This window comes from Bradyrhizobium sp. AZCC 1719, assembly GCF_036924525.1.
In the GTDB taxonomy this organism is placed as follows: domain Bacteria; phylum Pseudomonadota; class Alphaproteobacteria; order Rhizobiales; family Xanthobacteraceae; genus Bradyrhizobium.
On sequence record NZ_JAZHRU010000001.1, the window covers coordinates 736,892 to 830,000 of the forward strand.

Genomic DNA, 93,109 nt, shown 5'->3' on the forward strand with positions numbered 1-93,109 from the left:
AAATTGCAGACCGACCATGCCGCCGCCGAAAATCTTGACGCTGTCGCCGATCCCGATCTCGTTCACGGCGCGCAGGATGCCGGCCGAATCGGGCGGATAGGACGCGACATAGACGATGTCGGGCTTGGCCGCTTTCAGCGCGCGAATGATGGACGAAAATTCAACCGTGTTCGGCGGGTAGACCTGGTCGAAAACGATCGGGATATTGCGCTTCCTGGCGACGTCCCGCGCGGTGAGCGCGAGGTTCTGCGCGAATTCCTGATCCGCCGTCAATAGCGCCATGTTCTTGCCGCCGGCCTTTTGCGCCAGGTCGAGGAACGAAGCCGCCCAGCTATCGGCCGGCCCCCAGGGTGCATTGTTGAACCACATGTCGTGGCCGACCTTGCTGTTCACCTGGAACGAGAAATTCCCCATCAACAAGAGGCCGCGCTGCTTGACGAACGGCATGATCGGCGCGGTCGGTACCGTTGCATAGGGCGCGAACAGCAGGTCGACCTTGTCGACGTCGACCAGCTTGGCGTAGATCGCGGGCGTCTCCGATGCGCTCGACTTGTCGTCATAGACGACCAGTTCGACCTTGCGGCCGAGCAGCCCACCCTTGGCATTGATGTCGTCGCGCCAGATCTCGATGCCGAGCAACGACGCCTTGCCGCCGCCGGCGAGGCCGCCGGTCTGCGGCATCGACATGCCGATCTTGATCGGCGGCTGCTGGGCAAGAGCGCTCGACCCGTGCCCTACCACCGCGACGGCCATTGCGCCGCCCAGGAATGTTCTGCGTTTCATCGCTTCCCCCTTATGTCGTTGTATTTCTGCGTCCGCCGGATCTTCGCCCGGCTGCGGTGAAGTGGATCGTGTCAGTCTCGGGCTAGCCGCCGGCACCCGCCGGAGCCGGTTCGCTTTTGGCTTGTTTCATGATCGCCGACGGATCGGCGCCGACGCGCCCACTGGTCTTGTCGGCGGCACTTTCGCGCGACAACCGCATGTCGAAGCGGATGCTCGGCATGCCCTTGATCGGGCAGCCCGGATCATTGGCCACGACGTCGACGGCAAGATCGCCCGACGAGCCGAACACGACATCATCGGCCAGATGGGGATCGTCGCGCAGATAGAGCGCCGTGACCAGTTCGCGATAACCGGCTGCGCCGACCAGGAAGTGAATATGCGCCGGCCGCATGCCATGCCGCGCCTGCGCCTTCACCATCGCGCCGACCGGGCCATCCATCGGGATCGAATAGCCGAGCGGCTTGACGGTGCGCAGCACATAGAGGCCATCGGCATCGGTGGCGAACACACCGCGGTAGTCGACCGAGGTCGCGCTGGCCTGGATGTCATAGAGGCCATCGGCGCCGGTCTGCCAGATCGAGACGGTGGCGCCCGCGACCGGTTTGCCCGCGGCATCGGTGACGCGGCCATACAACACGCACTCGCTGCCGGGCTTCGGGTTCTTGGCGATCGAACTGCCGGCTGCAAGCGTCGGCGTGGCCTCGCGGTAGAACGGGCCAAGCAGACTGGTGTGGGTGGCTTCCTCGAGCGCGGTTGCGTCGTGCAGTCCGTTGACGAGCGCCGAGAGGCCGAGCGTATCGGATAGCAGGATGAATTCCTGCCGTTCCGGCGAACACATCTTGCCGGCGGCAGTCATGAATTCGATGCCCTTGATCCATTCCGCGGGCGTCAGGTTGACCTCGCGGGCGAAGGCATGGAGATGCTTTACCGCCGATGCCATGATCTCCTTCAGACGAGGGTCAGGCGTCGTCGCCATCTGGTCGAGCACGGCGTCCGTGATCGTTTCCGGCGTTAACTCACGCATGCGTCACTCCCTGAGCTGCCGGCTGTTATTCGACCTGCCGGCTGTTTTGCAGCAAGCCTAACCGCTTGTTGGGGATCAACACAAGGCGTTCGAAGGCGAGGCCTGCGCCCTCTCCTACGAATTGATACGGGCGAACAGGGTCACATGGCCCACACATTTGCGCATCGAACGAGCGCGGCCGGCTTCAGCCCACGATTTTGCGATTGCACAATTGGCGCAACGGCAGTGGGATCATTTTTCCTTTTCGCGTATCGGCGGTGCAGTCTTCTCCGCCGGCGCCGGCGGCAGCGCGGGCTGAGCGCCCGACTTCTGCGCTTCCGGGTCGGGACGGGCCGGCTGCGGCGGAACGTCTGATGGCCTTTGCCCGGTTGTGCCCGGTTCGGACGGCGCAGGCGGCGCGGGCGGTTTCGTTTCCGCGTCTGGCGTCGATTGCGTTGGCGGTGTCGCCTGCGCGACGTGCTGGGAATCGCGCGCCACGATCTCGCTCAGCGACAACGCCGAAATGATTAGCCCGACCGCGATCAGCGTGGACGCGCCAAGCATTTCCCTTCGGTATTTGCGCTGACGAGCATCGGCAGGCATATCGTTCGACCCACGAAATGGTTCGTGGGCTCAACGGCCGGCAAGGCGCATAGTTCCGCGGGGAACCTGCTTGGTACCTGTCCGAGACGCCTAGAATTCCAGCATCCCGGCGTCGCCGTCCTCGGTGCCGAAGGCCAGCAGCGTGCCCTTCGCGTTCCAGGCCAGCGCCGAGACCGGCTCGCTGCCGTTGCGGCGCACCAGAATTTCCGCGCCGTCCTCGAGCCGCACGATCAGCACGGTGCCGTCACTATAGCCTGAGGCCATGATGTCCTGCTTCGGATGACAGGCGACCATGGAAACGCGCGCCTGCAGCGGCGCCAGCATCGCAGGCTCCTTGCCCATCGGACCGTCCTTGCTGGCGAACGGCCAGATGATCACGCTGTCCGCACCCGACGTGGCGAGCCCCTTGCCGCCGGCGCTCCACGACATCGAGCGGACGCGGCCGGGATAGCCGCTCATCCGCATGTGCCTGATATCGGCGAGCCGCCAGCCATGCAGCGCCGGCTCATGCATGGCGGTGACCAGGAATTTGTTGTCGGGGCTGAAGGTGACGGCGAGGTGCGAGCCGGCCCATTCCAAAAATTCCGGCTTCGCCGCCATGTTGGGAAACCACAGCGTCACGCCGTTGTAATGGGCGACCGCCACGCGCAGGCCTTTTGGCGCGAAGGCGAGGCCGCCCACGGTCGACGGCGCATCAAAAGTCTTCTCCTCGCCCTTGCCGCTGCGGACGAACGCCGTCTTGCCAGCCGACCAGGCAAACGCGCCATCGGGATGCAGCGCGACATTGTCGATCCAGCGCCGCTTTGCGTCGGTCGCAAGCACCGACGTCTCACCCTTTGCATTCAATGCAACGAGCTTGCCGTCGTCGCCACCGGTGACGACGCGCTTGCCATCGGACGCTGTGCAGAGGATGGCGCCGCCGTGCACGACCACATGGGAGATTTCGCCGGTGGCATCGGCGATTGCGACTTTTTCCTCGGCACACACGAAGGCAGCGCGCTCGCCGAGGAAATGCACGGCGGAGACGGGAGCACCGACCGCGACGGATTTCACGCGGTCGGTCAGGGATGCAATGGTGAGCTGTTCGGAAGACATGATTTCCGTCTCACGCAACAATGCAGCTTTCGAAACCTTCGCGGATCGTCTTTTCCGGCAACTCGCGGCCGATGAAGACGACGCGGCTTTCGCGCGGCTCGCCTTCCTTCCATTGCCGCTGATGATCGCCTTCCAGCATCATGTGCACGCCCTGGAACACATAACGATCGTCGTCGTCGGTGAAGGAGAGGATGCCTTTCGAGCGCAAAATCTTCTGGCCCTCGGTGGCAACGAGGTTTTGCAGCCACGGCATGAATTTGGTCGGGTCGAGCGGCTTGTCCGACCGCAGCGACAGCGATTGCATTTCCTCGTCGTGGTAGTGCTTCAATCCGCCATGGCTGTGGCTGTGATCGTTGTGATGATGGTCATGATCATGATGATGATCATGATCGTGGTGGTGATGATCGTCGCCGGCGTCGAGGAATTCCGGCTCGATCTCCAGAATGCGATCGAGATCGAACGCGCCGCGCTCCAGCACGTCGGATAGCGCGACCTTGCATCGCTCGGCGCGGTGCAGCTTTGCATATGGGTTGATGCCGCGAATTCGGGCCTCGACTTCGGCCAATTCCGGTTTGGAGACGAGGTCGGTTTTGTTCAGCACGATGACGTCGGCGAACGCGATCTGGTTCTTGGCTTCCGGCGCATCCTTGAGACGATCGCTCAGCCATTTGGCGTCGGCTACGGTGACGACCGCGTCGAGCCGCGCGTTCTTCTGCACGTCTTCGTCGACGAAGAAGGTCTGCGCCACCGGCGCTGGATCGGCCAGCCCCGTGGTCTCGACGATGATGGCGTCGAACTTGCCCTTGCGCTTCATCAAACCATCCATGATGCGGACGAGGTCGCCGCGCACAGTGCAGCAGATGCAGCCATTGTTCATCTCGAACACTTCCTCATCGGCGCCGATGATGAGGTCGTTGTCGATGCCGATCTCGCCGAATTCATTGACGATGACGGCGTACTTCTTGCCGTGGTTTTCCGACAGGATGCGGTTGAGCAGCGTGGTCTTGCCGGCGCCGAGATAACCCGTCAGCACGGTCACTGGAATTTTTTGGGACGAAAGTTCAGACATAATGGCTCCGGAGCGGAAATGGTTTTACGCACCGGCAGCAGGGAGGCCCCTGCCCTATGGGCTCAGCGCGCTGGTCAGGGCCTTTATATTGTGCCTGACCATCGCAATGTAAGTGGGAGAATCGCCCTTTTCGCCGGTCAAGCTGTCGGAATAGAGCGTTCCGCCGACCCTGGCGCCGGTCTCGGCCGATATCCGGCCCATCAGGCGGGGATCGCTGATATTTTCGAGAAAAACTGCCGGTATTTTGGTCGCCCTGATCTGGGTGATGATCTTTGCGACATCGCGGGCGCTGGCCTCGGATTCGGTCGATACGCCGACCGGCGCAATGAATTCGATGCCGTAGGCGGCGGCAAAATAACCGAACGCGCCGTGGGTCGAGATCACCTTGCGACGGCCTTCCGGAATTTTGGCGACCGTCTCGCGCACCTCGCGGTCCAATGCGTCGAGTTGCGCCAGATAGGCGCTGGCGTTGGACTTGAAGGTTTCGGCACTGGCGGAATCGGCGGCCACCAGCGCGTCGCGGATATTGGCCACGTAGATCTTGGCGTTGGCAACCGATTGCCAGGCATGAGGATCGGCTACCGAGCCGAGTTTGAGCGGCGTAATGCCGGTAGTCGCGGTTACGACGGTCGCCTTTCCGCCGGCGGATTTGACGAGCCGTGACAACCAGCCCTCGAACCCAAGACCATTGACGAACACAAGCCTTGCACCCGCAACCCGCTTGGCGTCCGACGGTGCCGGCACATAAACATGCGCATCGCCGTCGGGCCCGACCAGCGTCATGACCTCGACGCGATCGCCGCCGACCTGGCGGACGAAATCGCCGATGATTGAGAAGCTCGCAACGACGTTGAGGCGGTCCTCGGCGCGGGCCGGGCCGACGACCGCGAGCATGGCGAGAGCGATAAGCCAGTACCGGATCATGACTACGCCTCGAGATGACGGCCGGGAAACATCTGCCGGACCAAACCGCTGACAGGGCCGAACAACAGCGATGCGACATACAGCACCGCCGCGATCAGGATGACCGCGGGGCCTGAAGGAATTTTCGTCTGGAACGACAGCACCAGTCCGGCATAGCCCGAGACAATCGCGCTTGCGACCGCGATGCAGATCATGCCGGTGATGTCGCGCGACCAGAACCGGGCGATGCCGGCGGGCAGGATCATCAGGCCAACGCCGAGGAGCGTGCCGAGCGCGTGAAAGCCGTTGACCAGGTTGATGACGACCAGCGCCAGGAACGCCAGATGCGCGGGCGCGCCGGCGCGAGAGACGGTGCGCAGGAACACCGGATCGACGCATTCGATCACGAGGGGACGGTAGATCACCGCCATCACCAGGAGTGTAATCGTGGCGTTGAAGGCGATCACCAATAGCGTCTGGTCGTCCATCGCGAGGATGTTGCCGAACAGCACGTGCAGCAGGTCGATATTGGTGCCCTTGATGGAAACGATGGTGACGCCGAGCGCGAGCGACACCAGATAGAACGTTGCGAGCGAGGCGTCTTCCTTCAGCTCGGTGTTGCGCGCGACGAGGCCGGCGAGCAGCGCGACGGTAAAGCCCGCGATCAATCCGCCCGTCGTCATCGCGAACAGATTCAATCCCGAGACCAGGAAACCGATCGCAGCGCCCGGCAGGATCGCATGCGCCATGGCGTCGCCGACCAGGCTCATCCGCCGCAGCATCAGGAACACGCCGATCGGCGCGGCGCCGAGCGCAAGCGCAATCACGGCGGCGAGCGCGCGGCGCATGAACTCGAATTCGATGAAGGGCGCGAACAGCGCGTCGTACAGCATCAGGCCGCCCGTGATGGCATATCGGCGGCGCAAGCTGCGGCACTGTCGTCGAAGGCTTCGCACATCTTCATCGCCACGAGCAGATTTTCCGGTGTCAGCACTTCGGCGGTCGGCCCCCACGCAACCGGCCCGCGCGCCAACAGCAGGGTTTCCGGGAAGTGGCTTCGCACCATCTCCAGATCGTGCAGCGCCGCCAGCACGGTGCGCCCCTCGCCATGCCAGCGCCTGACCAGCGCGATCAGGTCCGCCGAGGTTTTGGCGTCGATGGCGTTAAACGGCTCATCCAAAACGATGAGGCGCGAATCCTGCAGCAGCACCCGCGCAAACAGCATGCGCTGCATCTGCCCGCCGGACAGCGTGCCGATCGCGCGGTTTTCGAAACCGTTGAGCCCGACCGCGGCGAGCGCCGCCAGGATCTTCTCGCGCGCGGCCTTGCCGATGCCGCCGAACGGGCCCGTCGAACGCCACAAGCCGCTGCCGACGAAATCGAACACCGAGATCGGAAAGCTGCGGTCGATGTCGACGCTCTGCGGCAGATAGGCGATGTCCCTGCTATCGAGACCGCCGAGACCAATCGCGCCGGACAGCGGCTTGAGGATGCCGGCCACCCCCCGGAACAGCGTCGACTTGCCGGCGCCGTTCGGCCCGATCACTGCCATCAGCGCGCCCGGCGCGACCTCGCCGTTGAGGTGATGCACCGCCGGATGCCGATCGTAGCCGAGGGTGACGTTTCGAAACTTTATCTGCGCGGTCATGCTCACCTCATCGCCACCAGGACAACGGCCCACAGAGCGACGCTGACGGCGAGCGCTGCGGCAAGGCGGGCTGACAGGGTCATCCGCAGGATCGACCAGGGCGCGGCCTGCGCCGGATGCGGCGTCGCCGGACCGTGGCTGTGGGCGTGAGCGTGATGCGCGTGGTCGTGGGAGTGAGGCATGGATCGACGTTATAATATAACATTACGGAAGTCCACGAGGCGAAGCGGCCGTAAACCGGTGTTCTAGGAAGCCCTCGCCCGTCGTCCCCAGCCAACGGTCGCGCGAATGCGCGCCCGAGGCTCTGGCGGGGGACCCAGTACGCTGCGGCTTCTCCCTTTAATTCACGGGGACGCAAATCGACGTCTTTAGCGCGATCTGCGGGCGGCATGCCGAACCCCGTGGATTACAATCCCTGTCGTGTCGGGCCGATAGAAAATCAGATAGGGATAGGGTCTTGCCACCGCCCTGCGGATGCCATTCTTGCTGGTAAGACGGCCGGAATTCGGGTGATCTGCGAGCAGTTCAATCACGGCCTGGAGTCGCCGCTTGACGTTGTCTGCACCCTGTGGCGAACGAGCATCAATGTAGTCGAGGATTTCGGCAAGCTGCCGGAGCGCCCGGCGTGTGTAGCGGACCTTCACAGCCCATGCTTCGCCCAGACGGCGCGGACCTCTTCATCGGTTGCGAACTCACCGCGTGCGGCTTCGGCCAGCGAAGCATCAAGATCGGCAGCTTCCTCGGGTGTGAGCTCATAAGGCGGCTGGTCCACGCCTGCGAGTTGCAGCAGAATTCGCGCGAGATCGTCCTGCGCCTCATCTGGCAAAGCGGAAACGGCCTTGACGGCCTGTTCGAGCAAGCGGGTCATGCTGCAACTATCAAGCGGGTCATGCTGCAACTATAATGAGTTCGGTTCCTCATTGAAAGCCTTGTGGCCGGCCTCGCCTGCCCTCACGGCTTGCCGATCATCATCGCGATGGCGGCCGCCAGAAACGGAAACGGCACTGACACCGCGGCACGAAACCAGACGAAGCGGGCCGGCATGAACGGGATTTCCCAGAGGATCATGCGCTGAAAGGCGAACAGCGCCCAGGCAACGACATAGGCGATCACCTGTGGCGTGCCGCCGCCGACTTTCAGCGCCACCGCGCCGATCGAAAAACCGACCACCGGGCCTCCGGGCGTCGCCGCCCCCGCAATCACCGCGGTCAGCACGCCGAGCCAGCCGCTGTCGGGGCCGAGCCAGCCGGTGATGACTTCCGGCGGGATGACGGCAGCGATATAGCCCGAGCCGATCACGCCGAGTGCAATGCGCGGCACGATGTTGATGAAGTCCATCGAGCCTTCGCGCACCGACGACACCAGCACGACGCGGCCGCGCCGCCAGGCCATGAAGCCGAGAATGGCGACCGAGCCCCACAGCGTGAAGTCGATGATCAGCGCAGACGCCGTCACGACGGCTCGCCCTTCGGGTACATCCGCACGAACACGAAGCGGCCGAGCCAGCCTGCCAGCACCGGGATCGGCAGCGAGATCACGATGCGCCACAGCGTGAAGTCGGTGCCGAGAATAGGCAGCTCCCAGGCGACCGCGCGGCCGTAACCGATCAGCGTCCAGCTCACGACCATGGCGATGGTGGCGCCGAAATCGGCGCCGACTGTCAGGAGCGCCGCGGCCACCGGATAGGCGGTGAACGGGCCGCCCGGCAGGATCGCTCCGAATGCCGTTCCGATCAAAAGTCCTTTCAGGCCCGATTCCGGCCCGAGCGAGCGTGAGACTTTGTCATGCGGCAGAATTTCCGCGATGAATCCGCCGAGCAGGCAGCCGGCCAGCACGCGCGGGATGATTTCGCCGAACAGCCAGAGGTCATGGGTGAGAATATTGAGCACGCCGTCGATGCCGTCGCGCCGCCACACCAGCGCAGCGCAGATCGCGACGAGCGCGCCGATCACGATCATCGACCAGCCGACCGGCTTGCGGGCACGCCGGGGTTTTGGCTCGGCGTCGTCGGCTGGCGCCGGGTCTGTTAGCGGAGTTTCTGACAAGGCCGTGCGTTGGCGGGTGAAGCTAGTCCATCCTGCTTAGTCCCGCGCGTGTGGCGAAGCAAACGGAAGCTCGCACGATACCCATGCGCTTCTCAGGGACGCCCATGCGAGGACGTCACGCAGCCCGTGATCGTATGGCGGTTGGTTCAGGTGAACTGCCGCACCAGTGCGAGACCGCCGAACAGCCCGGCAATCGAGAGCACGACGGAGCCAATCACGTAAAGTGCCGCGAGCCCAAGCTCGCCGCGCTCGTAGAGCAGCGCGGCATCGAGCGAATAGGCCGAGAACGTGGTGTAGCCGCCGAGGACGCCGGTCATCAAAAACAGCCGCCAGGGCTGCGAGGCTTCGCCCTTGAAGGCGAGATAACCCGCGATCAGCCCCATCGCGGTCGAGCCGGTGATGTTGATGATGAAGGTGCCCCAGGGAAAGGCGGTGCCGAGGCAGCGGGCGCAGATGAGATTGATGAGATGACGCAGCGTCGCGCCAAGGCCGCCGCCGAAAAAGACCAACAGATAGCTCATCGCAGCAATTTTTCCACGTCACAACATCCCGGCAGAGTGGTTGTGCCGCACGGGAGCCCTCCCCGCAAGGATTTGAAGGTACAGCGGTAGCCGCACTACCACCCCTTCGATGTCTACTCCGCTGTCATTCCGGGGCGGCGCGAAGCGGCGAACCCGGAATCTCGAGATTCCGGGATCGATGCTTTCGCATCGCCCCGGAATGACTGTGCCTTAGGCTCCGGCCTTGCCGAACAGCTCGTCGACGTAGTCCCAGTTGATCAGGTTATCGCAGAACGCCTTGAGATAGTCGGGACGGCGGTTGCGATAGTCGATGTAGTAGGAGTGCTCCCAGACGTCGCAGCCGAGAATCGGCGTCGCGCCGTAGACCAGCGGGCTCTCGCCGTTCGCGGTCTTGGAGATTTCGAGCTTGCCGTTCTTGACCGACAGCCAGCACCAGCCGGAGCCGAACTGGCCAACGCCGGCGGCGGCGAAATCGGCCTTGAACTTCTCGAGCCCGCCGAGGTCTTCGGTGATCTTCTTCTCCAGGCGGCCGGGCAGCTTGCTGCCGCCGCCATTCGGCTTCATCCAGTTCCAGAAATGCAGGTGGTTGTAATGCTGGCCGGCATTGTTGAACACGGCCGGATTCTTGCCGAACGAACCCTTGACGATCTCCTCCAGGGACTTGCCTTCGAATTCAGTCCCCTTGATCGCGTTGTTTCCGTTGGTCACGTAAGCCTGGTGATGCTTGTCGTGGTGGTATTCCAGCGTTTCCTTGGACATGTGGGGCGCAAGGGCGTCGTGGGAATAGGGGAGATTGGGCAGCGTGAAGGTCATGGGGTGATGTCCGAACTGATGGGAGAACGTGGTCTAACGGGAACCCTTATAGAAGGTTCCATTGCGCATAAACACCGCAATTTGGCAAGAACGGGAAGGCTTCCGGTAACGCCGCGTCCCGCGTCCAGCGTATGACGGGCATGGCAGCCGCGCATCGGCGCTGTATGGTGATGAAATGAGCATCGAAATCGACGTCCTGAACGGGGACTCCTCATGGCCGCGCGCCGAACCGCTGATGCAGGCGGTATGGCCGCGCGAGATTGTCGAAAAATTGTCCTGGGGTCACGTCAAATGGGCCCATGCCGATCTGCGCGTGCTGATCGACGCACCTGAGGACGCGGAGAGGTCGGGGCTGGCCTGCCATGTCGGCATCTATTTCCGCACCGCGACCTGGGACGGTCGCAAGGTCCAGATCGGCGGCATCGGCGGCGTCTCGACGCGGGAGGATTGCCGGGGACGCGGCTATGCCACGCTGGCGCTCAACGCCGCGATCAGGACACTGCGCGACCACGAAGCGGTGCGCTTTGCGATGTTGTTCTGCGAGCCGCACAATGAAGCATTCTATCAGGCGCGCGGCTGGCATGCGTTCAACGGCGAGGTCTATGCCGAGCAGCCTGAGGGAAGAATTCGCTTCGAGGCCATGGCGCCGTTCGTGTTCGATTTCACCCGCAAGCCGCGCGATGGAATAATCGACCTATGCGGCCTGCCATGGTGACCTCTGCGCGGGGTGCGGGTGGCTTGCACGCGGCCAGCCAGATAATATGTCGTCCATAATCTATTCGATTTGGATCACGGTGACGCATGACCATTGACGCCCCGCTCGACATGCGTCCCACCGCCGCCGTTCCGTCCGCCCCGGCCAACGGCCTGCTCACCTCGCCGATCCTGCCGACGCTGCTGACACTTGCGCTTCCCAACGCGATCGCCATGGTCGGCATGACGCTGGTTGCGGTCGCCGAGACCTCCTATATCGGCCGGCTCGGTACCGAGCCGCTCGCCGGGATCGCGCTGGTGTTTCCCTTCGTCATACTGACTCAGATGATGTCCGCGGGCGCGATGGGCGGCGGCGTTTCCTCCGCCATCAGCCGCGCGCTCGGCGCCGGCGACCGCGACCGTGCGGCGACATTGGCCCTGCATGCGGCGATGATCGGCGCCTGCGCCGGGCTGTTCTTCACGGTAACGATGCTGGCATTTGGCCGCGCGTTTTACGCGCTGCTCGGCGGCCGCGACGGCGTGCTCGAACAGGCCATGCAATATTCGAACGTGCTGTTCTCCGGTGCGATCGCGATCTGGCTGGTCAACACGCTGGCCTCCGTGGTGCGCGGCACCGGCGATATGCGGATTCCATCGATCACGCTGATCGGCATCGCGCTGGTGCAGATCGCCGGTGGCGGCGCGCTGGGCCTTGGGCTGTTCGGACTGCCCGGACTCGGCATGCGTGGCGTTGCCGCAGGCCAGCTCGCCGCTTTCACGCTTGGGGCTATCTTCCTCGTCTGGCACCTCGTCAGTGGCCGCAGCCGGCTGACGCTGAACTTCAACGGCTTCAAATTCCAGCGCGACATGTTCTTCGACATTCTCAGGGTCGGCGCAGTGTCCTGTCTTTCGCCGCTGCAAACCGTGCTGACGGTGTTGATCTTCACCAAAATCCTGGCCGGCTATGGTACCGAGACGCTGGCCGGTTATGGCATGGGCTCGCGGCTGGAATTCCTGTTGACGCCGATCGCCTTCGCATTCGGCGTCGCCTCGGTGCCGATGGTCGGCATGGCCATTGGTGCGGGCCTCGTGACGCGCGCACGGCAGGTGGCGTGGACCGCGGGCGCTGCGGCCGGCATCACCGTCGGCGCCATCGGACTGATTGTCGCGGCAAAGCCGTCGGTCTGGGTTTCGATGTTCACCGGCGATCCCGGCGTCACCGCCGCCGCCAATGCCTATTTCACCTGGGCAGGCCCGGCATTCGCGTTTTTCGGGATCGGCGTCAGTCTCTATTTCTCTTCGCAAGGTGCTGCGAAGGTGGGCGGTCCCGTGATGGCCGGCACCGCAAGGTTGCTGATCGTCGGGGGCGGCGGCTGGTGGCTGGCCTCCATGGGCGCGCCGGCATCGGCCTTGTTCGCACTGGTCGGCGCAGCGATGGTCGTTTATGGCCTCGGCACGGCGCTGTCGATCCGTCTGACCCGCTGGGGCAAATGATAACGGCAAGTTGCACTCAATCCGACGTTGCACAAATCTGATTTATTGCTATGCAGGCCTGCTTTTTCGTAAGGAATGATTCATGGCTTGCAGAACGGCTTTCATCATCGCGATCTCGGCGGCATTGCTGGCCGCACCATCCGCCTTCGCGCAAGGCGCCGAGCCGACCGGCGTCTGGCTGACCCAGGCGGGCGATGCCAAGGTGAAAATCAGCAAATGCGGCGGTGGAATTTGCGGCGTGATCGTCGCCCTGAAGGAGCCGATCGATCAGGCCACCGGCAAGCCTCAGGTAGATGACAAAAATCCGGACCCGGCCCTGAGGCGGCGGCCGATGATCGGCCTTCCCCTGTTCAGCGGCATGAGCCCCAGCGGTCCCAACAAATGGTCGGGCCAGATCTACAATGCCGATGACGGCGGCACCTACGCCAGCAGCGTCTCGGTAACAGGCGCAGACACGCTCAAGGTCGAAGGCTGCGTCGGCGCGCTCTGCGGCGGGGAGAACTGGACGCGCGTGGGCCGGTAGGGCGTGTACACCTCCGCATACGCATCGGAAGCCGGGGAAATCAACCCGGTGATCTCACGGTATTCTTGGGGTAGCTACGTTGGTCTTTGGATTGAAAGTGGGCGTTCAGCCCGTCTAATGTCTTCATAAGGCTCGTCGTCCTGCTTCCTTCGCTTGTATCTTGCATCGCTGAGCCAATATGATGGCAGCCGTAATGACCCAGCAGTGCGGAATGCGAGACTGATTTTCATATGCGGTTGAAGGCTGCGGTCGTCAGTACGGTGGTTTTAGCGGTGACGGCCTTATGGCTGCTCGTACTGCGAACCCGCTTTCCATATCTGGACCAGATCCCCGTATACGATGCCGATGTCACGACTTCCAGCGCCAGGATGTGGGCGCACAATTGGTGGGTCAACGGCCCGCTCAATATGTGGTTTGCGACCCCGTACTCGCCTTTGTCGGTGGAAACACCTACCCTGGCAGATGTGACGCTGTATCAATCGTGGCCGCCGGGCACGTTCGTACCGATTTATCTGCTCGCCGAGATATTGAAGATCGAACCAAGCGTGCCGCTGATCAACTGGTTCAACGTGGTGACCCATGGCATGATCGCCCTGGCGGTGGCGTTCACCGCCTTCAACATCGCCCGACTCAACAGATTGCACATTGTAGCTTGCGGATTCATCGCCGTAGGCGTCGCATTTCCGGTCTTGTATCCTCACGGGCTGGTTTATTTTTTCTCGCAAATCTACTGCGTTACGATTGCGATCCTGTTGTACGCGGCAGCGTTCATTTTACTCGAATCGTTTTCGTATGTCGTGGAATCGCCGCGTCAGCGGAACATCCTGTTCGCGATTCAGCTTCTCGTCATCTATTTAGCGTTTTTCGTCGACTGGCTGTCCTACACGCTTTTCGCGTCATGGCTGCTGATCCGCATGGCCGGCGCGCGCTTCGGCTTCGTAGAAGGCTTTTCACGACGGCAACTTGCGGGTCTGGCGCTGTTGCCGGCCAGCGCCTTCGGCATCTATCTGTTTTGGCGATTTTTCACGCCGGGTTCAATCGCCAGAACCCAGGGATTGGCAGCATCCCTCTACGAGCTTACCTGGAAGATCGCCTATCGGATGAACCTGACCGACGCTCATCCGATTACGAATTTCACTGCGACATTCATAGAAATGCATTCGGGTTGGTACTTTCCGCATGTTCTCCCGTTAATCGTTGGCGCCACATTGGTGACGGCGACCTTGCTTGCACTGTCGCTTCGTCTCGTGGTCGATCCGGTCGAGCGCCGCTCGATTTTCGCGACGGCTTCGCTGCTGGTTTTGGTGACGGTCCCGTTTTACGCACATATGCTCCTGCTCTATCAGCACACGGCCATTCATAGATGGGCCATCGCAAAAGTGATGTTTGCCTACGCCCTCATTCCGTTTGCACTGCTTCCCGTCAGCGCCGTCGTTTTCTTGCGGCTGTACCGACATCCCGGCGCAACAAAATTCCGCCTCCAAAGCCGCGCTGCGATGGTGGGCACATGGCTTGCGATCGGCAGTTGTTTTTGCGCGGCCGTTTCCGCACGGGCTTTCGGCGGCCCATCCTTGATAGGAAGAATCGACCCTGATCGCTACCATTTGTGGAACGACATCAGCCGGAACACCGAGTATCGCGACGTGGTCTTTTCTCCTGTCCTTCAGGCTGCTCCGATTGGTGTCGAAATTGGAGTAGCCAACAAGGTCGTCTTTCCCGCAAGAAACTTCGAGGATGTTGAACAAAGAACCGATCGCATTTGCGGCGCGTTCAATGTGGTTGTCGTATTGCCGCCGGGAGCGGACATCGGAGAATTCAGGTCGCGCGAACCTGCCCAGGTGATCGAAACCAGAAATATCCGGTTGCTCCGATTTGCGGACTACCCCGGCAAGAAAATCGGTTGTGATTGACGATTCGGTTGTGATTGACGAGCGGCTTCGCAGAACCTTCTCCCCCGAACGTTACGGGAAGCCGGTACCACTTCGCTCGAAAAGGCTGTGGGACCTGAGACTAGGCTGCCATCGCTTTCAGCGCTGACGCCGCCGAGGCGTAGCCGCCGCGGGCGCCGTCGATGAAGTGGACGTGATCGCTGCGCATCACCGAGGGCGCGAAGCAGGTCATCATCGCGGCGTCCTGCCGGTGCAGGCCGTAGCGCACGATCTTGGCTGAAGCCGCCTTCGCCAGGATCTCCGTCAGCGCCCGTTCGAGCTCGACCGTGCAATCGAGAATCATCCGCAAGCCGTCGTCATATTTGCGGAAGTCGGAATTCTCCACCACCTGCTCCACGTAATTCTTCGGCACGAAATTGCCGACCTTGATGCCGAACCGCATCACCACATAGGCCCAGAGCGTGACGGCGAGCACGACGGTGCGCCGCTTCAACAGCGGCCCGCCGCGCGCGGCGCGAGCCTCATATTCGACGCCGGCCGGCGGCCAGCGCAACGGAGGACCCTCGGGCGGCACCGGCCGGCCCGCATCCGGGCTCTGCTCGACCAGCTTGATGACGTCCTCGATCACCTTGCGAAAGGCGTGCGGATCGGCGCCTTTGGCCGGCACCACCAGCACCGACAGAATGAGCCCGCGGGAGGAAGGAATTTCCTCGAACCGGCACGATAGCCCGGACAGATCGGGCTGCGTTCCCGGCTTCGCCGGCGGGACGGCGAATTCGCCCCGCTTCATTGCGGCATCCGCCCATCCCAGCCCGCCGCCGGAAAACATCGCATAGGACAGATTGGACGACGGCCCAAAGCGGGCGACTTTGATATCGAGGCCCTGCGCGCGGATCTCCTTCACCGGCACCAGCGCCACTCGCATCATCAGATCGAGATCGGCGCTGACCCAGGCCGCGGTCGCCGCCAGCGCGTCGCGCGCGCGCGAAAGATCGGCCGGTGACACCGCAAAGCTCGCGCCATCGCCGCCGAACACGAACGGAAACTCGCGGCCATCAAGCGCATTGGTCACGGCCGCAATCACGGCGGCGCCGGCCATGTTGACCGCCTTGTAGCGCTGATTGGCGATCGCCCTGGTCGACTCGACGATGTCGGCGACACCGACGGTCCAGTCGTCCGGCAACGGCGTATACAGCGCCGGGTCCATCAGGCTGCCGAAGCCGCGAAAGACCGGGATCGCGCCATAGAAAATGTCGGTGCCATCAGACGTCGTCATGGCGATCTGCGCTACCCCGCGTTCGCACCTTTCCTAGCAGATACGGCCGGTTTTGGAATCCGGTTCAGGCGCGCGGCAGAATGTCCTACCCCTTTGCGATCCCCCGCAGCACCAACTGGTTGAGCCGGTTGGCAAACGCCGCCGGATCTTCCGGCAGTTCGCCGTCGAGGATCTGCGCCTGCTCCAACAGCAGGAATGACAGGTCCCTGGCTGCATCCTTGTCGCCGGCAATCGCCGCGACCAGGGGATGGCGCATGTTGATCTCGAGGATCGGCTTGGTGGTCGGCCCCTTGTTCTGCATCGCAAGCAGCCGCTCGAGCATCCGGTCCTGTGCGCCGCCGCCGGCGACGAGGCACGACGCGCTCGAGGTCAACCGCTGCGAGGCGCGCACGTCGGAGACGCGCTCGCCGAGCGCGTCCTTGATCAGCGCGATCGTCGTGGCTTCATCGACGCCACCTTCGTCTTTCCTGTCCTCGGCCTTGTCATCCAACAGCGGGATCAGTCCGAAATCGATATCGCCCTGGCTTAAGGATTTTAGCGGCTTGCCGCCGAAATCGAGCGACGCGGAGGTCCAGAACGCGTCGACCGGATCGGTCAGCAGCAGCACCTCGATGCCGCGGGCGGTTGCGGACTCCAGTTTCGGATTCGACTTCAGCCGTTCGACGCTCTCGCCGGTGAGATAGTAGATGTCGGTCTGGTTCGGCTTGAGATCCTCGACATATTGCTTGAGCGAACGCTCCTCGCCCTTTGTCGTGGTGAAGCGCGACAATGCGAGCAGCTTCTCGCGACGCTCAAAGTCCTCCCAGATACCTTCCTTGATCACAGGGCCGAACGCGTCCCAGATTTTTGCGAACGCTTCCGGCTCCTTTTCGCCGAGGCTTTCCAGCTCCGATATCACGCGGCCGGTAACGGCCTTTCGGATCTGCGTGAGCTGCGGATTGTTCTGCAGCATCTCGCGCGAGATGTTGAGCGGCAAATCTTCGCTGTCGATCACGCCGCGGATGAAGCGCAGATAGGCCGGCAAGAGATCGGCGTCGTCGGCGATGAAGACGCGGCGGACATAGAGCTTGACCTTGCCCTTGCGCGCCTGGTCGAACAGGTCGAACGGCTTTGTCGACGGCGCAAACAGCAGCACCGCATAGGACTGCCGGCCCTCGGCGCGATAATGCAGCGTCATTGCCGGCTCGTCGAACGCGCCGGCGACCTGCTGGTAGGACTGCTTGTAGTCTTCCGGCGAGAGTTCCGATTTCGACCGCTGCCATAGCGCGCTGGCCGAATTGATCTGGCGCGGCTCGCCCTCCTCCGGCACCAGTTCGATCGGAAACTGGATGTTGTCGGACCAGGCGCGGACGACACGTTCGATTTCGTAGGTCTCGAGATATTTGGATGCCTCTTTCTTCAGGTGCAGGACGATCTCGGTGCCGCGGGTGACGCGCGCGGCATCCTCGTCGCTGGCTTGAGCGATTTCAAATCCGCTGCCGCCGGAGGACGACCAGACGAAGACCTGATCGGAACCGGCGCGGCGGCTGGTAACGACGATGCGCTCGGCGACCATGAACGCCGCATAGAAGCCGACGCCGAACTGGCCGATCAGATTGGCGCCGTCCTTGGCCTCGGTCAGGCGCGAGAGAAACGACTTTGTGCCGGAGCGCGCGATGGTGCCGAGATTGTCGATCAGCTCCTGGCGGTCCATGCCGATGCCGCTGTCGACGACGCTAAGCGTATTGGCCTTCTTGTCCGGCGCGATACGGATCTTGGGCGGAGCGCCGTCGGCGATCAGCTCGGGCGCTGATATCGCCTCATAGCGCAGCTTGTCGCAGGCGTCAGATGCATTGGAAATCAGCTCGCGCAGGAAGATATCGGTCTCCGAATAGACCGAGTGCACCATCAGGTTCAGAAGCTCGGCAACCTCGGCCTGGAACGGCTGGGATTCGGGGGCAGTGGTGGTCGTCATACGGGGCTCGCAATGCAAACAGGGCAGGACGGGAAGCCCTGATATAACGATGCCATCTGGGGTGGCAAGATTTGCGACGACGCGCCAAAAGCCTGTTTGCCCCCTTACCGCTCGACGAAGGCGCGCTGGAACTGATCCAGAATCGGCTTGAAAAGGTAGCTGAGCATGGTCCGGCTGCCGGTCTGCATGAACACTTCCGCGGGCATGCCCGAGCTGAGCTGCAGCCCGGCGAGCCGGCGGCGCTCCTCTTCCGGCAGCATGATCCGGACCGTGAAATAGGACGTGCCGGTCTGCTGGTCGCGGGTGGTGTCGGGCGAGACGTACGACACCTGACCGATCAATTGCGGCGTCACCCGCTGGTTGAAGGCCGAAAAGCGGACGAAAGCCTGCTGGCCCTTGCGCACCTGATCGATATCGTTCGGCTGCAACCGCGCCTCGATTTGCAGATCGTCGGAATCCGGCACCACTTCCATGACGGTGTCGCCGCCGCGAATGACTCCGCCGATGGTGTGCACGGTAAGCTGATGAATCACGCCCGACGTCGGCGCGCGCATCTCGATGCGCTCGAGCACGTCGCGTGCCGCGATGCTTCGTTCGCTGAGTTCGGCCTCCTTGCCCTGCGCCTCGCCGAGCTCCTTGACCACCTCCGTCCGTACGTCCTGGTCGAGCCTGACCATCTGAAGCTTTGCCTCGTCGATCTTGTTTTTGGTCTCGGCGATCGTGGAGATTAGCTGGCCGCGCTCGCCTTCGATTCTCGCGCTCTCGCGCTGCAGGGTCGTGAGCCGCGCCAGCGGTACCAGACGCTTGTCGAAAAGGTCCTGAACGCCGGTGAGTTCGCCGGTGATCAGTTCCAGTTGCTTGGCCTTGGACGCAACCTGCGCGTCGAGGCCGACGATCTCGTCGCCAAGCTGCGTTACCTTGCTCTGCAACAGCTCCTTCTGGCTCTCGCGCGCCGTCACCCGCGCCCTGAACAGCGAAGCCTCGGAGGCCAGCAACGTTTTGACACCGGGATCGTCAAGCCGCGCCGACATCTCGGCCGGTATCGCCGGCCGGGGCAGACCGTCGCGCTCGGCGGTCAGCCTCGCGATCTTCGCCCGCATTTCATCGAGCTGCTTGCTCACCACCTGCAGGCTGGCTTGCGCCTGCGTCGAATCCAGCCGCAGCAACAGATCGCCGGCGTTGACCCGCATGCCGTTGTGGACCGGAATCTGCGCGACCACACCGCCGGTCGGATGCTGGATGGTCTTGACGTTGGACTGCACCACCAGATTGCCCGGCACCACGACCGCGCCCGACAGCGGCACGAATGCCATCCAGCCGCCTGCCAGCCCGCCGACGACAAGCAGCGCCCGCAAGCCCGTGCGCAATTCACGCTCGAAGGCGCGCGCCGCCCGCAGCACGATGCTCTCGCCCGGCGCGTCCGCTACATCAGCCGACCCGTCGCGGTTGGCAAGGAAGGCAGCCCCTGCGGTCAGCCCATTGCGGACGACCCGCGTCACGGAACGCTCGCGCGGCACGGCGCCCGCAGGGGCCGGCGGCGCCAATTGGGGCGCCTCGATGCGAGGCGGCTCCCGCCGGTCGTCGATCTGCAAAAGCTCCGGTCTCGACCTCGGCATGTTCATGAGCGACGGATCGTCCGGCGCGATGATTGGACCGCGCGCCTGCCGTTCGTTCGACCACGGATTGCCGCGCGCGCCGGCCGCCGGTGGCGGAGCCATGAATTGCGGCTCACGCGCGACGCGTCCGCCGCGCGGCGCCGGAGGTTCGGCATCGAGAACGTCGGACCGGGACCCAAAGGGGCCGAGCCAATCCAGCACCCGTCCCATCTTGCCCTTTTTCTTCGACCGCTTCGGCCGGGCGGGACGCGAACGCCGCGCGCCCGGACGTGGTTCGTCATTCGCCGGACGACGAAGCGGCGGCCGCTGGTCCGGCAGATTGTCGAGCTCGAACGCCTGCCGCAATCGCTGCAGTTCGAGGATCAGCGCCTGGCCTTGCGGCGCCACGATCTCGTCGTCCGCTCCGCCGATCCGGCGTCGCACCACTCTTTCATCAGTGTGTCCGTGATCGAAATTCTTCATGATGAAACACTCTCGGCAAGCGAAGCGCGCTGATCTGCCTTTGCCTGCGGTGGGCCTGGCGGCGATCCCGGCGCCCCCTTGCCGTTGGCGTTGCGGACGCGCGCGAAGACTTCTTCGCGCGGGCCGAACGCGATCGCCTTGCCCTCATAGAGCACCATCGTCATATCAAGCGCGGAAAGCGCGCTCGGGCGGTGCGAGATGACGACGACGATGGATTTGTTCTGGCGCATGATGGCGATGGCGCGGGTCAAGGCGTTCTCACCGTCGGCATCCAGATTGGCGTTGGGCTCGTCGAGAACAATCAGAAACGGATCGCCGAATACCGCCCGCGCCAGCCCAACGCGCTGCTTCTGTCCAGCCGACAGCGAGATGCCGCCCGCCCCTATTCGCGTCGCATAACCTTCCGGCAGGCGCAGGATGATGTCATGGACGCCGGCGATCTGGGCAGCTTTTAGGATGGCGTCGGAAGTTGCGTGTTCGTCGAAACGGCAGATGTTCTCCGCCACAGTGCCGTCAAACAAGCCGACGTCCTGCGGCAGATAGCCGACGTGCCGGCCGAGATCCTCGTTGCGCCATTGATCGAGGGAGGCGCCGTCAAGCCGCACCGCGCCGCGATGCGCCGGCCAGATTCCAACCAGCGCCTTGGAAAGCGAAGTCTTGCCCGACGCGCTGGCGCCGAGCAGCGCCAGCCCCGCACCGGCCTTGAGCGAAAACGTAACGCCAGACACGATCGGCATGTCGAAGCCGGGCGCCGCCACCGCGAGATTCTGCACGGACAATTCGCGGCAGGGGCGCGGCAGCATGACCGGCGGCGCCGGAGGCGGCGCGGTCGCCTTGCAGATGTCGCGCAGACGGGCGAGGCCCTGGCGGGCGGCGGCCAGTTGCTTCCAGGTGCCGAGCGCGATTTCAACCGGGGCGAGCGCGCGCCCCATCAGGATCGACGACGCGATCATGACGCCGCCCGACGCCTTGTCGACCACGACGAGATAGGCGCCGATACCGAGCATTCCCGATTGCAGAATGTAGCGCAGCACCTTCGCGGCCGAGCCGAGATTGGCATAGACGTCGGTGGCGCGGATGTTTTCCTGCAGGTAGCGCTCATTCGCCTGCGACCAGCGCGCCGTCAACCGATCCGTCATGCCGAGCGCGCGGACGATTTCCGCGTTGCGCTGCGTCGCATCCGCCAGCACCTGGCGCTGCGCGTTCATGTCCATCGCCGCCTTGGCCGAATTGCGCGAGATCCGCTCGGTCAGCAAGGTCATCGCAATGATCGCCGCAGTACCCAGCAACGCCGTGAAGCCGATGGCGGGGTGAAACAGAAACAGCCCGATCAGAAAGACCGGGATCCACGGCATGTCCAGGAATGCGGTCGGCCCCATGCCCGACATGAAGGTGCGCACCTGGTCGAGATCGCGCAGCGGCTGCTGCATCAGGACCGGCTTGACGCCGCGCAGCGGCAAGGTGGCGAGCGCCGAATGGATCGAGCCTTGCAGGCCGGCATCGAACAGCGTAGCGACCCGGCACAGCATCCGCGACCGCATCGCGTCGAAATATCCCTGCACCAGGTAGGCGAACAGCACCATCAGGGACAGGCCGAACAGGGTCGCGAGGTTACGGCTCGGAATTACCCGATCGTACACCTGCAGCATATAGAGTGAGCCCGACAGCATCAGGATGTTGATGACGCCGCTGAATACGGCGACGCCGATCATGCGGCGCGCACTGGCGCGCAGCGCATTCGTGACGGGATCGTCAGCGGCCAGCGTCGAACGCAGGCCCGACACTGCGCGGGGCGCCGACGCTGCCCGCGCTCGGCCCTGCGTCTGACCGTCAGCGATACTCATTGAACTGCCCTTTGACCCGCTTGATCGGGTCTCCCTGCAGGTCTCCTTGACGCGCGATGCGGACCATTTTTCGGCAAGAATGCGACGAATGCCGATTGTTCAAGTTCGCCCTTGGGTCGAACGGTGGCAAACGCTCGGTTGTTGCCGAAACGGCGTGCACAACTCCGGCTAAGATGCCGGCACCGAAGACGCGGTGCGTCAGACAAGGGCCGCGACGCCCTTCTCGCGTGCGCTTCATTCGCCGTTTTCCCGCACGGCGTGCGTCATGGATTCGTCCGTCTATCACCTTGCTTCGGCGCTCATTGGTCGCTGTGTCGGCCGAATGACGCCATGAAGCTAAATGATCCTTCACCATGCGCGACGTCCCGCCCCCTGGCGGATGGCCGTGCCTATGCACCAATGGATTCGACTGGACAACAGGGGACGAACAATGGCTCGCTTGGCTCACGGGGATCAGCCCGACGCTGATCTCGATCTCCCGATCGATGAAGTCGCCAGCCCGCCAGTCGCTCCGGCTTCCCCGTCCACGACACCGCTCGAAGAACCGCCGCCGGCCAGCCAAACGACGTCACGGCCTGTCGGTTCGAATTTCTCCGACCTCGGCTCAACCTTCAACAGCATGGCGCGGACGCCGGTGGATGCCCCGCAGCAGAACGCACTCGGCGACGGCGCCCAAGCAGCCGGCAGCATTGCAAATCACACCAACGATCTCACCGCGGTGCAGACCAATCTGCTGGCCGAGCTCAATGCAGGCCAGTTTTCCGGCGCCGCGCTCGGCCATGTTCAGGCGATGCTGTCCGACATCACCAGCGCCATTTCGGCGGCCAACGCCTCGGTGAGCGCGGCAAGCTCGTTCGGCAACGCCGCCGGCGCAGAACAGGCGCTTCGCGCCAACCAACTCAGCGTCATCAATGCTGTCAGTACCGATCCCGTGCTGGCTAATCCGGCGCCGCCCGCGCCGCTGCCCACCGGCACCACCGCCACCGCGCCTCACAATCTCGCGGAGATCGGCGCGATCTTCGACGACGTCGCCAGCCAGATTCTCGGCGGGGTCAATGACGGTAACCGGGCGCAGATCACCGATGACATCAATGCTGTGATATCGGACATGCAGGCGCTGATGACCGCCAACCCGGAGATGTTCGACGGCCTGACCGGCGTCCATGCCGATGAGATCGTGCAGCAACTCCAACTCGAGCTCGTCTATATCAACGACCCCGAGATAAGCCCCACGGCGGCACAGGCCAGCGTCGACAACATCCTCGACATCCTCGACATCATCCAGAGCGATGCCAATCTGGCTGATATGGCGACGCAAGACGGCATCGGCGGCTTGTCGCCGCTTCCGGATGCCACCTCGCCGGCTCCGAAATATCTCGACAATGATGTGCAGACGGCGTTCGTGGCCAATTTCATTGCGCAGTCCAATTCGCTTGGAAAGCAAGCCGTCGACCTCGTGGGAAGCCAAGACAGCGAGGCGATCGCCGCTCTGATCGGCGATCTCAGGGCATTCGAGAACAGCGTCACCGATTTCGACGCGGACCTGGGCGGCATCCTCGGTGCCGAGATTGCCGCGATGATCAAGGGATTGCAGACCGGCAACGCGACGCTGGTCGTCGCTGCCGCGGATCAGATGCACGGCAATGCGGCCGATGCCGGCGGCAACAATATCCCAGTTACCGGCGGCACTTACAATCCGGACGGCCTGACGATCGCCGAGGCGCTGGGGATGCCGGCCGCGGAGACGCCGGTCGCCGAAACGCCGGCGGCGCTGGCCGCGGCGGCTAGCCCGGACGTACAACAAGTCGCAGCCCCCGCCATCAGCGGCGAGCCGGCAATGGTTGCGACTGCCGACGTGGAGACCGGTGGGCGTGGACCAAGCCAATTCGGGCATGCCCGAATTCGCACATCATTTGCATCACATGTGGGGATAGCGGCGCGCGGCGCGGCCTCCGGCGTCGCGGATGCTCTCGCGGCGCTGGAGGTCAATGCATCAGATCAAGAAGCGCGTTCGCCGATCCGGCTCACGCGGCGGGGCGCACAGAAGACCTGTTCATCGGCCTGCGCCCGCAAACGATCTAGACGATGACCTCAACAACGGCTTTGGGATCATCATTGGTACGACGGCGACATCGGCGGTTGGGGAAACAACGCCAACAGTTGCTGTTCGGTAAGTGAAGTAGCGGGGCGTATGTGTGAGGCAGCGTAAGACGGACTATGGGACCATCATTCTACACTGGACGTTCGTGGCTGCATTCGCCGTTGCGCTCGTCACCGGCTTACGCATTGCGACGGAAACGCCCGACCGGACCTGGATCAACTGGTTCGACGCCGTGCTGCCGCGCGACAGCGTTTGGATCGCCCATATGCAGGCGGCGGTCGTCCTGGTCGCCGTGGCGATCGGCTACGTCGTCTACATGCTGCGCTCCGGCCTCGGACGCCGCGTCCAGCTCGACAAGGTTCGCCTGCGCGGATTGTTCGGCCGCGGACAGGCCAGGTTGAGCGCCGTGATCGCTCTGATGTACTGGATTTTCTTCGTCACGATGTTCGGTTTGCTGGTCAGCGGCGGCGCGCTCTATTTCGGCTTCTACTCCGGCTACGACGTGGCGATGCTGCATTGGATGGGGACCTGGGTGATCCTCGCCTTTGTCGCCCTTCATGTCCTCACCCAATACAAAAGCGGCGGCATCTCGCAACTGCTGCGCATCTTTCGTCCAGCTCCACTGCCGGCGCCGCCGCCGCGGCTCGATGCCGTCGAGCTCTTGGGACTGCTGGCCGAGCGATCGGCGCGCCCGCCGGAATCCGAAGACCCACCGCCCGAGGTTGCATCGCATCCACTGCAGCCCGGCGCAGAGGCGCGCCGCGATCGGACGCGTGAGCCGGATCCGGCGCCGCGATCCCATGCCGGGCCTTCGAGATCGCGAAACCCGACCCTGCAAGCCAATCCGTTCCTCGTGGCGGCCGCCGCTGCGATCACCGGCGCTTCGCTCCTCGTGGCTACCGATCGGCTGGCGGTGGACGGTGTTCAGATCCGCCGCATCAATCCCGCCGACGCGCCGGTCCTCGACGGCGACACGTCCGATCGGGCCTGGCGCGGCGTCAAGCCGTTCTCGCTATTGACCGGAGAAGGCGGAAATTTCGACGGCAAGGGCGAAACCAGAATCGAAATTCGCGCGGTGCATGACGGCACCTATGCCTATTTCCTCTTCACCTGGGAAGATTCGACGCGCTCGCTAAAGCACCTGCCGCTCGTCAAGCAGGCCGATGGATGGCACCTGCTTCATTCCGGCTTTCAGCTTGGCGACGAGCATCAGTACAACGAAGACAAGTTTTCGGTGCTGCTGACCACGTCGGATGTCACGCTCGCGGGCGGGCGAACCTTTCATCCCGGGCCGCAGCCGGTCGCCGGCGCGCCGGCCACCATGAGCGGCCGCGGACTGCATTACACGGCATCCGGCTATGCCGACGTCTGGCAGTGGAAGGCCACGAGCGGCGCGACCGGATGGATGGACGATACCCATTTCGGGCCGCCGCTCGATCCGACCCCGATGCAGGCGGCAAACGTCGTTCCGTACAAGGGCGGCTTCGCGCCTGACCCCGGCACGGCAAACTACCGGGACAATTTCACCGTCGAGGCCGACACGTCAGGCGGTCCGCGCCGCAGCCGGCTGATCGCTCCGCTGCGCCTGCCCAAAGCCGTCGCCGACACGACGAACGCGATGGGCGATATCGACCTCGATCCCAATCACGGCGAAAGCGACGGCGCGCGCTGGTTCATGACTGAGCAGGATTCCCTGCCGTATTCGACCAACGTCGACGCCCGCATCCCAACAGGGACCGTGATCCCGGGCGTCATCCTGGGCGGCGAATTTTCAGGCGACCGCGCCGACATCAGAAGCGCAGCCCGCTGGGCTTCCGGCCACTGGGCGCTCGAGGTGAAGCGTCGGCTCGACACCACAAGCCAGTTCGACGTGCCGATCAAGACCGGCATCTTCATGCGGGTTGCCGCTTTCGACCACAGCCAGATCAGACATACACGGCACGTCCGTCCTATTCGTATCGAGGTGGAATAAATGTCAAGGATTTGCAAAGTCACTGTTAACAACGAGCCGTATTTGGCCAATCGCGGCGAGCTTCTGCTCGACTGGGCGTTGATGAACGGGGTCGATCTTCCGCATGATTGCCGTTCCGGAATTTGCGGCGCCTGCCGCGTGCGGCTCGTCGACGGCCAGGTATTCGGCGGCCATAGCCGGGGCGACGACATGATCCATGCCTGCCAGGCCCGAATCGTCTCCGATCTCGAAATTGCGATCGAGGCAGCTCCCGAGCCGGTGGCGCTGTCGGCGGAAGTGGCGCAGACCGTTCAGCTCGCGCCTGATGTGGTGGGTGTCGACATCGAGCTGCCGAAGCCGCTCGACTATCTTCCCGGCCAGTACTGCAAGCTGCAGTTTCAGGGATTCCCGGCAAGGTCCTACAGCCCGACCTATCCGCTGGAAGGCCGGCCCCACGATCGCATCCTGCACTTTCACATCCGAAAGGTCGCGGACGGCCTGGTATCCTCGGCACTCGGCCATGACATCCGCCCCGGCCATCGCGTCAAGTTGACGGGGCCGTACGGCCGCGCCTTCTTCAGGCAAGGCCATGCCGGGCGCATCGTTCTCGTCGCCAGCGGCACCGGTTTCGCTCCGATGTGGTCGGTCGCGGTCGCTGCGATCATGGAGCAGCCGCAGCGCGAAATGGTCTTCGTGGTGGTGGCAAGGAGCATCCGTTCGCTCTACATGCACGCGGCGCTGTGCCGGCTGGCGTTGTTTCCCAACGTCACGCTGATTCCGATGGTATCGGAGCCGCAAAATATCTCGCACGCCGTTCGCAGCGGTCGGCCAACCGATCATTTGCCAAAACTCACGCCCGATGACGTGGTCTACACCGCGGGCGCGCCGGCGATGACCGATGCGGTGGCGCGGATTGCGAAGGCTGCGGGCGCCCGATGCTACACCGATCCCTTTGTGCAGGAGCCGCGGACGGTGGAGCAGGCAGGCCTGATGTCGCGCCTCACCGGCTGGCTCAACGAGCCCAAGAGCGGCCCCATCCCGCCGCAGCCGGCGCGAGAGGAAAGTGCCGACCGCCGTTCGGCCGGGGCAGCCAGAGCGTTCCGCTAGAGCCGTCCGATATCGCCGCGAGATATCGCCGGGCGGGAGCGGGCACCCGTCGGATGATCACCTCATCCCGCGATCGGCCTAATTCGGCGCTCGTCTATAGACAAAAAAGACAAATAGCACGAAGGGAATTGCAAGGCTTATCCATGAGGCCGCATCCCAGACATTATCGCCGATAAGCGCGGCAATCAGTCCAACAATGCTCAAGATGCCGACGGCAAGAGGCGCGGCAAATATCTGACGCAGTGTCTGATGCGGACGTCTCATGGCGATCGTTACGACGTAGCAACCGAAGCGTCGATGGCCGACGGCCGCGCAATTGCACGCTCAACGCTCACGCCGGATTTCCGCCTGCGCATCCAAAGATAGACGCCCGTAACCAGGACCACGATCGTAAGGATATCGAGGACGGCCCACAGCACTTTCAGCGGCATTCCTCCATAATCACCGAAATGCAGGGGTTGCGAAATAAACAGTGTGGAGACGTACCACGGCATGTCGCGAGTGTCAGTCAATTGGCCCGTCTCGGCGTCAATAAGCGCTGGCTTCAGAAGCCTCGACGTGACCGGCGTATTGCCACGCAAGAAGACCGCATAGTGGCTCTTGCTGCTGAAGATTGTGCCCGGAAACGCCACGAAGCTCGGCTGCATACCGGGAACTGCCTTGGCGGCAACATCCACGGCGGAGTGAAGCGACGCCAAGCGCGCAGGCGGCGCCCGATCGCGGTACTGCGCGGTCATCTCAGCAAGCTGACCGAACTGCCATAGCTTGACCACCAGATCGGCCCAGGTGTTGATCACGCCGGTAAAACCCACCACGAGCGTCCACATCACCAGCAAAATGCCGGCCAGGTTGTGCAAGTCCAGCCATCGGACAATCCGCGTGCGCTTGCTGCGGTAGGTCCCAAAATTCAACTTCCTCATCGAGGGCGCATAAACGACAATCCCGGAGATGATGGCTATGCAGAACAGTATCCCCATCAAGCCAAGAAAGAGCTTTCCCGCGAGGCCCACGAACATGTCCGTGTGCAGCTTCAGCATGATATAGGTGAAGCGGCCAGTGACGTCGGGAGCGTCCAGGAATGCCGCCGTATGCGCATCCATGCGGACGAAGCGATTCTGACTGGGGTCGGACGTAATCGACTTGCCGACGCTCACGAACATCGCGTTGGGATCGTCACGATCCCAGACAAGGAAGTGCGGCACCTCGCCCGGCGTGTGCTTGAGCGCATTGGCGAGCAACTGATCCAGGTTGGCCGACGGTGTTCCTGCCGGCACTTCGGCAGGCTTGACCTGGCTGTGCAGCAGGTCGTCGATCTCTTCATGGAAGATCAGCGGCAGGCCGGTGATGCACAGCATCAGCATGAAGAGCGTGCAGATCAGGCTCGTCCATTTGTGGACGAGTCCCCATCGCCGTAAAGATCTTGTCGCTGCCGTCAATTGAACGTCCCTAGTTCCAGGTATATTTCAGCGTGCCGAGGACCGTACGCGCATTGCCGAGACCGCAATAGGGCAGACCGGTCAAACAGGATGCCACGTAGAAGTGGTTGGTCAGGTTCGTCACGTTAATCTGCGCCTTCCATCCCTTCCAGTCCGGCCGCGCATAGGCGAAGTCATAGCTGACGGCCGCGTCGAGCAGAGCATAGGACGGAATGACGAAGGTATTGAAGTTGTCGCCGTAGGTTTCGCCGACATAGCGAACGCCGGCACCGAGCCCAAGTCCGGCGAGCGGGCCGTCGTACCAGGTATACTTGCCCCAGACAGCGCCCTGATCCCGAGCCGTGCTCATCATGTATTTGCCGGCATAGCCCGCGATGCTTGAGGTCACGCGCGGATCGAGATGGCTGTACCCCGCCACGATCTCCAGCTCGCGGGTGAGGTTGCCCTTGAGTTCGAGCTCAAAGCCGCGCACCCGCACCGCGTCCGTCTGCACGTTGAAGAAGAAATTGGCCGGATCCTGGGTCAGCACATCCTTTTGACGGATGTCGAAGAGCGCCGCCGTGATCATGAAGTTCGATCCGTTGGGCTTGAACTTGACGCCGACTTCGGCGCCCTCACCCGTCGTGGGCTTGAACGACTGGCCGGCGCTATCGGCCCCGAGGTTCGGCGTGAACGACGTCGAGTAGCTGACATAGGGCGACAAGCCGACGTCGAACAAATAATTGAGGCCAACCCGGCCGGTCTGCGCCGAGTCGTCACGCGCATAAGTACCGGGCGGCGGATAGACCGACCTGCTGGTGAAATCGGTACTTGCCCAGTCCTGTCGACCGCTCACGGTCAACGTCCACCGGTCCAGCTTGATCTGATCCTGCAGATAAACGCCGGCCTGCGACAGCCTGTCATCACGAAGGATGAACGGGGCCAGGGATGCGAAGCTCGGAATTGCTGCATTATAGACCGGACTGTAAGCGTCAATCGGCGCGATACCGGCTGACCGATAGTCCGTGTTGGCCCATAGATTGAAATAATCGACGCCGACGAGAACCTTGTGGGTGAGCGGCCCCGTCATGAAGTCAGCCTGCAACTGATTGTCGAGTGCGACGTTGGCAGCGCGCGCCTTCACATAGTTGTAGGTGCGGGCAACAAGACGATCCGTCACCATACCCTCGGTGCGGACGGAAGCCAGATCGTTGCCGACGTCGGTGTAGCGGAAATTTTGCCGGAACTGGAGGTTGTTGTCGAACCGGTGCTCAAACGCGTAGCCGACCGCGAACTGCTCGAGATTATAGCCGTCAGCGCCGGGAACGCCGAGATAGCGGCTGTAAGGAATACGTCCGTTTGGATTGGGCAGGAAGGAGACCTCTCCGGGAACATATTGCTGATAGCCTTTGTTCTCAACGTTCTGATACTGCGAAAGAATAGTGAAGCTCGTATCGAGCGTCGGACGCCAGGTGAAGCTGGGTGCGATGAAGAGCTTGTTGTCCTGGACGAAGTCGGTCTGGCTGTTGCTGTCGCGACCAAGGCCGACGATGCGATAGAGGAACTCGCCATTCTTGTCGATCGGGCCGCCGATGTCGAACGCGCCCTGGAAGCGTTCGAAAGATCCGAACGAACCCACAATCTCGTATTGCGGTGTCGAGGTCGGCCGCTTGCTCACCATGTTGATCAGACCGCCCGGGTCGGACTGACCGTACAGACCTGACGAGGGTCCCTTCAGGACCTCCAATCGTTCCAGGCCGTAAGTTTCAATTCGCGGGATGGCGAACGTCGTATTGTCAGCCGGCAACCGCAAGCCATCCAGGTAGCGTGGAGCATCGAAGCCCCTCAGCTTGAAGGAATCGAAGAAGGCGTTTGCGCCAAAGCTTTGCACCGTGACGCCGGGTGTATAGCGCAGCGCTTCGGTGATGTTCTGGGCGCCCTGGTCCTGTATCTGATCCTTCGTCACCACCGAGATCGACTGTGGCGTCGTCAGAATCGGCGTATCGGTCTTGGTACCGGTCGCACTTTGGCTGGCAAGATAACCAACCACGGGTCCGTTGGCGCGTTCACCAGCCGCGCCGCGAGCACCGGATTCCACGTTCTGCTGCCGCGCCGGCGCAACGACCCGCCGCGTCGCGCCCTGCGAGCGCGCAGCTCTTCTTGAAGGTTGCGTTGGACGAGCTGCTTGCGGCGTCGGTGCATCGACCGTGACAGGCGGCAAACTAGACTGAGCCGAACTCGTGTCGCCAAGTACCAGGCAAAGCGCCATCATGCTTCCCGCGCCGAGCCAAGTCGCCTTGGTCACGTATTTTACCGACATCGCACACCCCATCATCGAGCCCCATCGATTTCATGCGGTCATTAGCAATGTCGTGCGTCCTATAAAGACGTCGCTCGTTAGAACGTCTACAAGGTCGCCGCTTTGATCTTCAGCTGTTGCGCGAAAGCCACTCGACGAGTCGTACTGCGTTGAAACGCCGTGCGACCAAACTTGAATCGCTCTAATTTAGAGTTATTCAGTTTTGTGAGTTCGTGCGACGCGACAAACGTTATCGTCGTGCGAAATATCCGGTCACGAAACAAGTGTACGAACCGCGCCTGGACACGGCGAACGACTTCGCTGAGAGGAGAAGGACTCGAACAGCTATTATTGGCAGTATGTGCATTTCGCGCTGGCAACCGCGTGAACTGGCGAACTTACAAAAGCTGCTGCACGTGCCGTATCAGCCGATTGATTATCCTTCCGAGATCGCTGCGATATACCGCCGAACGGACATTTCGAACGCCGCCTTTGCATTGTCGGCGATGTTGCGGCCCCACCATGCACCGTAGATGCGATCGAATGCCAGCGGCTCGACCGCACGTGCGATCCGGCGCACGGCTGCGGCATTGAGCGGGATGTAATTCGGATAGCTGTACATGAAGCTGAGAGAGCGGCGGTCCATCGCCACCATCGCGACATCGCCGGTGAGCAATGCACCACGGCCCTCCGCGCCGGCGCGCCAATGCAGAACCGTGCCGCCGGCAAAATGTCCGCCGGTCCGCACCAGCAGGATATCGTCCGAGAGCCGGTGGCTGTCGCCGGTCCATGGCACGATTGACCGATGCGGCCGCGTGACGAAAGCGCGGTCGTCGCCATGCAGATAGACCGGCACGCCGCCGAACGCTTCGCTCCAGTCGGCGACCGCGCCATAGTAATGCGGGTGCGAAACGGCAATCGCCTTCAAGCCACCGAGCGAACGGACGTAGTCGATCGCCTCGGGCGTGGCTAACGGCACGCAATCCCACATCACGCAGCCATCCGTTTTGCGCACGAGCAGCGCGCGCTGACCGATCGCAAAACTCGGCTTGAGTCCGATGCCGGGAATGCCGAGATCGTCACGCCAGACGAGGTTGTGATGTTGTGCCAATTCCTCGCGCGTGAGCCACGACTGTCCCTTCCAGTTCACATATTGCCGCTCGTCCTCGCAGACCGGGCACGCGGCCGGTGGCGCAGCACTTTCGGGAAACTGGGCGCCACATTGTTCGCAGGTCCATAGCGGCATCGGCATCACTCCTGTCGGAAGGAGTGATAACGCAAAATGGGAAGGCCGGCCAATGCGAGGCGCGGATCAACACTTAGTAACCGATCGCCGCCCCATCGCTGCGCGGGTCCGAACCGCCGCTCAGCATGCCGTTCCGCCGGTCGATGACAATGCCGTGCGCATGGCCTGCCATTTCGTTCCAGGGGTCCCAGCGGTTGATGGTGTGACCGCGCTGTGCGAGCGCATCGATCGCATCTGTGGGGAACCGTCCCTCGATATGCAGCGTGTCGCGCACCTCGCCGAGCGCGAACCGGCCGGACAGGAACCGCGGCGCCTCGATCGCTTCCTGGATATCGAGCCCGAAATCGACCATAGCGGAATAAAGCTGGAGCTGGATTTGCGGCTGGCCATCCGCGCCCATGCAGCCGAGCACGCTCCAGAGCTTGCCGTCGCGTTTGGCCATCGAGGCGATCAGCGTATGCAGCGGGATCTTGCCGGGCTCGAGGCGATTGGGATGATTGCGATCGAGCGAGAAATACGCGCCGCGATTTTGCAGGATGACGCCGGTGTTTCCCGCGACCCTGCAAGAGCCGAATGCGCCATACAGGCTTTGAATCAGCGACGCTGCGTTGCCGTCGCGGTCGACAGCGGCGACATAGACCGTGTCGCCGGCGAGGCTGCCGAAAGACGGGACCATGTCCCATTTCAATGCCGACCTCCCGTCGATCAGCCGGCCGCGCAGGCGCGCGTATTCCTTCGATATCAGTCGCTCGACCGGCACCTCGGCAAAGGAGGGATCGGCGAGCATCTGATCGCGGTCGTGATAGGCAATCTGCTTGGCCTGAACCATAAGATGCAGATGGTCAGGCCCCAGGAAATCCTTTCGGTGCAGTTCGTGCGGCTCGAGGAGGTTGAGCATTTCGAGCACGGTAAAGCCCTGCGTCGGCGGCGGCGTGTTGAAGATGGTGACGTCGCGGTAGCGGCCAGCAAGCGGCTCGCCCCAGATGGCCTTTTGCCGGCCGAAATCGGCCAGCCGAAACAGGCCGCCCTTCTCTTCCGAAACGCGCGCCATCTCCGCAGCGACATCCCCTTGATAAAAGCCCGACCATCCGCCATCCGCGATCGACTGAAGCGTGCGGGCAAGGTTTGTATTGGTCAGCTTCGTCCCCGGCCGCGCCGCCGCACCTTGCAGAAAGAACAGCGCGGCGGCCTCGCGATCCCCAAGCAGATCATCGCGCATCATCTCGATAAAGCTGGCGAGGCGGCCGGTGACCGGAAAGCCATCACGGGCATAGCCGATGGCGCTCTCGAGCACGCGCCGCAGAGGCAATCGCCCATGGACATCGTGCGCCTCGATCCAGCTCGCCACGGCGCCCGGCACCGTGAGCGTCGCCGGCACGATTCCCCGCAGCGGGATTTCCTTCAACCCTCGCTGCTCGATCGACGAAAGCGTAGCCGCGGCTGCCGCCTTGCCGCCGCCATTGAGGTAGCGGATCTCGCCGCTGGCGCCGTCGTGAATGAGCCAGAACGCGTCCCCGCCGAGACCGGTCATGTGCGGATAGACGACGGCCAGCACCGCGCTGGTCGCGATCGCGGCATCGATAGCAGAGCCGCCGGCGCGAAGCATGTCGATGCCTGCCGCGGAAGCCAGCGAATGCGGCGACGTCACCATGCCGTTTGACGCCAGCGTCACCGGCCGGCCGGTACGAATGTCCAATTCGGGCCCCTGGAATATGCCGAGCCGTCAGGCCCGGATTCGCCTGATCATGTACCTGCGATTCATGGTCAGGTCTCCTTGCTTGATGAAAGAAACAGCAAACCTGCGGATCGTCAGCCGCAGCACGAATCCTTGTCACGGTTGTCCCGGCTCGCAGCATTCCGGTTGGGCGGCAGGTCCATCGCCGGGTTCTCCGCAAAGAAGCCGTTCGGCTTCAGCGTAAAGCCGACATACTCGACCGGCATCACCGGAAAATCCTCGGGCCGGCAGACATGCGTCGCCCCAAAACTGTGCCAGACCACGATATCCTGGTTTTCGATGGTTCGGTTCTGGGCGACATACTTCGGCAGACCGTCGCCGCCGGCATGCTGGTTCGGAAATTCGCCGCTCGCGTAGCGCTCATCGGGCGCATAGCGCGTCACCCAGATGTGCTTGGTTGCAAAGCCACCGCGCGAGGTCATGTAGCAGCCCTCCTGCGCCAGCATCGCGGGCGCACTGTGCGCCATCAGCTTATACGCGGTCGGACCGCCAACGCTATTCTTCCTGTTGGGGTTGCTGATCTTCCAGTACCGCCCGGTCCGCCCGTCGGCTTCCCGGGCCGCGTCGCGCTCGCGCGAGAGCGTTCGGGCCGTGACATCGAACACGTTGCCGTATGGATTATCCGTGCCCCACGGCCGCGGGCGGAATTCGTGTTCGGTGACGGTGTTGCCTTCGCCGTCGAGCATCATGTGCAGGCGGGCATTGAAGAAGTGCTGATGGGTTGGGCCGCCGAGATTCTCGGCGACCATGCCGCCCCACGGGTAGTCCTTGCCTGCGGCGATCGCCGCGGTCTGGATGATGCCGGTCAGCTTGACTTCGAGCTGGATGGTGCCGTCCTGATAAAAATACCAGAAGAAGCCGTAGTCGTAGTTTCCGACTGTGGTGAAGAAGGATATGACGAGGCGGCGCGACCGCCGCACCTCGAACGTCTCGTTACGGAATTCGTAATGCTTCCAGAGGATCCCGTAGTCCTCCTCGTGCAGGCAGATCGCGTTCTTCATGATGCCGGGCTTGCCGTAGTCGTCGGCGACCGGCACGTCGAAATAATTGATATGGCCGAGGCAGTCGCAGCCGAGTTCGAGCGCGTTGGCGAGCTTACCCAGCCCATACTCGCCGGCATCGAAGGCGCATTTCCAGAAATGGTTCGCGGTCGGATCGGCATAGGGCACGATCATGTCGGTGACGCTGGCTCGATAAATGATTGGCCGTTCGAGCGCACCGTCGCGGAACGATATCTGGTGCAGCACGAGGCCCTCGCGCGCGGTCCAGCCGACGCGGAACGACCAGTTCTGCCAGCCGACCTTCCAGCCCTCGACCGTAAAGCTCGGGCCGTCCTTTTGCACGATGTCGAGCGGCTTGACGTCCTTGCGCGTTTGCGGGATCGAAGCCCGGTCGTAGTTGCGTGACTTTTTCGGGATCGGGATGATGTCAGGCTCGTCGACCAGATGGACGATCCTGTTCTCGATCAGGTCGACCAGCGCGACCACGCCCTCGATCGGGTGCGCATAACCGTTGTCCTTGAGATCCCTGCGCCAATATGACACGGCGCTGACCAGCCTGCGGCCCTTCTCCACCTCGCGGTCGAAATAGCCAGCCGAGAACGGATCGACCTGAACCAGCTCGATGTCCTTGTCATCGAGGCCGCGCCGCTTCATCGCGCGCCGCCAGTCCGCGTCGGCCTTGACGATGTCGCCGACCTTGAACACCTCCTCGATGGTGATCGGCGGCTGGCCGTAAGGATGCGCCTTGGTCGAATATTCGCGCCACGCCGTCACGGACTCTGATTCAAGGTCCACGGTGGCGACATGCGTCGCGCCGGTCTTGCAGTCGAACAGGGTGGCGGCAGCCCGCCGTGGCAGCCCAACGCCCGGCTCCCAGCCGAGGACGTCGGACTTGGCGGGCTCTTCGAGTTGCACGTGGGTAAATCGCGCATGGGGCCCGAGTCTCTTTTCTTTCCTCAATATTTCGGACGCCAGCGCGACTTCGGCCTCACTGAGCGGGTCGAGCGGGTGATCGGCATTTGTGCCGACAGATGGCGTTGTAGGTATCATATCGGACCGAATTCCCATGGACTGGCCGCAGGTTACGGCGGTCCGAGACGGCGTGTCTTGAATGAACCTGCCACGTCCGGCGCTGGTTCGGCCCTTGCCAGAGCCACCAATCCTGCGCGACGCTGGGGGTTCATCAACCGGATGTCGTCACGCGATGCCGATCAGCGTCTCCACCGACCCGATCCGCCCGACGGAGCGTCAGGCCTTCTGGACCGAGGCGATCTGCCGGTCTTTCGCCAGCATCGAGACCAAGCCGCTCGGCTCCACCGTCGTCAGCGGCCACTTCGAGTTCGTTGAGATCGGCGATGCCAAGCTCGTGCGCTTCGACAGCAGCCCGCAATGCTACACCCGCGATGCCAGGCTGGTGAGCCGGGCCGGCTCGGACGAATTCATGTTCGACTTTCAGCGGCGCGGCCGCAGCGCGATGGTGCAGGCCGGCAACGAGGGCACGATCGATCCGGGATATGGCGTGCTCTATGACGCGCGGCGTCCGTTCGAGGATCGGCTATTCGGCCCCGAACAGCGCGCGGAACTGCTGATCGCAACCGTCCCCGCCACGCCGCTGTTGCGGTCCATTCCCAGCGCGGAGCGATTATGCGCCAAGCCTGTGCCGCTATCCGGGACTGTTGCGCGTTCGATTGCCGCGATGGTTCGCAATGCGATTTCCTTGCCCGACGCGCCGGGGCGACAAGATGAGCCAGATATCGTTGCCTTTCTGTCGGCTCTGCTACGTCTCGCCGCAGGCGAGAGCCATCAACTCACCCGTCCCAGCCTGTTCCGCCTGATCGATACCTATCTGAGGGCCAATATCGCCGCTGTCCGGCCAGTGCCGGCGCTCGCCGCCGAATTCGGCATCTCGGAGCGGACCTTCCATCGCATCTTCGCCGACCGCGACACCACGTTCGAACGACATGTCCTTCATCTGCGGGTCGAGCTGTTACGCAACCTGCTGCGGCAGGCTTCGCTGGCCAACATTTCGATCGCGAGATTGGCGCATCAGTGCGGGTTTGCCGATGCCGCTCACGCTGCACGCGCGTTCAAGAACAAGCATGGCACCACGCCGCGGGATTTTCGCGCAAGCGTGCCGGTTCGGTTCTAGATTTTTGTTTTGACGCGTTTTCTTGACGCGAACCGGTGTCCACCCACGGATCAAGTCCGAGGGCATGCTTCGCTGGAAAACGCTCTAGGATGCGGCCATCGCCTGGTTTGAGTCGTAATAGCTGCGATACCAGGCCGCGAACCTCTGGATGCCGTCCTCGATCGGGGTTGCCGGGCGAAAGCCGACGTCGCGCACGAGGTCATCGACATCGGCATAGGTGGTCGGCACGTCGCCCGGCTGCATCGGCAGCAGTTCCTTGTTGGCCTTGCGGCCCAGCTCACGCTCGAGGATGTCGAGTACGAGCATCAATTCCTGCGGCTTGTTGTTGCCGACATTGTAGATGCGCCAAGGGGCGATGCTCGATCCCGGGTCCTGAATTCCGTCCAGCCCGGGCCCGGGCTGCCCGACCTGCGGCGCGCGATCGATCAGGCGGACCAGAGCCTCCGTCACGTCGTCGATATAGGTGAAGTCACGAAGCATCCGGCCGCCATTGAACAGCTTGACCGGATTGCCGCGGACAATCGCGTCCGCAAACACGAACAGCGCCATGTCAGGTCGATACCACGGGCCGTACACCGTGAAGAAGCGCAAGCCGGTGCACGGGATTCCGTAAAGATGGCTGTACGAGTGGGCCATCAATTCGTTGGCCTTCTTGCTCGCGGCATAAAGGCTGATCGGGTGATCGACATTGTCATGCACCGAGAAGGGCAACTTCCTGTTGGCCCCGTACACAGACGACGAGGATGCGAACAACAAATGACGGCAGCCATGGTGCCGGCATCCCTCCAGGACATTGGTGAAGCCAACCAGATTGGCGTCGACATAAGCGTGCGGATCCTGCAGCGAATACCGCACGCCCGCCTGCGCGGCCAGATGGATGACGATGGGAAACCGATGGCGCGCAAACAGCGCCGGTATCGCGACGCGATCCGCCACGTCCAGCTCCTCAAACTGAAAACGCGAATCGTTGCGCAGGATCGCGAGCCGGGCCGCCTTCAGTTGCGGATCGTAATATGAATTGAGGTTGTCGAGCCCGACCACGCGATGGCCCGACTGCAGCAACCGTTGCGCCACGTGGAATCCGATGAAGCCCGCGGCTCCCGTTACCAGAATTGCCTGATCCGGCATCATGCGTGCATCCTCCCCACCAGCCGTTGTCATGACGGCTCATGCTTGTCAGTACGCCACCGCTTTCGGCCGCCCCACGCCGCAGTACAGAAAGCCGTTCCGCCTCACCTCCTCCGGAGAGTAGATGTTGCGCAGATCGACAATCACGGGACAGGCCATGATGGTGGACAACTCCTTGAGGTCCAGCGCCCGGAACTGCTCCCATTCCGTGACAATGACGAGCGCGTGGCATCCTTTCGCGCAACGATAGGCGCTGTCGCAGAAGGTAACGTTCTCGAACACCTTCTTCGCCTGCTCCATGCCGACGGGATCGAAAACACGCACCTCGGCTCCCATGTCCTGCAGCGCGGTGATCAGCGGAATGGATGGCGCGTCGCGCATGTCGTCGGTATCCGGCTTGAACGTTACGCCGAGCACCGCAATGGATTTGCCCCTGATGTTGCCGCCGAACGCATTCGCGACCTTGCGCGCCATCGCCCGCTTGCGCTGGTCGTTAACCGCGACCACCGTTTCCACGATTCGCACCGGCGCTTCATTGTCCTGGCCGGTCTTGATCAACGCCATCGCGTCCTTGGGAAAGCAGGAGCCACCGAAGCCCGGCCCCGCATGTAAAAATTTCTGGCCGATCCGGTTGTCGAGCCCGATCCCGCGCGCGACTTCCTGCACGTTGGCGCCGACCTTTTCGGCGAGATCGGCGATCTCGTTGATGAAGGCGATCTTGGTGGCGAGAAAGGAATTGGCGGCGTACTTCGTCAATTCGGCGGTGCGGCGATCGGTATAGAGGATTGGGGACGCGTTGAGGTGAAGCGGTCGGTACACCTCGGCCATCACGCTGCGGGCGCGCGCGTCGTCCGTTCCGATCACGATCCGGTCGGGATGCTTGAAGTCGCGGATCGCCGCCCCTTCGCGCAGGAATTCGGGATTGGAAACGACAGCAACTTTGGCGTCGGGATTTTCTTCGCGGATGATACGCTCGACCTCGTCACCGGTCCCGACCGGGACCGTCGACTTGGTGACCACCACCGCCCGGTCGGGAAGTACGCCGGCGATCTCGCGCGCCGCCGCATAGACATAGGAAAGATCGGCATGGCCGTCGCCGCGGCGTGACGGCGTGCCTACCGCGATGAACACCACTTCCGCACCGCTGACGGCCGATTTCAGATCGCTCGAAAATGAAAGGCGGCCTTGGCCAACGTTTCGTGCCACCAGTTCGGCCAGTCCGGGTTCGTGGATCGGCATCTCCCCGCTGTCGAGGCTCGCAACCTTCTCCGCATTGCTGTCGATACAGACGACCTGATGGCCGAAATCGGAAAAGCACGCCCCTGACACCAGCCCGACATAGCCGGCGCCAATCATCGCTATATGCATTACGGTTCCTGTCTGAAAAGCCGCGCGGCCCAAAGGCCGTGCCGGCGGAGAGGCGGTGAAACGACGAGCTAGCTGCTCAATATCGATTCGCCGTCGAGATGCCGGGGAAAGAAGAAGAAGTTGTTGACGTAGAACTGTCCGTTCTTGCGACCGCCGTCCGGCCGCAGCGCATCGGCGTCCTGAAGCCTTCGGGAATCGAACTGTTCCACTCCGATCACGTCGTTGTCCTTCAGGAAGAACCCCCGATAGGATTTATTCCGGAAGAATTCGAACACCAAACGGGTCGCCTCGGCGCGGTGGCGGTCCTCCGCCTCGACCAGGAATACCGGCTGGCAGCGTTCCAGAAGCTCGACGGCGCCGTTCAGCACATTCAACTCGTGGCCTTCGACGTCGATCTTTACGAACGCCACGTCCTGGTCGATGACAGCGTCGAGCCGCGCGATCGGCACATGGGCGGAAACGAGTCTTGCCGATGAATCGGCTCGTGCCTCCAGCGAGGCAAGGCCGTACACTAGACCATCTTCGCCTTGCGGGATGAACAACTCGGCATCGCCGTCATGATCCGACAGCGCGATCTCGTGGACGCTCACATTGCGCGCCGAGGTTCGGCGCAACAACCTCGCCATCTGCTGCGAAGGCTCGAAGGCATGAACCTGCCGGGAAAGCCGCGCCAGCCGCCGCGTGTAGAGGCCGCAGTTCGCGCCGACGTCGACCGTCACCGCGTCGTCGGGAATGACCTTGTCGAGATAGGACAGTTCCCGCTCCGCCGATTTGGGGCGCTTCATGAAGTGCCACTGCAGCCATATCGAGGGAAACGCATCCTTCACCAGCTCCTTGACGTGTTGTTTTGTGTTCATTGCTGCTTCCCTTCGTGTCGCGCGCGCACGCCTCGTTGCGGCGTGCGCCGTCCTCGATGCGGATGCTGCCTCCCACCCCACCACACCTCAAATGCGGTCATAGATGTCCTGCACGCGGACGATGTCGTCCTCCCCGAGATAGGCGCCCGACTGGACCTCGATCAGGTTGAGGGGAACCTTTCCGGGATTCTCCAGACGATGCATGCATCCCAAGGGGACGAAGATCGACTCGTTCTCGCGCAGCAGGATTTCCTCGTCGTCGCGCGTAACGATCGCGGTGCCGTTCACCACGACCCAATGTTCGGCGCGGTGATAATGTTTCTGCAGCGACAGCTTGGCGCCGGGATTGACGGTGATGCGCTTGACCTGAAACCGCTCCCCGGCATGGATCGACTGATAGTATCCCCAGGGGCGATGGACGCTGTGGGTCTGGGTTGCCGAGCGATGGCCGTTTGCCTTCAGGCGCTCGACCAGCTTTCCGACGTCCTGGTCGCGTTTCCGGCTGGTCACCAGCACCACGTCCGGCGACGTGGCGATGACGAGATCCTCGACGCCGAGCGCCGCGACCAGTTGCCCGTCGCCCCGCACGTAGCAACCCGAAGCATCTTCCACTACCGCATCGCCAATCACGACATTGCCCGACGAATCCTTCTCCGCCATCGACCACAGGGCCGACCAGCTTCCGACATCGCTCCAGTCGAACGTGGCGGGAACGACTACCGCGTTGTCGGTCTTCTCCATGATCGCGTAGTCCATCGAGATGGTCGGACAGGCCTCGAAAGCGCGCTCATCAAGTCGGAGAAAATCGAGGTCGCGGGTTGCGCCCGTCAGCGCCTTGCGACAGGCGGCCAGGACCTCCGGCGCCCGGTGCGCCAATTCGTCGATGAACTGACGCGCCGGCAGCAGAAATATCCCGCTGTTCCAGACATGCTCGTCGCAGGCCAGCAGGCGCTCGACCGTCACCAGATCCGGCTTCTCGACGAAGCTGGCGACGTTACGAATCGGAGAAGCGGCTTCCAGCTCATCGCCCATCCGGATATAGCCGAATCCGGTCGCTGCCGACGAAGGCCGCACGCCGAACAGAACGAATCGGCCGTAGCGCGCGGCTGTGATGCCCGTCGATATGGCGGCGCGAAACGCGGCGTGATCCCGCACCCAGTGGTCGACCGGCATCGCCAGTATCACGGCGTCGGGATCGGCCTCGCTGGCGAGCAGCGCTGCGACCGCGACCGCAGGAGCGGTGTTTCTTCCGAACGGCTCGAGCACGATGGTCGGGCGATCGACGCCGACCGCGCGCAACTGCTCACCGATCGCAAAACGATGCTCGGCGTTTGCGATCACCATCGGGTCGGTAAACAGCGAGCGATCGTCGACCCGTAGCGCCGTTTGCTGCAGCAGGGTGTTCTCGCCGAGCAGCGAGAGCAGTTGCTTGGGATAGGTTTCGCGCGAAAGCGGCCACAGCCGCGAGCCGGCGCCACCGGACAGGAGAACGGGTACGATACGGCCGCGCGGCTCGATCATCGGCATTGCATGGTCCTTCGATGTTGCGACGTTGAGCTCGGTCAGAATCCGCTTCCCGACAGGAATTCTTTGCGGATCGTGCGGATGATGATCATGATGTCCATGCGCAGCGACCACCGCTCGATGTAATCGAGATCGTAATCGATCCGTGAAACCGCCGGACCGAATTCGGCCGTGCTTCCCCTGCAGCCGCTGACCTGCGCGAGCCCGGTAATGCCCGGCCGCGCCGTATGCCGCTGAAAATAATAAGGCACGAGGTGTTCGTAGGGCAGATCCGCCGCCAGCATTCCCGGCACATGCGGCCGCGGCCCAACCAGCGACATATCGCCCTTGATCACGTTGATCAGCTGCGGAATTTCGTCGAGGCTGGTCTTGCGCAGAATTCGCCCCACCGGCGTCACGCGCGCGTCGCCCTGAACCGTCTGCCTTACGCCGCGCACATCACCCGCATCCGCGCGCATGGTGCGGAACTTGTAGATCTTGAAGCGGCGATTGCGATAGCCGTATCGATACTGGAAGAACAGCACCGGGCCCGGCGACGTCAGCTTTATCGCAACTGCGATGACGATCAGGAGCGGCGCGAAGAACAGTAATGCGCCGCTTGCCGCAGCAATATCGAACACACGCTTCGCAAGCGACGAGGACGGTTCGTTTCGTGCCCTTCGGCGCGACCGCCGGCGGGCTCGATACGCGCCATGCGTACCGCCGCCGGCAAATTCGACAGGACGGACTGATATCTCAGTTCGCTCTCTTCGAATCGGCGCAACGTTGCTCCTCGGCGCAACGTCGCTCCGATCGAAGTTGGCTGTCACGATGGAGGCCATGACTCTCCTCTCTGCGGGAACCGGACTGTGAATCAAGCGCGTGGAATTCACCCGACAGCGAGTGCGACGATTTCGCAGCAGCGAACGTCCGCACTTCGCGGTCGCTAGACTTTCCAGAATCTTGAGCGAAGTTTGGCGCAAATGCGAAAACGGTGCCGCGCCACCACGGAACTGAATCGTTAACGAGATTTGTGCGACGCGATATTCCGATTTGTTCGGAGATGCTTAGACTCGATTTGCCTGGTTAATGAGCTGCGCGTGACTCGAGGCTGCCATGCATAATCGAAAAGCGCGGAACAAATTCCATTGTTCGATTCTCGACGAATGTAGCTTCGCTGCACGGGCAACAAATGCCTGTCTCGTCGTTGTTTTGATCGAGTTTGTTAATCGAAAGCCAAGCGATCCTCTGCAGCCTGACGACTGGTAGTGACTAAGGCGCACGGGCTGGCGCGGTGGTCGCAACGTTTGGAAAGAAAACAGAGACGGCAGCGATTCGCGAGCCGTCCACCTTGCGGAACGCTTCCAGGGAGGCGCCCATGATGGCCGAACGTCTGCACAGCCGTGCGCTGGTGCCGCACGGCACATTGTCGTCCGATCGCAGGCTGAGGAACCGCATCATCATCGCGAACGCGGTTGCGTGGATTGCGATCGTGATCCTGATCTGCCTGCTCTTTTTCTAATCTATTACTTGTGGCCGCATCTCGGCGCATGGTGTCATGGATTGACCGCCGCGCGGTTCCATGATCGACATCGCACACCATGCACCAAACGTCTGCGGGACCTTCACGCTCCGTTAACGCTTCGACGCCTGCCGATACACGCATCTATGCGGTCGGCGACATCCACGGCCGCGCCGACCTGCTGAGCGAGATCATTGCACGCATCGACGATGACATAAGGCGTAGACCGATCGCGCACTCGGTCGAGATCTATCTCGGCGATTATGTCGATCGCGGACCACACTCCAGGACGGTGATCGACCTGCTCACAGTCAGACTCGTTGCCCATCACGCGGTATGTCTACGCGGCAACCACGAGGCCGTGATGGAGGGGTTCCTTCAGGATCCGGCCATCCTGCAGTATTGGCTACCATTAGGCGGCATGCAGACGCTTGCATCGTATGGCGTTGAACTGCATGACGAAACCGCGACGGCGAACGAAGTGCATCGCCGCTTTCTCGAGGCGTTTCCGCGTGCACACGAACTGTTCATGCAGTGTTTGCGCAATCAGTTCAGGTGCGGCGATTTCCTGTTCGTGCACGCCGGCATTCGTCCGGATGTCCCGATCGAGCATCAGGATCCCAACGACCTGATTTGGATTCGCGATGCGTTCCTGGACTCTACACGGGATCACGAACAATTCATCGTGCACGGCCATACGCCGGTGCCGCATCCGGATATCAGACATAACCGAATCAACATCGATACTGCTGCGTGGCGAACGGGAACATTGACCTGCATTGCGATAGAAGGATCGGCGATTCTCTTCCTGTGACTCGCATGCAACGTCTCGTTAACGCATGCGCGCATATTGGGCACATGGAACTTCGTCATCACATTCTTTCGCCGTTTTTGCTTCCCTATCATCCGCGGCTGTTACGTGCATTCATGGAGATGCAGCCATGCAGCAACGGTCGTCCAGCGCCGGCCCGACGCTTCCTTCTCTTCTCTTCGTCCTTGTAATCGCCGGCATCAGTGCCGGATTTTCGATTCGTGCTTCAGCACAAACGCCGCCACCCGCATCGTCTGCGGAGCGTTACGTTCTCGGTCCGAACGATCGAATCAGGCTGAAGGTCTACGGCGAACCTGACATCACCGGCGAGTATGAAATCGACAATGGCGGTCAAGTTTCGATTCCGCTCGCCGGTCTCATCAAGGCTGCAGGCGCCACGACGCGGCAGCTTGAAAAAGCGATAGCGTCCGCGCTTGCAAAGGGAATCGTGCGCGATCCGCGCGTCAACGTCGAGATCGCGCAGTATCGCCCGTATTACATTCTCGGCGAAGTGAAGAAGAGCGGTGAATATCCATACCGCAATGGGTTGACTGTCATGGACGCGATCGCAAGCGCCGGCGGATTCACGTACCGCGCCAACGAAAACAAGGTCTATCTGCGCCGTGCAGGTGCCGGTGCGGAAGAGACCCACCCTCTCGATGCTCCCGTTCCGGTCTATCCCGGCGACAACATTAGGGTTCCGGAACGCTACTTCTAGCGTCTCGGAATTCAGATGGAGTGCATGCGCCCGTGAGCGGATGATGGCGCGCATGTTGCGCTGTTGTCACAGTTCGCATTTTGCACATGCGAAATATTTTGCGACGCGAGGAAAACTTTTTCCGGCAAGGCGCGTTGCAAGCGAGCGCATCACTTCAATCTCACAACTCAAAAACCTTGCGCCCGCGTACCGAGTAGAGGCCTGCCGTTCTTATGCGCAGTCGACGATCATTATTTGAGCGATGGGCCTCGCCCGATAAGTGTTCGCCGCCTTCGCGTTCCCGCAAGGGATGGGTGATGGGATTCGAGTCTGCATCGCTGAATACGTCTGAGGGAAGCGGAGAGCGATCGCGTTCCATAGGCGTGCCCGGCCGCTTCAGCTTCAACCTGTTGCCTGCTCCGGCGGCGGCCATCCTGCTCGGTCTCGGATCGTCCGCGAATGCACAAGCCATTCCGTGGACCGGAGAGTTCGCTTCACCCTGGAACGCGCAGAAGATCTTTGAACCGTCATCGCTGCCGGACAGGACCGATCCGGACAACCGCGAAGAGATACCGCCCGAGGACATGCCGGTGAAGAAGCGACAACAGCCTGGCTATGAACCCATCGGTATTCGCGCCGGCTCCTGGATGTTCAACCCGTCGCTGACCGCCGGCACTTTTTACGACAGCAACGTCTTTGCGTCGAACACTACCAAGCGTTCCGACATCGCGGCAGTGATCGAGCCCACCCTTCGCGCGCACTCATTATGGGGACGGCATGGCGTTGATCTGAAGCTGAATGCCCAGCAGACGCTCTACAACCAGAATTCGAGCCTGAACCAGACCAGTGCCAGCCTGAAGGGCAACGGCTGGCTCGACATTACGAAAGACACGATGCTGCTGAGCAGCTTTCAGGTCGCGCATCTGAACGAAGGCGTCGGCACGCTCGGTTCGCCCAGCAACGCCATATCGCCAACGCCGTATAACCTGATGTCCGGCGACGTCACGCTGCGCAGGGAGTTCAACCGGCTGACGACATCGATCGGTTTCCGAACCGATTCCTACGACTTCCAATCGACGCGCGCGCAGGACGGCACCATCATCAACCAGGATGCCCGCGACGGGCAGATCTATGCACTGCACAGCCGGATCGATTATGCGATCTCTTCCACCCTCGGCTGGTTCGGCGGCGTGGAAGGCAATCAGCGCGACATCAGGGGAACGCCGGGCCATACCCTGGATTCGCAGGGCTATCGCGCGCTGTCCGGCATCACCGTCGGGCTGAGCAACCTTGTCACCGGCGAATTCGGCGCCGGTTACGTCCAACAACGTTTCGACGATCCGTCGATCGGCATGATCGAAGGTCCTTCCTATCGTGCGCGGCTGACGTGGCGGCCCACCCGGCTGCTCGACGTGCATGTCAATGCCGAACAGCTCGTCACGCAGACCTCTGACACCAGCGCCACCGGCGTGCTTGCAAATGCGGTCCAACTCGGCGTCGACTACGAACTGCGGCGCAACGTGATCGTATCGCTGGCGGGCGGTTACGAGAACGACCGGTTCTTCGGCCAGGTCCGCAAGGACAACGTGCTAACATCAGACACGCGGGTCAAGTATCTCATCAACCGCTTCGGCGCCGTTTCCGCCTACTACCGCTACACCAAGCGCGACAGCGACGTTCCCGTCTTCAGCTTCGACAAACACTTGGTAGGAATGAATGTTACAGCGCAATTCTGACCTGCCCTATGTGGTCCCCGACGAGCCTCCGGTTCGCCCCGCGGAAAGCTGGCAGTATCCGACCGTCGATCTGCGCGAGATGGGCCGCATCCTGCGCCGTCGCTACAGGCTGGTGGTTTTGCCGGTCGCCGTCCTGCTCGGGTTGGCGCTCACCTATCTGATGCTCACGACTACTTTATATACGGCGACGTCGACCGTACTGGTCGATCCGCGCCGCGCCAATGTCGTCGAGACCAATCAGTCCGTGCTGTCGAATTTCGGCACCGACGATGCAACCATCGAAAGCCAGACGCTGCTGATTCAGTCGGTTGCGATCCTGGTGCGCGTCGTCGGCAAGCTGAAGCTGACGGAGGACGCGGAATTCAAACCCAAACCCGGCCTGCTCGATCCGATCAGACGGCTGTTCAGCATGTTCAGCAGCAGCGGACCAAGCGACGGTGCAAGCGTCGAAGACGCCGCCAGGGCGCGGTCGGTCGAGATCCTTCAGAGACGGATGAAGGTAACAAGACAGGGCACCACCTTCCTCGTCGACATCGCCGTCAACTCAGAATCGCCGCAGAAGGCCGCAACCATCGCCAACGCGGTTGCGGACGCCTATTTCGACGAGCAGGTCCGCGCCAAACACGACGCCACGCGCATTGCCGCGAACTGGCTCAACGGCCAGATCGACGAGTTGAAGTCGCGAGTCGTTGCGTCCGAGAAAGCGGTCGAGGATTATCGTTCGGCCAACAATCTGATGGTCTCGCAGGGCGTAACCCTCAACGACCAGCAGCTCACCGACATCAACAACAAGCTGATCGCCGCGCGCGTGCAAACGGCGGAGGCGCGGGCAAAGTACGAGCAGGTCCAGGATATCGCGAAATCAGGCGGCGATCCCGGCGGCATCAACGCGGCCATTTCCTCGGAAATGATCACCAAACTGCGCACGCAATATGCCGACATTGCCAAGAACGAGGCGGATCTGTCGAGCAAATACGGCGCGCGTCATCCCCTCGTCGCCAATGTGCGGGCGCAGCGGCGCGACACCCAGAAGCTGATCAACGACGAAATCCGGCGGATACTGGACAGCACGAAGCACGACTATGACGTCGCGCGTTCGCGTGAGATGTCCCTGCAGCAGAACCTGGACCAGCTCCAGGGCGTGTCCACTTCCTCCGGCCAGGCGCAGGTGCGCTTACGCGAACTGCAGCGCGAGGCCGAAGCCAGCCGCACACTCTACGAATCCTATCTGGCGCGCTCCAAGGAGACCACCGCGCAAGAGAGCCTGGAGATGCCTGATTCCCGGATCGTGACCAAGGCCAGCATCCCGATCAGGCCGTCGTCACCCAAGACGATGCTGATCCTGGGGCTTGCCCTGATGCTCGGACTCGGGGCGGGCAGCGTGCTGGCCTTCCTCACCGACTATCTCGACGGCCGCATCAAGACACTCGAACAGGCCGAATCCATTGCGGGTGTCCCGGCCCTTGCCGCGGTTCCGTTGATCGGCACGCGAGAGCTGGCCCGTCTCGCGCGGCGCGGACGCAGCGAACTGGACAACTACGATCCGAAGACCACCAAACTGCTGCCGCCGGCGTTGCAGCCGCCTTTGACGCGTTACGCGATCGACGAGCCTGGCACGTTCTTCGCGGAGGCCATCCGCGCGGTCCGCCTGTCGCTGCAACGGACGATGCGGTCGCAGCCGGTGAAGGTCGTGCAGGTCACCTCGGCACTCGACAGCGAGGGCAAAACCACGCTTGCCATCAACCTGGCGCAGTCGCTGGCGACCCTTGGCATCCGAACGCTGCTCATCGATGGAGACCTCCGCAATCCACAAGTGACCCGTTCCCTGTGTCCGCGCACCGAAGCCGGACTGCTGGAAGTCGCGATCGGACACGTCGCCCCGGAACACGCCGTCCTCGTGGATCAAAGCACCGGGCTCTCGGTGTTGCCGTCGACCAGGATCAAGCAGGTCGAGTTCATCACCGAACTGATGTTCTCCGACCGGATCGTCGACGTACTCGATTATTTCCGCCACCGCTACGAATTGATCGTGATCGACTCGCCGCCGCTGGTGCCCCTGGTCGATGGCCGCGCGCTCGCCGAACTGTCCGATCGCATCATCCTGGCGCTGGCGTGGGACCAGACCCCCCGCGAAGTGCTGTCCCATGCCATGGACCTGCTGTCCCCCGTCAGTGACCGGATCATGGGAACGGTACTGACCCGCGTCGATCTCAGCCGGCTGCAATTCTATGACTATTACCGCAGCTCGGCCTACCTGAAGCCGTACGGCACCGCAGGCCTGCATGCCGGAGCGGCGCGGTGAGAGCGCGCGGACCGTTGAACGGATCGGCCGGTGTCGCACGGGTGCATCCTCGCCGCCCTGCTTCACCGGAAGTGCGGGCAGCTTCCCCTATGGGTGGGCGCGTCGCCAATGCCGACGCGTTCATCGAACGGATCGCGACCGGCTTGATGCTGCTGGCCGTCATGGCGACCTTCACGCTCTCGTCCTCCGTGCTGACCAACTGGAAGATCCACTATTTGACGTCGGGCGGAAATTTTTTAGAAAAACTGCACCCGGCGACTTATTTCACCTTGCTGGCATTCTCCCTGCTGTTGATGCGCAGCCGCGGACCGGTCGGCGAGATCAACCGGATGTTTTCCGAGTCGAAGCTGTTGCTGGCCTATCTGCTCTGCTGGCTGTTTCTGCTGGTCCAGGTGATCGTGCTCGCACGCCCGTTCACGGTCATCATCGACACGTTCCTGCTGCCGATCCTGATCGCGATGGTGATGTGGCAGTTGTCGCCGGCGCAAAGGCGCCCGCTGGCCTGGGCCATTCACCTCACGATCCTGCTGAATGTCGTGCTCGGATACTATGAGTATTTCTCCGGCCATCGGCTGATCCCGCTGACGCTCGGCGACATCGTGGTGATGGGAGAATGGCGCTCTGCGGCGCTGCTGGGTCACCCGCTCACGGCATCCGGCATCGTCGGCGGCTACGTGCTGGCGCTGGCGCTTCGTCCGGCGATTTGTCCGCCGATCCTGCTGCGGCTGCCCTTGATCGCGTTCTGCCTGGGATCGCTGATGGCGTTCGGCGGCCGAACGGCGCTGGTCACTGTACTGGGAGTCCTCGGGCTGATCGGAGCCTTCGAGGTGGTGCGCCTGATACAGGGAAAGCGAACGCAGCTTCCCGCGGCCATTCTCGCCATCTGCGTTTTGTTCGCTGCCGGCGCCATCGTCTTCGCCGCGCTCGACCTCGGCATTTTCGACAAGATGCTGCTGCGCTTCTCCTCCGACAAGGGCAGCGCGCTGGCGCGCTTCGCCACCTTCAACCTGCTCTCGCATTTCGATTGGAACGAACTGATCCTCGGCCCCAACCCGGTCCGGGTGAATGCACTGCAGTCGCAGCTCGGCCTCAACTACGGCATCGAGAACTTCTGGATTTCCGCCATCGTCCAGTTCGGCCTCATCCATACCGTCGTTCTGACGATCGGACTGATCTGCTTCTTCGTCGAATTGCTGCGCCGTTCGAGCGCCGCGGTATGGGCGATCGTGCTGCTGATCATCGTCATCGCCGCGAGTTCAGTAAGCTTCTCGTCGAAGAACATTCAGCTCGCACAGTTCGTGATCCTCATTTCGGTCCTGCTGCCGCGCGAGCAGCGGCGCATCGCCGCGCCCCCGCAAGTCCGGGCGCCTGTCACCTACCGGTCCGTTCCGGCATAGCTTTAGGATTCCCTTTCGTATGGCCATCTACGTCGACAACAACCCACCTCGGACGCCACGTCACCGGTCTCGAGCGCATCACGCTGGAGCTGTTCTCCGCCGCAGCGCTTGCGCCGCTCGATGTCGTGCCGGTGACGGCGAAGGGTCTTCGCCAGATGTTGACGACGCAGACGCTGGGCCTGCCGATGCGGCTCGCCGCGTCGTCCTCGATCCTGCTCTGTCCCGGCTTTCCGCCCAGTCCGCTGCTGCGGCCGTTCGCATCGCGGGTGCTGCCCTATATCCACGATGATTTCCTGATCACGCGGCGCGCCGAGCTCAACATGCGGGCGCGTCTCTATATGGCCGGCCCCTTCAAGCTCGCGCTGCGCCACTATCCGCGCTTTCTGGCCAACTCCGGCGATACCAGGCGCAAACTTGCCGCACATTGTCGGTCCGATGCCGAAGTGACGCTCTATCGTCCCGCGGTGCGCAACGTGTTCGGCCTCGACCCCGGACAGCGCGGCGAACGGAGCGCGCGGCCCCAACCGCTTCGGCTGATCGCGCTGGGCACGGTCGAGCCGCGCAAGAATTTTACAGCGGCGGCGAAAATCCTCGACGCGTTGCGCATGCAGGGATTTCCCGACGCCACGCTGGATATCGTCGGAAGGCCCGGATGGGGCAGCGACTGGCAAGCCCTCGAGAAGCAGCCGGGCGTCACGCTGCACGGATATCAGTCCGCCGACCGCGTCAATCAATTGCTTGACGCTGCCGATCTGTTCATCTGCACATCCCATGACGAAGGCCTGGGATTGCCGCTGCTGGAAGCGCAATACGCCGGCCTGCCGATCATCGCCCCCGATGCCTCCATCTTTCGCGAGGTGCTCGGCGAGTCCGGCATCTACATCGATACCGCAGATCCTGCTTCGGCGGCCACGCGGATTGCGGCTGCGCTCTCGAACGAGGACTGGCGCGCCGGCTATGTGACGCTGGCAGTACGGAACCTGGCGCGCTGGAACGATCTGGCCTGCGGCGACCGCGAAAATGTCATCAGCCTGATTGCCCGCCTTGCTCACCTCCAGGGAAGCGCTACTCCGGAGTACCGCCGCCTTGCATGACACCAGCGCCACAAGGCATCAGGATGGATTGCGGATCATCGCGGCCGGCGCCGTGGTGATCCTTCACTATTCCGATTACTTCAAGGACTTGCCCGTCGGCCGCTTCATGGTCGCGCACACATGGCATTTCAATCTGTTCGTGGACCTGTTCTTTGTGGTCTCCGGCTTTGTCATCGCCCGTCAATACTTTGGCCGCGTCGACGATGGCGCATCGATCGGCCGCTTCCTGTGGCGTCGCCTCGCCCGCATCTATCCGCTGCATCTCGCGACCCTCGCCTTCTATGTGGCGCTTGCCGGCGCACTCCATTTCGGCGCTGCCCGGACGGACAACCCGGCCCGTTATCCGCTTTCCGATCTGCCCGCGCAATTCCTGCTGCTTCACGCGTTCATTGGCGAGCGCCTGACGTTCAATTTCCCGAGTTGGTCGCTCTCGGCGGAGATGTTTTGCTATCTGCTTTTTCCGCTGGTCGCGCTGATTGCGCAACGCCGCAAGGAGGCGGTTATTGCGCTCGTGGTCCTTACTGCGCTCGCCAATTCGCTTTGGGCATCGGCTGCCGGAACGGCGCCGTGGGCCGACTGGATCAACCAGGGCGGCGCCTTCAGGGCGCTGCCTGCCTTCAACCTCGGCATGGCCTGCTATCTGTTTCGCGACCGGATCGCGCGTTGGCCCGCGATGCCCGGTGCGCTGGCAGCGTCGCTAGCGGCGTTCATCGTACTCGGTTCCCTGCTGCCGACGACGACCGCGCTGCTTGCGGTCTACGCCATCGCGATGCTTGCGATTCAGGCCGACTGCGCCGAACGTGAGACGCTGCTGTCGCGGCTCGGCTTCGATCGCTGGTCGTCGCTGACCTATTCCTGTTACATGCTGCATATCCCGGTTGCGACCGTCGTCATCACCCTTGGATCGCGCCTGCTTTCCTTATCGGAGCATGAACGACTGATTCTGGCGCCGGTGGCGATCATCGTTCTTGCATTTGCGAGCGTCGTCTCGCTGCGCACGTTCGAAACGCCGCTGCGGCGATATCTGACCGAGGCTTACGATCGCCGCGCCCTCAAACATGTGCCGTCTCCAGCGATTTCGCGGCAGGAGAGCACATGATGACGGTCGTCGAACGCGTATCAGCAAGCCCGCCATCTCTGAGCGTCTCGCGCGCAACGGTCCAGAGCCGCGATAGCGTCGTCGACACCATGCGCGGCATCGCCATTTTAATGGTGATCGGCATCCATTCGTTGCCGCAGCCGCTCGAAGCCATCTGGGCAAAATCACTTGATGCAGCGCTACGGCCCTGCGTGCCGGTGTTCCTGTTCGCTTCCGGATATCTCACGGCGCTTTCCGGCCGCGTCCCGCTGGCAAAGCGGTTAAAGGCGGCCCTGGTCCCTTACGCGATCGCGTTCGCTGCCGCCTACATCTACATGGCGCTGCATAATCCGGCGATGGATCATCGCATCGGCACGACGCTCGCCCGGTTCGGGCTGGGATACGTATTCGTCTACTATTACGTCTTCGTCTATGTCTGCTGCACGCTCGGTCTGTGGCTCGTTTTTGCGGCTGGCGGGGACGGACAAACCGCTTCAAGGCAACGGACCACCACTCTGCTGCTGCTCTCGATCGGCTGCGGTTTGCTTGCCGGCAGTTATTTGGATCCCGCCATGTCGAGGCTCGGAGCGTCGGAGGCGCTGCTCGACGAAATCCGCATGCGCGACATTCCGTTCTGGTTTTCGTTTGCCGCGCTTGGCGCGCTGACCGCGATGTTCAGAGACCTGCTTGAACAGGATATGCGCCGCACGCTCCTTGGCGCCGCGCTGGCCTCCTATTTGTTCTATGCCGCCGTGCGCATTCTCAACCTCGGCGACGCCGCCACTTACGATTCGACCGCCTTCTTCCTCTATGCGGCCCTGTTCTGCGCTTCGCTGTTCGCCTTCCAGCCGAAATCTCCGCTACTCGGGTGGATCGGCTCGGGCAGCTACTTCATCTATCTCTGGCACATCTTCATCGTGATGGCGCTGCGCGATCACGCCGGGCTGCGCCAACTCGGCGGCGTTGCCAGCTTTGCCGTTTCCTGCGGCTTGACGGCCCTCGTCTCTATCGCGGCGCTGCTCGCCGTACGGCAACTCGCCTCGCCCCGAATCTGCCGCTGGCTGGGGGCTTGAGCGATGCTCCTGAAGCACACTTTGCTCTATCTGCCCGCGCAATTCGTCGGACCGCTGTTCCAGCTTCTTGCGATGATCGTATGGACGCATGTCGTCGACGAACACACGCTCGGCGTCATCACGCTGATTACGGCGACGCACGAATTGCTGCAGATCGGCCTTCTCGCCTGGTGGTCGCAGTTTGCGTTGCGTTTCCTCGGACGGTACCAGGACGTCAACGACGCGCCGCGCTTCTATCGCACCGAAAACGCGGTCTTGCTGGCGTCCCTCGCGTTGCAAAGCGCAGCCGTCGTCGGAATTCTGCATCTGGTCATCGCGCCCGGCGCCGGAACGGGCCTTCTGCTGGCCGCCATCGCCTATGTGATAACCCGGTCGCTCAACCTCTACATCGGTGAACGCGCCCGCGCGCGGCAGCAGATCCGCGTCTACACGATCCAGCAGGTGTTCGGGCCATCCGTTGGATTTGTCGTGGGCCTGGTGTTGATCAAACTGCTTGGCCAATCCCCGGATTGGCCACTTGCGGGTTACGCGGCCGCGCAACTGACGGCGGCGCTCATCGTCCTGCCCTGGATCGGCTGGGGTCACCGCTTGTGGCCGATCGACCGGGAGATTGTGGTCCACGCCCTGCGCTACGGCATTCCGCTGATCATCGGCGGCGCGCTCGGCTGGGTCGGCCTCAATGCATCGCGCTTCATCGTCAACGAAATGTCCGGAGTGGCCGCCGCCGGTCTGTTCGCCGTCGGCTATGGCCTCGGCCAGCGGGCCGCGGCGGTCGCGGCCATGCTTGTGACGGCAGCGGCGTTCCCGCTGGCGGTGAAAAGCATGGAGCAACACGGCGACCAGGCCGGAATGCGCCAGCTCGCCAACAACAGCGCTCTCCTTGTCGCAATCCTGGCGCCAAGCCTCGCCGGCATCATCATACTCAGGACGGAGATCGTGCATCTCCTGATCGCAGCGCCGTTCCAAGCGGTGACGTTCGCCATCCTGCCGCTTTCCACGCTCGCCGGCGCAATCCGCAACCTGCGCGCCCATTTCGGCGACCAGGTCTTTCTCCTGCAAAATCGCACGCGCTGGATGATGGCCATTGCCGCAATCGACGCGTCGATGACCGTGGTGTTGAGCGTCTTGTTCCTGCCGCGATGGGGACTGCCCGGCGTCGCCGGCGCCACGGTGCTGGCGGCGCTGGCCGCCGCCACCATGAGTTTTTCAATCGGGTTTACACGATTTGGCCTGCGCCTTCCGGTCGGCCATCTCGTGCGCATCGTACTGGCCACCATCGCCATGGCAGCCGTGCTGCGGATATTTCCGGAGGCCCGGACGATCCCGATTCTGGCGGCCCACATTGCGGCAGGCGCTGCCACCTATTTCGCAGCGCTTGCCCTGCTCTATGCACCGTCGCTGGTGCGGATGCTTCGGCCACGCCCACAGCATTCAGGGGCGTGAGCGTATTCGACACGATCGCCGCCTACGACTTCCTGGCATTCTCGAACGCACGCGCCATCGCGAACCAAAGCGGCTTCTTCTGCATCGACGAATCGAACGGAAGCGGCCGAGGCAGCCGTTGCGCGCGTGGATCCTTCTTCTTCGCCGCGTCGGTATAGAACGAGTAGTTATCGGCGAGCTCCCACGCGATCACCATTTTGACGGCCGGCACCCGAAGCGCGTTGGTCAGGAACTTCTCCGCCGTCTCGGCGATCATGGCGTCGCGCGCTGCGATGTCGTCCGGAAATGTGTCGTCGCGCACGTCGAACTCGGTCAGATAGATATCGACGCCACGTCCGGCGAGGGCGTGGAGGAATTCGGTAAACCGTCCGGGATCGTGCGGGTAGCGAGGCTGCAGGTGACTCTGCAATCCGACGGCGTGCAGTGGCACGCCGGCATGCTTCAGTTCGTCGACCAGTTGCAGCAGGCCGCGGCGAACCGCGAGGCCGACGTCGTCGTCGCGTTCGCTCTGCGCCTCGTTGAGAACCAGTTTTGTCTTTCGGTCGATCCTCGCCACGCGCTCGAAGGCACGGCGCACATAGCCGGTACCGAATGTGTCGTACCACGGACCGAGTCGGTAGCCGCCAGGCGCCTTGTGCCCAGGCCAGAACGGCTCGTTCACGACATCCCATGAATGCAATTTGCCTACATAGCGAGCAGCCACTTCGTCGACATAGGAATCGAAAAACCTCTCACGCTCGGCACTGCTCATGCTCTTGATCCATTGCGGAACCCATTCGTTCCAGATCAGGCAGTGACCGCGCATCGGAATGTTGTGACTCGCACAAAATTGCAGCAGACGGTCTGCGCTCTCGAATCGCTTCGGCCCCGGTTGCGGCGCGATGGTTCCCATCTTCATCGCAATGTCCGTTGTAACGATGCGCACCTGCGTCTGATATAGCTCGCGATACGCAAGATCCTTGTCGATCACCGGACCTGCAGCCGCGCCGAACACGATTCCGTTACGAGCCGCGATCACGCCGAGACTCTGCGCAGGCTGCGCGGCGAACGCTTCCTTCCCGCACGAAGCAACGCTTGCTCCTGCGATGAGAGTAAGCGCATCTCGCCTCGACCACTCCTGCATAGCTGATCTCCATCATGTGAATGATTCGTCGCGACGTCTCGTCCTTCGCAACGCGGCATCGCCATCGTTGCGTCGCATTAGTTCGATTTCGTGACGAATGTCCGTCGAGAAAATTTTCGGCACGCAGTTCCCGTCGCCAAGCACGCATCTGTCGATCGCCCCCCACGAGCGCGTCTCTCGATTACATCATCAGCAGGAGTCGACATGTTGGAACCACCAGCGCAGTTGCAGCCCAGCCTCACTGTCGATGGGATAACGATCAATGTTCCCTCGCTTCCGGTGGCCGTGTCTTCGATCGTGTCGGCCGCGCAACATGGCGACAACTTCAGCGTCTGCACGCTCAATCTCGACCACGTCGTCCAGCTTCAACACCACGCCAATTTTCGCGCGGCCTATCGCCGTGCCCGATTCGTCACCGCCGACGGGTTCCCCATTGTCGTGCTGAGTCGCCTCATGGGCGTGCAAATCGAACGCACGACCGGTGCCGATCTCGTCGAGCCGGTTTGCGCGGAAGCCCGCAAGAAAGGACTCCCGGTCTTTCTGCTAGGAGCGAACGATCTCACGCTCAAGATAACGGCTCGGCGTTTGTCGGAGCGCTTCAAGGGATTGCAAATCGCGGGATGCTTTGCGCCGGGAGCAGGCTTTGATCCCTATTCTATCGAAGCCGATGCTGCGATCGAGCGCATTCGTGCCTCGGGTGCCAGACTTTGCTTCGTCGCGCTGGGTGCGCCACGGCAGGAGCTGTTCGCGGCGCGATGCCTCGACGAGCTGAATGGAACCGGAGTGTTGTGCATCGGAGCCGCACTCGATTTCATCGCCGGCACGCAAAGCCGCGCGCCGGCCATCGCGCGCAACACGGGCATGGAATGGGCGTGGCGCATGCTGCGCGAGCCGCGCCGGCTCGGCCCCCGCTATATCAAATGCATGACAGTCGTTCCGCGCCTCGTTGCGCGAACCATTCCGCAAATCGTCCAGGCACGCATGAGGAAAGCGGCATGACTTCAACATTGACCCTGGCGCTACGGGCGCGAAATGCCAACCGGGTAAAGCCACGTTATCAGATCTGCCTGATTCATCCGTTCGATCCGCGCGGCGAAAAGGTCGGCGGCCTCGAAACTTACATCCGCGATTTCATTACGTTCCATCCAACCGACACCGACATCCTCTTCATCGGCGTCGACTCAACGGGCGAGCTGGAGCTCGGCCGGCTCCACCGGATGACGTTCCGAGGTCGCGGCTTCGACTTCCTGCCGATCCTGCACTATTCGGACCAGCAGGCGCGCGAAGCGGCCCGCAGCATCCGCACCTCGCTGACCGGACAATTCTTCATGGCACTGCTGCGCCACTTCGGTCCGATCGCAAGGCTGATCCGCGCCAGGCGGTGCTCGGTCGATCTGCGGCGGGTGGAATTTTCCTGGTTGCCGGCGATCCTGCGGCTGCCGTTCGTGCAGATGCTTCACGGCGAGGGCGCGCCGAAATTGCAGATGGATTCGCTGCTGCGGAAATACGCCTTCGTTCACAATACCGGCGAGCGGTTTGCCGTCGCCATGAGCGAGAAATTTCTCTGCGTCAATCCGTTCATCACCGAGCGGTTGCAGCGGACCTATCCGCGCCGCAAGGACAAGATCGATACGCTCTGGACATGGGTCAACACGGATATCTTCAAGCCGCAACTCTGGCCGCTGAACTCGTCGCCGTTCCAGATCGTGTTTGCCGGCAGGCTCGATGAATTCAAGGATCCGCCGCTGATGTTTCGCACGATCGAGCGCCTGCGGCGGCGATTGAACGGCGACGTGCGGTTTCACTATATCGGCACCAGCGACCCGCACCGGTTCGCGGAGTTCGCCGCGATCGAAGACATCACCGTCCGCCACGGCTTCAAGGACGCCGCCGGCATGGCGGAGACGCTGGCAAGCGCGCATGCCGGCATCCTGACATCCGAATTCGAAGGCATGCCGCGCTGCGTGCTCGAGACCCTTGCGGTCGGCCGGCCGGTCGTCGCCATGCACCTGCCGCAGCTCGAACCCGTGATCCACTCTGGCGTCAGCGGCTATCTGGTAGCGCGAAGCGGCAACCGCGACGACATGGCCGATGCGCTCGCGCAGCGGTTCGTCGACGTGCGGAATGCCATCGAAGCCGGCACGATGAATCCGGTACAAGTCGCCGACTCCATCCGGGCGTTCACGCCGGGCACCCAGCTTGCGCGAGTCTTCCGCTATCATCAGGAAATTCAGGATGCCCGCGGACTTGCCGCCGCGGCGCCGACTTACTGAGGGCGCCGGGTTGAACATCCTTCTGTTGACCAGCGAGTTCGCCCCCGCGATGGGAGGAATTGGGACTTACGCGCGCGAAATTGCGGCGGCCGCCAGCCGGCTCGGCGCCAAGGTCACCGTGGTGGCGCCGGACTACGCACGGCAAACTGCCGACGACGATCGTACTCTTCCCTTCGAGGTCGTGCGCTACAGCGGCGGCCTCCACTCCATGCGCGACATGCCGCGCAAGATCATGCTGGCGCGCCGTGGCGTCCGCGGCGACCGATATGACGTGGTCCATGCCGCCGATTGGCCGTTCTTCATTCCGGTTGCGCTTTCGAGATGGCGAACGCAGGCGCGGGTGTTGATGACGGTGCATGGCACCGAGATCAACGAAACACAGACGCCGCTGAAGCGCATGGCGATCCGCGGCGCCGGCGTGTTCGGACCGCGGACGGAGATCGTCGCCAACAGCGGTTTTACCGAGACGCTGTTCCGGGAGCGGTTTGCCGTCGACCCGCGCCGGATCAGCGCGATCAATCTCGGCGTATCGGAGTTCTGGTTCGGCGGACGACGGACGCGCCGGGAGATTCGCCTGGCCCATCGTCTGCCGGAAGACCGGCTGGTGATGGTCACGGTCGCGCGCATCACGCGCCGCAAGGGACATCATCTGACGCTTGCCGCGCTGTCGCAGCTTCCGGACGATCTGCGCCATCGCATCACGTGGCTGGTGATCGGCCCGGACGGCGAAGCCGATTATGTCGACGCTCTGCGGCGCGACGCCAAAGCGGCGGCCTGCGACATTCGGTTCCTCGGCCCGCAATCGAACGAAGACATCCGCGATCTCTATGCGGCCTCGGATTTCTTTTGCCTGACGGGTCTCCCCGACACGACCGGCCGGGTGGAGGGATTTGGATTGGTCTATCTCGAGGCCGGGGCCGCCGGCCTGCCGAGCGTCGCGACCGAGGTCGGCGGCGTGCCTGACGCCGTACTCGCCGACGAGACTGGAATTCTCGTGCCGCCGTCGGCCGAGAGCATATCGCAGGCGATTGCAGAGCTGGCTGCCGATCGGAATCTGCGCGCCATTCTCGCGGCAGGCGCATCCTCCCATGCCCGCGCCCTTTCATGGGAACGATGCGCAGCAATCACCTATGGCCTGCCCTACACCGGCAAGCCGGCATCTGCAGACCGCGCCATCGGAATAACGGCATGAGGCTGCTGGTCGCTACCGCGATTCTGCTGACGCTCGCAAGCGGTGCAGCGCGGGCGGACAACGAGAACTGCCGCAAGAGCCGCGAGTATCTCCTGGGAACGCCCGGCGGGGACCAGTCCCTGACGCCGCAGGCCTATAACGACCTGTTCAAGATCTGCGTCGCGGCATCAGCCATGCCCAACGTGAAGGATGCGTATATCCTGCGGGATGGCGGCATAGCCGTGGTCCCCAAACAGGATACCGTTTCAGCGACGGCAGCCACGCTGGCTCAGTTCTGCGACGCCTATCCTCGCGGCGTGCTCCGCTTCATCACGAGCAAGGAAAAGCTTTCCATCCGCTCCGTTACCGACGTCGCACGAATGTCATCGACCTCGTCCACGCCATGCAAAAAGATTAAAGGCGTTTCCTAGAGCTGCGCGCCATCGGTCGAAACTCACTTCTGCCGATTGTAGTAATCCGGCATGTCATGCGGATCCATCGCCTGTTCGGCCCTGCGCCCCAGAAAGAAGAAGCCGCTGGCGGCATCTGCTGCGGCCCGGCCGCGACCGAACGCATCGAGATATCTGATCCAGAAGAACGGCAGCACGATCAGACGTGACAGCTTGTTGCCCGCGCCGAGCGCGCGCGCGAAATAGCGGATCGACCATTCAAGAGCCACGCCGGCGCCGCCGACCGGTCCGGCGTTGATCTCGGAAAACCGCCTGAACAGCCAGCGATGACCGCTCTGCGTGAAACGCGAGAAGTCATAGGCCCGCTCGTGCACCTGCTGCATGAACGGAGTCTCCGCGTAGACCAGGCCTTCCAGCCGCAGCACCCGATGCAGCTCGGCAACGACCGTTGCGGGCTCCAGCACATGTTCCAGCACCGCCTGCACCCAGACGCCGTCGAACACGCCGTCTTCGAAGGGTAGGCTGTGGGCGTCAGCCACCAGCACGGTGTGCGGCGAAGCGTAGACGTCAGTGCCTACAAGCTCGATGGAGTCGTCCCGGTAGAGTTCGTCTGCGCCCAAACCGATCGTCCCGCCTCCGACAACGAGCACAACCGGCCGCCTCGACTCCCGCTTCAACAGCTCGATGAACGTTGCGCTGTTGGCGACCGCAACCGGATTGCCTCCAAAGGTAAGGCGATGCAGCCGCGATCCAAGGGAACGGCGACTGACGTCCCGCTGCAGCGCCGAGCCATTCTCGGCCTCGTACATCCTGCGTTCAAAAATGCTGGTTGCGAAATCGATCAGCACCGGCTGCGCGCCGATCATCGGAAACCCGACTTTGCTATAATCGCAGGCACGGTTCGAGCAGGTCGGCTGTGACCACACGTTCCGCAGCGGCGACGAGCAGCGAGGACAGCGAAGGCGCTTCTTCCAGTGCGTGGGTTCCGTATTTGTTAACGAACGGTCGACGGCAGAAAGCTGCAAAGAAGGACCTCATATGTCATTTCTTCTGCCCTGCCCCGCTCATGACTCGCAATCGATGCTATTTCGAATGCAACGACAGCGCAACAATGCGGGACCGGGAACAATTCGGATGGTTGCAATTTGGGTGTCGCAGGAAGCTGCAGCCAGATGCCACCGTGAGGGCTTGCGAGAACGCAACGCACAAACCCGCCCTGCTGTTTCGAACAAATTCTAGGAATTATTGAAAGTCTTACAGCCGGTTCGTTTCGCGTCGCCTGGTTGGCGACATCGGCCTCAGCCGACGAAACCCGGCATCTGCCCGATCAGATGAAGAGCAGGTGATCCGATATCAGGTGCGTAATGTATGCATCATGACCGGGATCAATCTGGCTCACGCCGTCCCCGATTGAATCCCCTGCCTTGAAACCCCTTACCGCATCATGTCTGGCCGTCTCGCTGAAAATGAACGTATCGCGGCTAGCGCTGTTCAGGAGGTCGCCGACGGCCCTCGAGGTCAATGTGACTCCAGCGTCATCGGTGTTCCCGATAGATAAGCGGTCATGATTGTCGAAGGTGAGCCGGTCGCAGGCGCCACCGAAAAACGGCCTCAAGAACCCAAGGAGACGTCCCTCCGCATTTGGGCTAGCACTTTCGACCGTATCATCGCCATCGACCGGTGGCGGAGAGGCGGAGTTGCCGTCGGTCGCCAGCATTTTCAGCGTGCTGCCAGAGCTCTGCGCCGGACTGGCGGGCATCCCGCTGACGTCGATGACGCCGTCGGCGAACTGCAGGAATTCAATATGCGTGAGATGATCTTTGCCGTCGCGGCCCGCGACTCGGTCGTTCACCAGCAGTTGGCCGTCGACAATCGAGATGTCGTAGTCGCGCACGTTGCCGAAAAAATTCGCCGTATCGATGCCCTCTCCGCCCTCGATGATGTCGTCGCCGGCGCCGCCCGTGATCAGATCGTTGCCCGCGCCGCCATCGATCACGTCGTTGTCCGTCGCCGCGCCGGAAAGCCAATCCTGGTGGCTGGTCATGTCGACATGGATATTGTGGACGTAGAGATCAAACGTGCCGGGTGAGCTTGCATTGGCGGCGTCGGCCGGTGTCAGCGCGACGCCGTTGATCAGGAAATCCTTGATATGCAGCGCCCGCCCCGGTGTGGCGTTCGCCAGGTTGATGTCGATGGAGGCGATCGGGCCGAAATCGACGAAGCTTATCGTAAAGGTCTGGTATTCAGACGGATCCGCGGCCGGCTTGAACTCCATTAATCCGGATACCGGCTGGCCGTTGAACTTGATTTGGGCCTGCGCGCCAACGCCGCCAACCGCGGAGCCATAGCCCACGAGGGTAATCGTTGTTACCGCCAGTTTGCCGCTGCTTGCGGGCCCGCCGACAATGACATCCGCACCGGCGCCGCCATGAATGATGTCATCGCCCAGCCCCGCATTGATCGTGTCATCGCCCCGGCCGAGGTCGATGAGGTCGACGACGGCCGATCCCCTCATCGCAAGATCGGGCACGGCCCCGTCGCCATGAAAATACTGCGAGACGATCGCCTCGGCCGGCTTTCCCATGACGGAATAGCCCGTGCTCGAATATTGATTGTTGAGATCCCATTGCCAGAGCTCGACGCCCTTGAACCAACTGCCGCCATGGGCGGTCCAGACCTGGAAGAAGGCATTGAAGGCGTCCCCCTGCTCCAGCAGGTCAGGCGTACCATTGCTCGTCCACGATCCCGGAGAGATGGCGGTGCCATCGATGCTGCGATAGCCGACCTCGGTCATCAGCAACGGCTTGTCATATTTGGTCGCGAGCGAATGGAGAAAATCGACCGGTGATTTGTAGTCGAACGCCGCCGCGTAATAGGGATTGACCGGAACGGCAGTCCAGGCATCGACCAGATCCTGCACGGTTGGCGCGTTGCTGGCCGTCAACGGCGGATAGGTGTTGACGCCGATGGTGTCGAGCTGATCCCAGAAGCTGACGTTTGAAGCTTCGTCGGTCGCCGCCGCATAGGTCAGCTCACCATGATAGACCTCGCGGACTGCCGCAATGAGATCGATCCAGTAGCCGCGATACGGCTCGCCGGACAGGCTGCTCATCTCGTTGCCGATCGCGAACATCTCCACGCCACCAGCCTGCGCGACGGTAGCTAGATGCACGATCTCGGACTTGTAGGACGCGAAAAAGCCCGCGACATCCGCCGGCGCCAGGCTGGATACCCTGGTTCCGTTCAACGTCGAGAGCGCGGCCTTGAACAGCACCGACAGGCCGGCATCGTGCGCCGCCTGAAAGCCTGACAGGAGGCTGGCGTCGCTTTCGGTCTTGGTTGGTTCGGCAAAGACCGAGTTGGACGTTCCGGTCTGGGTCCAGATCCGGGCCGTGAGTTCGATCGAATTCGATCCGAGCGACGCAATCTTTTGAAATGCCTGCTTGGCCGAGGCGCTTGAGAACTGCCCGTTCCATTCGGACAATGCGCCAAAACCCTGAACCTCGAAAATACTTGCCACCCGCGCACCCCGCCCCGTGCGACGGATAGCGCGAGGGATTAACATTCAGCTTAAGATGACCTCGGACTTGTACGGAGCAGCCCTCGCTTTTTTTGGCGCGTGTTTCACGCGCTGAATGATCGCACGCCAAGTTCCGGCGTGGGAACACGTAGGCTTGCCGTCAAGCGCTGCGGTTCACCATTTCCATTTGGAACGTCCAGGCGCTGCGCGGCTGCTCGTAGAGCCGCCAATGCGGCTCGCCGATAAAATTGGTTGATAGCTGCTAGAAGCAACCTTTGATACCTCACGCGAACAATCTCGGCTAAGACTGGGGTCCTCACAAGAACTGTCGATGTCCATGGAGTGAAGACGATGCGCCTGTCTGCGGCGATGATTGCGGCTGCCCTGATCGCCGTGCCTGCAAATGCAAGCGAACTGACCGGAACGCTCCAGAAGATCAAGGAGACGAACAGGATCATCCTCGGCATTCAGGAAGCTTCGGTGCCTTTCAGCTATCTGAACGGCGATCAAAAGGCGATTGGATATGCCGTCGACATCTGCATGAGGATCGTCGATGCGGTCAAACGCGAACTCAAAGTCTCGACTGTTGCCGTCGAAACGCTTGCCGTCACGTCATCCAATCGCATTCCGCTCATGATGAATGGGACGGTAGACCTCGTCTGCTCTTCTACCACCAACAATGCGGAGCGGCAGCGCCAGGTGACGTTCACAAATTCGCATTTCCTGTCGGCAACCCGTTTTGCTGCAAGGAAGTCCGACAACATCACGATGATCGACCATCTGAAAGGCAAGCCCGTTGTTGCGATATCGGGCTCGACCAACATGGTGCAGCTTAACCAGGTCAATAGCATGCGAAATCTCGGCATCGCAGTGCTGGCTGCCAAAGATCAGGCGGAGGCTTTTCTCATGCTGGAGACAGGACGCGCGGCCGCCTACGTCCTCGATGACGTGCAACTCGCCGTCGCGATCGCGCGATCAAAGGATCCGTCCGCCTACATGATCAGCGAGGAAGCTCTGTCCAGGGCCGAGCCTTACGGGATCATGCTGCGCAAGGACGATGCACCGTTCAAGGCCGTGGCCGACCGGGCGACCGCGGATCTATACAGAAGCCCGGAGATCGAATCGATCTACCGGAAGTGGTTCGAATCGCCGGTGCCGCCCAACGGCCTCAATTTCAAGACTCCGATGTCGGCGGTCTTGCGCAAGGCATTCGCCCATCCGTCGGACAGCCCAGACCCGGCAAGCTACGAACGCTGAGGACAATCGAACTCAGGTCCATAAGCGCAACCCGCTAAACAGCCTTCGAACCCTCGGGAGAATGCCGCCTGCTTCGAGCGCCATTTGAGTACATTGCCGATACGTTCCAGGCTCGGCGCAGATCAGCGACCATCTTACGCCAAGCGTCACCGTTCGACCCGCCGAAGCGGCGGACGTAGGCCGGGTGAAAAGTGATTTGCAGGGGACGGCCATCAAATTGGAGCTTTGCCTTGCGCGACGCTTGGATCGAACGCGACGCCCTGAATAGCCGAGCCGCCGTGCTGCCGAGCGCAACGACTACGCGCGGCTTGGAGCGCCGGATGTCCGTCAGCACTGCAGCGCCGTAATGATTGATTTCCTCAATAGTTGGAGCGCGATTGCGCGGCTTGGATTTCTTCGTGTGTTCCATAGGCCGAAATGGAATCACGTTGGCCAAACGTAGTTGTCTGAGGTCGATCCCGGCCTGCTCGAGCAGTTTGCGCAACGCGCCACCCGCCGGCCCGACAAAGGGCCTGCCCTGCTCAGCTTCTTCGGCGCCAGGTGCCTCGCCAACCAAATATAGCCGCGGTTGACGGAAGTGCCCCTCGGGCGCGACCCGGCGCCGATCAATTCGCTTGTTGGCAGCGCTTGTCTCGGCCATCGGTGTCTACACTTGCCAAAGCTGGGTAACGCGAATGTCGTTCGGCCATCTCATCTTGCTTTTGCGAGTGATGAGCTGCGCATCCTGCAAACGAAGCCTTTAATGCGACATCAGTACCGGAACAGTCATCGTGTCGAGAATGCCGCGCGTCACGCCGCCGAGGATGAACTCGCGCAGCCGAGAATGGCCGAAGCCGCCCATTACGATAAGGTCGGCTGATAGATCTGACGCATGCGACAGGATTACGTTTGTGACATCGGTCCCATCGGCGATAAGCGCCTTGCTGCTACTATTCAAGCCATGGCGCGCCAAATGTCTGCCAACGGCCGCCAGGGATTCTTCGGCTTCCCGACGGCCATTACCTACGTTGATCACCTCGATCGATTTTGCGCGCTCCAGTAACGGCATCGAGTCCGCGAGCGCCCGGGCGGCGGTGCGGCTTCCGTCCCAGCAGATGAGGATGCTGCCGAGCTTGATGCCCTCCTTTTGGATACTGGGTACGACGACGACAGGCCGTCCGGATTCAAACATCACTGCTTCAGCAACAGGACCCGTGGAGGTCATCACTTCAGGCTCGGTCTGCGCAACGATTGCGAGATCGAACGTCCGCGCAATACGGCCAAACGCCCTTGGGATTCCTTCAATGCTGCTCTCGACCATCTGCGTCTCGGCAGGAAGGCGAGCCTGCGCCGCTGCCTGTTTGAATCTTTCGATGGCCCCGTTTGCCGCCCTGGCGCTCTCTTCGCGCAGGGATTCGATTACGTCGGCCGGAACAGCCTCCATGCCGCCGGCCACAATCGCTGGGGAGTGACACATTGCGATCCCTGTAATCTGGGCGTCGAACATCCTGGCGACGGATATCGCGTACGCTGCTGCAGGATCGCGAGAGTTACCGGTCGCCAAGTTGACGACAATATCCCGAATCACGGCCAGCCTCCTCATGATGAGCTGCCCCTTGTGGGGCAAAGGGCTTGCAAGTTCGTTCGTGCAAAACGGCCGCTTCAAAATGAAGAACTCCGGGCGGCCCGCATTGGTTCCGAGCGCAAAGGCCCGTGGAGCGGTCCCGCCAAGAGCAGGACACGTCCGTCCTCAGGTTTCGCGATTGTAGAAGGATTGCTCCATCATCCGCTGTGTCTCAGCCGCTGCTTGGGCAAAGTTGCCGGCTGCGGCGAGAGTCGTCCACCGTGCGCCTCATCGTGCATCGACCGCAAATAGTGCTCGGCGTGCTGAAGATAATTTTCGGCTGCGATCAGATCGCCCTTCAGCGCTTCAGCGCGCGCCAACTCTACGTAGCGCTCGTAATTCCTTTGTGCGTTCTGAGACTGCCTCGGGGGGCGGGTCCTGACGACTTTGCTTTTCCGTGACCGTGTTCTTCTCGCCATTGTGGTAGCTTTAAAATTGATCTTCGGCGCAAGGCTATCGCCGACGACGCGTTCTGGTCCGGGCTGCCTTTTTGGCTGCCGCAGAGCGCTGCGCCGGGCCTTTGGTCTTTACGGCCTTCCGAGCCGCCGCTGAGCGGGCCGAGGCGGAGCGACGCGAGGCGGCGCTTCGTGCTTGTTTCGACAGTGCTGCACGCGACGCCGTGCCGCGTGGTTCACGCTTGAGGGTCTGCGATACAGCACGTGAAACGCGCGGTCGGCGTCGGGTCTTTCGCTTGCCCTGCCCCGCCTCATACGCGTATTCGGCGCTTCTGCGGGTTCTTGCCTTGGCCTTGCCTTTTGCCGGCGGACGGAGCGGAACGCCCGCACGCCGTGCCTTGGACAAGCCGATTGCAATCGCCTGCTGCGGCGATCTCGCTCCATGTTGGCCGCGGCGGACTTTGCGAATCTCCTCGTGCACAAACTCGCCCGCCTGGGTGGTTGGCGATTTGCCCGCGCGCTTGTCCCGCCTGGCCTTCTGCACTGTTCTTCGCTCTGGCATGATCGTCTCCAGTTGGTGGTGCATCGCCCCGCGAACGGCTTTGCCAGTAGCCGTTCTCTCAAGAAACTAACGTCCGACCACGGGAAATGGTCCCGCACGCGCGAAGCCCTGACCGAAGCGCTCAACGGTCGAAAGCGACAAAAGCAGTGCGAAGCCTGATCGAACGGATAGTTCTGCGCTCTGGGCTTACGCGGGAAACGTTCTCCTTCAGTTCCACCGCGGGAACATCCATCGCTGAACGTCAGGCTTCGCGGCGGGGATCGGTGCGCTGCGCTGCTGCACCGAGCTTGATCCGCTCGAAGCTCGGCATCAAGCCGTGTCTACCGCAGATCGTCTGGCGAGTTGTGACGAGTCGGCATTCAAAAAAGTCCAAACCACCGCGAGCACCCTTGGCACAGCGCTATGCTCAAGTTGTTGCCGAGGCTTGTCGTGCGCTGAGGGCTGGGCTCGCCGGTGCGTATCCCGCCGGCGTTGTGACTGCGTGTTCAGGATACGCCTAGCGAGAATCATCGCCGTCTCTGGTCGATAAAAATACAACATCCAACAAAAACGAATGCTGTTTTGAAGGCTTCTAACGCCCGACACATGTCTGCTTGCCAAACGATTCAGTAAGAGGCCGCCACGATGACGATCAAATCGGGGTGAGGATGAATCTTTCGACGAAGAAGCTCTACTGTGCCGTTTGTTGTGGCACAGCGAGTTACCTGGCACTGTCCTTTCAATTAGTGCAAGAAGTTCACGCAAGAGAACCAGTCTCCTTACCTGCCGTCACGATTGACTCACCAAAACGTCAAGCCGCACGACGTCTACAGCCTCAGCAGGGCGCAAGGAGCGCGCGCGTCGTTGCTCCGCGCGCTGCAGCTCCAGCGAGACAGGCCGCGGCTGTCCCATATCTCACGCCTTCGACCGGCACCATTGGTCAACCGCCGGCTCCGTATGCGGGCGGCCAGGTCGGGACCACCACACGCGTTGGCATGTTGGGCAATCGCAATGTCTTTGATACGCCGTTCAACACGACGGGCTACACGGACAAGCTCATCCGCGACCAGCAAGCCAACACCATCACCGACGTCACCGACAACGATCCCTCGGTGCGCACGAACTCACCACGCTACAGCGGACTCGACGGATTCTTGATCCGCGGCTTCCCGGTCTTCGCGAGCGACATCGCGTTTGACGGCCTCTACGGCATCACCGATACGCGCCGCCCTGCTCTTGAACCCATCGAGCGCGTGGAGATCCTCAAGGGACCAAGCGCCTTATTGTATGGGATTTCGCCGTTCGGAAATATCGGCGGCACCATCAACCTCATCCCGAAGCGCGCCACCGACGATCCTATAACGCGATGGACTACGGGCTTCGTGTCCAACGGAAATGTTGGGTCGGCGATCGATTTCGGCCGGCGCTTTGGCGCCACCAAGGAATGGGGCGTTCGCGTCAATGGCGCCTATCGCGATGGCCGGACGCCGATCGACTTCCAGACGGATGGGTTCGGCGTCGGCGCGGTTGCTCTCGACTACCGTGGCGAGCGGTTCCGGGCCACCGTCGATTTCGGTTACCAGCAGCAGGACCTGAACGCACCCACACGCGTGCGGCAAGTGGACCCGAACTTTCCCATCCCGGCCTCGCCCTCGCTCACGATCAACCAGCAGCAGCCCTGGGAATACTACAATTCCAACCATCGATACGCTGCGGCCCGCGCCGAATATGACCTCAACGATTTCTGGACGCTGTATGGAGCCTACGGTCGCAGCCGATCCAAGGAGATTTTCTTCGGCGGAACTGTGCGCATCAGGGACGCACTGGGCAAGTTCACGTCACAGCCGGCCCTCACCGTGCAGGATGCCGATCGCGAGACTGGCGAGATCGGGCTACGCGGCCGTTTCACCACCGGACCGGTGAAGCATTCTACCGTGCTTGCGGCAACCGGGCTGTGGCAAGACAGCGGGACTGCCACGACCAATGTCGGACCATTGATCACGTCGAACCTCTATAACCCGATCTACGTGGCTCCGCGTAGCGCGGGGGGCCTGTCGCACAACGCGCCACTTTCCGCGCGGCGGATCAATCAAAGCGTCGCGATCGCGGACACGATGTCGATCCTCGATGATCGCGTGCTTCTCACGCTGGGCGGGCGCTGGCAGGGCATCGACGTCACCAACTTCAACACGACCACGGGTGCCGTGAACTCACGCCCGCAGAACGAGGCGGTCACCCCTGCTGTGGCTCTCGTAGTGAAGCCAATCAGCAACCTTTCGCTCTACGGCAACTACATCGAAGGCCTGACGTCGGGTGGAACGGCGCCGGGCGGGACCGTGAATGCCGGTCAAGTCTTTCCTGCGATCGTGTCCAAGCAGATGGAGGTCGGTGCCAAGTACGACTTCGGGACCTTGGGTGTCACCGTGGCGGCGTTTGAGATCACGCAGCCCAACGGCATCACCGGTACGACCAACATCTTCGCCGTCGACGGCGAGAATCGCAATCGCGGAGTGGAGTTCAACACCTTCGGTGAGGTCGCCCCGGGAATGCGCCTGCTTGGTGGCGTGGCTTTCTTCGATGGCGTGCAGATCAAGACGGCCGGCGGCCGCTACGATGGCAAAACCGCGGTCGGGGTGCCGGATATCCAATTCAACCTCTATGGCGAATACGATCTGCCCTTCTGGCGGACATCGGGAGTGGCGACCCTGACCGCGCGGGTCATCTACACCTCGCCGCAATATTACGATCAGGGGAACACACAGCAGATCCCGGACTGGGTTCGGACCGACATCGGAGCACGCTACGTCACCAAGATTGACGGCAGGCCGCTGACGTTGCGTGCAGCGGTCGAAAACGTCTTCGGTGTGGACTACTGGGCAACGACGGGACGTGGCTTTTTGACTCCGGGCACACCGCGCACCTACCGGCTCTCGGCGAGCATCGACTTCTGAATCGCCGTGAGACAGTGATGTTGTGAACGACCTTTCAGGAGCCAAAGCAGCAGCCGCCTGGACGCCCACAAAGGCGCCCCGGCTGCGCGTTGCGCTCGTCTGGCTCCACCGTTGGATTGGCCTCAGCCTGGGCCTCCTCCTCGTGGCGATCGGGCTCACGGGCAGCTTCATCGTCTTTTATCGCGAGATCGATGCGGCATTGAATCCGAGCCTGTACACCCCGGCCGGACCTCAGCACCGTCTTGAGGCCGCCGAGGTCATGCGGATTGCAGCCACCGTGGATCCGGCGCCGATCCGATCCGTCATCGCACCTGACCGGACTTGGCCGGTCTGGGTTGTCATGCACGCCCATCCGACGGAGAAAGGCCGGTACCCGAGCCTCTGGACCACCATGATCGATCCCTCGAACGGGAAGGTGCTGGGCCGGCGCGACTACACAAACTGCTTCGCGTTCACCGTCTATCGCGTACACTACAATCTGCTGCTCTATGACTGGTGGGGCAACGAGTTGGTCGGCGTGACCGGCTTCCTGCTGCTCGGGATGGCTTTCTCGGGCCTGTATCTGTGGTGGCCGAAGCGAGGCCGGTTCTGGCGCTCGGTCTCGATCCGCAGGCACGTGTCGCTGCAACGCTTTATGCTCGATCTGCACAACACCGCAGGCTTTTGGAGCCTGGCGTTGCTTGCTCTGATCTCCGTTACGGGTATCGGTATCGTGTTTCCCGGTGTCATCCGCCCGGTAGTCGGCCTGGTCTCGACGGCCACTCCTTATCCGTCGCCGACCATCAAGCCTGCAGCGCCAAGCGGCGCCACACGATTGTCCGCTGATGCAATCGTTCTCGCGGCGCGCGCCGCCAAGCCCGGCTACGACATAGCGCAATTGAATCCGCCGAACGAGAGCCGCAACACCTGGCGCGTCCTGTTGCGCCCGCCGGACTCCAGTCCAGCCCTTCGCACCCGCGGTGCCATCTGGCTCGATCCGTGGACGGGCGCGCTCGCGCACGACCGCACGCCCGATTCCATGTCGCTGGGCGATCGCTATATGACCGAACAGCTCTGGCTACATAACGGATCGACCTTCGGCTTGCCCGGCCGTCTTCTGGTCTTTGCTGCCGGCTTCGTGCCGCTCGTTCTGTTCGTCACAAGCTTTCAGGTTTGGCGATCCAAACGGAGGCACAGAGCAAAAAGGAGCGACGGGCGAAGCTCATGAGTGTGCTCTCGTTCAATAGAGCGAATGAGCTCCGAGCGTGCGCACGAACGCATGCGAGAGAAGTCGCTCTTCCAAAACGAACGCCGCCAAGTCGTTGACTTGGCGGCGTTATTTGGTTGCGGGGGCAAGATTTGAACTTGCGACCTTCAGGTTATGAGCCTGACGAGCTACCGGGCTGCTCCACCCCGCGTTAAACCGTTGCACCGCCTTCGAAAAACCGGACCCGACGTGAAAGCCGGCCAACGCGTGGTTGCGCCGATCGATCCCGTCCGGAGGCTTCCTGAGAAGGCGACCCGGGCAAGGCCATCGGGTGCGAGGGGTATGTATCAACGTCACCCCGCTTTGGAAAGGGGCAAGAAGGGGCTTTTGCAGATTTTATGACAGCAAAAACGAGGGGTTGGAGCGCCAAAACCGGCCTTTGGAACCGCTCTTGCCATAAACGCCGCAAAAGCGGAGTTTTGCGGCCAAAGCCGCGGCCCATCAGGTCGCCAGAACAAAAATCCGAGAGGGGGCATGGGGGTGACCGATATCTTCGATTTCGTGGTGGTGGGTGGCGGCTCCGGCGGCTGCACGGTGACGGGACGGCTATCGGAGGATCCGAACATTTCGGTGGCGCTACTCGATGCCGGCGGCCGGAACGACAATTGGGTGGTCACGACGCCGTTCGCGCTCGTGCTGATGGTCGCAGGCAACGTCAACAACTGGGCCTTCAGCACGGTGCCGCAGAAGGGCCTCAACGGCCGCATCGGCTATCAGCCGCGCGGCAAGGGGCTCGGCGGCTCCTCGGCGATCAACGCGATGATCTATATCCGCGGCCACCGTGCCGACTACGATCAATGGGCCTCGCTCGGCAATGCCGGCTGGTCGTTCGCCGACGTGCTGCCCTACTTCAAGCGCGCCGAGGATAATGCCGATTTTGACGGCGAGTATCACGGCAAGGGCGGTCCCCTCGCGGTCAACAAGTCGCGCACCGGCAATCCGGTGCAGCAGATTTTTCTGCAGGCGGCGCAGGAGGCGCAGTTTCGCCTGCGCGAGGATTTCAACGCCGACGAGCACGAGGGCCTCGGCATCTATCAACTGACGCAGCGAAACGGCGAGCGCTGCAGCGCCGCGCGTGCCTATATCCATCCGCATATGGGTAGTCGCGCCAACCTGCGCGTCGAGACCCACGCCCATGCCACTCGCATCCTGTTCGACGGCAAGCGCGCGGTCGGCGTCGAATACCGGCAGGGCAAGGAGCTGAAGCAGATCCGCGCCCGGCGCGAGGTGATCCTCTCCGCCGGCGCGTTCCAGACCCCGCATCTCCTGATGCTGTCGGGCATCGGCGACAGCGCCGAGCTTGCAAAGCACGGTATCGCCACCGTGCACCATCTGCCCGGCGTCGGGCAGAACCTGCAGGATCACCCGGATTTCGTGTTCGGCTACATGTCCGACAATCCCCACTTCAACGGCATTTCGCTTAAAGCGCTGCCGCGGCTGCTGCGGGCTATCAGACAGTATCGCCGCGAACGCACCGGGCCGATGACGTCGAATTTCGCCGAATGCGGCGGTTTCCTGAAAACCCGACCCGATCTCGACATCCCGGACATCCAGCTTCATTTCGGCATGGCGCTGGCCGACGATCATGGCCGCAAGCGCCATCGCGGCACCGGCTTCTCCTGCCACGTCTGCCTGCTGCGGCCGAAGAGCCGCGGTAGAATTTCGCTGCTCGGCGCCGATCCATTTGCGTCGCCGCTGATCGACCCGAATTTCTTTGGCGAGGCGGACGACCTGGAAGCCATGGTCGCCGGCTTCAAGACCACGCGCCGGCTGATGGAGACGCCGGCGCTGCGTGCGTTGCAGAAGAAGGAGATGTTCACGGAAGGCGTGCATAGCGATGACGACATCCGCGGCCTGTTGCGCGCCCGCGTCGACACCGTCTATCACCCGGTCGGATCAGCCAAAATGGGCGTCAACGATCCCATGGCCGTGGTCGATCCGAAGCTGAAAGTGTACGGCGTCGGGGGATTGCGCGTGGTCGATGCGTCGATCATGCCGACCCTGATCGGCGGCAACACCAATGCACCGACGATCATGATCGGGGAAAAGGCCGCTGACATGATTAGAGCAGAGATGCGGGCGGGTTGATTTGCGTTGTCGCGCCCCTCCGTCATTGCGAGGAGCGAAGCGACGAAGCAATCCATCTATCCGTTATGCCGTGGCATGGATTGCTTCGCTTCGCTCGCAATGACGTGGAGAGAGCCGTTTCCGGGATCGCAATATGCATTATCCGCACGCCTCCGCGGCTTATCAGCAGCATCCGACTTGGCTAGAGTGTCCGCATCGGACTACAAGAACATCACCTGACGGAACGGGAGAGAAAAAGTGGATCTTGGGATCAAAGGCCGCCGTGCCATCGTCTGCGCATCGAGCAAGGGATTGGGGCGCGCCTGCGCCATGGCGCTGGCCAATGAGGGCGTGCATGTCACGTTGACCGCGCGCGGCGCGGAAGCGCTGAAAAAGGCGGCCGACGATATCCGCAAGGCCAATCCCGGCGTCACGGTAACCGAGATTGTCGGCGACATCACGACGCCCGCCGGCCGTGAGGCCGTGCTGAAGGCCTGTCCCGAACCGGACATCCTGATCAACAATGCCGGCGGCCCGCCGCCCGGCGATTTCCGCAACTGGACCCGCGACGACTGGATCAAGGCGATCGACGCCAACATGCTGACGCCGATCGAACTGATCAAGGCAACGGTGGACGGCATGATGGCGCGGAAATTTGGCCGCATCGTCAATATCACCTCGGCCGCAGTGAAGGCGCCGATCGACATATTGGGGCTTTCCAACGGCGCGCGTGCCGGGCTCACCGGCTTCATCGCGGGGCTGTCGCGCAAGACCGTGATCAGCAACGTCACCATCAATGCGCTGCTGCCGGGACCGTTCGACACCGACCGCCTGCGCGGTGTGGGGAAGGCAGAAGCCGAGAAGCGCGGCATCCCGCCGGACCAGGTGTTTGCCGAGCGCGCCAAGCAAAATCCCGCCGGGCGGTTCGGCGATCCGGACGAGTTCGGCTACGCCTGCGCCTTCCTGTGCGGCGCCAAGGCCGGCTTCATCACCGGCCAGAACATCCTGCTCGACGGCGGTGCTTTCCCCGGCACGCTATGAAAGCGGTCTGGTACGAGCGAACCGGGTCAGCACAGGAAGTGCTGGCCTATGGCGAGATGCCGACGCCGGTGGCCGGCCCGGGCGAAGTCCGGGTGCGGCTGGAGGCGTCCGGCGTCAATCCGGCCGATGTCGGGCGCCGCGGCGGCGGTTACCGGCCGATGGAATATCCCCGCGTCATTCCCAACAGCGATGGCGCCGGCATCATCGATCAGGTCGGCGACGGCGTCACGCGGCTCAAGATCGGCCAGCGGGTCTGGCTGTTCAACGGTCAGCGCAATGGCCGCGCGTTCGGCACCGCGGCTGAATATATTGCGCTCGCCGAACATCTGGTGACGCCGCTGCCGGACGATCTGTCGTTTACCGAAGGCGCTACGCTGGGCATTCCCGGCATGACGGCATGGTGCTGTCTCTATTGCGACGGGCCGATCGTGGGGCAGACCGTGCTCGTCACCGGCGGTGCCGGTGCGGTCGGGCACTATGCCGTGCAGCTCGCCAAATGGGGTGGTGCCACGGTGATCGCGACTGTCAGTTCGGCAGCCAAGGCCGAGCAGGCACGTCTCGCCGGCGCCGATCTCGTCGTCAACTACAAGACGGATGACGTTGTTGCGAAGGCGATGGCCTTCACCGGGCAGCGCGGCGTCGATCGCGTCGTCGATGTCGATTTCGGCGGCAATATCGAGACCACGCTGAAGCTGATGGGCACCAATTCGACGATTGCGGTCTACGCCACCAACGGCAACCGCGCGCCGGTCGTACCAATGCGCGAATTGATGGAGAAATGCATCGCGGTCCGCGCGCTCGTGCTGTTTGCGCTGCCGCCGCCGCTACTGGCGGCGGCGCAGGCCGACATCACGAAATGGCTGTCGGTAGGCCGGCGCATCCACAACGTCGCCGCGCAGTTTGCACTCTCGGACACCGCGCTGGCGCACCTTGCGGTGGAGAAAGGCGACAAGCTGGGCACGGTTATCGTGGATTGCGCTCGTCTTCTGCCCGCTGGCTGACACCGGAGGAATCCGCCGTCGTTCGCTCCTCGTTCCAGGTAAGGCCGAACTCGTCGAGCCCCTGCGCCAGCAAATCTCCAAGCATCGGCTCGCCGAGAAGATAGCGCGCGGTGTCGCGGTCTCGCTGGCCGGCCGCCTCCGCACGTAGATCCTCCCACTCCTCGATGGTGGCGTCGCCGCGCCCCAGTCGCATCAGGGCGACGAGACCGACCCTCTCGTCCTCGGAAAGCGAGTTGATGAAGCCGGTGATCTCGCTGACGACCGGATCTTTTCCGTTGTCCTGCAGCACGTCGATCATGTCGTCATCGCCCGCGTTCGACCCTGAATCCGGATCGGATGTCCCTTCCTTGACGTCGAATTGCCGGGCTTTCTCGATCAGAAAGCCGATTTTTTCGGGCGAAATCATGAGTTCTGGCATCGCGTGTTCCTCATGCGGGCTATGCGATAACGCTGAACGCCGTCGGATGATCCATTGCGCCGGCAGATGGAAACCCGCATCCTTGCCCGAACAACCAGAAACGAGAGGACGCGTCGGATGCACTGGAACGTGGGCAGGGTCAGGATCACGAGAGTTGTCGAAATGGAGACTGTCGGCAGCACCCGTTTCATCCTTCCGCTCGCGTCCAACGAGGAAATCCGGAAGCTACCTTGGCTGATCCCGCGCTTTGCGACCGAGGAGGGCCGGCTGAAAATGTCGATCCATTCGTTCCTGGTCGAGACTCCCTCGCGCCGGATCGTCGTCGATACCGGCCTCGGCAACGACAAGCAGGGCCGCAATGTGCCGACCTGGAACAACCGAAAGCATCCGTTCCTCGACATGCTGACAGCGGCGGGCTTCCCGCCCGACAGTATCGATACCGTGCTGTGCACGCACCTGCATGTCGACCATGTCGGCTGGAACACGAAACTCGTCGACGGCAAATGGGTGCCGACCTTCGCCAATGCCCGATATGTGTTCGGCAGAGGCGAATACGAACACTGGCGCGACCACAGCGATGCGCCGGATAAGCTCGCCGTGTTCGACGATTCCGTGAAGCCGATCGCCGACGCCGGCAAATCCGAGCTCGTCGCCAGCGATGCCAGATTGACCGATGAAATCACGCTGATCCCGACCCCCGGCCACAGTCCCGGCCACATGAGCGTCCACATCAAGTCGGACGGCGAGGAAGCCCTGCTTACGGGGGACGTCGCCCATCATCCGTGCCAGATGGCGCATCTCGACTGGTCCTCGACCGCCGATTCCGATCCCCGGCAGTCGGCCGAAACCCGCCGCGAACTGTTTTCGCGCTTCGCCGACACGCCGACACTGGTGATTGGCGGGCACTTCACTGCCGGTCACATCAAGCGAGATGGCAACGCTTTCCGGTTCGTGGCGCTGGGATAATGTTGCGCGCCCCTCTCCAACCCTCATGGTGAGGAGGAGCGAAGCGCCGTCTCGAACCATGTAGGCCCAGTCGGGCCACATCCGTCGAGATGGCCGCGCTGCGGCCTCCTCAGGATGAGGGTCTGGTATGTAGCGCTGGGGTCGGTCGGCAGTTGAATTTCCTGCCCCGCTGTTCCATGAAGCGTGCCGAGGTATAGCACCAATAAGATCTGATAACCCCGCAGGGAGCGATAAAATGAAGCTTGTTCGTTACGGCGCCAAGGGTGCGGAAAAGCCCGGCCTGATCGATAAATCCGGCCAGTTGCGCGATCTTTCCGCCCACGTCAGGGATCTCGACGGGGACGCCTATTCGCCGGCCTCGCTGGCCAAGCTGGCGGCGCTGGATACCTCCAAGCTTCCCGCCGTCGACGGCAAACAGCGCCTGGGCGCGCCTGTCACCGGCATCTCGAAATTCGTCGCGATCGGCCTGAACTACAGCGACCACGCCAAGGAGACGGGATCGCCGATCCCGACCGAGCCGATCTTCTTCATCAAGGCCAACACCGCGCTGTCGGGCCCGAACGACGCGGTTGAAAAGCCGCGCGGCTCCACCAAGCTCGACTGGGAAGTCGAGATCGCCGCCATCATCGGCACCCGCGCCAAATATGTCTCGGAGGCCGACGCGCTCAACCACATCGCCGGCTACTGCGTCTGCAACGACGTGTCCGAGCGCAATTTCCAGATCGAGCGGCTCGGTCAGTGGACCAAGGGCAAGTCGCACGACACGTTCGGCCCGCTCGGCCCGTGGCTGGTCACCAAGGATGAAATCCCCGACGTGCAGAAGCTGTCGATGTGGCTCGACGTCAACGGCAAGCGCTGCCAGACCGGATCGACCTCGACCATGATCTTCTCGATGGCGAAGTGCATTTCCTATGTCTCGCAGTTCATGACACTGTTGCCCGGCGACATCGTCACCACAGGCACCCCGCCCGGCGTCGGCCTCGGCATGAAGCCGCCGACCTTCCTCAACGTCGGCGACGTCGTCACCCTCGGCATCGAGGGGCTCGGCGAGCAGCGTCAGGAAATCATCGCGGCCTAGACGTCATACCCCGCCACCGGGTCTCGCCTTCGGCGAGCCCGGTGACAGGCTCCTGCGGGGTATCCAGTACGCCGCGGCCTTGGTGCGAAGACCGAATCGCCGCGGCGTACTGGATCATCCGCTTTCGCGGATGATGACATCGAGTGGTCGTCATCGCCGGACAAAACAAGAAGAAACCTCCGAGGAACCCCTCCATGAAACTCACCTTCTCTCCCGCCTCGCCGTTCGCCCGAAAAGTCCGGATTGCCGCGATCGAAACCGGCCTGATCGACAAGATCGAATTAACCCCGGCCACCGTCGCGCCGGGTCAACCCAATGAAGAATATTCGAAGATCACGCCGCTGAAAAAACTGCCGGTGCTGATCCTCGACAATGGCGACGTCATTCTCGATTCTTATGTCATCGTCGAATATCTCGACGAACTCGCCGGCGGCGGAAAGCTGATACCCGCATCCGGGCCTGAGCGGTGGAAGGTGAAGAGCGACCATTCGCTATTGCAGGGCATGCTCGATTCCATGCTGCTGTGCCGCTACGAAAAAATGGTGCGCCCGGAAGGGCTGCGCTGGGACGCCTGGCATGACGACCATTGGAATCGCGCGTGGGCCGGCATGGCGCGGTTCGAGAACAAGCCCGACGTGCTGTCCGGTCCGTTCAACATTGCGCAGATCGGCCTGGTTTGCGTGCTCGGCTATGCCGATTTCCGCTTTGCCGATTGCGGCTGGCGCAAGGCCTACCCAAAGCTCGATGCCTTCCATCAGAAGATGATGGAGCGGCCGTCGGTGAAAATCTCGGTGCCGCCGCCGGCGTAACAGCGAGAGCAGGAGACAGCAGCATGACCGAGGCGAACAACAAACTGTGGCGCCTCGGCTTGGCCGCCGTATTCGTGCTGGCGGCATCCGGCGCAGCCGCACAGCTACAGGAATTCTCTACCGGCCAGCGCAATCTCGCCTGCGGCAGTCCGGCCACCATTGGCGATGGCTGGCCGACCGCGACGCCGGAAAGTGTCGGCCTCGATGGCGCGCGGCTGTGCGGCATCGCGGCGCGACTTGCTACGACCAATGCCAACGTTCATGCAGTGGCGATCGTCCGCCGCGGCACACTCGTGTTCGAGCAATATTTTCCGGGCTATGACGAGCCTTGGGGAATGGGCGGCGGACGGCACGAATTCGATGCGACGACCAAGCACGACATGCGCTCGGTGTCGAAGAGCGTGATTTCCCTGCTGGTGGGGACCGCGATCGATCGCAAGCTGATCAAAAGCGTCGACGAACCCGTCGTCAAATTCTTCCCGGATTATTCGGCGGTGAAATCGCCGGGTTGGGACAACATTACCCTTCGCCATCTGTTGACCATGTCGTCGGGCATTCAGTGGGACGAGAACCGCGCCTGGAAAGACCCGCAAAACGACGAACCGCATCTCGGCAGCGAGGCAGATCCGTATCGCTACGTGCTGTCGAAACCGATCGCGGCGCCGCCGGACACTGTGTGGAATTATAATGGAGGCGGAACGGACCTGCTCGGCAACATCATCGAACGTGTGTCGGGCCAATCGCTGGAGGCGTTCGCGCGCGAGGCGCTGTTTGCGCCGCTGGGCATCTCGGACTGGGAATGGATGAAGTACCGAAATGAAAGAGTGGCCCCTGCTGTCGGCCTTCGTCTTCGTCCGCGCGACGCCGCAAAAATCGGCCAACTCGTGCTCAACAAGGGGGCGTGGGGTGACCGTCAGATTATTTCGGACAAATGGATCGAGCAATCGGTCACGCCGCGTTTTCAGGCCATCGGCTATTTCGGCGGCCTGTTCTATTACGGCAAGCAATGGTGGATGGGCCGCACCTTGTCGGGCGACAGGGATGTGAAGTGGATTGCCGCCATGGGCCTCGGGGGTCAGCGGATCTTCATTGTTCCCGAGTTCGATCTCCTCGTCGTGACCACATCTGGACTTTATAGCAGCCCGCGCCAAGGTCAGGCAGCACTCGACATCCTTGCGAACTTCATCATTCCGTCCATCCGAGATAACAACAACGCCCGCTAAGTCGGCAGGAAAACATGAGCCTGAAATTCACCGTTGGCGACCTCACCATCCACCGCATCATCGAGCAGGAAACCACCTTCCTGCCGGCTTTGGAGATGCTGCCGGGGCTGACGCCGGAGGTTCTGGCGGAGCACCGCTCGTGGATGCAGAGGAGCGGCGCGCTCGACGACAGGGATGTGCTGATCCTCTGCTTCCAGTCTTACGTGGTGGAGACGCCGCACCACACCATCCTGATCGATAGCTGCATCGGCAACGACAAGCCGCGGCCGCAACGTCCGAAATGGAACATGAAGACCGACGACACCTACATGCGCGGTCTCGCCGCCGCTGGGTTCTCCGTCGAAGACATCGACTACGTCATGTGTACGCATCTGCATGTCGACCATGTCGGCTGGAACACGCGGCTCGACAATGGCCGCTGGGTGCCGACTTTCCCGAAAGCGCGTTACGTGTTCGACAAGACCGAATTCGACTACTGGACCGAGACGCACGCGAAGACGCCGGTTCCGCCATTTGGCGACAGCGTGCTGCCGGTCGTCGAGGCCAAACAGGCCGAAATCGTCCGCAGCGATTTTGCGATCGGCGATCACACCCGCATCCTGCCGACGCCGGGCCATACGCCCGGCCATGTCGCCTTCACCTTTGGTCGGGCTAAGGATGACGCCGTGTTCTCGGGCGACCTGATGCATTCGCCGCTGCAGACGCGCTATCCGGAACTATCCGTGAAGTTCGACGTCGACCAGGCGCAGGCGGCGGCGACGCGGCGCGGCTTCCTGGAACGCTACTGCGACACCGATACGCTGTGCTGCACCGCGCATTTTCCCTCGCCGTCGATCGGAAAGATCCGGCGCAAGGACAACGGATTCTCCTGCGAGGCGATATGAGTTCGAACCCATCCGCTTTCGAGACGCTTTCGGTCGAAACTGTCGACGAGTACGTGACGATCATTCGTCTCAATCGGCCGCATGCCTCCAATGCGCTCAACACCCAGATGGGCCGCGACCTCGTGCGCTATTTCGAGGAGGTCGCGCTCGATCCGAAGAGCCTGCGCTGCATCGTGCTGACCGGCGCCGGCGACAAGGCGTTCTGTGCCGGCGGCGACCTGAAAGAACGCCGCGGCATGACGGACGAGGCGTGGACGCGCCAGCACGTCATTTTCGAGCGGATGGTGCGGGCGCTGATCGACTGCCCGGTCCCGATCATCGGCGCCGTCAACGGCGCGGCCTATGGCGGCGGCTGCGAGATCGCAGGCTGTTGCGATTTCCTCTACGCCGCCGAGAGCGCGCGCTTCGCGCTGACCGAGGTGACACTCGGCATCATGCCGGGTGGCGGCGGCACGCAAACCTTGCCGCGCGCCGTCGGCGAGCGCCGCGCCAAGGAGCTGATCCTGACCGGCAAGCCGTTTACTTCAGCGGAAGCACGTGACTGGGGTTTTGTGAACGAAGTCTTTCCGCTGTCCGAACTATTGCCGTCGGCGCTGTCGACTGCCTCGCGGATCGCCCGCAACGCACCGATCTCCGTCCGGCAGGCAAAGCTCTCGATCCATCGCGGCCTGCAGTTATCCCTGCGGGACGGCCTCGCGCTCGAGATCGAGGCCTATAACCGCATGGTGCCGACGGAAGATCGCCGCGAGGGCGTGCTGGCCTTCAACGAGAAGCGGCAACCCAATTTCAAGGGGCGCTAGAGCATGACGATTTTTGGTTACACGAGTTTGGCAGCAGACTCGCTTTACCTCTCCCGCTTGCGGGGGAGGTCGGCGCGAAGCGCCGGGTGGGGGCTCTCTCCACTCGGGCAGTGTCGCCCGCGGAGACACCCCCACCCCAACCCTCCCCCGCAAGCGGGAGAGGGAGCGCACCTTCTTCGTGGTCGCAATCAAATCTGATTTCATCATGCTTTCCGAGCGCTCAGTCGAACAAGCTCGGCGTGTGGTTCACCGCCGCGCCTTCGATCGCCAGCATCTTCAGCTTCGTCACCACCCCGCCATTGGCGGAAAAGCCGCCGGGCTTGTTGCCCGCCGCCAGCACGCGATGACACGGCACCACGATCGGACAGGGGTTGCGCCCGAGCGCCTGACCGACGTCGCGCGACAGCTCCACGCCGCCAAGCTTCTTGGCGATATCGCCATAGGTCATGGTCTTGCCCGGCGGTATCGTGCGTGCGATGTCGTAGACGCCGCGGTTGAATTCGGGGACGCCGTCGAGATCGAGCACGACGTCGGCGAGATCGTTCGGCTTGCCTTCGAGCAGCTCGACGATGCCGTCGATCGCGGCCTGCACCTTTGCCGGCGGCGGCGTCTCGATCAGGTCGCCATGGCGCTGCTGCAGGCGGGTGCGGGTCTTCTTCTCATCGCCCATCGGCAATTGTACCGAGGTGATGCCGCGCTCGCCCCAGACGATGCCGCAACGGCCGATCGCGGTGTCGAATATCGTAAAATGGTGCCCGGTCATGACTGGCTCCATATTCTCCCGTTCAGTGCCACCCAGCTTCGCATCTCGAGCCAAATCTAGGCTTGGAGATTACTGCTATCCACCCGAATCCCGGGGGAACTTGACGGCATGAACAACTTCCGCTGATCTGGGGCTCCCGCCGACGGCTTACAATGGCCCTTCCAATGGCCCCTCGCCTGCTTCCAATTCCACGAGCTTCGCATGCAAACGCTTCACGTCAACGGCTATGACATGGCCTATCTCGACGTCGGCCAAAGCGCCGGCAATGGCCCGCCGCTGGTGTGCGTGCATGGCTCGCTGTGCGATTTCCGGATCTGGTCGTCGGTGCTGGGACCGCTGGCGCGCAGACACCGGGTGATCGCACCTTCGTTGCGGCATTTCTTCCCGGAGCAGTGGGACGGTGTCGGCGACACCTATTCGATTGCGCAGCATGTTGACGATGTCATCGGCTTCATCGAAAAGCTGGATACAAGGCCGGTCGACCTGATGGGGCATTCCCGCGGCGGGCATATCTGCTTCCGCGTCGCACAGCGCCGGCCTGATCTGCTACACAAGCTGATCCTGGCCGAGCCCGGCGGCGAACTCGATGCCACGCTCGATCCAGCCTATAAGCCCGGCCCCTCGCCGCTGGCCGGAATGATCGCGGCTTCCGCCAAGGTGATCGCCAAGGGCGACATCGACGGCGGCCTGCAGATTTTCATGGATGCGCTGGAAGGTCCCGGCGCCTGGAAGCGCCTGCCGGCAGCGCCGAAGCAATTGCTGCGCGATAACGCCACGACGCTGATCGGGCAGATGCGCGACCACCGTCCGCCCTTCTCCAAGGCGGATGCGGAAGCGATCACGACGCCGACGCTGTTCATTGGTGGCGCCAACACCAAGGGCACGCTGCCAAAGGTGCTGAATGCCTTGGCCGCCAACGTCAGGGCATCGCGCGTCGAGATGATCCCGGGGGCCACGCATCCGATGTTCGAACAGGCGCCGCAGAAATATTGCGAGATCGTGCTGTCGTATCTCGCGGAGGATTGATCGCTATGCAGACATTGAACGTCAACGGTTATGACATGGCCTATCTCGATGTCGGCCAGGGCGCTGGCAACAGCCCGCCGCTGGTTCTCGTGCACGGCACGCTCGGCGATTTCCGCACCTGGAACGCAGTGCTGGGGCCGCTGTCGAAACGGCACCGCGTGATTTCGCTGAGCCTGCGGCGGTTCTTCCCGGAGCATTGGGACGGCGTCGGCAACGACTATCTGATGGCGCAGCACGTCGCCGACGTCATCGGCTTCATCGAAAAACTGAATGCCGGGCCGGTCGATCTGATCGGCCATTCGCGCGGCGGCCACATTGGATTCCGGGTGGCGCAGGCGCGGGCTGATTTGTTGCGCAAGGCCGTCCTTGCCGAACCGGGCGGCGATCTCGAGCCGTCGCTGCAGCCGAGCAGTCCGCCTCCCGGTCCCGTGCCGCCGGGCCCGCGCATTCCGGTCGCGGCCGAGATGGTGCGAAGCGGTGACATTGACGGCGCGCTGGCACTGTTTGTCGACGGCATCGACGGCGAAGGTGCATGGGCGCGATGGCCGGCAGCGGCGCGGCAGCAATTGCGCGACAACATCTATACGCTGCTCGGCCAAGTTGGCGAAAACCGCCAGCCATTCCTGAAGAGCGAAGCGGAGACGATCAGGACGCCGATGCTGTTGATCGGCGGCGGCGACACCAGGGGCGCGCTGGCGGTGAACTGGCGCTTGCTGGCCGAACATATTCCGGGCGCACAGACGGCGGTGATCCCCGGCACGCGACACTGGATGTTCGAACAGGCGCCGCAGGAGTTTTGCAAGGTCGTGCTGGAGTTTCTGGCGGCGTAGATGCGCCGCTGGCTTCTTACTTTTGGTCGAGCCGCCACGCACCATCCCAATCGGCGGCCGGCGGGTTAACCTGAAAATTCTCGACACGCTTGGCCAGCGCCGTGGCCGGTCCGTCGCTGGGGACCGCCTCGAGCGCGGCATGAAAGGCCCGACGCGCGTCGTCCCAGCGGCGCTCCCGATAGGCGGCGAGCCCTTCGGCATATCGCTCCCGCAACGCCAATTGCTTCTCGGTGAGCTCGCCCTTGCGCCCCAGGATATCGAACACCGCCTGGGGAACGGTCTGACCGGCAACCACCAGCCGATCGATCTCGCGGGATTCGACTGCATCGCCGGCCGCCGTGATCGCAACCTCCGAAACCAGCGAATGGCTGCCATAGACCTTGTTGGCGTTCTCCAGCCGCGACGCCAGATTCACCGCGTCGCCCATCACCGTGTAGCTCATCATGAATTCCGAGCCGATACTGCCGACCAGCACTTCGCCGGTGGCGACCCCAATGCGAACGTCGCAGTCGCTCGGCACGGTGCGTATGCCGAGCAATTCGGGCAACTCCCTGCGCAGCGCCGTACCGCGATCGGCCATCTCGACGGCGGCGAGGCAGGCCAGGCGCGCCTGCTCGCTGTGCTCGGTAAAGGGAGGCCCCCAATAGGCCATGATCGCGTCGCCGATATACTTGTCGATGATGCCGCGATGGCTGCGGATCGGCCCCGACATCGTCGATAGATAGTGGTTCATCACCTTGACGAGGCCCTGCGGCGTCATGCCCTCGCTGAGGCTGGTAAAGCCCTGCATGTCGCAGAACAGCACGGTCATCACCCGCCGCTCGCCGGCGCCGGCCGTCAGTGACCGCTGGTCGATCAACCCTTCCACCACGCGCGGATCGACGTAGCGACCGAAGGTCTCGCGCAGGTGCTCCTTGTGGCGCAGTTGCTCTACCATGTTGTTGAAGGCGGCCGTGAGCTGGCCGATTTCGTCGCGCGTGGTGACGTCGATCGATCCGTCGAGCCGGCCGGCCTCGACGGCGCGGGTGCCGTCCAGCAGCCGCCGCACCGGGCGAGTAATACCGATGCTGACAAAAAACGCGAACGTCAGTCCGAGGATGGCCGCAAGAATCGTCACGATCGCAGAGATGACAATCGCGCGCTGCTGATCCCGCATCGTCGCGGCCGCATCGCTGCGGACCTGCCCCAGCATGTCGTGCCGGATTTCCTCAATCTTGCGATTGAATTCGTCGCGAAGCGCGTCGGTCCGAACAAGGCTGGCCCGTACTTCCGGCATATTGCCGGCTTCGAGCAGCGGCCACATCCGCTTGTTCTCTTCATCCAGGTAACGGCGAAGGTCGCTCGTTATGGTTTCGATCCGGTTTTCGATCCGACCAAGGTTGGCGTCGTCGGAGACGGTGGTCGGATCATTGATGATCGCGTTGATGAGAGCGCGCGCAGCTTGCGCCTCCTGGTCGATCTCCCGCCCTTTCGCCTCATAGATGATTTGCTGATCTGCAAAGGCGGTCTCGTCCGGCGGCGTCTGTATCTTGATGAACACCATCCGGCGAACCACCACCGCCTGCTCCAGCGAGCGGACATTCATCCGCGCCAGATGCCCATATGCCTCGACATATTTTGTCGTCAACTCATCCAGTTGATGTGCAATTTTTCGCGTCATCACCGTCGACAGCGCCGAGATGATCACCATCAGAAAGATCAGCCCGATGGCGATGCCGAGGATTCGCTTGCGGATGGTCGGTCGCAGCATCGAGGTATATTCTAAAGCCAAGGACATGTTGGGAAACGGGATGACAGCAACACGAGCGAAAGCCCGGCCGATCCGGCCGGGCTTGTTGTTTAGCGCGCGCCGGTGAATTAAGCACGTTCCGGCGCGTTAAAATTGGCCATAGTTTTGGGGATTCCCTTCCCGCTAGACCTTCCAGGCGCCCACAGGCTGACGCACGGCGACGTTGAGCCTGTTCCAGACATTGATTTTGGCGATCGCCAGAATCAACGCCGCGAGCTCCTCCTCATCGAAATGCTCGTCGGCCTCACTCCAGACCTCGTCCGGTACCGGATCGGCGCGGTCGCTGATCCGGGTCAACGCTTCCGTCAACGACAGGGCCGCGCGCTCGGCTTCCGTGAAATAGGGCGTGTCGCGCCAGGCGGCCACCGCGAACAGTCTCTCGTCGGTCTCGCCGGCCCTCCTGGCGAGTTTCGCGTGCATGTCGACACAGACACTGCAACCGTTGATCTGGCTGGCGCGCAGATACACCAGTTCGAGCAGCTTTTCCGACAGGCTGTTTTTGGTCAGGTCGCCCAGCGCCTGCAGCGCCTTCATGGCGTCGGGAACGACCATGACGGGGTGATTCATTCTGGCTTGCATCATTTTGCGCTCCATATGCTTGGTTCTGTTTTTGACGCGGCGGCGCCGATTTGCTGTCACATCGGCGCGCTTTCGTTCGTCATGACCATGACGGAACGCGACATGGGAATGTGACCGATGGATGAGAAAAAGTTTCTGGCTGAGAAATTTGAGGCCAACCGGCCCCATCTGCGGGCGGTGGCCTACCGCATGCTGGGCTCGACCAGCGAGGTCGACGATGCCGTGCAGGAAACCTGGCTGCGGCTGAGCCGGTCCGATACCAGCGCTGTCGAAAACCTCGGGGGTTGGTTGACCACGGTTGTCGCGCGCGTCTGCCTCGACATGCTGCGCTCGCGCAAATCGCGGCGCGAGGAACCAATGGGTCCGCACGTGCCGGAACCGGTCGCCGATGACCAGCATGGGCGGGACACAGAGATGGCCGACTCCGTCGGCGCGGCGCTGCTGGTGGTGCTGGAAACGCTCGCGCCTGCGGAGCGGCTTGCTTTCGTGCTGCACGACATGTTCGCCGTGCCGTTCGAGGAGATCGCGCCCATCGTCGGCCGCACGCCGGCCGCGGCGAGGCAACTGGCCAGCCGCGCCCGCCGCCGGGTGCAGGGCACGCCGCCGCCGGATGCCGATTTCGGCCGGCAGAAAAGCATCGTCGAGGCCTTCATCAAGGCTTCCCGCGAGGGCGACTTCGAAGGGCTGCTCGCGGTGCTCGATCCCGACGTGGTGTTCCGTGCCGATTCCGCCGCGCAGCGACTGGGCTCATTCGCGGAAATCCGTGGCGCTACTGGGGTGGCCGAGGCCTTCAAGGGACGCGCACAAGCCGCCAAGCCGGCGCTGGTCGACGGTGCATTCGCGCTCGCTGTCATTCTCGGCGGGCAACTGCGCATCGTGGTGCGGCTGACGATCAGTGGCGACAGGATATCGGCGGTGGAAGCGGTGGCCGATGCCGAGCGGATCGGCCAGTTCGACGTAAACCTGCTCACGTGAGCGGCGTCATCTTTGTTGCGGAGAACACGATCGCTTGAAGCGGCATCCGGCCGGGATCGCCGAATTCGCGGCGAAACGCCTGCGCCATCGTGTCGACGATCTGGTCCGGATCGACGCCGCCGCGCGCCCGGACCTGATCGATCAGCGGATTGCCATGGACGGCAGCCCGCGCGAAGGTCGCGACGTCAGGGAGTTCTCTTACCTGCCTGATCACGGCAATGCCGATGTCGCCGAAGCCAGCCGTGATCAGCATCTCCTTGATCGGATCGATCTGGTGGCAGGAGAACGGCACGTTGTAAAACTGCGGCGGGTCAGTCGCGAAGAAACGGCCCGCCACTTCATGCGCGATCCGGCCGAACGGATTGTAGCGGTGAGAGTCCCAAACGCTGAGCACGTAGCGGCCGCCGGGTGCGAGCACACGATAGGCCTCGGAAAAAGATTTTGCCTGGTCCGGAAAGAACATTAGGCCGAACTGACAAACGATCGCATCGAAGCTTGCATCGGCGAATGGAAGGGCGACCGCATCGGCAGGCTGGAAAGCGACCTGCTCACCGGTCTGAAACTTGGCGCGGGCAATATCGAGCATCGGCGGATTGAAGTCGGTCGCCGTAAGTTGGGTATCGGCCGGCAACGCATCGCGTAGCTTACGCGTAACGATGCCGGTGCCGGCGGCGGTTTCGAGCACCCGCGCCGGACCGCCGCTGGCGACCCGCTTGGCAATGTCCACCGCGTATTCAGCGAAGATGATCGGGCCCAGGCCTTGATCATAGTATTGAGGGATATTGCCAACGAATCCGGCTGCGTCGTCGCTCATGACCGACCTCCGATCGCCCCTGCCACAGCATACCCAAGGCTGGCCAGTCGTCAGCCTTGACCGGGGCCGATTTACCAGCTAGGTTTGAATTCGGAATTCCGTATTCCAAACTTGGACGACCGGCATGATCCCACTGGATCCGCTTCCCAACCTGATCGACCAGGTCTATGCCCGGATCCTCGAGGCGATCACCGATCGTTCGCTGCCGCCCGGGCATCGCATCCGGCAGAACGAGCTTGCAGAAAAGCTGGGCGTATCGCGCCAGCCGGTGTCCCATGCGCTGCATCTGCTGCATCGGCAGGGGCTCGTCGCCGAAAGCGGCCGCCGCGGCTTTGAAGTCACCCGGCTCGATCCCGAACGCATTCGCCAGCTCTACGAAGTCCGAGGCGCGATCGACGCGCTGGCGGCAAAACTGGCGGCTGGGCGGGCGAGAGCCGATGCTTCCGGGCGCGCGCAACTCGAGGCCGCGCTGCAGGCCGGGCGGCGCATCGGCAAAGACACGCCGCTTTCGCGGCTGATCGCCCTCGACGTCGATTTTCACAGTGCCGTCTATCGCCTCGCGGGCAATCCGGCGATCGAGGAAATGATCGCGCCGCAATGGCCGCATATGCGCCGCTCGATGGCGACGGTGCTGGCGGAGCTCGATTACCGCGAACGCGCCTGGGCCGAACATGAAGCGATTGCGGCACAGATTCTCGCCGGCAATGCCAGGGCGGCGGAGGCCGCAGCGCTGGCGCATGCGCAGACGGCGGGGCGGATGACTGAGGAGAGACTGAGGGCGACGACGGATAAGGCGGCGTAGTGCAGGTCCTCATCCTGAGGAGCCGCGAAGCGGCGTCTCGAAGGATGGGCCACGGGCCTCATGGTTCGAGACGCGCGAAGACGCGCTCCTCACCATGAGGGGAGAGAAAACAAAAACAACAGGAGGAAACACCATGAAACTGACGCCACAGCAGATCGAATTCTTCAACCGCGAAGGCTGGCTATTCCTGCCGGAGCTATTCAGCCCGGAGGAAGTGCATTATCTCGCCCGCGAGGCCGTCAGCATCTACGACACCGACCGACCCGAGGTGTGGCGCGAGAAGAGCGGCGCGCCGCGCACCGCCTTTGCCGCGCATCTCTATAACGAGGCGTTCGGTGCTCTCGGCGCGCATCCACGCATGATCGAGCCGATCGAGCAGATCTTCGGCGAGAAGGTCTACATGCATCAATTCAAGATCAACGCCAAAGCCGCCTTCACCGGCGATGTCTGGCAGTGGCATCAGGATTACGGCACCTGGAAGCGCGACGACGGCATGCCGGAGCCGCGCGCGATGAACATCGCGATCTTCCTGGACGAGGTGATGCCGATCAACGGCCCGTTGATGCTGGTGCCGAAGAGCCAGCACGCCGGCGACCTCAAGGCCTCGCATGACCTGGAAACGACGTCCTATCCGCTGTGGACCCTGGATGAGGAGACTGTCACCCGGCTGGTGAAGGAAGGCGGCATCGTCGCGCCCACCGGCAAGGCCGGCGGCATGCTGATGTTCCACGGCAATCTGGTGCACGGATCAAGCGGCAACATCACGCCCTACCCGCGCAAGATCGTCTACCTGACGCTGAACGCGGTCTCGAACTACATCCGCACGCCGACCCGGCCGGAATACATCGCCCATCGCGATTTCACGCCGATCCAGCCGGTGGAGGATGATGCGCTGTTGCGGCTCGCGCGTGCGCATCGGCAAGCCGCGGAGTAAGATGAATCTCCGGGCCCCGGACGCAGCGCAACGTGCAACGTTGCGCTGCTGAGCTGGGGCCCACCTTGATTTCTCATCGGTCCCGGCTCTGCGGAGCAGTGTTGCCGGACGATGCTTCGCATCGCCTAGGCTGCACCGCGTCCGGGACACGTTTCAAATAGAGAGCCCGATCTCCCATGAATCTTCACCACCTCCTCAACGCCCGCCTGGCGGCCGGCAAGCCGGTTCGCGTCGCGCTGATCGGCGCCGGAAAATTCGGCTCGATGTTCTTGTCGCAGGTGCCGCATACGCCGGGACTCGAAGTGCCCGTCATCATCGACATCGATCGCGATCGCGCCCGCGAAGCCTGCCGCACCGTCGGCTGGTATAAGGCGCGGATCGCGCGGACGGTCTTCACCGACGACGGCGCACGCGCGATCTCCGACAGTGCAGTGGACGTCGTGGTGGAAGCTACCGGTAACCCGGCCGTCGGCATTATGCATGCCCGCGCGGCCATTGCGGCGGGCAAGCATGTCGTGATGGTCAATGTCGAGGCCGACGTGCTGGCCGGACCGCTATTGGCGCAGGAAGCACGCAAGGCTGGCGTGGTCTATTCGTTGGCCTATGGCGACCAGCCGGCGCTCACCGCCGAAATGGTGGATTGGGCGCGCGCGACGGGCTTTCGCGTCGTAGCCGCCGGCAAGGGCACCAAATATCTCCCCGCCTATCACGACGTGACGCCGGACGGCGTCTGGCAGCATTACGGGCTGACGGCGGGCGAAGCACAATCGGCCGGCATGAACCCGCAGATGTTCAACTCGTTTTTGGACGGCACCAAGTCCGCGATCGAAATGGCGGCGATCGCCAATGCGACCGGACTCGACGTGCCGTCGGACGGTTTGCTGTTTCCACCTTGCGGCGTCGACGATCTGCCGCATGTGATGCGGCCACGTGAGGCGGGCGGCGTGCTGGAGAAGGCCGGCCTTGCGGAAGTCGTGTCGTCGCTGGAGCGCGACGGCCGTCCCGTATTCCGGGATCTGCGCTGGGGCGTCTATGTCGTGCTGGAAGCGCCGAACGATTACGCTGCCGATTGCTTCAGGCAATATGGGCTGAAGACCGACGCATCAGGCCGGTATGCGGCGATGTACAAGCCGTATCATCTGATCGGACTTGAGCTGAATATCTCGATCCTCTCGGCCGCACTACGCAACGAGCCGACCGGTCAGCCGCATGATTTTCGCGGCGACGTCGCGGCAGTTGCAAAACGCGATCTGCACGCTGGCGAAATGCTGGACGGCGAAGGCGGCTACACCGTGTGGGGCAAGTTGATGCCGGCATCAAAAAGCCTCGCCGCCGGCGCGCTGCCGATCGGACTTGCTCATCGCGTCAAGCTTAAGAACGACGTCGCCCACGGCGAGGTGGTGCGCTGGAGCGATGTCGAGGTCGATGAAAGCAGCGACACCATCAAGACACGCAGGGCGATGGAAGCGGCATTCTCCACGCGACGATAATCGCGCGGCGCGTCTCGGAAACAAGCTGCTGCCGGAAATTCCACTGCGCGGCGCATGCACGTTCAGGTCAAATGACGGGCGCTGTCCTGGGCGCCTGCGCGGCGGAATTACCGCAATGCGGCAATTCGATTAACCGGCCGCGCATCTTCCATCGCACGCTATCTCGGTCTTTCGTCGGGTGAAAGCGACTGGGCCGATCGATATTCAGGCAGCTCTTCGCACTTGCGGCGAAACTAGAACGCTTGATTATCAATCACCAATTCGTCATCCTGCCTTCAGGTCCATAAAGCCGGGAAAATTAATTGCATCACCAAGAGCCTAGGTTTCAGGGCCCACATTCCTAAACAACAGTCCGGCACCGCCCATCGGAAAACCAGAGAAGACGACAATAGATCGTTGTCCCTTGGTCGGTCTCGACGATAACAGAGGGGAGACAAATGAAACGTCGTGATTTCTTGAAGGTGGGCGGCGCAGGTCTTGCCGCGAGTGCGGTTGCCGCGCCAGCGATTGCGCAGTCCAATCCGGAGATAAAGTGGCGCTACACGGCAAGCTGGCCGAAGGCACTCGATACGCTGTACGGCGGCTGCGAATATTTCGCCAAGCGCGTTGCCGAAATCACCGACAACAAATTCCAAATTCAGGCGTTCGCGGCCGGCGAAATCGTGCCCGGCCTGCAGGTGCTCGACGCCGTCTCGAACGGCACGGTCGAGATGGGCAACACCGCGCTTTATTACTATTGGGGCAAGAACCCGGCCTTCACCTTCGGCACGTCGCTGCCGTTCGGCCTCAACACGCGCTCGCATATTTCCTGGCTGCGCTTCGGCGGCGGCATGGACATGCTCAACGACCTCTTGAAGGAGTATGGCTGCATCGGCCAGCCGACCGGCTCTACAGGCGCGCAGATGGGTGGCTGGTTCCGGAAAGAGATCAAGTCGATGGATGACTTCCGTGGCCTCAAATTCCGCGTCGGTGGTTTCGCCGGCACCATCATCGCCAAGGTCGGCGGCGTGCCGCAGCAGATCGCGGGCGGCGACATCTATCCCGCGCTGGAAAAGGGCACCATCGATGCGGCCGAGTGGGTCG

Annotated in this window: 81 protein-coding genes and 1 tRNA gene (2 of these 82 cut by a window edge); 41 read left to right on the top strand and 41 right to left on the bottom strand. The window is 62.5% G+C overall.

Going from position 1 to position 93,109, the window contains the following annotated elements; all coding sequences use genetic code 11:
* The 15 genes from V1292_RS03585 to V1292_RS03655 all read right to left on the bottom strand — a co-directional run.
* On the bottom strand, positions 1-783 hold the 5' portion of the coding sequence (locus V1292_RS03585; RefSeq protein WP_334370343.1) for an amino acid ABC transporter substrate-binding protein. The gene continues 462 nt to the left of window position 1, outside the view; the window shows 783 of its 1,245 coding nt (coding positions 1-783); its start codon is at positions 781-783; the stop codon falls past the left edge of the window.
* Positions 784-865: 82 nt separating this feature from the next.
* Positions 866-1,807, bottom strand: coding sequence for a dioxygenase family protein (locus V1292_RS03590; RefSeq protein WP_334370344.1), 942 nt, complete (start codon positions 1,805-1,807; stop codon positions 866-868).
* A 231-nt stretch (positions 1,808-2,038) separates the two neighbouring features.
* The gene (locus V1292_RS03595; RefSeq protein ID WP_334370345.1) at positions 2,039-2,350 is read right to left on the bottom strand and encodes a hypothetical protein; all 312 of its coding nucleotides are present in this window, start codon (positions 2,348-2,350) and stop codon (positions 2,039-2,041) included.
* A 129-nt stretch (positions 2,351-2,479) separates the two neighbouring features.
* Complete coding sequence (locus tag V1292_RS03600) at positions 2,480-3,484, bottom strand: WD40 repeat domain-containing protein (RefSeq protein WP_334370346.1); 1,005 nt, start codon at positions 3,482-3,484, stop codon at positions 2,480-2,482.
* 10 nt (positions 3,485-3,494) lie between these two features.
* Positions 3,495-4,553, bottom strand: coding sequence for a CobW family GTP-binding protein (locus tag V1292_RS03605; RefSeq protein WP_334370347.1), 1,059 nt, complete (start codon positions 4,551-4,553; stop codon positions 3,495-3,497).
* A gap of 54 nt (positions 4,554-4,607) precedes the next feature.
* Positions 4,608-5,477: a metal ABC transporter substrate-binding protein gene (locus V1292_RS03610; RefSeq protein WP_334370348.1), complete on the bottom strand. Its 870-nt coding sequence runs from the start codon at positions 5,475-5,477 to the stop codon at positions 4,608-4,610.
* A 2-nt stretch (positions 5,478-5,479) separates the two neighbouring features.
* Positions 5,480-6,349: a metal ABC transporter permease gene (locus V1292_RS03615; protein ID WP_213289001.1), complete on the bottom strand. Its 870-nt coding sequence runs from the start codon at positions 6,347-6,349 to the stop codon at positions 5,480-5,482.
* Positions 6,349-7,104: a metal ABC transporter ATP-binding protein gene (locus V1292_RS03620; protein ID WP_028350500.1), complete on the bottom strand. Its 756-nt coding sequence runs from the start codon at positions 7,102-7,104 to the stop codon at positions 6,349-6,351. Before V1292_RS03620 ends, V1292_RS03615 begins: the two co-directional genes overlap by 1 nt.
* A gap of 2 nt (positions 7,105-7,106) precedes the next feature.
* On the bottom strand, positions 7,107-7,286 hold the full coding sequence (locus tag V1292_RS03625) for a hypothetical protein (RefSeq protein ID WP_334370349.1): 180 nt from the start codon (positions 7,284-7,286) through the stop codon (positions 7,107-7,109).
* 186 nt (positions 7,287-7,472) lie between these two features.
* Positions 7,473-7,748, bottom strand: coding sequence for a type II toxin-antitoxin system RelE/ParE family toxin (locus tag V1292_RS03630; RefSeq protein ID WP_334370350.1), 276 nt, complete (start codon positions 7,746-7,748; stop codon positions 7,473-7,475).
* The gene (locus V1292_RS03635) at positions 7,745-7,972 is read right to left on the bottom strand and encodes a hypothetical protein (protein ID WP_334370351.1); all 228 of its coding nucleotides are present in this window, start codon (positions 7,970-7,972) and stop codon (positions 7,745-7,747) included. Before V1292_RS03635 ends, V1292_RS03630 begins: the two co-directional genes overlap by 4 nt.
* Positions 7,973-8,055: 83 nt before the next feature.
* Positions 8,056-8,496, bottom strand: coding sequence for a hypothetical protein (locus V1292_RS03640; RefSeq protein ID WP_334376928.1), 441 nt, complete (start codon positions 8,494-8,496; stop codon positions 8,056-8,058).
* Positions 8,497-8,555: 59 nt separating this feature from the next.
* A complete protein-coding gene (locus V1292_RS03645) occupies positions 8,556-9,149 on the bottom strand; it encodes a permease (RefSeq protein ID WP_334370352.1) in 594 nt (197 codons plus the stop codon).
* Between the two features lie 146 nt (positions 9,150-9,295).
* Entirely contained in the window at positions 9,296-9,670 is a 375-nt protein-coding gene (gene crcB / locus V1292_RS03650) for a fluoride efflux transporter CrcB (protein WP_334370353.1), read from the bottom strand.
* Positions 9,671-9,880: 210 nt separating this feature from the next.
* Positions 9,881-10,483, bottom strand: a complete 603-nt coding sequence (locus V1292_RS03655) for a superoxide dismutase (protein ID WP_065743750.1) — start codon at positions 10,481-10,483, stop codon at positions 9,881-9,883.
* A gap of 175 nt (positions 10,484-10,658) precedes the next feature.
* Here V1292_RS03655 and V1292_RS03660 point away from each other — a divergent pair, with 175 nt between their 5' ends.
* The 4 genes from V1292_RS03660 (at position 10,659) to V1292_RS03675 (ending at position 15,103) form a co-directional block, all read left to right on the top strand.
* On the top strand, positions 10,659-11,198 hold the full coding sequence (locus V1292_RS03660; protein ID WP_334370354.1) for a GNAT family N-acetyltransferase: 540 nt from the start codon (positions 10,659-10,661) through the stop codon (positions 11,196-11,198).
* Positions 11,199-11,284: 86 nt separating this feature from the next.
* On the top strand, positions 11,285-12,670 hold the full coding sequence (locus V1292_RS03665; RefSeq protein WP_334370355.1) for an MATE family efflux transporter: 1,386 nt from the start codon (positions 11,285-11,287) through the stop codon (positions 12,668-12,670).
* Between the two features lie 82 nt (positions 12,671-12,752).
* On the top strand, positions 12,753-13,193 hold the full coding sequence (locus tag V1292_RS03670; protein WP_334370356.1) for a DUF2147 domain-containing protein: 441 nt from the start codon (positions 12,753-12,755) through the stop codon (positions 13,191-13,193).
* Between the two features lie 230 nt (positions 13,194-13,423).
* Positions 13,424-15,103, top strand: coding sequence for a hypothetical protein (locus tag V1292_RS03675; RefSeq protein WP_334370357.1), 1,680 nt, complete (start codon positions 13,424-13,426; stop codon positions 15,101-15,103).
* A gap of 100 nt (positions 15,104-15,203) precedes the next feature.
* Here V1292_RS03675 and V1292_RS03680 read toward each other — a convergent pair whose 3' ends face one another.
* The 4 genes from V1292_RS03680 to V1292_RS03695 form a co-directional block, all read right to left on the bottom strand.
* Positions 15,204-16,358 carry a DUF3095 domain-containing protein gene (locus V1292_RS03680; protein ID WP_334370358.1) on the bottom strand — a complete coding sequence of 385 codons (1,155 nt, stop codon included), beginning with the start codon at positions 16,356-16,358 and terminating at the stop codon, positions 15,204-15,206.
* An 85-nt stretch (positions 16,359-16,443) separates the two neighbouring features.
* Positions 16,444-18,312 carry a molecular chaperone HtpG gene (htpG, locus tag V1292_RS03685; RefSeq protein ID WP_334370359.1) on the bottom strand — a complete coding sequence of 623 codons (1,869 nt, stop codon included), beginning with the start codon at positions 18,310-18,312 and terminating at the stop codon, positions 16,444-16,446.
* Between the two features lie 104 nt (positions 18,313-18,416).
* Positions 18,417-20,390 carry an HlyD family type I secretion periplasmic adaptor subunit gene (locus tag V1292_RS03690; RefSeq protein ID WP_334370360.1) on the bottom strand — a complete coding sequence of 658 codons (1,974 nt, stop codon included), beginning with the start codon at positions 20,388-20,390 and terminating at the stop codon, positions 18,417-18,419.
* Positions 20,387-22,102 carry a type I secretion system permease/ATPase gene (locus V1292_RS03695; protein ID WP_334376929.1) on the bottom strand — a complete coding sequence of 572 codons (1,716 nt, stop codon included), beginning with the start codon at positions 22,100-22,102 and terminating at the stop codon, positions 20,387-20,389. Before V1292_RS03695 ends, V1292_RS03690 begins: the two co-directional genes overlap by 4 nt.
* 562 nt (positions 22,103-22,664) lie before the next feature.
* Between V1292_RS03695 and V1292_RS03700 the strand changes: the two genes are divergently transcribed.
* From V1292_RS03700 to V1292_RS03710, 3 genes are all read left to right on the top strand, one after another.
* Positions 22,665-24,323: a hypothetical protein gene (locus tag V1292_RS03700; protein ID WP_334370361.1), complete on the top strand. Its 1,659-nt coding sequence runs from the start codon at positions 22,665-22,667 to the stop codon at positions 24,321-24,323.
* Between the two features lie 106 nt (positions 24,324-24,429).
* Entirely contained in the window at positions 24,430-26,307 is a 1,878-nt protein-coding gene (locus V1292_RS03705; RefSeq protein WP_334370363.1) for an ethylbenzene dehydrogenase-related protein, read from the top strand.
* The gene (locus V1292_RS03710; protein ID WP_334370365.1) at positions 26,308-27,393 is read left to right on the top strand and encodes a 2Fe-2S iron-sulfur cluster-binding protein; all 1,086 of its coding nucleotides are present in this window, start codon (positions 26,308-26,310) and stop codon (positions 27,391-27,393) included.
* Positions 27,394-27,665: 272 nt separating this feature from the next.
* Here V1292_RS03710 and V1292_RS03715 read toward each other — a convergent pair whose 3' ends face one another.
* The 5 genes from V1292_RS03715 to V1292_RS03735 form a co-directional block, all read right to left on the bottom strand.
* A complete protein-coding gene (locus V1292_RS03715; protein ID WP_334370367.1) occupies positions 27,666-28,829 on the bottom strand; it encodes a PepSY-associated TM helix domain-containing protein in 1,164 nt (387 codons plus the stop codon).
* A gap of 10 nt (positions 28,830-28,839) precedes the next feature.
* Positions 28,840-31,080, bottom strand: coding sequence for a TonB-dependent siderophore receptor (locus V1292_RS03720; protein ID WP_442895597.1), 2,241 nt, complete (start codon positions 31,078-31,080; stop codon positions 28,840-28,842).
* A gap of 463 nt (positions 31,081-31,543) precedes the next feature.
* Entirely contained in the window at positions 31,544-32,353 is an 810-nt protein-coding gene (locus V1292_RS03725; protein WP_334370371.1) for an MBL fold metallo-hydrolase, read from the bottom strand.
* A 73-nt stretch (positions 32,354-32,426) separates the two neighbouring features.
* Positions 32,427-34,049: a gamma-glutamyltransferase gene (ggt, locus tag V1292_RS03730; RefSeq protein WP_334370372.1), complete on the bottom strand. Its 1,623-nt coding sequence runs from the start codon at positions 34,047-34,049 to the stop codon at positions 32,427-32,429.
* 113 nt (positions 34,050-34,162) lie between these two features.
* A complete protein-coding gene (locus V1292_RS03735) occupies positions 34,163-36,139 on the bottom strand; it encodes a primary-amine oxidase (protein WP_334370374.1) in 1,977 nt (658 codons plus the stop codon).
* A gap of 154 nt (positions 36,140-36,293) precedes the next feature.
* On the opposite strand from V1292_RS03735, the gene V1292_RS03740 reads away from it, so the two are divergent.
* Positions 36,294-37,238, top strand: a complete 945-nt coding sequence (locus V1292_RS03740) for a helix-turn-helix domain-containing protein (protein WP_334370375.1) — start codon at positions 36,294-36,296, stop codon at positions 37,236-37,238.
* 84 nt (positions 37,239-37,322) lie between these two features.
* Here V1292_RS03740 and V1292_RS03745 read toward each other — a convergent pair whose 3' ends face one another.
* The 5 genes from V1292_RS03745 to V1292_RS03765 all read right to left on the bottom strand — a co-directional run bounded on the left by V1292_RS03745 (position 37,323) and on the right by V1292_RS03765 (position 42,735).
* Positions 37,323-38,366 (bottom strand): NAD-dependent epimerase, encoded by a 1,044-nt coding sequence (locus tag V1292_RS03745; RefSeq protein ID WP_334376930.1) that lies wholly within the window; start codon positions 38,364-38,366, stop codon positions 37,323-37,325.
* Positions 38,367-38,414: 48 nt separating this feature from the next.
* Positions 38,415-39,734: a UDP-glucose dehydrogenase family protein gene (locus tag V1292_RS03750; RefSeq protein ID WP_334370376.1), complete on the bottom strand. Its 1,320-nt coding sequence runs from the start codon at positions 39,732-39,734 to the stop codon at positions 38,415-38,417.
* Positions 39,735-39,802: 68 nt separating this feature from the next.
* On the bottom strand, positions 39,803-40,591 hold the full coding sequence (locus tag V1292_RS03755; protein WP_065743765.1) for an FkbM family methyltransferase: 789 nt from the start codon (positions 40,589-40,591) through the stop codon (positions 39,803-39,805).
* A gap of 87 nt (positions 40,592-40,678) precedes the next feature.
* On the bottom strand, positions 40,679-42,112 hold the full coding sequence (locus tag V1292_RS03760; RefSeq protein ID WP_334376931.1) for a mannose-1-phosphate guanylyltransferase/mannose-6-phosphate isomerase: 1,434 nt from the start codon (positions 42,110-42,112) through the stop codon (positions 40,679-40,681).
* A gap of 41 nt (positions 42,113-42,153) precedes the next feature.
* Positions 42,154-42,735, bottom strand: coding sequence for a sugar transferase (locus V1292_RS03765; protein ID WP_334370378.1), 582 nt, complete (start codon positions 42,733-42,735; stop codon positions 42,154-42,156).
* Between the two features lie 737 nt (positions 42,736-43,472).
* Here V1292_RS03765 and V1292_RS03770 point away from each other — a divergent pair.
* The 10 genes from V1292_RS03770 (at position 43,473) to V1292_RS03815 (ending at position 55,247) form a co-directional block, all read left to right on the top strand.
* A complete protein-coding gene (locus V1292_RS03770) occupies positions 43,473-43,616 on the top strand; it encodes a hypothetical protein (protein ID WP_334370380.1) in 144 nt (47 codons plus the stop codon).
* Between the two features lie 79 nt (positions 43,617-43,695).
* Positions 43,696-44,430, top strand: coding sequence for a metallophosphoesterase family protein (locus V1292_RS03775; protein ID WP_334370382.1), 735 nt, complete (start codon positions 43,696-43,698; stop codon positions 44,428-44,430).
* 25 nt (positions 44,431-44,455) lie between these two features.
* Complete coding sequence (locus V1292_RS03780; protein WP_334370384.1) at positions 44,456-45,145, top strand: polysaccharide biosynthesis/export family protein; 690 nt, start codon at positions 44,456-44,458, stop codon at positions 45,143-45,145.
* A gap of 296 nt (positions 45,146-45,441) precedes the next feature.
* Positions 45,442-46,860: an outer membrane beta-barrel protein gene (locus V1292_RS03785; protein ID WP_334370386.1), complete on the top strand. Its 1,419-nt coding sequence runs from the start codon at positions 45,442-45,444 to the stop codon at positions 46,858-46,860.
* Positions 46,841-49,162 (top strand): AAA family ATPase, encoded by a 2,322-nt coding sequence (locus V1292_RS03790; protein ID WP_334370387.1) that lies wholly within the window; start codon positions 46,841-46,843, stop codon positions 49,160-49,162. The genes V1292_RS03785 and V1292_RS03790 overlap by 20 nt, the downstream gene beginning before the upstream one ends.
* An 89-nt stretch (positions 49,163-49,251) precedes the next feature.
* The gene (locus V1292_RS03795; protein ID WP_334370389.1) at positions 49,252-50,559 is read left to right on the top strand and encodes a VpsF family polysaccharide biosynthesis protein; all 1,308 of its coding nucleotides are present in this window, start codon (positions 49,252-49,254) and stop codon (positions 50,557-50,559) included.
* Between the two features lie 155 nt (positions 50,560-50,714).
* Positions 50,715-51,653 carry a glycosyltransferase gene (locus V1292_RS03800; RefSeq protein ID WP_334370390.1) on the top strand — a complete coding sequence of 313 codons (939 nt, stop codon included), beginning with the start codon at positions 50,715-50,717 and terminating at the stop codon, positions 51,651-51,653.
* Entirely contained in the window at positions 51,646-52,752 is a 1,107-nt protein-coding gene (locus tag V1292_RS03805; protein ID WP_334370392.1) for an acyltransferase family protein, read from the top strand. The genes V1292_RS03800 and V1292_RS03805 overlap by 8 nt, the downstream gene beginning before the upstream one ends.
* Positions 52,749-53,804, top strand: a complete 1,056-nt coding sequence (locus V1292_RS03810) for an acyltransferase (protein ID WP_334370393.1) — start codon at positions 52,749-52,751, stop codon at positions 53,802-53,804. Before V1292_RS03805 ends, V1292_RS03810 begins: the two co-directional genes overlap by 4 nt.
* Before the next feature lie 3 nt (positions 53,805-53,807).
* Positions 53,808-55,247 (top strand): lipopolysaccharide biosynthesis protein, encoded by a 1,440-nt coding sequence (locus V1292_RS03815; RefSeq protein ID WP_334370395.1) that lies wholly within the window; start codon positions 53,808-53,810, stop codon positions 55,245-55,247.
* Between the two features lie 22 nt (positions 55,248-55,269).
* Here the strand turns inward: V1292_RS03815 and V1292_RS03820 are convergent, their stop codons facing one another.
* Positions 55,270-56,265, bottom strand: a complete 996-nt coding sequence (locus V1292_RS03820; RefSeq protein WP_334370396.1) for an endo-1,4-beta-xylanase — start codon at positions 56,263-56,265, stop codon at positions 55,270-55,272.
* Between the two features lie 195 nt (positions 56,266-56,460).
* Between V1292_RS03820 and V1292_RS03825 the strand changes: the two genes are divergently transcribed.
* From V1292_RS03825 to V1292_RS03840, 4 genes are read left to right on the top strand one after another with little or no spacing between them, the layout of a single operon-like run.
* Positions 56,461-57,369: a WecB/TagA/CpsF family glycosyltransferase gene (locus V1292_RS03825; RefSeq protein WP_334370398.1), complete on the top strand. Its 909-nt coding sequence runs from the start codon at positions 56,461-56,463 to the stop codon at positions 57,367-57,369.
* Positions 57,366-58,643: a glycosyltransferase gene (locus V1292_RS03830; RefSeq protein ID WP_334370399.1), complete on the top strand. Its 1,278-nt coding sequence runs from the start codon at positions 57,366-57,368 to the stop codon at positions 58,641-58,643. Before V1292_RS03825 ends, V1292_RS03830 begins: the two co-directional genes overlap by 4 nt.
* Positions 58,606-59,835: a glycosyltransferase family 4 protein gene (locus tag V1292_RS03835; RefSeq protein WP_334370402.1), complete on the top strand. Its 1,230-nt coding sequence runs from the start codon at positions 58,606-58,608 to the stop codon at positions 59,833-59,835. The genes V1292_RS03830 and V1292_RS03835 overlap by 38 nt, the downstream gene beginning before the upstream one ends.
* Entirely contained in the window at positions 59,832-60,245 is a 414-nt protein-coding gene (locus tag V1292_RS03840; protein WP_334370404.1) for a hypothetical protein, read from the top strand. The genes V1292_RS03835 and V1292_RS03840 overlap by 4 nt, the downstream gene beginning before the upstream one ends.
* 23 nt (positions 60,246-60,268) lie before the next feature.
* On the opposite strand, the gene V1292_RS03845 is transcribed toward V1292_RS03840, so the two are convergent.
* Entirely contained in the window at positions 60,269-61,090 is an 822-nt protein-coding gene (locus tag V1292_RS03845) for a class I SAM-dependent methyltransferase (protein WP_334370405.1), read from the bottom strand.
* 461 nt (positions 61,091-61,551) lie between these two features.
* Positions 61,552-63,744, bottom strand: a complete 2,193-nt coding sequence (locus V1292_RS03850; protein ID WP_334370407.1) for a glycoside hydrolase family 113 — start codon at positions 63,742-63,744, stop codon at positions 61,552-61,554.
* Positions 63,745-64,095: 351 nt separating this feature from the next.
* On the opposite strand from V1292_RS03850, the gene V1292_RS03855 reads away from it, so the two are divergent.
* Positions 64,096-65,001: an amino acid ABC transporter substrate-binding protein gene (locus tag V1292_RS03855; RefSeq protein WP_334370409.1), complete on the top strand. Its 906-nt coding sequence runs from the start codon at positions 64,096-64,098 to the stop codon at positions 64,999-65,001.
* A gap of 34 nt (positions 65,002-65,035) precedes the next feature.
* Here the strand turns inward: V1292_RS03855 and V1292_RS03860 are convergent, their stop codons facing one another.
* From V1292_RS03860 to V1292_RS03870, 3 genes are all read right to left on the bottom strand, one after another.
* The gene (locus V1292_RS03860) at positions 65,036-65,641 is read right to left on the bottom strand and encodes a uracil-DNA glycosylase (protein ID WP_334370411.1); all 606 of its coding nucleotides are present in this window, start codon (positions 65,639-65,641) and stop codon (positions 65,036-65,038) included.
* A gap of 99 nt (positions 65,642-65,740) precedes the next feature.
* Positions 65,741-66,568 (bottom strand): universal stress protein, encoded by an 828-nt coding sequence (locus V1292_RS03865; protein WP_334370413.1) that lies wholly within the window; start codon positions 66,566-66,568, stop codon positions 65,741-65,743.
* 194 nt (positions 66,569-66,762) lie between these two features.
* Positions 66,763-67,023 (bottom strand): DUF4167 domain-containing protein, encoded by a 261-nt coding sequence (locus V1292_RS03870; RefSeq protein WP_334370415.1) that lies wholly within the window; start codon positions 67,021-67,023, stop codon positions 66,763-66,765.
* A 1,185-nt stretch (positions 67,024-68,208) separates the two neighbouring features.
* Between V1292_RS03870 and V1292_RS03875 the strand changes: the two genes are divergently transcribed.
* Positions 68,209-70,491 (top strand): TonB-dependent receptor, encoded by a 2,283-nt coding sequence (locus V1292_RS03875; protein ID WP_334370417.1) that lies wholly within the window; start codon positions 68,209-68,211, stop codon positions 70,489-70,491.
* Positions 70,492-70,513: 22 nt separating this feature from the next.
* Complete coding sequence (locus tag V1292_RS03880; protein WP_334370419.1) at positions 70,514-71,698, top strand: PepSY-associated TM helix domain-containing protein; 1,185 nt, start codon at positions 70,514-70,516, stop codon at positions 71,696-71,698.
* 113 nt (positions 71,699-71,811) lie between these two features.
* Here the strand turns inward: V1292_RS03880 and V1292_RS03885 are convergent.
* Positions 71,812-71,888 (bottom strand) — tRNA-Met (locus V1292_RS03885).
* Positions 71,889-72,217: 329 nt separating this feature from the next.
* Here V1292_RS03885 and V1292_RS03890 point away from each other — a divergent pair.
* The 3 genes from V1292_RS03890 (at position 72,218) to V1292_RS03900 (ending at position 75,846) form a co-directional block, all read left to right on the top strand.
* Positions 72,218-73,825 (top strand): GMC family oxidoreductase, encoded by a 1,608-nt coding sequence (locus tag V1292_RS03890; protein WP_334376932.1) that lies wholly within the window; start codon positions 72,218-72,220, stop codon positions 73,823-73,825.
* Positions 73,826-74,062: 237 nt separating this feature from the next.
* A complete protein-coding gene (locus V1292_RS03895; RefSeq protein WP_334370421.1) occupies positions 74,063-74,845 on the top strand; it encodes an SDR family oxidoreductase in 783 nt (260 codons plus the stop codon).
* Positions 74,842-75,846, top strand: a complete 1,005-nt coding sequence (locus V1292_RS03900; protein ID WP_334370423.1) for an NADPH:quinone reductase — start codon at positions 74,842-74,844, stop codon at positions 75,844-75,846. Before V1292_RS03895 ends, V1292_RS03900 begins: the two co-directional genes overlap by 4 nt.
* On the opposite strand, the gene V1292_RS03905 is transcribed toward V1292_RS03900, so the two are convergent.
* The gene (locus tag V1292_RS03905) at positions 75,809-76,264 is read right to left on the bottom strand and encodes a DUF3775 domain-containing protein (protein ID WP_334370425.1); all 456 of its coding nucleotides are present in this window, start codon (positions 76,262-76,264) and stop codon (positions 75,809-75,811) included. The genes V1292_RS03900 and V1292_RS03905 overlap by 38 nt on opposite strands.
* Positions 76,265-76,381: 117 nt before the next feature.
* On the opposite strand from V1292_RS03905, the gene V1292_RS03910 reads away from it, so the two are divergent.
* From V1292_RS03910 to V1292_RS03935, 6 genes are all read left to right on the top strand, one after another.
* Positions 76,382-77,230, top strand: a complete 849-nt coding sequence (locus V1292_RS03910) for an MBL fold metallo-hydrolase (RefSeq protein WP_334370426.1) — start codon at positions 76,382-76,384, stop codon at positions 77,228-77,230.
* A 235-nt stretch (positions 77,231-77,465) separates the two neighbouring features.
* Positions 77,466-78,308 carry a fumarylacetoacetate hydrolase family protein gene (locus tag V1292_RS03915; RefSeq protein WP_334370428.1) on the top strand — a complete coding sequence of 281 codons (843 nt, stop codon included), beginning with the start codon at positions 77,466-77,468 and terminating at the stop codon, positions 78,306-78,308.
* Between the two features lie 194 nt (positions 78,309-78,502).
* Positions 78,503-79,117: a glutathione S-transferase family protein gene (locus V1292_RS03920; RefSeq protein WP_334370430.1), complete on the top strand. Its 615-nt coding sequence runs from the start codon at positions 78,503-78,505 to the stop codon at positions 79,115-79,117.
* A 23-nt stretch (positions 79,118-79,140) separates the two neighbouring features.
* Positions 79,141-80,340 carry a serine hydrolase domain-containing protein gene (locus tag V1292_RS03925; protein ID WP_334370431.1) on the top strand — a complete coding sequence of 400 codons (1,200 nt, stop codon included), beginning with the start codon at positions 79,141-79,143 and terminating at the stop codon, positions 80,338-80,340.
* Between the two features lie 14 nt (positions 80,341-80,354).
* On the top strand, positions 80,355-81,224 hold the full coding sequence (locus V1292_RS03930) for an MBL fold metallo-hydrolase (protein ID WP_334370432.1): 870 nt from the start codon (positions 80,355-80,357) through the stop codon (positions 81,222-81,224).
* Positions 81,221-82,024, top strand: a complete 804-nt coding sequence (locus V1292_RS03935) for an enoyl-CoA hydratase/isomerase family protein (protein ID WP_334370433.1) — start codon at positions 81,221-81,223, stop codon at positions 82,022-82,024. Before V1292_RS03930 ends, V1292_RS03935 begins: the two co-directional genes overlap by 4 nt.
* A 220-nt stretch (positions 82,025-82,244) precedes the next feature.
* Here the strand turns inward: V1292_RS03935 and V1292_RS03940 are convergent, their stop codons facing one another.
* Positions 82,245-82,787 (bottom strand): methylated-DNA--[protein]-cysteine S-methyltransferase, encoded by a 543-nt coding sequence (locus V1292_RS03940; protein WP_334366553.1) that lies wholly within the window; start codon positions 82,785-82,787, stop codon positions 82,245-82,247.
* A 201-nt stretch (positions 82,788-82,988) separates the two neighbouring features.
* Between V1292_RS03940 and V1292_RS03945 the strand changes: the two genes are divergently transcribed.
* Both V1292_RS03945 and V1292_RS03950 read left to right on the top strand, forming a co-directional pair.
* A complete protein-coding gene (locus V1292_RS03945) occupies positions 82,989-83,813 on the top strand; it encodes an alpha/beta fold hydrolase (protein ID WP_334370434.1) in 825 nt (274 codons plus the stop codon).
* Positions 83,814-83,818: 5 nt separating this feature from the next.
* Positions 83,819-84,643: an alpha/beta fold hydrolase gene (locus V1292_RS03950; protein ID WP_334370436.1), complete on the top strand. Its 825-nt coding sequence runs from the start codon at positions 83,819-83,821 to the stop codon at positions 84,641-84,643.
* A 16-nt stretch (positions 84,644-84,659) separates the two neighbouring features.
* Here V1292_RS03950 and V1292_RS03955 read toward each other — a convergent pair whose 3' ends face one another.
* Both V1292_RS03955 and V1292_RS03960 read right to left on the bottom strand, forming a co-directional pair.
* A complete protein-coding gene (locus V1292_RS03955; protein WP_334370437.1) occupies positions 84,660-86,393 on the bottom strand; it encodes an adenylate/guanylate cyclase domain-containing protein in 1,734 nt (577 codons plus the stop codon).
* A 162-nt stretch (positions 86,394-86,555) separates the two neighbouring features.
* Positions 86,556-87,011 (bottom strand): carboxymuconolactone decarboxylase family protein, encoded by a 456-nt coding sequence (locus V1292_RS03960; protein ID WP_334376933.1) that lies wholly within the window; start codon positions 87,009-87,011, stop codon positions 86,556-86,558.
* A 117-nt stretch (positions 87,012-87,128) separates the two neighbouring features.
* Between V1292_RS03960 and V1292_RS03965 the strand changes: the two genes are divergently transcribed.
* On the top strand, positions 87,129-87,986 hold the full coding sequence (locus V1292_RS03965) for a sigma-70 family RNA polymerase sigma factor (protein WP_334370439.1): 858 nt from the start codon (positions 87,129-87,131) through the stop codon (positions 87,984-87,986).
* Here V1292_RS03965 and V1292_RS03970 read toward each other — a convergent pair.
* Positions 87,979-88,800 carry a class I SAM-dependent methyltransferase gene (locus tag V1292_RS03970; protein WP_334370441.1) on the bottom strand — a complete coding sequence of 274 codons (822 nt, stop codon included), beginning with the start codon at positions 88,798-88,800 and terminating at the stop codon, positions 87,979-87,981. The two genes, V1292_RS03965 and V1292_RS03970, sit on opposite strands and share 8 nt — an antisense overlap.
* A 124-nt stretch (positions 88,801-88,924) precedes the next feature.
* Between V1292_RS03970 and V1292_RS03975 the strand changes: the two genes are divergently transcribed.
* The 4 genes from V1292_RS03975 to V1292_RS03990 form a co-directional block, all read left to right on the top strand.
* The gene (locus tag V1292_RS03975; RefSeq protein WP_334370443.1) at positions 88,925-89,602 is read left to right on the top strand and encodes a GntR family transcriptional regulator; all 678 of its coding nucleotides are present in this window, start codon (positions 88,925-88,927) and stop codon (positions 89,600-89,602) included.
* Between the two features lie 133 nt (positions 89,603-89,735).
* On the top strand, positions 89,736-90,536 hold the full coding sequence (locus V1292_RS03980; RefSeq protein ID WP_334370445.1) for a phytanoyl-CoA dioxygenase family protein: 801 nt from the start codon (positions 89,736-89,738) through the stop codon (positions 90,534-90,536).
* Between the two features lie 176 nt (positions 90,537-90,712).
* Positions 90,713-92,026, top strand: a complete 1,314-nt coding sequence (locus V1292_RS03985) for an NAD(P)H-dependent oxidoreductase (RefSeq protein WP_334370447.1) — start codon at positions 90,713-90,715, stop codon at positions 92,024-92,026.
* 437 nt (positions 92,027-92,463) lie between these two features.
* Positions 92,464-93,109 carry the 5' portion of a TRAP transporter substrate-binding protein gene (locus tag V1292_RS03990; protein ID WP_334370449.1) on the top strand. The gene runs 443 nt beyond the window's last position, so 646 of the gene's 1,089 nt are visible here — the first part of the coding sequence; the start codon lies at positions 92,464-92,466; the stop codon falls past the right edge of the window.

Excerpts from the sequence above, each read along its gene's own strand:
- V1292_RS03590 (WP_334370344.1), bottom strand. The coding sequence starts at position 1,807 with ATGCGTGAGTTAACGCCGGAAACGATCACGGACGCCGTGCTCGACCAG.
- V1292_RS03595 (WP_334370345.1), bottom strand. The coding sequence starts at position 2,350 with ATGCTTGGCGCGTCCACGCTGATCGCGGTCGGGCTAATCATTTCGGCG.
- V1292_RS03600 (WP_334370346.1), bottom strand. The coding sequence starts at position 3,484 with ATGTCTTCCGAACAGCTCACCATTGCATCCCTGACCGACCGCGTGAAA.
- V1292_RS03605 (WP_334370347.1), bottom strand. The coding sequence starts at position 4,553 with ATGTCTGAACTTTCGTCCCAAAAAATTCCAGTGACCGTGCTGACGGGT.
- V1292_RS03610 (WP_334370348.1), bottom strand. The coding sequence starts at position 5,477 with ATGATCCGGTACTGGCTTATCGCTCTCGCCATGCTCGCGGTCGTCGGC.
- V1292_RS03615 (WP_213289001.1), bottom strand. The coding sequence starts at position 6,349 with ATGCTGTACGACGCGCTGTTCGCGCCCTTCATCGAATTCGAGTTCATG.
- V1292_RS03620 (WP_028350500.1), bottom strand. The coding sequence starts at position 7,104 with ATGACCGCGCAGATAAAGTTTCGAAACGTCACCCTCGGCTACGATCGG.
- V1292_RS03625 (WP_334370349.1), bottom strand. The coding sequence starts at position 7,286 with ATGCCTCACTCCCACGACCACGCGCATCACGCTCACGCCCACAGCCAC.
- V1292_RS03635 (WP_334370351.1), bottom strand. The coding sequence starts at position 7,972 with ATGACCCGCTTGCTCGAACAGGCCGTCAAGGCCGTTTCCGCTTTGCCA.
- V1292_RS03640 (WP_334376928.1), bottom strand. The coding sequence starts at position 8,496 with ATGGCCTGGCGGCGCGGCCGCGTCGTGCTGGTGTCGTCGGTGCGCGAA.
- crcB (WP_334370353.1), bottom strand. The coding sequence starts at position 9,670 with ATGAGCTATCTGTTGGTCTTTTTCGGCGGCGGCCTTGGCGCGACGCTG.
- V1292_RS03655 (WP_065743750.1), bottom strand. The coding sequence starts at position 10,483 with ATGACCTTCACGCTGCCCAATCTCCCCTATTCCCACGACGCCCTTGCG.
- V1292_RS03660 (WP_334370354.1), top strand. The coding sequence starts at position 10,659 with ATGAGCATCGAAATCGACGTCCTGAACGGGGACTCCTCATGGCCGCGC.
- V1292_RS03665 (WP_334370355.1), top strand. The coding sequence starts at position 11,285 with ATGACCATTGACGCCCCGCTCGACATGCGTCCCACCGCCGCCGTTCCG.
- V1292_RS03670 (WP_334370356.1), top strand. The coding sequence starts at position 12,753 with ATGGCTTGCAGAACGGCTTTCATCATCGCGATCTCGGCGGCATTGCTG.
- V1292_RS03675 (WP_334370357.1), top strand. The coding sequence starts at position 13,424 with ATGCGGTTGAAGGCTGCGGTCGTCAGTACGGTGGTTTTAGCGGTGACG.
- V1292_RS03680 (WP_334370358.1), bottom strand. The coding sequence starts at position 16,358 with ATGACGACGTCTGATGGCACCGACATTTTCTATGGCGCGATCCCGGTC.
- htpG (WP_334370359.1), bottom strand. The coding sequence starts at position 18,312 with ATGACGACCACCACTGCCCCCGAATCCCAGCCGTTCCAGGCCGAGGTT.
- V1292_RS03690 (WP_334370360.1), bottom strand. The coding sequence starts at position 20,390 with ATGAAGAATTTCGATCACGGACACACTGATGAAAGAGTGGTGCGACGC.
- V1292_RS03695 (WP_334376929.1), bottom strand. The coding sequence starts at position 22,102 with ATGATCGGCGTCGCCGTATTCAGCGGCGTCATCAACATCCTGATGCTG.
- V1292_RS03700 (WP_334370361.1), top strand. The coding sequence starts at position 22,665 with ATGGCTCGCTTGGCTCACGGGGATCAGCCCGACGCTGATCTCGATCTC.
- V1292_RS03710 (WP_334370365.1), top strand. The coding sequence starts at position 26,308 with ATGTCAAGGATTTGCAAAGTCACTGTTAACAACGAGCCGTATTTGGCC.
- V1292_RS03720 (WP_442895597.1), bottom strand. The coding sequence starts at position 31,080 with ATGATGGCGCTTTGCCTGGTACTTGGCGACACGAGTTCGGCTCAGTCT.
- V1292_RS03725 (WP_334370371.1), bottom strand. The coding sequence starts at position 32,353 with ATGCCGCTATGGACCTGCGAACAATGTGGCGCCCAGTTTCCCGAAAGT.
- V1292_RS03735 (WP_334370374.1), bottom strand. The coding sequence starts at position 36,139 with ATGATACCTACAACGCCATCTGTCGGCACAAATGCCGATCACCCGCTC.
- V1292_RS03740 (WP_334370375.1), top strand. The coding sequence starts at position 36,294 with ATGCCGATCAGCGTCTCCACCGACCCGATCCGCCCGACGGAGCGTCAG.
- V1292_RS03745 (WP_334376930.1), bottom strand. The coding sequence starts at position 38,366 with ATGCCGGATCAGGCAATTCTGGTAACGGGAGCCGCGGGCTTCATCGGA.
- V1292_RS03750 (WP_334370376.1), bottom strand. The coding sequence starts at position 39,734 with ATGCATATAGCGATGATTGGCGCCGGCTATGTCGGGCTGGTGTCAGGG.
- V1292_RS03755 (WP_065743765.1), bottom strand. The coding sequence starts at position 40,591 with ATGAACACAAAACAACACGTCAAGGAGCTGGTGAAGGATGCGTTTCCC.
- V1292_RS03760 (WP_334376931.1), bottom strand. The coding sequence starts at position 42,112 with ATGATCGAGCCGCGCGGCCGTATCGTACCCGTTCTCCTGTCCGGTGGC.
- V1292_RS03770 (WP_334370380.1), top strand. The coding sequence starts at position 43,473 with ATGATGGCCGAACGTCTGCACAGCCGTGCGCTGGTGCCGCACGGCACA.
- V1292_RS03775 (WP_334370382.1), top strand. The coding sequence starts at position 43,696 with ATGCACCAAACGTCTGCGGGACCTTCACGCTCCGTTAACGCTTCGACG.
- V1292_RS03780 (WP_334370384.1), top strand. The coding sequence starts at position 44,456 with ATGCGCGCATATTGGGCACATGGAACTTCGTCATCACATTCTTTCGCC.
- V1292_RS03785 (WP_334370386.1), top strand. The coding sequence starts at position 45,442 with ATGGGATTCGAGTCTGCATCGCTGAATACGTCTGAGGGAAGCGGAGAG.
- V1292_RS03790 (WP_334370387.1), top strand. The coding sequence starts at position 46,841 with ATGTTACAGCGCAATTCTGACCTGCCCTATGTGGTCCCCGACGAGCCT.
- V1292_RS03795 (WP_334370389.1), top strand. The coding sequence starts at position 49,252 with ATGGGTGGGCGCGTCGCCAATGCCGACGCGTTCATCGAACGGATCGCG.
- V1292_RS03800 (WP_334370390.1), top strand. The coding sequence starts at position 50,715 with ATGTTGACGACGCAGACGCTGGGCCTGCCGATGCGGCTCGCCGCGTCG.
- V1292_RS03810 (WP_334370393.1), top strand. The coding sequence starts at position 52,749 with ATGATGACGGTCGTCGAACGCGTATCAGCAAGCCCGCCATCTCTGAGC.
- V1292_RS03815 (WP_334370395.1), top strand. The coding sequence starts at position 53,808 with ATGCTCCTGAAGCACACTTTGCTCTATCTGCCCGCGCAATTCGTCGGA.
- V1292_RS03830 (WP_334370399.1), top strand. The coding sequence starts at position 57,366 with ATGACTTCAACATTGACCCTGGCGCTACGGGCGCGAAATGCCAACCGG.
- V1292_RS03835 (WP_334370402.1), top strand. The coding sequence starts at position 58,606 with ATGCCCGCGGACTTGCCGCCGCGGCGCCGACTTACTGAGGGCGCCGGG.
- V1292_RS03840 (WP_334370404.1), top strand. The coding sequence starts at position 59,832 with ATGAGGCTGCTGGTCGCTACCGCGATTCTGCTGACGCTCGCAAGCGGT.
- V1292_RS03845 (WP_334370405.1), bottom strand. The coding sequence starts at position 61,090 with ATGATCGGCGCGCAGCCGGTGCTGATCGATTTCGCAACCAGCATTTTT.
- V1292_RS03855 (WP_334370409.1), top strand. The coding sequence starts at position 64,096 with ATGCGCCTGTCTGCGGCGATGATTGCGGCTGCCCTGATCGCCGTGCCT.
- V1292_RS03860 (WP_334370411.1), bottom strand. The coding sequence starts at position 65,641 with ATGGCCGAGACAAGCGCTGCCAACAAGCGAATTGATCGGCGCCGGGTC.
- V1292_RS03870 (WP_334370415.1), bottom strand. The coding sequence starts at position 67,023 with ATGGCGAGAAGAACACGGTCACGGAAAAGCAAAGTCGTCAGGACCCGC.
- V1292_RS03875 (WP_334370417.1), top strand. The coding sequence starts at position 68,209 with ATGAATCTTTCGACGAAGAAGCTCTACTGTGCCGTTTGTTGTGGCACA.
- V1292_RS03900 (WP_334370423.1), top strand. The coding sequence starts at position 74,842 with ATGAAAGCGGTCTGGTACGAGCGAACCGGGTCAGCACAGGAAGTGCTG.
- V1292_RS03905 (WP_334370425.1), bottom strand. The coding sequence starts at position 76,264 with ATGCCAGAACTCATGATTTCGCCCGAAAAAATCGGCTTTCTGATCGAG.
- V1292_RS03910 (WP_334370426.1), top strand. The coding sequence starts at position 76,382 with ATGCACTGGAACGTGGGCAGGGTCAGGATCACGAGAGTTGTCGAAATG.
- V1292_RS03915 (WP_334370428.1), top strand. The coding sequence starts at position 77,466 with ATGAAGCTTGTTCGTTACGGCGCCAAGGGTGCGGAAAAGCCCGGCCTG.
- V1292_RS03920 (WP_334370430.1), top strand. The coding sequence starts at position 78,503 with ATGAAACTCACCTTCTCTCCCGCCTCGCCGTTCGCCCGAAAAGTCCGG.
- V1292_RS03925 (WP_334370431.1), top strand. The coding sequence starts at position 79,141 with ATGACCGAGGCGAACAACAAACTGTGGCGCCTCGGCTTGGCCGCCGTA.
- V1292_RS03930 (WP_334370432.1), top strand. The coding sequence starts at position 80,355 with ATGAGCCTGAAATTCACCGTTGGCGACCTCACCATCCACCGCATCATC.
- V1292_RS03935 (WP_334370433.1), top strand. The coding sequence starts at position 81,221 with ATGAGTTCGAACCCATCCGCTTTCGAGACGCTTTCGGTCGAAACTGTC.
- V1292_RS03940 (WP_334366553.1), bottom strand. The coding sequence starts at position 82,787 with ATGACCGGGCACCATTTTACGATATTCGACACCGCGATCGGCCGTTGC.
- V1292_RS03945 (WP_334370434.1), top strand. The coding sequence starts at position 82,989 with ATGCAAACGCTTCACGTCAACGGCTATGACATGGCCTATCTCGACGTC.
- V1292_RS03950 (WP_334370436.1), top strand. The coding sequence starts at position 83,819 with ATGCAGACATTGAACGTCAACGGTTATGACATGGCCTATCTCGATGTC.
- V1292_RS03955 (WP_334370437.1), bottom strand. The coding sequence starts at position 86,393 with ATGCTGCGACCGACCATCCGCAAGCGAATCCTCGGCATCGCCATCGGG.
- V1292_RS03960 (WP_334376933.1), bottom strand. The coding sequence starts at position 87,011 with ATGCAAGCCAGAATGAATCACCCCGTCATGGTCGTTCCCGACGCCATG.
- V1292_RS03965 (WP_334370439.1), top strand. The coding sequence starts at position 87,129 with ATGGATGAGAAAAAGTTTCTGGCTGAGAAATTTGAGGCCAACCGGCCC.
- V1292_RS03970 (WP_334370441.1), bottom strand. The coding sequence starts at position 88,800 with ATGAGCGACGACGCAGCCGGATTCGTTGGCAATATCCCTCAATACTAT.
- V1292_RS03975 (WP_334370443.1), top strand. The coding sequence starts at position 88,925 with ATGATCCCACTGGATCCGCTTCCCAACCTGATCGACCAGGTCTATGCC.
- V1292_RS03980 (WP_334370445.1), top strand. The coding sequence starts at position 89,736 with ATGAAACTGACGCCACAGCAGATCGAATTCTTCAACCGCGAAGGCTGG.
- V1292_RS03985 (WP_334370447.1), top strand. The coding sequence starts at position 90,713 with ATGAATCTTCACCACCTCCTCAACGCCCGCCTGGCGGCCGGCAAGCCG.